The sequence below is a fragment of the Pseudomonas sp. Z003-0.4C(8344-21) genome (assembly GCF_900104975.1).
GTDB lineage: Bacteria > Pseudomonadota > Gammaproteobacteria > Pseudomonadales > Pseudomonadaceae > Aquipseudomonas > Aquipseudomonas granadensis.
This window is the reverse complement of sequence record NZ_LT629756.1, coordinates 5,895,906-6,011,248: the sequence shown is the minus strand read 5'-3', so window position 1 is coordinate 6,011,248 and position 115,343 is coordinate 5,895,906. Positions and strand designations below refer to the sequence as shown.

General features: G+C 60.5%; 99 protein-coding genes, 1 tRNA gene and 2 pseudogenes (2 of these 102 cut by a window edge). 54 read left to right on the top strand and 48 right to left on the bottom strand.

Annotation, left to right across the window (positions count from 1 at the left end; genetic code table 11):
• Positions 1-193 carry the 3' end of a GABA permease gene (gene gabP / locus BLU24_RS26990; RefSeq protein WP_093106033.1) on the top strand. Its footprint begins 1,199 nt before the window's first position, so 193 of the gene's 1,392 nt are visible here — the last part of the coding sequence; the start codon falls outside the window, past its left edge; the stop codon is at positions 191-193.
• A 71-nt stretch (positions 194-264) separates the two neighbouring features.
• On the opposite strand, the gene BLU24_RS26985 is transcribed toward gabP, so the two are convergent.
• From BLU24_RS26985 to BLU24_RS26940, 10 genes are all read right to left on the bottom strand, one after another.
• Positions 265-717 carry a hypothetical protein gene (locus BLU24_RS26985; protein ID WP_093106028.1) on the bottom strand — a complete coding sequence of 151 codons (453 nt, stop codon included), beginning with the start codon at positions 715-717 and terminating at the stop codon, positions 265-267.
• Between the two features lie 6 nt (positions 718-723).
• On the bottom strand, positions 724-1,137 hold the full coding sequence (locus BLU24_RS26980) for a hypothetical protein (RefSeq protein ID WP_090280172.1): 414 nt from the start codon (positions 1,135-1,137) through the stop codon (positions 724-726).
• A 29-nt stretch (positions 1,138-1,166) separates the two neighbouring features.
• Positions 1,167-2,141 (bottom strand): alpha/beta hydrolase family protein, encoded by a 975-nt coding sequence (locus BLU24_RS26975; RefSeq protein ID WP_093106023.1) that lies wholly within the window; start codon positions 2,139-2,141, stop codon positions 1,167-1,169.
• A gap of 67 nt (positions 2,142-2,208) precedes the next feature.
• Positions 2,209-3,258, bottom strand: a complete 1,050-nt coding sequence (locus BLU24_RS26970; protein ID WP_093106019.1) for a PDDEXK nuclease domain-containing protein — start codon at positions 3,256-3,258, stop codon at positions 2,209-2,211.
• Positions 3,259-3,437: 179 nt separating this feature from the next.
• On the bottom strand, positions 3,438-3,704 hold the full coding sequence (locus tag BLU24_RS26965; protein ID WP_093106015.1) for a hypothetical protein: 267 nt from the start codon (positions 3,702-3,704) through the stop codon (positions 3,438-3,440).
• 206 nt (positions 3,705-3,910) lie between these two features.
• Positions 3,911-3,986 (bottom strand) — tRNA-Phe (locus BLU24_RS26960).
• A gap of 91 nt (positions 3,987-4,077) precedes the next feature.
• Positions 4,078-4,350, bottom strand: a complete 273-nt coding sequence (locus BLU24_RS26955; RefSeq protein WP_093106010.1) for an oxidative damage protection protein — start codon at positions 4,348-4,350, stop codon at positions 4,078-4,080.
• Positions 4,347-5,414 carry an A/G-specific adenine glycosylase gene (mutY, locus tag BLU24_RS26950; RefSeq protein WP_093106005.1) on the bottom strand — a complete coding sequence of 356 codons (1,068 nt, stop codon included), beginning with the start codon at positions 5,412-5,414 and terminating at the stop codon, positions 4,347-4,349. Before mutY ends, BLU24_RS26955 begins: the two co-directional genes overlap by 4 nt.
• Positions 5,411-7,627 (bottom strand): AsmA family protein, encoded by a 2,217-nt coding sequence (locus tag BLU24_RS26945; RefSeq protein ID WP_093106001.1) that lies wholly within the window; start codon positions 7,625-7,627, stop codon positions 5,411-5,413. The genes mutY and BLU24_RS26945 overlap by 4 nt, the downstream gene beginning before the upstream one ends.
• A 34-nt stretch (positions 7,628-7,661) precedes the next feature.
• Positions 7,662-8,111 (bottom strand): acetyl-CoA sensor PanZ family protein, encoded by a 450-nt coding sequence (locus BLU24_RS26940; protein ID WP_093105997.1) that lies wholly within the window; start codon positions 8,109-8,111, stop codon positions 7,662-7,664.
• Between the two features lie 226 nt (positions 8,112-8,337).
• Between BLU24_RS26940 and BLU24_RS26935 the strand changes: the two genes are divergently transcribed.
• The 6 genes from BLU24_RS26935 to hisF all read left to right on the top strand — a co-directional run bounded on the left by BLU24_RS26935 (position 8,338) and on the right by hisF (position 13,478).
• Complete coding sequence (locus tag BLU24_RS26935; RefSeq protein ID WP_093105992.1) at positions 8,338-10,002, top strand: OFA family MFS transporter; 1,665 nt, start codon at positions 8,338-8,340, stop codon at positions 10,000-10,002.
• A gap of 262 nt (positions 10,003-10,264) precedes the next feature.
• Entirely contained in the window at positions 10,265-10,858 is a 594-nt protein-coding gene (gene hisB, locus BLU24_RS26930) for an imidazoleglycerol-phosphate dehydratase HisB (protein WP_007909204.1), read from the top strand.
• Positions 10,858-11,496, top strand: a complete 639-nt coding sequence (gene hisH / locus BLU24_RS26925; RefSeq protein WP_093105986.1) for an imidazole glycerol phosphate synthase subunit HisH — start codon at positions 10,858-10,860, stop codon at positions 11,494-11,496. The genes hisB and hisH overlap by 1 nt, the downstream gene beginning before the upstream one ends.
• Positions 11,497-11,757, top strand: a complete 261-nt coding sequence (locus BLU24_RS26920; protein WP_093105981.1) for a DUF2164 domain-containing protein — start codon at positions 11,497-11,499, stop codon at positions 11,755-11,757.
• Positions 11,758-11,859: 102 nt separating this feature from the next.
• Positions 11,860-12,600 (top strand): 1-(5-phosphoribosyl)-5-[(5-phosphoribosylamino)methylideneamino]imidazole-4-carboxamide isomerase, encoded by a 741-nt coding sequence (hisA, locus tag BLU24_RS26915; RefSeq protein ID WP_093105977.1) that lies wholly within the window; start codon positions 11,860-11,862, stop codon positions 12,598-12,600.
• Positions 12,601-12,707: 107 nt separating this feature from the next.
• On the top strand, positions 12,708-13,478 hold the full coding sequence (gene hisF / locus BLU24_RS26910; RefSeq protein WP_003220755.1) for an imidazole glycerol phosphate synthase subunit HisF: 771 nt from the start codon (positions 12,708-12,710) through the stop codon (positions 13,476-13,478).
• 71 nt (positions 13,479-13,549) lie between these two features.
• Here hisF and BLU24_RS26905 read toward each other — a convergent pair whose 3' ends face one another.
• On the bottom strand, positions 13,550-15,178 hold the full coding sequence (locus BLU24_RS26905) for a trypsin-like serine peptidase (protein WP_157720875.1): 1,629 nt from the start codon (positions 15,176-15,178) through the stop codon (positions 13,550-13,552).
• A 140-nt stretch (positions 15,179-15,318) separates the two neighbouring features.
• Between BLU24_RS26905 and BLU24_RS26900 the strand changes: the two genes are divergently transcribed.
• Positions 15,319-16,074, top strand: a complete 756-nt coding sequence (locus BLU24_RS26900) for a substrate-binding periplasmic protein (protein ID WP_090280216.1) — start codon at positions 15,319-15,321, stop codon at positions 16,072-16,074.
• Here the strand turns inward: BLU24_RS26900 and BLU24_RS26895 are convergent.
• The 5 genes from BLU24_RS26895 to gpmI all read right to left on the bottom strand — a co-directional run bounded on the left by BLU24_RS26895 (position 16,055) and on the right by gpmI (position 22,746).
• Positions 16,055-17,428, bottom strand: a complete 1,374-nt coding sequence (locus BLU24_RS26895) for a Vps62-related protein (RefSeq protein WP_093105968.1) — start codon at positions 17,426-17,428, stop codon at positions 16,055-16,057. The two genes, BLU24_RS26900 and BLU24_RS26895, sit on opposite strands and share 20 nt — an antisense overlap.
• A gap of 118 nt (positions 17,429-17,546) precedes the next feature.
• Positions 17,547-18,323: a divergent polysaccharide deacetylase family protein gene (locus BLU24_RS26890; protein ID WP_093105963.1), complete on the bottom strand. Its 777-nt coding sequence runs from the start codon at positions 18,321-18,323 to the stop codon at positions 17,547-17,549.
• A gap of 2 nt (positions 18,324-18,325) precedes the next feature.
• Complete coding sequence (locus BLU24_RS26885) at positions 18,326-19,645, bottom strand: S41 family peptidase (RefSeq protein WP_093105959.1); 1,320 nt, start codon at positions 19,643-19,645, stop codon at positions 18,326-18,328.
• A gap of 31 nt (positions 19,646-19,676) precedes the next feature.
• On the bottom strand, positions 19,677-20,963 hold the full coding sequence (locus BLU24_RS26880) for a murein hydrolase activator EnvC family protein (protein ID WP_093105956.1): 1,287 nt from the start codon (positions 20,961-20,963) through the stop codon (positions 19,677-19,679).
• Between the two features lie 253 nt (positions 20,964-21,216).
• On the bottom strand, positions 21,217-22,746 hold the full coding sequence (gpmI, locus tag BLU24_RS26875) for a 2,3-bisphosphoglycerate-independent phosphoglycerate mutase (protein ID WP_093105950.1): 1,530 nt from the start codon (positions 22,744-22,746) through the stop codon (positions 21,217-21,219).
• Positions 22,747-22,899: 153 nt separating this feature from the next.
• On the opposite strand from gpmI, the gene BLU24_RS26870 reads away from it, so the two are divergent.
• Genes BLU24_RS26870 through secB form a run of 3 tightly spaced genes read left to right on the top strand, consistent with a single transcriptional unit; the run spans position 22,900 to position 24,112 of the window.
• A complete protein-coding gene (locus BLU24_RS26870) occupies positions 22,900-23,313 on the top strand; it encodes a rhodanese-like domain-containing protein (protein ID WP_093105945.1) in 414 nt (137 codons plus the stop codon).
• Between the two features lies 1 nt (position 23,314).
• Positions 23,315-23,569: a glutaredoxin 3 gene (gene grxC, locus BLU24_RS26865; protein ID WP_090280239.1), complete on the top strand. Its 255-nt coding sequence runs from the start codon at positions 23,315-23,317 to the stop codon at positions 23,567-23,569.
• A gap of 57 nt (positions 23,570-23,626) precedes the next feature.
• Positions 23,627-24,112: a protein-export chaperone SecB gene (secB, locus tag BLU24_RS26860; protein ID WP_064117041.1), complete on the top strand. Its 486-nt coding sequence runs from the start codon at positions 23,627-23,629 to the stop codon at positions 24,110-24,112.
• Positions 24,113-24,232: 120 nt separating this feature from the next.
• On the opposite strand, the gene trmL is transcribed toward secB, so the two are convergent.
• Positions 24,233-24,688 (bottom strand): tRNA (uridine(34)/cytosine(34)/5-carboxymethylaminomethyluridine(34)-2'-O)-methyltransferase TrmL, encoded by a 456-nt coding sequence (gene trmL / locus BLU24_RS26855; protein WP_093105940.1) that lies wholly within the window; start codon positions 24,686-24,688, stop codon positions 24,233-24,235.
• Here trmL and BLU24_RS26850 point away from each other — a divergent pair.
• Entirely contained in the window at positions 24,687-25,127 is a 441-nt protein-coding gene (locus BLU24_RS26850; protein ID WP_093105935.1) for a hypothetical protein, read from the top strand. The genes trmL and BLU24_RS26850 overlap by 2 nt on opposite strands.
• A 181-nt stretch (positions 25,128-25,308) precedes the next feature.
• Entirely contained in the window at positions 25,309-27,294 is a 1,986-nt protein-coding gene (locus tag BLU24_RS26845; protein ID WP_231990177.1) for a leucine-rich repeat domain-containing protein, read from the top strand.
• A 625-nt stretch (positions 27,295-27,919) separates the two neighbouring features.
• Here BLU24_RS26845 and ntrC read toward each other — a convergent pair.
• The 5 genes from ntrC to glnA form a co-directional block, all read right to left on the bottom strand.
• Positions 27,920-29,356 (bottom strand): nitrogen regulation protein NR(I), encoded by a 1,437-nt coding sequence (ntrC, locus tag BLU24_RS26840; RefSeq protein ID WP_093105931.1) that lies wholly within the window; start codon positions 29,354-29,356, stop codon positions 27,920-27,922.
• Entirely contained in the window at positions 29,353-30,438 is a 1,086-nt protein-coding gene (glnL, locus tag BLU24_RS26835; RefSeq protein WP_090280248.1) for a nitrogen regulation protein NR(II), read from the bottom strand. The genes ntrC and glnL overlap by 4 nt, the downstream gene beginning before the upstream one ends.
• A 230-nt stretch (positions 30,439-30,668) precedes the next feature.
• Positions 30,669-31,286 (bottom strand): DUF4124 domain-containing protein, encoded by a 618-nt coding sequence (locus BLU24_RS26830; RefSeq protein ID WP_093105928.1) that lies wholly within the window; start codon positions 31,284-31,286, stop codon positions 30,669-30,671.
• A complete protein-coding gene (locus BLU24_RS26825) occupies positions 31,283-31,795 on the bottom strand; it encodes a DUF4124 domain-containing protein (RefSeq protein WP_093105924.1) in 513 nt (170 codons plus the stop codon). The genes BLU24_RS26830 and BLU24_RS26825 overlap by 4 nt, the downstream gene beginning before the upstream one ends.
• Positions 31,796-32,079: 284 nt before the next feature.
• Complete coding sequence (gene glnA, locus BLU24_RS26820; protein WP_090280253.1) at positions 32,080-33,486, bottom strand: type I glutamate--ammonia ligase; 1,407 nt, start codon at positions 33,484-33,486, stop codon at positions 32,080-32,082.
• 328 nt (positions 33,487-33,814) lie between these two features.
• Between glnA and thiI the strand changes: the two genes are divergently transcribed.
• Both thiI and typA read left to right on the top strand, forming a co-directional pair.
• Positions 33,815-35,269: a tRNA uracil 4-sulfurtransferase ThiI gene (thiI, locus tag BLU24_RS26810; protein WP_093105919.1), complete on the top strand. Its 1,455-nt coding sequence runs from the start codon at positions 33,815-33,817 to the stop codon at positions 35,267-35,269.
• Between the two features lie 139 nt (positions 35,270-35,408).
• The gene (typA, locus tag BLU24_RS26805; protein WP_090280259.1) at positions 35,409-37,229 is read left to right on the top strand and encodes a translational GTPase TypA; all 1,821 of its coding nucleotides are present in this window, start codon (positions 35,409-35,411) and stop codon (positions 37,227-37,229) included.
• A 277-nt stretch (positions 37,230-37,506) separates the two neighbouring features.
• Here typA and BLU24_RS26800 read toward each other — a convergent pair whose 3' ends face one another.
• A complete protein-coding gene (locus BLU24_RS26800; protein WP_065615414.1) occupies positions 37,507-37,944 on the bottom strand; it encodes a YkgJ family cysteine cluster protein in 438 nt (145 codons plus the stop codon).
• Between the two features lie 259 nt (positions 37,945-38,203).
• Between BLU24_RS26800 and BLU24_RS26795 the strand changes: the two genes are divergently transcribed.
• The 6 genes from BLU24_RS26795 (at position 38,204) to BLU24_RS26770 (ending at position 49,182) form a co-directional block, all read left to right on the top strand.
• Positions 38,204-40,654 (top strand): glycogen/starch/alpha-glucan phosphorylase, encoded by a 2,451-nt coding sequence (locus BLU24_RS26795; RefSeq protein ID WP_090280262.1) that lies wholly within the window; start codon positions 38,204-38,206, stop codon positions 40,652-40,654.
• Positions 40,655-40,909: 255 nt separating this feature from the next.
• On the top strand, positions 40,910-44,494 hold the full coding sequence (locus BLU24_RS26790) for a DUF2339 domain-containing protein (protein WP_093105915.1): 3,585 nt from the start codon (positions 40,910-40,912) through the stop codon (positions 44,492-44,494).
• A complete protein-coding gene (locus tag BLU24_RS26785; RefSeq protein ID WP_093105910.1) occupies positions 44,491-45,855 on the top strand; it encodes a DUF3999 domain-containing protein in 1,365 nt (454 codons plus the stop codon). Before BLU24_RS26790 ends, BLU24_RS26785 begins: the two co-directional genes overlap by 4 nt.
• A 330-nt stretch (positions 45,856-46,185) precedes the next feature.
• On the top strand, positions 46,186-47,196 hold the full coding sequence (locus tag BLU24_RS26780) for a class 1 fructose-bisphosphatase (protein WP_039756611.1): 1,011 nt from the start codon (positions 46,186-46,188) through the stop codon (positions 47,194-47,196).
• A 2-nt stretch (positions 47,197-47,198) separates the two neighbouring features.
• Positions 47,199-47,801, top strand: a complete 603-nt coding sequence (locus tag BLU24_RS26775) for a DUF924 family protein (RefSeq protein WP_093105905.1) — start codon at positions 47,199-47,201, stop codon at positions 47,799-47,801.
• 238 nt (positions 47,802-48,039) lie between these two features.
• Positions 48,040-49,182 carry an IS481 family transposase gene (locus BLU24_RS26770; RefSeq protein ID WP_093103282.1) on the top strand — a complete coding sequence of 381 codons (1,143 nt, stop codon included), beginning with the start codon at positions 48,040-48,042 and terminating at the stop codon, positions 49,180-49,182.
• 90 nt (positions 49,183-49,272) lie between these two features.
• On the opposite strand, the gene BLU24_RS28340 is transcribed toward BLU24_RS26770, so the two are convergent.
• Positions 49,273-50,037 (bottom strand): methyl-accepting chemotaxis protein, encoded by a 765-nt coding sequence (locus BLU24_RS28340; RefSeq protein ID WP_442965792.1) that lies wholly within the window; start codon positions 50,035-50,037, stop codon positions 49,273-49,275.
• A gap of 141 nt (positions 50,038-50,178) precedes the next feature.
• Positions 50,179-51,030: pseudogene (locus tag BLU24_RS28335) on the bottom strand (cache domain-containing protein); the annotation flags it as partial.
• A 418-nt stretch (positions 51,031-51,448) separates the two neighbouring features.
• Between BLU24_RS28335 and BLU24_RS26760 the strand changes: the two are divergent.
• Both BLU24_RS26760 and BLU24_RS26755 read left to right on the top strand, forming a co-directional pair.
• Positions 51,449-51,703, top strand: coding sequence for a hypothetical protein (locus BLU24_RS26760; protein WP_093105895.1), 255 nt, complete (start codon positions 51,449-51,451; stop codon positions 51,701-51,703).
• Positions 51,704-51,732: 29 nt separating this feature from the next.
• Entirely contained in the window at positions 51,733-52,302 is a 570-nt protein-coding gene (locus BLU24_RS26755; protein WP_093105890.1) for a lipocalin family protein, read from the top strand.
• Positions 52,303-52,419: 117 nt separating this feature from the next.
• Here the strand turns inward: BLU24_RS26755 and BLU24_RS26750 are convergent, their stop codons facing one another.
• Positions 52,420-53,784 (bottom strand): formimidoylglutamate deiminase, encoded by a 1,365-nt coding sequence (locus tag BLU24_RS26750; RefSeq protein WP_093105885.1) that lies wholly within the window; start codon positions 53,782-53,784, stop codon positions 52,420-52,422.
• A 146-nt stretch (positions 53,785-53,930) separates the two neighbouring features.
• Between BLU24_RS26750 and hutC the strand changes: the two genes are divergently transcribed.
• The 15 genes from hutC to mdoH all read left to right on the top strand — a co-directional run bounded on the left by hutC (position 53,931) and on the right by mdoH (position 73,735).
• Positions 53,931-54,641: a histidine utilization repressor gene (gene hutC, locus BLU24_RS26745; protein WP_162803449.1), complete on the top strand. Its 711-nt coding sequence runs from the start codon at positions 53,931-53,933 to the stop codon at positions 54,639-54,641.
• Complete coding sequence (locus BLU24_RS26740; RefSeq protein WP_093105880.1) at positions 54,638-55,210, top strand: HutD/Ves family protein; 573 nt, start codon at positions 54,638-54,640, stop codon at positions 55,208-55,210. The genes hutC and BLU24_RS26740 overlap by 4 nt, the downstream gene beginning before the upstream one ends.
• A 398-nt stretch (positions 55,211-55,608) precedes the next feature.
• Positions 55,609-57,294, top strand: a complete 1,686-nt coding sequence (gene hutU, locus BLU24_RS26735; protein WP_093105877.1) for a urocanate hydratase — start codon at positions 55,609-55,611, stop codon at positions 57,292-57,294.
• Positions 57,295-57,446: 152 nt separating this feature from the next.
• Positions 57,447-58,919 (top strand): purine-cytosine permease family protein, encoded by a 1,473-nt coding sequence (locus BLU24_RS26730; RefSeq protein ID WP_093105874.1) that lies wholly within the window; start codon positions 57,447-57,449, stop codon positions 58,917-58,919.
• Positions 58,920-58,990: 71 nt separating this feature from the next.
• Positions 58,991-59,959 carry an ABC transporter substrate-binding protein gene (locus BLU24_RS26725; RefSeq protein WP_090280305.1) on the top strand — a complete coding sequence of 323 codons (969 nt, stop codon included), beginning with the start codon at positions 58,991-58,993 and terminating at the stop codon, positions 59,957-59,959.
• Positions 59,960-60,042: 83 nt separating this feature from the next.
• Positions 60,043-60,894: an ABC transporter permease gene (locus tag BLU24_RS26720; RefSeq protein WP_007949591.1), complete on the top strand. Its 852-nt coding sequence runs from the start codon at positions 60,043-60,045 to the stop codon at positions 60,892-60,894.
• On the top strand, positions 60,891-61,721 hold the full coding sequence (locus BLU24_RS26715; protein ID WP_090280309.1) for a quaternary amine ABC transporter ATP-binding protein: 831 nt from the start codon (positions 60,891-60,893) through the stop codon (positions 61,719-61,721). Before BLU24_RS26720 ends, BLU24_RS26715 begins: the two co-directional genes overlap by 4 nt.
• Before the next feature lie 135 nt (positions 61,722-61,856).
• The gene (hutH, locus tag BLU24_RS26710; RefSeq protein ID WP_093105871.1) at positions 61,857-63,380 is read left to right on the top strand and encodes a histidine ammonia-lyase; all 1,524 of its coding nucleotides are present in this window, start codon (positions 61,857-61,859) and stop codon (positions 63,378-63,380) included.
• Between the two features lie 115 nt (positions 63,381-63,495).
• Positions 63,496-65,028 (top strand): histidine ammonia-lyase, encoded by a 1,533-nt coding sequence (hutH, locus tag BLU24_RS26705; protein WP_093105868.1) that lies wholly within the window; start codon positions 63,496-63,498, stop codon positions 65,026-65,028.
• A gap of 353 nt (positions 65,029-65,381) precedes the next feature.
• Positions 65,382-66,587: an imidazolonepropionase gene (gene hutI / locus BLU24_RS26700; RefSeq protein WP_093105865.1), complete on the top strand. Its 1,206-nt coding sequence runs from the start codon at positions 65,382-65,384 to the stop codon at positions 66,585-66,587.
• Positions 66,588-66,597: 10 nt separating this feature from the next.
• A complete protein-coding gene (gene hutG, locus BLU24_RS26695; protein WP_093105862.1) occupies positions 66,598-67,401 on the top strand; it encodes an N-formylglutamate deformylase in 804 nt (267 codons plus the stop codon).
• A 232-nt stretch (positions 67,402-67,633) separates the two neighbouring features.
• Positions 67,634-68,605: a prolyl aminopeptidase gene (pip, locus tag BLU24_RS26690; RefSeq protein WP_093105859.1), complete on the top strand. Its 972-nt coding sequence runs from the start codon at positions 67,634-67,636 to the stop codon at positions 68,603-68,605.
• Positions 68,602-69,039: a D-aminoacyl-tRNA deacylase gene (gene dtd / locus BLU24_RS26685; RefSeq protein WP_093105855.1), complete on the top strand. Its 438-nt coding sequence runs from the start codon at positions 68,602-68,604 to the stop codon at positions 69,037-69,039. Before pip ends, dtd begins: the two co-directional genes overlap by 4 nt.
• 351 nt (positions 69,040-69,390) lie before the next feature.
• Positions 69,391-71,172 (top strand): glucan biosynthesis protein G, encoded by a 1,782-nt coding sequence (locus tag BLU24_RS26680; RefSeq protein WP_167359878.1) that lies wholly within the window; start codon positions 69,391-69,393, stop codon positions 71,170-71,172.
• On the top strand, positions 71,165-73,735 hold the full coding sequence (gene mdoH, locus BLU24_RS26675) for a glucans biosynthesis glucosyltransferase MdoH (protein ID WP_093105852.1): 2,571 nt from the start codon (positions 71,165-71,167) through the stop codon (positions 73,733-73,735). The genes BLU24_RS26680 and mdoH overlap by 8 nt, the downstream gene beginning before the upstream one ends.
• Before the next feature lie 523 nt (positions 73,736-74,258).
• Here mdoH and BLU24_RS28330 read toward each other — a convergent pair.
• From BLU24_RS28330 to ubiE, 11 genes and pseudogenes are all read right to left on the bottom strand, one after another.
• Entirely contained in the window at positions 74,259-74,963 is a 705-nt protein-coding gene (locus BLU24_RS28330) for a methyl-accepting chemotaxis protein (RefSeq protein WP_434711377.1), read from the bottom strand.
• A 198-nt stretch (positions 74,964-75,161) separates the two neighbouring features.
• A pseudogene (locus tag BLU24_RS28325) lies at positions 75,162-76,058 on the bottom strand (methyl-accepting chemotaxis protein); the annotation flags it as partial.
• 211 nt (positions 76,059-76,269) lie between these two features.
• Positions 76,270-76,977 (bottom strand): 16S rRNA (uracil(1498)-N(3))-methyltransferase, encoded by a 708-nt coding sequence (locus tag BLU24_RS26660; RefSeq protein ID WP_093105843.1) that lies wholly within the window; start codon positions 76,975-76,977, stop codon positions 76,270-76,272.
• The gene (gene tatC / locus BLU24_RS26655) at positions 76,974-77,765 is read right to left on the bottom strand and encodes a twin-arginine translocase subunit TatC (protein WP_093105840.1); all 792 of its coding nucleotides are present in this window, start codon (positions 77,763-77,765) and stop codon (positions 76,974-76,976) included. The genes BLU24_RS26660 and tatC overlap by 4 nt, the downstream gene beginning before the upstream one ends.
• Entirely contained in the window at positions 77,762-78,223 is a 462-nt protein-coding gene (gene tatB / locus BLU24_RS26650; protein ID WP_093105836.1) for a Sec-independent protein translocase protein TatB, read from the bottom strand. Before tatB ends, tatC begins: the two co-directional genes overlap by 4 nt.
• A 10-nt stretch (positions 78,224-78,233) precedes the next feature.
• Positions 78,234-78,515 carry a twin-arginine translocase TatA/TatE family subunit gene (locus BLU24_RS26645; protein ID WP_090280346.1) on the bottom strand — a complete coding sequence of 94 codons (282 nt, stop codon included), beginning with the start codon at positions 78,513-78,515 and terminating at the stop codon, positions 78,234-78,236.
• 25 nt (positions 78,516-78,540) lie between these two features.
• On the bottom strand, positions 78,541-78,873 hold the full coding sequence (locus tag BLU24_RS26640; RefSeq protein ID WP_007909355.1) for a phosphoribosyl-ATP diphosphatase: 333 nt from the start codon (positions 78,871-78,873) through the stop codon (positions 78,541-78,543).
• Positions 78,866-79,267, bottom strand: coding sequence for a phosphoribosyl-AMP cyclohydrolase (gene hisI / locus BLU24_RS26635; RefSeq protein WP_007909357.1), 402 nt, complete (start codon positions 79,265-79,267; stop codon positions 78,866-78,868). Before hisI ends, BLU24_RS26640 begins: the two co-directional genes overlap by 8 nt.
• A gap of 120 nt (positions 79,268-79,387) precedes the next feature.
• A complete protein-coding gene (ubiB, locus tag BLU24_RS26630; RefSeq protein WP_093105832.1) occupies positions 79,388-80,992 on the bottom strand; it encodes a ubiquinone biosynthesis regulatory protein kinase UbiB in 1,605 nt (534 codons plus the stop codon).
• The gene (locus BLU24_RS26625; RefSeq protein ID WP_093105828.1) at positions 80,989-81,612 is read right to left on the bottom strand and encodes a ubiquinone biosynthesis accessory factor UbiJ; all 624 of its coding nucleotides are present in this window, start codon (positions 81,610-81,612) and stop codon (positions 80,989-80,991) included. Before BLU24_RS26625 ends, ubiB begins: the two co-directional genes overlap by 4 nt.
• Positions 81,612-82,382, bottom strand: a complete 771-nt coding sequence (gene ubiE, locus BLU24_RS26620; RefSeq protein WP_093105824.1) for a bifunctional demethylmenaquinone methyltransferase/2-methoxy-6-polyprenyl-1,4-benzoquinol methylase UbiE — start codon at positions 82,380-82,382, stop codon at positions 81,612-81,614. Before ubiE ends, BLU24_RS26625 begins: the two co-directional genes overlap by 1 nt.
• A gap of 154 nt (positions 82,383-82,536) precedes the next feature.
• Between ubiE and BLU24_RS26615 the strand changes: the two genes are divergently transcribed.
• The 3 genes from BLU24_RS26615 (at position 82,537) to BLU24_RS26605 (ending at position 84,370) form a co-directional block, all read left to right on the top strand.
• Positions 82,537-82,812: a polyhydroxyalkanoic acid system family protein gene (locus tag BLU24_RS26615; protein WP_093105819.1), complete on the top strand. Its 276-nt coding sequence runs from the start codon at positions 82,537-82,539 to the stop codon at positions 82,810-82,812.
• Positions 82,813-83,043: 231 nt separating this feature from the next.
• Positions 83,044-83,466 carry a phasin family protein gene (locus BLU24_RS26610; protein WP_093105816.1) on the top strand — a complete coding sequence of 141 codons (423 nt, stop codon included), beginning with the start codon at positions 83,044-83,046 and terminating at the stop codon, positions 83,464-83,466.
• Between the two features lie 10 nt (positions 83,467-83,476).
• A complete protein-coding gene (locus BLU24_RS26605; protein WP_093105813.1) occupies positions 83,477-84,370 on the top strand; it encodes a phasin family protein in 894 nt (297 codons plus the stop codon).
• Between the two features lie 399 nt (positions 84,371-84,769).
• On the opposite strand, the gene BLU24_RS26600 is transcribed toward BLU24_RS26605, so the two are convergent.
• From BLU24_RS26600 to argS, 9 genes are all read right to left on the bottom strand, one after another.
• The gene (locus tag BLU24_RS26600) at positions 84,770-85,390 is read right to left on the bottom strand and encodes a TetR/AcrR family transcriptional regulator (protein WP_093105809.1); all 621 of its coding nucleotides are present in this window, start codon (positions 85,388-85,390) and stop codon (positions 84,770-84,772) included.
• A gap of 30 nt (positions 85,391-85,420) precedes the next feature.
• Complete coding sequence (phaC, locus tag BLU24_RS26595) at positions 85,421-87,103, bottom strand: class II poly(R)-hydroxyalkanoic acid synthase (RefSeq protein ID WP_093105805.1); 1,683 nt, start codon at positions 87,101-87,103, stop codon at positions 85,421-85,423.
• Between the two features lie 139 nt (positions 87,104-87,242).
• The gene (gene phaZ / locus BLU24_RS26590; protein WP_090280374.1) at positions 87,243-88,097 is read right to left on the bottom strand and encodes a poly(3-hydroxyalkanoate) depolymerase; all 855 of its coding nucleotides are present in this window, start codon (positions 88,095-88,097) and stop codon (positions 87,243-87,245) included.
• Positions 88,098-88,191: 94 nt separating this feature from the next.
• Positions 88,192-89,871 carry a class II poly(R)-hydroxyalkanoic acid synthase gene (gene phaC / locus BLU24_RS26585; protein ID WP_093105801.1) on the bottom strand — a complete coding sequence of 560 codons (1,680 nt, stop codon included), beginning with the start codon at positions 89,869-89,871 and terminating at the stop codon, positions 88,192-88,194.
• Positions 89,872-90,129: 258 nt separating this feature from the next.
• Positions 90,130-90,501, bottom strand: coding sequence for a gamma-butyrobetaine hydroxylase-like domain-containing protein (locus BLU24_RS26580; RefSeq protein ID WP_093105797.1), 372 nt, complete (start codon positions 90,499-90,501; stop codon positions 90,130-90,132).
• Positions 90,502-90,577: 76 nt separating this feature from the next.
• Positions 90,578-91,915, bottom strand: a complete 1,338-nt coding sequence (hslU, locus tag BLU24_RS26575) for an ATP-dependent protease ATPase subunit HslU (protein WP_090280386.1) — start codon at positions 91,913-91,915, stop codon at positions 90,578-90,580.
• A 55-nt stretch (positions 91,916-91,970) separates the two neighbouring features.
• Positions 91,971-92,501, bottom strand: a complete 531-nt coding sequence (gene hslV, locus BLU24_RS26570) for an ATP-dependent protease subunit HslV (protein ID WP_090280391.1) — start codon at positions 92,499-92,501, stop codon at positions 91,971-91,973.
• Between the two features lie 245 nt (positions 92,502-92,746).
• Positions 92,747-93,463, bottom strand: coding sequence for an SPOR domain-containing protein (locus BLU24_RS26565; RefSeq protein WP_090280395.1), 717 nt, complete (start codon positions 93,461-93,463; stop codon positions 92,747-92,749).
• A gap of 1 nt (position 93,464) precedes the next feature.
• Positions 93,465-95,201, bottom strand: a complete 1,737-nt coding sequence (argS, locus tag BLU24_RS26560) for an arginine--tRNA ligase (protein WP_093105792.1) — start codon at positions 95,199-95,201, stop codon at positions 93,465-93,467.
• Between argS and BLU24_RS28120 the strand changes: the two genes are divergently transcribed.
• Complete coding sequence (locus BLU24_RS28120) at positions 95,200-95,322, top strand: hypothetical protein (RefSeq protein WP_269458769.1); 123 nt, start codon at positions 95,200-95,202, stop codon at positions 95,320-95,322. The two genes, argS and BLU24_RS28120, sit on opposite strands and share 2 nt — an antisense overlap.
• 12 nt (positions 95,323-95,334) lie before the next feature.
• On the opposite strand, the gene BLU24_RS26555 is transcribed toward BLU24_RS28120, so the two are convergent.
• Positions 95,335-97,554 carry a primosomal protein N' gene (locus BLU24_RS26555; protein WP_093105787.1) on the bottom strand — a complete coding sequence of 740 codons (2,220 nt, stop codon included), beginning with the start codon at positions 97,552-97,554 and terminating at the stop codon, positions 95,335-95,337.
• Between the two features lie 285 nt (positions 97,555-97,839).
• Between BLU24_RS26555 and rpmE the strand changes: the two genes are divergently transcribed.
• The 3 genes from rpmE (at position 97,840) to BLU24_RS26540 (ending at position 100,337) form a co-directional block, all read left to right on the top strand.
• Positions 97,840-98,061, top strand: coding sequence for a 50S ribosomal protein L31 (gene rpmE / locus BLU24_RS26550; protein ID WP_016772055.1), 222 nt, complete (start codon positions 97,840-97,842; stop codon positions 98,059-98,061).
• A 41-nt stretch (positions 98,062-98,102) separates the two neighbouring features.
• The gene (locus BLU24_RS26545) at positions 98,103-98,885 is read left to right on the top strand and encodes a thermonuclease family protein (RefSeq protein WP_172833353.1); all 783 of its coding nucleotides are present in this window, start codon (positions 98,103-98,105) and stop codon (positions 98,883-98,885) included.
• Positions 98,886-99,068: 183 nt separating this feature from the next.
• Entirely contained in the window at positions 99,069-100,337 is a 1,269-nt protein-coding gene (locus BLU24_RS26540; RefSeq protein WP_093105782.1) for a malic enzyme-like NAD(P)-binding protein, read from the top strand.
• Between the two features lie 359 nt (positions 100,338-100,696).
• Here BLU24_RS26540 and BLU24_RS26535 read toward each other — a convergent pair whose 3' ends face one another.
• A complete protein-coding gene (locus BLU24_RS26535) occupies positions 100,697-103,141 on the bottom strand; it encodes a penicillin-binding protein 1A (protein ID WP_418951636.1) in 2,445 nt (814 codons plus the stop codon).
• A gap of 219 nt (positions 103,142-103,360) precedes the next feature.
• On the opposite strand from BLU24_RS26535, the gene BLU24_RS26530 reads away from it, so the two are divergent.
• The 9 genes from BLU24_RS26530 to gltB form a co-directional block, all read left to right on the top strand.
• A complete protein-coding gene (locus BLU24_RS26530) occupies positions 103,361-104,425 on the top strand; it encodes a pilus assembly protein PilM (RefSeq protein ID WP_093105773.1) in 1,065 nt (354 codons plus the stop codon).
• Positions 104,425-104,991 carry a PilN domain-containing protein gene (locus BLU24_RS26525; protein ID WP_093105768.1) on the top strand — a complete coding sequence of 189 codons (567 nt, stop codon included), beginning with the start codon at positions 104,425-104,427 and terminating at the stop codon, positions 104,989-104,991. The genes BLU24_RS26530 and BLU24_RS26525 overlap by 1 nt, the downstream gene beginning before the upstream one ends.
• Positions 104,988-105,611, top strand: coding sequence for a type 4a pilus biogenesis protein PilO (pilO, locus tag BLU24_RS26520; RefSeq protein WP_090280425.1), 624 nt, complete (start codon positions 104,988-104,990; stop codon positions 105,609-105,611). Before BLU24_RS26525 ends, pilO begins: the two co-directional genes overlap by 4 nt.
• Entirely contained in the window at positions 105,608-106,135 is a 528-nt protein-coding gene (locus BLU24_RS26515) for a pilus assembly protein PilP (protein WP_093105763.1), read from the top strand. Before pilO ends, BLU24_RS26515 begins: the two co-directional genes overlap by 4 nt.
• Positions 106,136-106,148: 13 nt before the next feature.
• Positions 106,149-108,227 carry a type IV pilus secretin PilQ gene (gene pilQ, locus BLU24_RS26510; RefSeq protein ID WP_093105759.1) on the top strand — a complete coding sequence of 693 codons (2,079 nt, stop codon included), beginning with the start codon at positions 106,149-106,151 and terminating at the stop codon, positions 108,225-108,227.
• A gap of 4 nt (positions 108,228-108,231) precedes the next feature.
• Positions 108,232-108,750 carry a shikimate kinase AroK gene (aroK, locus tag BLU24_RS26505; RefSeq protein ID WP_090280433.1) on the top strand — a complete coding sequence of 173 codons (519 nt, stop codon included), beginning with the start codon at positions 108,232-108,234 and terminating at the stop codon, positions 108,748-108,750.
• Between the two features lie 151 nt (positions 108,751-108,901).
• The gene (aroB, locus tag BLU24_RS26500) at positions 108,902-110,002 is read left to right on the top strand and encodes a 3-dehydroquinate synthase (RefSeq protein ID WP_090280436.1); all 1,101 of its coding nucleotides are present in this window, start codon (positions 108,902-108,904) and stop codon (positions 110,000-110,002) included.
• 10 nt (positions 110,003-110,012) lie between these two features.
• Positions 110,013-111,638, top strand: coding sequence for an AAA family ATPase (locus BLU24_RS26495; RefSeq protein WP_093105754.1), 1,626 nt, complete (start codon positions 110,013-110,015; stop codon positions 111,636-111,638).
• 351 nt (positions 111,639-111,989) lie between these two features.
• Positions 111,990-115,343, top strand: the 5' portion of a protein-coding gene (gltB, locus tag BLU24_RS26485; RefSeq protein WP_093105749.1) for a glutamate synthase large subunit. Its footprint extends 1,092 nt past the window's final position; the window shows 3,354 of its 4,446 coding nt (coding positions 1-3,354); its start codon is at positions 111,990-111,992; its stop codon lies off the right edge, out of view.

Sequence of the window (115,343 nt, the reverse complement as noted above, 5' to 3'; positions counted from 1 at the left end):
GTGGCTCTTCCCGGGCCTGACTTACGCGGTGATCACCTTCATCATCGCGGCCCTGACCATCATGCTGTTCCAGGAAGCCCATCGCGTCGAAATCCTCGCCACAGGCCTGCTGAGCTTGCTGGTGGTGGCTGCCGGCCTGCTGGTATCGCGCCGTCGCAAGCTGGAAAAACGTGGTGCGGTGGTGTTGAACTGAGTCGCAACGCGTGATGTGAAAACGGCCGCTGTCAGGGATGACGAGCGGCCGTTTTTGTTTTTGCGCAGGATTTATTCGCTCTTTTCTTCCGGCGAGTCCACCGACTTGCCATAAGCATCCAGCGCCACCCCGAAATCGGTGATGAACTGCGGTTCGCTCAGCCAGGCCTGGGCCTCTTCGATCGTCATGCCGTCGGCCCACATGCGGTAGTCGATCAGCATGTCGGCGGCCAGGTGGGTGGCGGCCATGCCTTCGTTGTCGGCGTTTTCCATGTCCAGCAGTTCAGGATGGTCGACGATGATGAAGGCCAGCTCGCGCAGCAGTGTCAGCAGCATCTCGTTGCGGCTGACGGCTTCGGCGTCGCGCATTTTGCTGAACATCGCCAGGGTGTATTCCGGGATCGGCTCGGCGAGGTGGCCGAGGTCTTCGTCCTGATCCAGCGGTTTACGACCGACCATGCGGATTTGCCTGGCTTTGGCCTTGGCGCGTTTGGCGCGTTTCTGTTGCTTGTTCAGGGATGCCATGGGAACTCAGTTCTTCTGTTGGGTTTGCGCGGCGATCGCGTCGGACGCGGCCACATAGTCGGCCTGGAAGGCCGGGGACTCGATCCACGCCAGCGCGCCGGCCTCGTCGGTTTCCTGCGACCACTGGCGATACTCGATCAGCGCGGCGAGGATGAAATCCATCGCGCCTTCTTCGCCTTCCTGCTCATAGACCAGTTCCAGCAGCGGGTCTTCGAGGAACGCGCTGCACATCGCTTGCTGGCTGATCTTTTCGGCGTCGATCATCTTCTTGAACAGCTCGGTGAGGTCCACCGATTCGAAGTCGATGCGGTCGTCGTTCGGGTCCAGTTCGACCGGCGCCTCGGCGCGTTTGGTGCGGTTCTGCCTGGCCTTGGTCTTGGCCCGGGCGGCGCGTTTTTGCTGCTTGTTGGCGGAGGCCATGGTCTGTTCCGTCTTGCGTTGGGAAGGGCTCAGCTGCGCGGGACTTGCCGGCCGGATGTGTCGGGGGCCAGTGCGCCGGTCTGCAGCCAGGTCAGAGCGATGGGCCATAGTGTGGCTTGGTATGCGCTGCGAAAAAAGGCGAAATGTCCGACTTGTTGTTCGCCGATGTCCCGCGGCTCGATACGCAGGTGAATTTTTGTCGCGTTGCTGAAGTAGTCGAGCAGGCGTTCGATGGCCGGGATCGTGCCGTAAGGGTCGTCGCTGATACTGATGGCCAGGGTTTGTGCATGGACGTTGGCGAAGGGTAGGGAACCCGTCTTCTGCAACAGAGCGCGACCGCTCGGGCGCTGTTCGAAACGCGCGGCAGGCGTGCTCCAGTCGCGTACAACGCCTGTTGGCGTATCTTCCAGCCAGCCGAGGCGCTTGCCGGGGAAATAGCCACACAGCAGCGTCAGCAAGGGCATCGCCACATGCCATTTGCCGAACATGCGCCAGCGCTGTTCGGGAGCGTAGTCGCGCCAGTACGCGAACTGTGCGCCGACGGTGACCAGTCGTCGGATCACTCTCCCGGATTCAGCCAGTCCCGCCGCGCAACCGCCGAAACTGTGGCCAACCACATCGATCGGCTGCCCGGGAAACTCCCGCTGCGCACGTTTGAGCATCGCTTGGAAATCCAGCGCGCCCCAATCAGTCCACGAGGCGGGCAGCCCTTTGATCGATTCGCTGCGTGATTCGCCGATGCCGCGATAGTCGTAAGTCATCACGTCGAAACCATGGCTGAACAGATACGCCGCGAATCGCGAATAGTGACGGCAACGCACGGACGTGGCGGCGTTGATGATGACCACCGGGCGTTGGGGGTCGGACGAGGTGTGGCGCCAGGTGAAACCGCCGAGTGCATAGCCGTCGTTGGCGATTTCGTTGAAGGGAGTACCTTCGCTTGCAGTCAGAACCGGTTGGCTCAATTCGGCGTCTTCCAGTTCGGTTGTTTGCTGACTGCTCATGGCGCTCGACCTCGACGGAGATTCGCCAACGATAGTCTCAGTGCTGTCTGTGAACAATCCAGCCGGTTTATTCAGGGGATTGGGTGAGCAAGCGTTCTTCAATCAGCGCCTGTTCGCGGTTCAGCTCGGCCCGTAACTCTTCTTCGCTCGGCAGTATCGTCTTGTAACTGCTGGCGAACAGTTGCTCATTGCCTTTGAGCATCGAATAGCGCGCAACCGAGTCGTTGCTCTCGGCGCTCAGAATGATGCCGACAGTCGGCTTGTCGCCCTCGCTGCGCTTGAGCTCGTCGTACATGCGCACATACATGTCCATCTGCCCGACATCGCGGGCGCTGAGTTTGCCGCGTTTGAGGTCGATGATCACGAAGCACTTGAGCAGGTAGTTGTAGAACACCAGATCGATGTAGAGATCAACGCCGTCAGTGCTGATGCGTTGTTGCCGAGCGACAAAGGAGAAGCCTTTGCCCAGTTCAAGCAGAAAGCTTTGCAGGTGATCGATGAGAGCTTGTTCGAGGCCGCTTTCCCTGACTTTTCCCGCCGAGGGCAGGCCAAGGAACTCGAGCATGACCGGATCGCGAATGAATTCCCGTGGGTTGCATTTCATTGCGTTGATATTGGTGGTCGCTTCCTCGACCACCTCGGTTTTGTCCTGACTCATGAGCAGGCGCTCGTAATAGAGCGTCAGGATTTGCCGATCAAGGGCACGGCTTGACCAGTTGAGGTCGGCACATTCGTTCATGTACCACAGGCGCGCTTTCTCGTTTTCGACGCGTAGCAGGCGGCGGTAATGGGTCCAGCTCAATTCGTGACGCAGTGCGTCACGAATTGGAAACGCCTGATAAAAGAGGCGCATGTAGCGCAGGTTGGAGGCATCAAAGCCCTTCCCGAACTGCTCCGTCAGATCTTTCGCCAGTAGCGCCAGCAACTGCTGGCCATAACCCGCACGCTGAGCGCCTTTTTGCTCGAACTCGACAATATGCCGGCCGATTTGCCAACACGTCTGCACTTGAATCGTATCAACCGCGCGCAGCACTTTTTGCCGCGCCTGGCGAATCAACTCGCCCAGCAGTGAATCGATTTTCGGGTCTTGCGTGTCAGCAGGTTTTAGCTGGCTCATCGGGTCTTCCGCGTCAGGGTGAACAGACGCAAAAGCATGACGATTGTCGCCGTTTGAGTATGTCGGGGGAGACGGTGAAGTCCGCAGGAAGAAGAGATTGCCATTGCAGGACGTTGCCGAGGACCGAAGCTTTGCCGGGCTGACGTCTGTAGTCCATTTCGTACGCTTGAGGACAACCGTTAACGCGAACGCGATTTGCGTTGGGTTCTGGCCGCAGGTTTGTCGATGCGCGTCAGTCTTTGCCACGCCAGGCCTGCGGCCAGCAGCAAGACGCCGAACAGACCTTGAAGTACAACGTGAAACCAGTACATGCCCGGCTGCCCGGCGAGGGTGTAGACCTTGGCCGGCCCGCCGCGCGTGGCGGTGGTGATCGTCTCGTGGATAACGCCGTCGATGGCCGAGTAGCCCAGCAGCGCGCCGGTACCGATCAGAAACAGGCAAATCATGATTGCCAGTCCTCTGGACACCAGACCTTCCTGGTGCGGCGGCGGATGGGGCAGTGGGACTCGCGTTCGTTTTTGGTTCATCGCGGGGATAGCCCTCTTCCGTAAGGGGTGCTGATGGTAGCGCGGATCAAGAGGTGGGAAACCAGCCTCACTAAATCGCAGGCATAAAAAAACCCTGAATCTTGCGATTCAGGGTTTTCGGTATTTGGTGCCCAGAGACGGAATCGAACCGCCGACACGGGGATTTTCAATCCCCTGCTCTACCGACTGAGCTATCTGGGCAACGGGGCGCATTAAAAGGGTTTTTCGGATTTACGTCAACGACTTTTTGAAAATTTCTTAAATTAATTCCGTCGCTTACGAAAACCCCGGGTTATTCGGATGGCGGCACGTAGCCTTCGGCCTTGGCGTATTCCTCGCCGGAGAAGTACTTCTCCATTTCGCCCTGAAGGAATTTGCGGTCTTCGGCGTTCATCATGTTCAGGCGCTTTTCGTTGATCAACAGGGTCTGGTGTTTCTGCCAGTCGCCCCAGGCCTTGGCGGACACGTTTTCGTAGATGTCCTGGCCCTTGGCGCCGGGGAACGGTGCTTTCTCGAGGCCTTCGAGTTGTTCTTTGTACTTGCGGCACATTACGGTGCGGGTCATGGCGATACTCCTGCATTCAAGACGGCGGCCGCGCGTTCGAGCAAGGTCTTGACCGGGGCGGCGAGGCCCAGGCGCGGCGGGGTGGCGAGGTTATACCAGAGCCAGTCGGCCTCGGCCACGTGATGGGCGGCCTCCTGCACCTGAACCAGCCAGGGTTCGATGGACAACTGGAAATGGCTGAAGGTGTGGACAAGGCTTGGCAGCGCCTGCTGCTGGCCCATGGTCAGCGAGTGTTGGTCGGCCAGATGTTGCAGATCGTCCAGATCATCCAGCTCCGGCAGGCTCCACAAGCCGCCCCACAGACCCGTCGAAGGGCGGCGATAAAGCAGAATCGCGCCTTCACCGTTGGCGAGCATCGGCATCAGCGTGCGCTTCTGCGGGATGGCTTTGCGCGGCTTGGGGATCGGATAGCGAGTTTCCAGGCCCAGCATGTGGGCTTCGCAGCCACGCTCCAGCGGGCACAGCAGGCAGCTCGGTTTGCTGCGCGTGCAGAGCGTGGCGCCAAGATCCATCATCGCCTGGGTGTAGGCGTTGACCCGATCGTGCGGGGTAAAGCGCTCAGCGTTGGCCCACAGCTGTTTGGCAACCTTCGGCTCGCCGGGGTAACCCTCCTGCGCGGTAAAACGCGCCAGAACGCGTTTGACGTTGCCGTCGAGAATCGGCGCGCGCAGGCCCATGCTGATGCTGGCAATGGCGCCAGCTGTGGACAGGCCGATGCCCGGCAGTTCGGTGAGTTTTTCGACGTCGCGTGGAAACTCGCCGCCGTACTGGCTGACGACGATCTTCGCGGTCTTCTGCAAATTGCGCGCGCGGGTGTAGTAACCCAGCCCGGTCCACAGATGCAGAACCTCGTCTTCGGGTGCGGCGGCCAGCGCTTCGACGGTCGGCAGCGCGGTCATGAAGCGATCAAAATAATTGAGCACCGTGCTGACCTGGGTCTGCTGCAACATGATCTCCGACACCCACACCCGATACGGGTTGATGTTCTGTTGCCAAGGCAGATCGTGGCGGCCGTGGCGGTCGAACCAGTCGAGCACCGCGCTGGAAAACTGCTCCGCTGTCATCGCTTGAACAGCCCCTTCAATGCGTTCTTCAGTTCCGGGCTGACTTTGTCGCCCAGTTTTTCGTCGATCTTTTCGCTGAGCTTGTCGCCGGCCATTTTGCTCGCGACCTGGCCGAGACGATCATTGTCGATGCGGCAGGCCTTGGCGCCGAGTTCCAGCGGGCCGCGGCAGCGCAGCGGCCATTCGACGCCGACGAATTTTTCGCCGACCTGGCAGGCCGGGTCAGGCATGGCGCTGGTGTCGCCTTCGACGATGATGCCAACGCGATAATCCATCCCGAGGACGCGCAGGTCGATGTCGCCGTCACCGTTGACGGTCATGCCGGGGATGCGCACTTTCAGGTCCGGGTTGCTGGCGACGCCGTTGCGCACGGTCAGGTTGCCCTTGAGTTCTTCGAACGGCGTGTCCTTGCCCCGCGGCTCGCCGCTGAGAGTCTTGCGATTGAGCGTGGCGATGCCCTTGCACAACTGCTGCTCAAGGTTGGCATTGAGCAGTACGCCATTGTTGATGACGAAACTGGCATTGCCGTTCAGCGTATCGATCAGCGCCTGCTGGCTGTTACCGCTGCCGGTAAAGCTGCTGGTGAGTGTCACCAGACCTTTGACCGGCGGATTCTTGCCTTGGCTTTCAATGATTTTTTCTGCGGGGACGCGATTGAGTCGGGTCTGCAGATTCAGCACCGGTGCGCTCGGGCGCACATCGAGCGTGCCGTTGGCGACGAATCCACCGTTGTACAGATCGCCGCTGAGGTTGGTCAGGGTCAGCAGGCCGCCCTGACCGCTGGCCTTGAGCGCGGCGTTGTCGATCGGCAGCTTGTCGAGGGTCAGTTGGCCGAAGCTAAGGTCAGCGTCTACATCGAGCTTGGCCAAGCGTTCGATTGGCAGCAGGCGCTCGGTGCTCCAGGCGGTTTTGCTCGGTTTGTCCGGCAGCGGCGTGGTGCCTGCGACGGCACCGGCCTCGGTGCTGGCGACTTCGGCCTGACGCGTTTGCGTGGCGCTGTTGGCCTGTGCCGATTTCGGCGGCAGATAACGGTCGGCGTTGAAGGTGTCGGCTTTGAGGATCATCCGCAACGATTGCTTGGCGAAGTCTTCTACGGCAATGCGACCGCTGATGCTGCTGTCGTCGAGCTTCAGGTTGATGTTGTCGAAGGAGATGCTGCTGGGCGTGGCCGCGATGCGGCTGACCAGTTCGACCTTGCTCAGACTGCCTTCGGCCATGGCCGGCAGAGTCTGCCCGACGCTGTCGACGAATTTCGCCAGATCGAACTGGGCAATCGAAATGCCACCGCTGATCTGCGGCGTCTTGTCGAGGTCGTTGGCTTTCAGTTCGCCCAAGGCGCGCAGCTGGTTGGCGGAAATCTTGATGCCGGTCCATTCGGCGACATTCGCTGCTTTGTCCAGCAATAGCTGCCCCTGCGCCGAGAAAGTCATGGTCTTGCCCTGCAGCGGATCGCCGGCCAGTTCGCCGGACAGCTTCAAGTCTTCGAACTTGTAGCGCTGCACGGCCCGTTCGAAGCGCAGCTCGCCGCTGAGCTCGGTGCGCACGCGCAGCACCGGTTGATTGGTGCCGAGAAACGCGGTGGCTTTTACCGGAATATTGGTCGAGTCGTGGACCGGGCCGGTGCTCAACTGGATGCTTTCGGCGCTGAATTGCTTGCCGGTCAGCTCGTCGGTGTACTCAACGCGGGCGTTGTTGACGGTCAGGCTGTCGATGTCGAGGCGGATCGGCTGCGCCGGTTTTTCCACGGCTACGGTCGGTTCGCTGGCAGGCGCGTCGGTTTTGGCCGGCGGCGTTGTACCAGGCGCAACCGGCACCTTGCCGATGTCTTCCCAGTTGCCGTGACCGTTCTTGTCGCGGTTCAGACGCAGGTTCAGGCCTTCGACGCGGACATCGCTCATTTGCACTTCGCGGCGTAGCAGCGGCAGCACGCGTACCGACAGGCCGAGCATCTGCAGGTCGGCGAACGGTTCGGCAGGTTTTGCCAGGGTGGCGACGCTGGCCTCGTGCAATTCCAGGCCGAGCCACGGGAACAGGCTCCAGCCGATATCGCCATTGAGCGTCAGCTCGATGTGGGCCTTGTCGCGAGCTATCTGGCGGATCTCGTCTTTGTAGTCGTTGGGATCGAAGAGGTGGGTCAGGGCAAAGCCTGCCGCCACGATGATCAGCAACAACCCGAGAAGCACCAGACCCAGGATTTTGCCGAACGCTTTCATGGGCGAGTCCTTGTAGTGAGTCGAATTCGTAAATTTAGCCGGGGAGTATAGCGCTGCAATGGCCCGGTTCGCTGTGGCGTCCTGTTGCCAGTACGTCCAGCGTCATGTGCAATTTGGCCGCGAGGGCTTGCGCCTCGATCTGCCCGGCAGGCGCGAGCAGGCGCAGTTCGGCCCCCGCTTGCGACGCCATTTCCTGCGCTTGGTTCACTAGCCGCTCGGCGACTCCGCGACGGCGGGTAACTTTTCGTACGCATAAATGGGACAAGTACCAGACATCGTGGTGCCTTTGCAGACGCCCGGCACCGAGCAAGCGATCGTTGAAGCGCCCGGCAATCAAAGAGCCGTCGGCGAGGCTGCTTTCGATCAGTCCGCTGTCGCCGGAAAACGGCGCGAACAGCCATGGCGGCGCGTCGCGATAGATCTTCTGCAAGTCCTGCTGATCCTGATAACTGGCGTCTTGTAGCACCTGGACGGTGATCGGCATGGTCGTTTCCTGAGTGGTACGAGAACAGATGACTTGAAAAAAAGGTGATATCAGTTTGGTTTTTCTGTCACCTGAGAATGGTAACCTTCGCCAGTTCGTCCGCCCGTCTGCGACTTAACGTCGCGCCTTCAAGGAGCTTCACCTGAAAAAAACGGTCATGCCTGCGTGCATAAGGCCGAGGGTGAGCAGTGGCTGGCGAACCATACTAACAATTGGGGGATACACAATGAGCACGAGCATCACGGCGGACGGCCTGCGCGCCGACCAGCCTGCGTTCCTGTCCAAGGAACGCATCATCGCCAAGCCCGGTTTCAACCGCTGGCTGGTTCCACCGGCCGCTTTGGCCATTCACCTGTGCATCGGCATGGCCTACGGCTTTTCGGTGTTCTGGTTGCCGTTGTCCAAGGCGCTGGGCGTTACCGCTCCGGTGGCTTGCGCACCGGACATGAGCTTCATCGCACAGGTATTTTCTTCGAACTGCGACTGGCCGATCTCCATGCTCGGCTGGATCTACACGCTGTTCTTCATCTTCCTCGGCTGCTCGGCAGCGATCTGGGGTGGCTGGCTCGAACATGCCGGGCCACGCAAGGCAGGCGTGGTTTCGGCCCTGTGCTGGTGCGGCGGTCTGTTGATCTCGGCGTTGGGTATCTATACCCACCAGATCTGGCTGATGTGGATCGGCTCCGGGGTGATCGGCGGTATCGGTCTGGGCCTGGGCTATATCTCGCCGGTGTCGACCCTGATCAAGTGGTTCCCGGACAAGCGCGGCATGGCGACCGGCATGGCGATCATGGGCTTCGGTGGCGGCGCGATGGTCGGTGCACCGTTGGCCACTGCGCTGATGAGTCACTTTGCTTCGCCCGAAGGCGTGGGCGTTTGGCAGAGCTTCGTGGCCATGGCTGCAATCTACTTCGTGTTCATGATCGGTGGCGCACTGTCCTACCGCGTGCCGCCAACCGGCTGGAAGCCTGAAGGCTGGACCGCACCGGCGAAGAAAGCGTCGAACGCGATGATCACCAATCGTCACGTGCACGTGAACGTAGCGTGGAAAACCCCGCAATTCCGCTTGGTCTGGCTGGTGCTGTGCCTGAACGTATCTGCCGGTATCGGCATCCTCGGCATGGCTTCGCCGCTGCTGCAGGAAGTGTTCGGCGGCAAGTTGCTGGGCGTTGACGTGCCGTTCGGTCAGCTTGACGCCGGTCAACTGGCTTCGATCGCCGCGATTGCTGCAGGTTTTACCGGCCTGCTGAGCCTGTTCAACATCGGTGGCCGGTTTTTCTGGGCTTCGTTCTCGGACTACCTGGGTCGCAAAAACACCTACTTCGTGTTCTTCGCCCTGGGTTTTGCCCTATACGCGCTGATTCCGAACATGGGTCATCTGGGCAACGTTGCGCTGTTCGTGGCTGCGTTCTGCATCATCCTGTCGATGTACGGCGGTGGTTTCGCCACGGTACCGGCCTATCTGGCGGACCTGTTCGGTACGCAAATGGTCGGCGCGATCCACGGTCGTCTGCTGACTGCCTGGGCTGCTGCCGGTGTGCTGGGTCCGGTACTGGTGAACTACCTGCGTGAATATCAGTTGAGCATCGGCGTTGAACGCGCCGCCGCTTACGACATCACCTTGTACATCCTCGCCGGTCTACTGGTGCTGGGCTTCCTGTGCAACCTGATGGTGCGCCCGGTGGCCGACAAGTACTTCATGACCGACGCTGAACTGGCGGCCGAACAGGCGCTGGGCCACGACAAGGGTGCTGATGCCAGCACCGTCCTTGAGTGGAAAGCGGCACCGGGCAGCAAGCCGCTGGCCATCGCTGCGTGGCTGGTGGTCGGTATTCCGTTGGCGTGGGGTGTGTGGGTGACCCTGCAGAAGACGGCGGTACTGTTTCACTAAGTAAAAACGCTGTACCCCTGTAGGAGTGAGTCTGCTCGCGATAGAGGTCTGACAGTCACAAGAATGGTGACTGGAAGGCCCTCATCGCGAGCAGGCTCACTCCTACAGTTGTTTTGTGTGTCTGTAATGGCTTGTATGGACATGTCTACCCGCGACCGCCGGGCATTCTATCCGTCAGCCATCTCACCTCTCGTGTTTCTGTTTGCTTGCTGCGTGCCTATAATGGCTGCCTTTTTCGCCCAATGATTTTGCGGAGCTGGTGATGGCCGAACGTAAGGCGTCTGTCGAGCGCGACACTCTGGAAACCCAGATCAAAGCCTCGATCAACCTTGATGGCACCGGAAAGGCCCGATTCGATATCGGTGTCCCTTTTCTTGAGCACATGCTGGATCAGATCGCCCGTCACGGGTTGATCGACCTGGATATCGAATGCAAGGGCGATCTGCATATCGACGACCACCACACGGTGGAAGACGTCGGTATCACCCTCGGCCAGGCGTTTGCCAAAGCCATCGGCGACAAGAAAGGCATCCGTCGCTACGGCCACGCCTACGTGCCGCTCGATGAAGCGCTGTCACGCGTGGTGATCGATTTCTCCGGTCGCCCGGGTCTGCAGATGCACGTGCCGTACACACGCGCCACTGTTGGCGGCTTCGACGTTGACCTGTTCCAGGAATTTTTCCAGGGCTTCGTCAACCATGCACTGGTCAGCCTGCACATCGACAACCTGCGCGGCACCAACACTCACCACCAGATCGAAACCGTGTTCAAGGCTTTCGGCCGCGCGCTGCGCATGGCCGTCGAGCTGGACGAGCGCATGGCCGGGCAAATGCCTTCGACCAAAGGCGTGCTGTAATGCAGACGGTTGCAGTTATCGACTACGGCATGGGCAACCTGCACTCGGTGGCCAAGGCGCTGGAACACGTCGGCGCCGGCAAGGTGCTGATCACCAGCGATGCGGACGTGATCCGCGAAGCCGATCGTGTGGTGTTTCCCGGTGTGGGCGCGATTCGCGATTGCATGGCGGAGATCCGTCGCCTCGGTTTCGACTCGCTGGTGCGTGAAGTCAGCCAGGATCGCCCGTTCCTCGGCATCTGTGTCGGCATGCAGGCCTTGCTCGATACTAGCGAAGAGAACGATGGCGTCGACTGCATCGGCCTGTTTCCGGGTGCGGTGAAGTTCTTCGGCAAAGACCTGCATGAAGACGGCGAGCACCTGAAAGTCCCGCACATGGGCTGGAACGAGGTAAAGCAGATGGTCAGCCACCCGCTGTGGCATGACATTCCGGATATGGCGCGTTTCTATTTCGTGCACAGCTACTACATTGCCGCCGCCAACGCGCGGCAGGTGGTCGGTGGCGGTCACTACGGTGTCGATTTCGCAGCAGCGCTGGCCGATGGCTCGCGTTTCGCCGTGCAGTTCCACCCCGAAAAAAGCCATACCCATGGCCTGCAGTTGCTGCAGAACTTCGCCGCGTGGGACGGTCGCTGGTAAATGGCCGCCAAGAAGTCCAAACCGCCGATTCTGACCCTCACTCCCGAACAGGAGGGCGAGGCCAATCGCAAGATTCAGCGGTTCATGGAAGACCGTTTCGAACTGGACCTGGGTTCGTTCGAAGCGGCGGAAATTCTTGAGCTGTTTACCCGCGAAATTGCTCCGCACTATTACAACAGGGCGATTTTCGATGTGCAGACCCACCTCAAAGAGCGGTTTGAAAGCATCGAAAGCGACCTGTGGGCGCTCGAAAAAAATTAGGAGCAGCGGCAAGCGTCAAGCTACCAGCTGCAAGAAACAGCCATACATGCGTGCTTGCAGCTTATAGCTTGCAGCTTGCAGCTCTTTGACGAAGGAAAAAGCATGCTGATTATTCCCGCTATCGATCTCAAGGACGGTGCCTGCGTACGTCTGCGCCAGGGCCGCATGGAAGATTCCACGGTGTTCTCCGATGACCCGGTGAGCATGGCTGCCAAGTGGGTGGAGGGCGGTTGCCGCCGTCTGCATCTGGTCGATCTGAACGGCGCTTTCGAAGGCCAGCCGGTCAATGGCGAAGTGGTCACTGCGATCGCCAAGCGCTACCCGAACCTGCCGATCCAGATCGGCGGCGGCATCCGTTCGCTGGAAACCATCGAGCATTACGTCAAGGCCGGCGTCAGCTACGTGATCATCGGCACCAAAGCCGTGAAAGATCCAGCCTTCGTCGCCGAAGCCTGCCGCGCCTTTCCGGGCAAGATCATCGTCGGTCTGGATGCCAAAGACGGTTTTGTCGCCACTGACGGCTGGGCTGAAATCAGTACCGTGCAGGTCATCGACCTGGCCAAACAGTTTGAAGCCGACGGCGTCTCGTCGATCGTTTATACCGACATCGCCAAAGACGGCATGATGCAGGGCTGCAACGTACCGTTCACCGCTGCGCTGGCTGCGGCGACGAAGATCCCGGTCATTGCGTCCGGCGGCATCCACAATCTGGGTGACATCAAGTCGCTGCTCGACGCCAAGGCACCGGGCATTATCGGCGCCATCACGGGTCGCGCGATTTATGAGGGCACGCTGGATGTGGCAGAGGCTCAGGCTTTCTGCGACAGCTACGCGACCAGATAAAAGCAGCTTCAAGTTGCAAGCTGCGAGCTGCAAGTTAGAAGCGCGACCGCAATCCGCCCTTTCTTGCAGCTTGAAGCTTGAAGCTTCTTAATCGGAGATTAAGTCTTATGGCGTTAGCCAAGCGCATCATCCCTTGCCTGGACGTGGACAACGGCCGGGTCGTCAAAGGTGTGAAGTTCGAGAACATCCGCGACGCCGGTGACCCGGTGGAAATCGCCCGTCGCTACGACGAGCAGGGCGCCGACGAAATTACCTTTCTCGACATCACCGCCAGCGTCGATGGCCGTGATACCACGCTGCATACCGTCGAGCGAATGGCCAGCCAGGTGTTCATCCCGCTGACCGTCGGCGGTGGCGTGCGCACCGTGCAGGACATTCGCAACCTGCTCAATGCCGGTGCGGACAAGGTGTCGATCAATACCGCCGCCGTGTTCAACCCGGAATTCGTCGGTGAAGCAGCGCAGCATTTCGGCTCGCAGTGCATCGTCGTTGCCATCGACGCGAAAAAGGTTTCCGGCCCCGGCGAAACCCCGCGCTGGGAGATTTTCACCCATGGCGGGCGCAAGCCAACCGGCCTCGACGCCGTCGAGTGGGCGAAGAAAATGGAAGGCCTCGGTGCCGGTGAAATCCTCCTGACCAGCATGGATCAGGACGGCATGAAAAACGGCTTCGACCTCGGCGTGACCCGCGCAATCAGTGACGCGCTGGGTATCCCGGTGATCGCTTCCGGGGGTGTCGGCAACCTGCAGCATCTGGCCGACGGCATCCTCGAAGGTCACGCCAGCGCCGTGTTGGCGGCGAGTATTTTCCATTTCGGCGAATACACCGTGCAGGAAGCCAAGGCGTATATGGCCCAACGCGGCATCGTGATGCGCTGATCACGTTGAGGCTGCATTTTGCCGGGCGGAACCCATGCGGGTTACTCACCGCCCGGCTTGCAGCCGACGGGTCAAGGTTTTTGCAAGATCTCCGTGCGTACGGCAGAAGTATTGAAATCGCGATCCATGGTGTAGCTGCACAGCGTCAACGGCAGGGCTTGGTTGGGTACCAGAAAGCTGTCGCCTATCTTGGTGTAGCTTCTCGATTCGATGCCGGCGCAGTCTGTTGAACCGACTGCCCCAACATAGATCTGAGTCCAGATATTGCGCCCCGTGTTCTGACGATATTCCACCAAAAGCTCTTCAGTGCCGTGCTTGATCTCAGGTGCTGGTTCAGGCAATGAAATCCCGCCTGGCTTGACCAGGCGCGCTGGCAGGATCTGTGTGTTGCGTAATTTCCCCTCGCTGAGTTGATGATCAACTGAGTCGACACCCACCAGGCACAGATAGTACAAGCCTGCTTCACTGCCGATCGGTGTATCAACAAGACCAGTGCTGATATCTATCGGGTTGCTGTAGCGCTCTGGCAAGTAACAGGCGTGTGCGTCACGCACGGTTTTGAATCTGAAAAAGTTCGTGTTCATTGAAAACCTGACGTCCCAGTCTGGCCTCTTTTCATATTCGTTCTCAGGCGCTTTATAAAGCGTAACGTCTGAGTTGGTTCTGGCTCTGAAATTGAAGTCGGGTTTTAGCGAGCAGGCGGGAGCATCGATATTGAAGTGTCCGTCAGAAAAACAGGGCATCAGATAGTCGATCGGGAAACTCTGGCTGGCCTGATCAGGCAAAACGGATTGACGACCAGGGGTTGCACAGAGCCCATGCCAGAAGCACAGGTCACTCGCTGTGATTGCGTAGGTAGTTCCCGACATGACACCGATGACTTCCCCTGTAGCGATGTCCACGACCGGGGAGCCGGATGAGCCCGGTTCGATGCCTTTGCAATCCTGTTTCTGGTAACCGGTATGAACGGTCAGATACTTGATCAGCGTCGTGTCGGCTGGCTCCTGGGTGCAGGACGACAGCCTCAGACCTGGCGCGCTTGAGGGCGCGCCGATGACCCTGACCTGAATGAGTCTGTCAGGCGCTTTGGATGCTGCCTTGAGCGGGTTGATACCGTCGGCCATCACCGCTTGCAGCGAGCTGTTCAGTTCCATGACGGCGATATCAGTGCCAGCCAGGCTGGCCCAGTTGACCTTTTGAATGTTGTAACGCTTGGCGTCCAGCAGGGTGTCTTGAAAGTAATTGAACTGTATCTGGCCCTGATAGGCCGTGTCCGCAACTGTTCCAATCCAGATTGACGCGCAATGTCCACTGGTCAGGATATACGCGGGGCCATTTGCATCATTATCAGCGTCGCGGCTATCGATGAGAAAAGCCGTGCAGTAACGACGGTCCCCTTTGATGATCTGTCCGATGCCGTTCAAGTGATTATTCTGCTGATGAGAATTATGCAAAATAATGGGCTCTGCAGGTTCCGGGAAAGTATATGCACAAGACGCTAGAGCGAAGGTGGTGGTCAGAAAAGCGAGTGCCGCTGCCACTTTTGATTTGTAGTTCATGACCGGTCCTTGGTCGAAAGTTAAAAGAGAGAAGTTGGTTTCAGTAACTCTATTTGGATTTTCTGCAGTGATGTTTTTTGTGCTGTGGCGAGATGTAAAACGAATACTATTTGAAAAGTTTTTCAAATTTTTAATAAGCAAGAGTGATTAGGCTGCTCTGAACAAACACCTGCTGCTGGCGCTTCCGACAGTGCCGAAGTGCATTGATTTCGTGCCGGCCAGTGGACACCATGGCGCACCCAAGGCACTCTTGGGCACGCCATGGAACCCGGTAGCCCGACATGATCAAACGCCTGCTTCTCGTTCTCGCCAGCGCCTCGATGTTGCTCATCCACACCGCTCGCGCCGAAAACGCTCCCGACACCGATCTGGTGCTTCTCACCGAAAACTTCCCGCCGTACAACATGGCGAAAAACGGCAAGAATTTCGCCCAGGGCGAGAACATCAGCGGCATTGCTACCGATATCGTGCGCGAAATGTTCCAGCGTGCCGGCCTCACCTACAGCCTGACGCTGCGCTTCCCTTGGGAGCGGGTGTACAAACTTGCCCTGGAAAACCCCGGTTACGGCGCCTTCGTCATGGCGCGTCTGCGTGACCGGGAAAACCTGTTCAAATGGGTCGGTCCGATCGGGCCGGATGATTGGATTCTGTTGGCCAAGGCTGACAGCAAGATCACCCTCGATACGCTGGAAGACGCGCGCAAATACAAGATCGGTGCCTACAAGGGCGACGCCATCGCCGAGACCCTGGCCAAGCAAGGTCTGAAGCCGATCGTAGTGCTGCGCGATCAGGACAATGCAAAGAAACTGGTCAACGGGCAGATCGATCTGTGGGCCACCGGCGATCCCGCCGGGCGTTATCTGGCCCGGCAGGAGGGTGTCAGCGGCCTGAAAACCGTGCTGCGCTTCAACAGCGCAGAGCTTTATCTGGCGCTGAACAAGGATGTTCCCGATGAAGTCGTCGCCAGGTTGCAGGCCGCGCTGGATCAGTTGCGCAAGGAAGGCGTGGTTGACGAGATCATGGGGCGATATCTGTAGTGGCGGACTGATCTGGCGTTGATAGCGGAGCGCTGGGTTCGTCCTCTGCCAAGGGCGCTTGCACTGTCTGCTCTTCGGCCGCCTCGGATACCGGCACGACGATGATTTCGGGCTCGGGTGACGCGTACTGGCTGATGTGCAAGCTACTGCCATCGGTGTAGCTGAAACCCTCGGTCACTGATGTACCGTCTGCACGTACCAGTGTGTAGTCGCTTTGCACCAGATAGGCGGCAACCGACCTGTTTGGGTCCACGACCGCAACCACTTCGATGGGCGCCATATTGCCCCACTCGTTCGAATGTATTTCGCATTGGGTGAAATCGTGGCCCAACCGTGCGGAAAACGTCAGTGCGTCGTGCTGATGGGTTTGCCATTGGGCTCCGAATTCAATGGAAGTGGTGTGGGAAAACGTTCGTAAACTGGCGGTTCGCTGGGCGCGAGGCGCTGACCACCTGAATATCTGGCTGTCGTTGCCGGTGTTGCGCGCATGGCCGACCAGAATGTAGCGATCCTTGCGTTCCAGCTGATAGAACGGGGAACGACGCAATTGCTCAGTCGCTGGGTAACGCGGATCCTTGATCGTGAACCAGGGCAGGCTGGCGGTGTAACAAGGATCGTCTGTAGTGTCCGAAGACGTCGGTGTCTCTCCGCACAGGACAGGGGGTGATGGGCGTGTATTCAGTTGCAGCCCGATCTGCAGGCGCAGACAGTAAACCGGAAAACTGGCCGGTCGGGTGTAGTTACTCAAGCCGAAAAAACTGCCTGATGCCAAGTGAACCTCACCGGGTAAAGCGGCTGGAGGTACTGCGCTCCAGGTACTGACACGCTGACGGGCTCCGCTGCCCTTGTCATCCCAGATCATGTCGCTGGTATTCGATGGAATAACCAGGTCCGCGCGAACGCAGCGGACAGCGTTGAGTGACGGCTTTTCATGATCGCTCGAACACACCGTCCCCAGCGCCACGTAGCCTGCGGGAGGGCGTGGACGCCAGATCGACAGATCTCTTTTTGAGCCCGACCCGGAGTCTTTCCAGATCAGTTCATAATCATCGGGACGACGCAGTGCCCTGCCTTTGGTGGAGTCAGTGCTGGCAATGTCTGCTTCGCAAGCAACGGCTACCACCTTTTTACCATTGATGTTGCTCAGGCCTCTGGTGACGACATCGCCCAAAGGAAAATAACCGGGTAGCGCATCGGGGGCCGGGGTAGGTCGCCAGAAGGACGCAGATTTGGCTGACAAGCCGTCGGTATCCCAAATGCGCAGAAACTCTGTTGTGAAATTGATCAACAGGTTATCGATTCTGATGGGTTCGGTCCGTTCAATGGCCGGGGTAATCGGGGTGTTTGTTGTCATGGGAACTCCTGATAGCTGAAAAGCGACTCGTGGGAGTCGCGACCTGTGGCAGGTCGCACTATCGGAAACGGGGCGGGGCGTGCGGTGGTAACTATGTATTGCTTAGCGTGACCGGCTATTACCGATAAGTGCCGTCTTTGCCGTGAGCGGCCATGGCGCGGTTGCTGCGCACACTGATCATCTGCCGAATATCGATCCAGTCGATGCCCTGCGCCTTCAGTTTCGGCAATTCACGCTCGAGCACCGCGAGGGTTTGCGGATACGGATGACCGATCATCACTGCTGAGCCCTGCTTGTGCGCCAGGCTGATCGCCGTCTGCAACTGCGTAGCGATCGCCGCTTCGGTGCGTTCGTCGTCAAGGAACACGTCCCGCGAGACGCTCGCCAGATCGATCTTCTGCGCCTGCTGCGCGGCGACGGTCTGGGCGCTGGTGCGGCTGTCGACGAAAAACTTGTGCCGCCGCTGCAATTCAGCCATCAACCACGCCATCGCCGCGGGTTGTGCGGTCATGCGGCTGCCCATGTGGTTGTTGATGCCGGCGGTAAACGGGACTTTCTCGAAGGCGGCGTTGAGGCGTTTTTCGAGTTCTTCAATCGGCAGTTCCGGGTGCCAGGCATAAGGCCCGGTGGCCGGGTCCATTGGCATGTGCAGGATGACGATCTTGCCGGCGCGATGGGCCTCGCGGGCAAACTCGGTGGCGTGCGGGGTGTCCGGCATGATTGCCGTGGTCACCGGGCCGGGCAGGGCGAGCACGCGACGATCCCGGGGCAGGTTTTGCCCCAGGTCATCGATGATCAGCGTCAGGTAGGCTTTGTGCGGTTTCGGGCTGGCGGGCTCTGCGTGAACAGCACCCGCCAGGCAGCACAACAGAACGAACAGAAAACGCAGCGACATCCTCAACGGCCGGACGTGATGCTCAGCCCTTTGAGCAGGCTCAGGGCCTGGGCCAACTGGTAATCATCATCCTGTGGCATGGCTTTGGCCTTGCCGCCGGAGCCGGTCGGTTTGTCCGCGCCGCCGTTGCCGTTGCCCAGGTGGCCCTGCAGATCGGCCTCCTTGAAGTATTCGCTGTCGGCTTCGTTGGTGATCTTCGCGCGGCGCACTTCGATGTCCGGCACGATGCCCTGCGCCTGGATCGAACGGCCATTGGGCGTGAAATACAGCGCGGTGGTGATTTTCAATGCGCGGTCGTTGTTCAGCGGCAGCACGGTTTGCACCGAGCCTTTGCCGAAACTGGTGGTGCCCATGACCACAGCGCGTTTCTGATCCTGCAGGGCGCCGGCGACGATTTCCGACGCCGAGGCACTGCCGCCGTTGATCAGCACGACCATCGGCACTGCTTCGCTTTCGTCCTTGCCGGTCGCGGAGAAGCGCAGTTCGGAATTGGCGATGCGGCCCTTGGTGTAAACGATCAGGCCTTTGGTGATGAAGTGGTCGACCACTTCCACCGCCGATTGCAGCACGCCGCCCGGGTTGTTGCGAAGGTCAAGAATGATGCCGTTGAGCTTCTTGCCGTTGTCCTTGCGCAGCTTGGCCAGCGCCTTGGAGACTTCGTCACCGGTCTTGACCTGGAACTGGGTAATGCGGATGTAGCCGTAACCCGATTCGAGCAGCTGTGCCTTGACGCTCTTCACTTGAATCACAGCGCGCGCCAGGGTCACGTCGAACGGCGTACCGCCATCGCGCACCAGGGTCAGGGTGATTTTTTGACCGATCTTGCCGCGCATCTTGTCGACGGCTTCGGTCATGGTCTGGCCGCGTGTCGGCTGGCCGTTGATCTTGACGATGAAGTCGCCGGCCTGAATGCCGGCCTTCGACGCCGGAGTGTCATCGATCGGCGAGACGACCTTGATGAAGCCATCCTCGGCGCCGACTTCGATGCCCAGGCCGCCGAATTCACCGCTGGTGCTTTCCTGCAATTCGGTGAAATCTTCCGGGCCCAGGTAAGCCGAATGCGGATCGAGGTTGCTGAGCATGCCCTTGATCGCGTTTTCCAGCAGGGTCTTGTCGTCCACAGGTTCGACGTACGCGGCTTTGATCCGGTCCATGACCTCGGCGAAGGTGCGCAGCTCTTCCAGCGGCAGCGGGGCCTTGGCGGTCGCGGCAGTGCCTGCCGGAGCGACGGTCGGGGCCGGTTGCGCGGCGAACGCCAGAGGCGCGCCGATCACCAGGGCGATCGTCAGGGCCAGCGAGGTAAGGCGGGACAAATGCAGCATGTCGAACGAACTCCTGAATTAGGTGGTGCGCTTATCCTTGCGCACGACACCATTGCGCCGGATCACTCGGGTGACCCTGCTGACGAATTGCGAAATACAGCGCTGGCGTGTCCTGACCGCCACTGTTACCGACAGTGGAGATCGACTCACCCGCTTTGACCACATCACCCGCCGACTTGAGCAGCGTCTGGTTGTGGCCGTACAGACTCAAAAAACCGTTGCCGTGATCGAGGATCACCAGCAGCCCGGCACCGCGCAGCCAGTCGGCGAACACCACGCGACCGCCGTGGACGGCATGCACCTGACTGCCAGCGGAGGCGCTGATCATCACGCCGTCCCACTTGGTGCGGGCATCGTCGCCGCGGCTTTCACCGAAGCGTGCGAGTAATCGACCATCAACCGGCCACGGAAGTTTTCCCCGGGTTGCAGCAAAAGGCCCGCCAAATGTCTCGCCGCTGCTCGATACGAGGGCGCCGGGGCTTGATCTGGCGGGTTTTCGTGGGGCGTCGCTGTTGTCAGCCTGCGCCTCACGCAAGCGCTTTTTTTCCGCTTCCTGCTGGGCGATCAGCGCTTTCTGTCGCGCTTCCTCTGCCTCACGAGCCTGGCGGGCCAGGGTTTCTTCGATGGTTTTAAGGACTTTAGACAGGTCTGCCTGATCCTGCTCGCGAGCAGCGAGTTTCTGATCGCGTGCTTTTACGTCGTCATTAAGCTTGGCGAGAACCTGCTGGCGCTCCTTGCGCACTTTCTCGAGTGCTTCGCGCTGAGTATCGAGGTCGCTTTTCTGTACCAGCAACTGCGCCTGCTGCAGACCGATGTCCTTTTCGACATTGGCCAGTTGGCGCAGGGTTTCGTTGAAATTCTTCAGCTGTTCCAGGCGGGCCTGGCTCAGGTAGTCGTAATAGGTCAGGGTGCGGGCGAATTTCTCGGGGTTCTGCTGGTTGAGCAGCAGCTTGAGGTATTCCTGCCGGCCGTTCTGATAGGCCGCTCGGGCCTGAATGGCGATCAGTCGCTGCTGTTCAGTGCGCGCGCTCTGGAGTTTTTTTTTCTCTGCATCGAGCCGCTGCAGCTCGGATTCGCTTTTCTGCAGTTCTTTCTGCAGGGCGTCGACCTGCTTCTGCAGCTTGCCCATCTCGGTTTCGGTGCCTTTGAGCTCTTTCTGCACGCCGGATTTTTCTTCCTGCAGCTTGCCGAGGAGCTTTTTCAGCTCGGCGATATCCTGACGCGTAGCGTCCAACTGCTGTTGGGTTTGCGCGCGCTCATCGGCGAAGGCCGGCTGGAGCAGACAGGTCAGAGCAAGGGCGATCAGGACGCGAAGCATAGGGGCGGGCGGCACCAGGGTAAGGGACGGCCTAGTATGCCCGCCCGAGGCTGCAAAAAAAACGCCCAATTGGGGCTGTGTGATAACTGGCTGGAGATACAGCTGAAAATAATCTTCGAAACCAGCATAACCCACTGTGGGAGCTGGCTTGCCAGCGATGGCGGCTGCACATTCAACATAAATGTTGGCTGTCAGATTGCTATCGCTGGCAAGCCAGCTCCCACAGGGTTTTTGCGGTGTTTCCGGATTCGGATCAGACCAGAATCGAAGTCCCGGTCATCTCCGCCGGTTTTTCCAGGCCCAGCAGCATCAGCATGGTCGGCGCTACATCCGCCAGTACGCCGCCTTCACGCACCTTGAGGTCGCGCTTGCCGACATAAATGAACGGCACCGGCTCGGTGGTGTGCGCGGTGTGCGCCTGGCCGGTGGATTCGTCGGCCATCTGCTCGACGTTGCCGTGGTCGGCCGTGATCAGCGCTTCGCCGCCGACTTTTTCCAGTGCTTCAACGATGCGCCCGACGCAGGTGTCCAGGCATTCGACCGCTTTGACCGCTGCGTCGAACACGCCGCTGTGGCCGACCATGTCGCCGTTGGCGTAGTTGACCACGATCACGTCGTAACGCTGGTTCTCGATGGCGTCGACGATGCGGTCGGTCACCTCGGGTGCGCTCATTTCCGGCTGCAGGTCGTAGGTGGCGACTTTCGGCGACGGGATCAGGATGCGCTCTTCGCCGGGGAACGGTTCTTCACGCCCGCCGGAGAAGAAGAAGGTCACGTGCGCGTATTTTTCGGTTTCAGCGATGCGCAGCTGGGTCTTGCCGTTTTTCGCCAGATAGTCGCCCAGCACGTTTTCCAGGCTGCCAGCGGCGAAGGCCGATGGTGCCGGGATGCTTGCGGCGTATTGGGTGAGCATGACAAAACCGGCCAGTTTTGGCTGACGGGCGCGTTCGAAGTCCTTGAAATCGTCCTCGACGAACACTCGGGTCAGCTCGCGGGCGCGGTCGGCGCGGAAGTTCATGAACACTACGGCGTCGCCGTCTTCGACTTTGACCGGTTCGCCGACGGTTGTGGCTTTGACGAATTCATCGCTCTCGCCGCGTGCGTAGGCAGCTTCCAGACCTTCCTGAGCGGTGGCGGCGTGGAATTCGCTGTTGCCGTCGGCGATCAGGTTGTAGGCCTGAGCGACGCGATCCCAGCGGTTGTCACGGTCCATGGCGAAATAACGGCCGATGATGCTGGCGATGCGGCCCTTGCCGAGTGCCTGGAAAGTCGCGTCGAGCAGTTCGATCGACGAGGCAGCGCTTTTCGGCGGCGTGTCGCGGCCGTCAAGGAAGGCGTGCAGGTAGATTTTTTCAGCGCCGCGCTTGAACGCCAGTTCAGCCATGGCGATCAGGTGGTCCTGGTGGCTGTGCACACCGCCATCCGACAGCAGGCCCATGAAGTGCACGGCCTTGCCGGCGGTAACGGCTTTGTCCACCGCGGCGCAGATGGTCGGGTTGTCGAAGAACTCGCCGTCGCGGATCGCTTTGGTCACGCGAGTGAAATCCTGATACACCACGCGCCCGGCGCCGAGGTTCATGTGGCCGACTTCGGAGTTGCCCATCTGCCCGTCCGGCAGGCCGACGTCCATGCCGCTGCCCGAGATCAAGCCGTTCGGCACCGTGGCCCAGAGGCGATCGAGAACAGGTTTTTTCGCCGCGAACACGGCGTTCGATTCGGGGCTGTCGCTGTGACCGAAGCCGTCGAGAATCATCAGGACCAAAGGTTTAGGCGTAGTCGTCATGGAATCCACTCGTGGCTAATAAAGAAGAGGGCGATGCAAAACGGAGTTGGAGTTTAAAGCGAAGTTCCGACCGCGTCACCGCCGGACGGGGTTTGGCCGACCATAGTGGCTGTGTATACTGGCCGACATTTTAACGCCCTGGAACCTCCTTCGATGGTTGCTCACCTGATTGAATTTGCCACTAACCACTACATTCTTGTCGGTATCTTCGTCGTACTGCTGGCTCTGTTGCTGGCGCACACGATGCAGGGCGGCGGTAAAAGCCTGAGCACCGGCGAACTGACCGCACTGGTCAACAAGGACGCAGGCCTAGTGGTGGACATCCGTCCGGCCAAGGATTACGCCGCTGGCCACATCGTCGGTGCGGTGAACATTCCGCAGGACAAACTGGCTGCCCGTACCGGCGAGCTGGAAAAGCACAAGTCCAAGACCATCATTCTGGTCGACGCTCTCGGTCAGACTGCTGGCACTCACGCCCGCGAGCTGATGAAATCCGGCTTCACTGCGGCCAAGCTGTCCGGCGGGATTTCCAGCTGGAAAGGCGACAACCTGCCATTGGTGAAGTGATATGAGCCACGTCGTCGTCTACTCCAGCGATTACTGCCCTTACTGCTCGCGCGCCAAGCACCTGCTCGCCAGCAAAGGCGTGGCCTTCGAAGAGATCAAGGTCGATGGCAAGCCGCAGCTGCGTGCCGAAATGACCAAAAAGGCCGGACGCACGTCCGTGCCGCAGATCTGGATCGGCGAAAAGCACATCGGCGGTTGTGATGATTTATATGCTCTGGAGCGCGCCGGCAAACTCGACGCACTGCTCAAGGGCTGAACGGCTGCACCCACGTACAGCACTCCCTAAAAGACCCAAGATCGATAAGGATCTGAGATGACTGACCAACAGAACACTGCAGCCAGCGAAGAAGAAACCGCACCGCAATTCTCCTTGCAGCGCATCTACGTACGCGACCTGTCCTTCGAAGCCCCGAAAAGCCCGGCGATCTTCCGCCAGCAGTGGGACCCAGCGGTCGCGCTGGATCTGAACACCCGCCAAAAGGCGCTGGAAGGCGATTTCTTTGAAGTCGTGCTGACCCTGTCCGTGACCGTGAAAAATGGTGAGGAAGTCGCCTTCATCGCTGAAGTGCAGCAGGCCGGTATCTTCCTGATCAAAAACCTCGACGCCGCTTCGATGAGCCACACCCTGGGTGCGTTCTGCCCGAACATCCTGTTCCCGTACGCGCGCGAGACCCTGGACAGCCTGGTCACTCGGGGTTCGTTCCCGGCACTGATGCTGGCCCCGGTGAACTTCGACGCCCTGTACGCGCAAGAACTGCAGCGCATGCAGGAAAGCGGCGAGACGCCAACCGTTCAATAACGGTTCAGCCTCACCCATGTGGGAGCGAGCCTGCTCGCGATGGCGGTTTGTCAGACATATCGATGTCGCCTGACACTCCGTCATCGCGAGCAGGCTCGCTCCCACATTTGTTTTGCGGTGTTATCTAAAGTCGTTCTGGCGCCAGGCTTCGTACACGGCGACCGCGACGGTGTTGGACAGGTTCAGGCTGCGGCAGCCTTCGCGCATCGGCAGGCGCAGGCGCTGTTCGGCGGGCAGGGCATCAAGCACCTCGGCGGGCAAGCCGCGGCTTTCCGGGCCGAAGATAAACGCATCGCCCGGCACGAACGCCGCGTCGTGAAACGGTCGCGAGCCCTTGGTGGTAAAGGCGAACAAGCGCGGGTTGCCGAGACTTTCCAGACAACTGGCGAGGTCCGCATGGCGTTGCAGCGTGGCATATTCGTGGTAGTCGAGACCGGCGCGGCGCAGGCGCTTGTCGTCCATCTCGAAACCCAGCGGTTCGATCAAATGCAGGTGGCAGCCGCTGTTGGCGCACAGCCTGATAACGTTGCCGGTGTTCGGCGGAATTTCTGGTTGAAAAAGGATGACGTGAAACATGCACGGCTCCGAAGGTAAAGATGAGCGGCATTCTACGCCGCCTGTGGACAACCGTTCGAAACTATTCCCGCGGGTGATCGGTTCATTGGCGATTGTCGGCCTGATGGTCGGTCTGATGATCGGTCGCCTGACCACTCCGGACTCCAGCGTGCTGCAGCAGGTCGAGGTGATCGATGGCGGCCTGGTCGTGTGGTTCAACAACGAACCGAAACTGCACGGCGAGATCATCGACGGCAGCGTAGCGCTGCTGTTTCAGGCCGAAGGCCCCTCGCAAAAAGGCCAGCTCAAGCTCAACGGCCGGGACGTCAACTGGCGCACACGCAAGAGCGATGGTGGCTTGCTGCTGACGGTGCTGGCGGCACGGCCGCTGAAAGGCGAGTGGGTCGGCAGCGAGGTGGACGACCGCTGGCGCCTGGAGATCCGCTTGAGCGAGCCCTAGCGGATAATCTTTTCTCGCTGTTCGCTCCGACGCCTTATGGCGTCATTTCCCACTGCAAGCGTCTCTCTTTCCCGTCTCCAACGAACACCGGCTCGCGCTATCGTTCGCTCCCTCAAACGGCAGGATGCCGAAACCCTCACCTCTTGCATGAACGCAGAGCGACTTTTCAAGGAAGAAAAATATGCCAGTCAAACCACCTCGCGGTGGCGGTAGCCACGCAGATGTCCTCGGCAGTTCGCGCTCCACGGACGCGGATAACGCTCAGCCCGGCGTGTCTGGGCGCAGAAACGTCGACACAGGCATGGCTCACGATCCTTTGCAGCCGCAGCCCGGACCGTCCGGCGCCTCAACTCTGGATGACGTTCGCGCTGTCGCGGCTGTTGTAGTTCACGCGACCTCCGCTGAGGTTCATCGTCCCGCCCCCCTGCCGTCGCTGGACGATTACGCCACCAATGCCCGGGCGATCCTTCCACAAATCAATGAAGACGGTCTGCGGGTGATCAGCCGCCGCACGTATGCTGACCTTGCCAATGGCGATCTGGTTCTTGTCGCTGCGGACCCCGTGACCGGTTTATATCGCGCCCGGCGCCCAAGCGAGTTGCTGCCATCGGGCCCAGTCTTGCTACGCGACGTCGCCAGCGGTCATTGGTATCCGCGCCAGTTGGTTGAGCGAACCACGCGCGCGCAGGTCCAAAAGTACCTTTCGCAAGCAAGCGATCTCGATGCGGACGCTTTTATCGCCCGGTTCGATGACAAGGATGTGGCGGATGCCGAACTCCAGCGTATCCAGCGTGGTTCGTCTCAGCTGGACATCGAACACATCAGCATCCCGTACCACGAGCCTCGTATAGGCCATAGCGGGGAGATGCAGCAGGCGTTGGATATGTGGGGCAAGCTGCGGCAAGTGTACGAGTGGCACGGCCAGCCTGATCAGCGAGTCTATAGCGACGGGCGACTGTCAGGTTACAAGCTGGATATCAATCTCACGTTATGGCCGGTCGACAAGCTGCTTTCGTTGAGATTCAGCGCAGTCGTTTCTCTCACTTTGAAGGGGCATGCTCCGCTGGATGCAGCGGTTTTTTTCAGGCAGTTTCCCAACATTGAAAGTCTGACGGTATCAAGCCTGGCGATGACCAGCAGAAATGACGGGCGCGGGTTGTTCATGTTCCAGGCAGCTCAATCAAGATTCAGTATGGATTCAAGCTTTGCAGGGCAGTTGACAGGGCTTACCCGGTTACGGGAACTGAATCTGCAGAATTGCGACTTGCCGGCAGATTTTTCGTTGAGGGGCCTGAGCAGACTGCAGGTGTTGAGGTTGGTTGATACCCGGGTCAAAGTGTTGAACGCCCAGGCCGGTCCGTGGCGCCCAGGGGAGCCTGTGCAACACTGGGCTAATTATTCAACAGTGGAACCGGATTTGACCGGCATGACCGAGTTACGTGTGTTGGATCTGACGCGGACTGGAATACGCCGTCTTCCTTCCGGGCTTGACGCCGGCAATGGTCTGTCGAAGCTGGAAGTTTTAAAACTGGGTGACAATGCGCTATTTGCCGGACCCTCAGTCAAAGCTATGACAGCGCTGCAGGAACTGGATCTTTCCAACATGGGGCTAGACGGATTTCCCGAGGGCATTACCTCGACGATTCCAGAAAAAGTATTGAATCTGGCGAACAATCGAATCACAGCGATCCCGGCATCCGTTGAAATCAGAGCCGGTTTCAATCTCATCGGCAATCCAATAACTGATCCGGTCTCCCTCCGTCGGCTGCTATATGCACGTAACCAGACAGGTAACGACATTTGGCTGGGAACAGAAAGTTTTGATTTGTCGGCCAATCTTTGGCTGCAACATGTCCCGGCAGAGCAATTGGCTCGAAAGCTACAACTCTGGGGCAACATTAGCCATCTTGCCAGAGGTCTGAAGAAACTGAGCCGTACGCCGGAGTTTTACGTTGAGCGGCCGCTTTTGCAGCGGCGCGTCTGGTCGTTTCTCGAGATATACCACCACGCTGATGTAGACGAGCAGTTGCGACTGAATCGGATCTTGGCTGAAGAACCGAGCCCGGGAAGAATGCTGGACAGGCTGGAAGAAGAAATACGCACATACGACAGTACACGGCAGAATCAGCCCCTGCATCATCTGCCCAAGCGTCCGAAGCTCGATTGAGCCTCGAACCGGGGGGGGAGTAAAAGCGGGAATCCCTGACCTGCCTGTATCAGGGTTCCCAAAAGGGGCGGACTTCGCTGTGAGCGTCGGTCCGGTGTAAAGAGGGAACCCCCGGCCTGCCTGTACCAAGGATCCCAAAAGGGTGAGCTCGTCGCGTTGCGACATGGGCCCGATGTAAAGAGGGGAATCCCCGGCCTGCCTGTACCAAGGTCCCCGAAAAGGGTGGTGAAACGAATCACCTGCAAGGGTTATTGCAGGGGGCGTGCCAGGTTTTAATCTGCTGTAACAAAAAGGCTGTTCAGAAATACGAAAGCCCCGGCTTTCGGGGCTTTCGCTTGTACGGCTTGTGAGGGTTTCAGCTTTTTCGATGGCAAGCGTGGCGAGGTCGCTATGCGCGATCACGGGTCATTGTGCATTGATGCGGTGCACGGTGGCCCTCACCCTGACCCTCTCCCGGAGGGAGAGGGGACTGACCGAGTTGCCTGGTCAAGTTACGCCGACCTGAGATACCGAGCCGAACTCAAGCTTTGAAAACGCTCGGGATCTGCTCCCTCTCCCATTGGGAGAGGGCTGGGGTGAGGGGGCTGGATCTCGAATACACCGACAATCTCAAGCGAACGAAGCTTTATCCTTCTTCCCCCTCATCATCATCGCCACCATCAACCTTCATCCCCAATTCCTTGATCTTGCGAGTCAGGGTATTACGCCCCCAACCCAGCAATACCGCAGCATCACGGCGGCGGCCGGCCGTATGTTTCAAAGCCGTCTCGATCATGATCCGCTCAAACGCCGGCACGGCGCTGTCGAGCAGACTCGACTGACCACGCGCCAAGGCCTGATCGGCCCACTGACGCAGCGCCTGTTCCCAGTTGGTCACCGGCGCCGAATCCTGCGGCAGGTTCAGCAGTTCTGGCGGCAAGTCGCTGATGTGCACTTCGCGCCCGGAAGCCATCACCGTGATCCAGCGGCAGGTGTTCTCCAACTGACGAACGTTGCCCGGCCACGGCAGGTTTTTCAGGTATTCCTCGGTCTCGCTTTTCAGCAGCTTCGGCTCGACCGCGAGTTCCTGGGCGGCGCGGCTGAGGAAGTGTTTGGCCAGGGTCGGGATGTCTTCGCGACGATCCGACAGGCGCGGGATGTGAATGCGGATCACGTTGAGGCGGTGGAATAAGTCCTCACGGAATTTGCCGGCATGCACCAGGGTTTCCAGGTTCTGGTGCGTCGCGGCGATGATGCGCACGTCGACCTTGACTGGCACATGCCCGCCCACCCGATAGAACTCGCCGTCGGCCAGCACGCGCAACAGACGCGTCTGGGTGTCGGCCGGCATGTCGCCGATTTCATCAAGGAACAGGGTGCCGCCATCCGCCTGTTCAAAACGGCCGCGACGCAAATTCGCCGCTCCGGTGAACGCGCCTTTTTCATGGCCGAACAGCTCGGATTCCATCAGATCCTTGGGGATCGCTGCCATGTTCAGCGCAATGAATGGCGAAGCCGCGCGTGGGCTGTGACGATGCAGGGCGTGGGCGACCAGTTCTTTACCGGTACCCGACTCACCGTTGATCAGCACGGTGATGTTGGAATGGCTCAAGCGGCCGATGGCGCGAAACACTTCCTGCATCGCCGGCGCTTCGCCGATGATTTCCGGGGTGCGGGTCAGTGCCGGTACGACTTCCAGTCCTTGCTGTTCCTGAGCGTGCTGATTGGCACGCTTGACCAGCGAAACGGCCTCGTCGACATCGAACGGCTTGGGCAAGTATTCAAACGCGCCGCCCTGATACGAGGCGACCGCGCTGTCCAGATCGGAGTGAGCGGTCATGATGATGACCGGCAACCGCGGGTGCTGTTCACGAATCCGCGCCAACAGGTCCAGACCGCTGGCGCCGGGCATGCGGATGTCGGAGATGATCACGTCCGGCTGCTGCCGCGCCAGACGACTCATCACGCCGTCGGCGCTGTCGAAGCTCTGCGTGGTCATGCCTTCCTGTTGCAAGGCCTTTTCCAGAACCCAACGGATAGAACGGTCGTCATCGACGATCCACACGGTTTCACTACGGCTCATGTCGATGTGGCTCCTTGTTCCAGTGGCAGGAAGATCGAGAACGTGGTGTGGCCTGGATGGCTCTCACACTCGATCAGGCCCTGATGCTGACTGATGATGTTCTGGGTAATGGCCAGGCCCAGCCCGGTACCGTCCGGGCGACCGCTGACCATCGGAAAGAAAATGGTTTCCTGCAGTTCCGCAGGGATGCCCGGGCCGTTGTCGATGATTTCGATCTTGGTCACCAGGCGATGGCGGATATGGCCGATGGTGAACTGGCGCATGGCACGGGTGCGCAGGCTGATGCGGCCCAGACGCAGCTCATTCTGGCTGCTGATCGCCTGCATCGCGTTGCGCACGATGTTCAATACCGCCTGGATCATCTGCTCGCGGTCGATCAATACGTCAGGAATGCTCGGGTCATAGTCGCGCACCAGGGTGATGCAACCCTGGCTTTCGGCCTCGACCAGTTGGCAGACGCGTTCGAGCACTTCGTGAACGTTGCACATCGCCAGCGACGGCAGCTTGTTGGAACCGAGCATGCGGTCGACCAGATTGCGCAGGCGGTCGGCCTCTTCAATGATCACGTTGGTGTAGTCGCGCAGGCTGTCTTCCGGCAGTTCGCGGGCCAGCAATTGCGCGGCACCACGAATCCCGCCGAGCGGATTCTTGATTTCATGGGCGAGGCCGCGCACCAGCATCTTGCTGGTTTCCTGCTTGGACAACTGTGCCTCTTCCTTGGTGATCCGCAGCAAGCGGTCACGCGGGTGGACTTCCAGCAAAAGCAGGGTTTCGCCATTGCTGAGGATTGGCGTTACCGCGTAATCCACGGTCAGCGTCTGGCCGGTCAGCGCGGTGAGCATCGCTTCGCGCTTGGTAAACGGATGCGCTTGCTCGACTGCCTGGCGCAGGGAGTTGAGCGCCTCGGGGGATTCGGTGAACAGTTCGCTGATGAACTGGCCATGGCTGCGCTGACCGCTGACGGCCAGCAGCATTTCCGCCGCCGGGTTCATGTACTCGAGGCGCAATTGCGCGTCGAGCAGGATGGTCGCGGTGGTCAGGTTGTCGAGCAGCAAACGATGGATTGCGTCGCTTATGGTCATCTGGACCCCTTTTGGAGCAAGGCGTGCGCGAGAACTAAGCGCTGATACCGGGAAAATGCAAAAACCAAACCAAGGCTCCGAAAAGAAGCGTTTAACGCCTGAAACAGGCGTTTGACGCGCGTTTGTATGGCACGAAGCCAGCTCAATCGGGAAGATTCGAACCAAAATGGGTTGGAATTTGAGTAGGGTGCAGCTTAGCGCACCAATACAGTGCGCTTCGCTCGGTAGCGTCAGAAGAAGCGCAGGAAGGGGTTTTTCGGTTCTTCAGGTTTGTCTTTCAGCGGGCATTCCGGCCGCACGCCGTAATCGTCTTTGGTACAGGGTTTGACTTGGCGTTTCTGTGCCAGGGAGATGCGCAGCATGTGGAAGGGTTGGTTGGCGGTGCGTTCGACGGTGCGCCCGTCAGCGTCGAGAATTTCTGCCGACAGGTGGTGGCTGCCGCGATCGATATTGCTCAGCGGGAAGACCGGGCTCAGGCCGGGCTCGCCAGTGGGCTGGCCGTCCAGCAACAAGCGGTAGCGGTGACCTTCTTGAAGGGCCGGCTCGCTGGTGATGCTGACAATCAGTTCCCCGGCACTGCTGCGGATGGTCGCATCGGGCTCGGGCACCAGAACGCGCAGCATGTCGTAATGAAACGGTGGCTGCGGCGTGGCGTTCCTGGTTTGGCGGCTCGGTGCAGAGCCGGTCGGGGTGGCAGGCATACGATTGCTGGTGGCGATCGGCACACGCTTGGCGTTGCCGCGCGGTTGGTCGGTGTAGACGCGATTGCCGTGGGCATCGATATAGGTGAACACCTCCGCCGAAGCGGGCAGGGCGAGCAGGCAAAGGATCAGGACCACACCTTTCATGGGCGGTGCACCCGCTGCACGGTGAAGACCGCGGGTGGGCTTTGCTGAATGATGGTCTGGCCGTCGATCACCTGCACCGCGAGACGATGCTCGCCACGGTCGACATTGACCAGTTGCAGGCTCGGCACGTTGCTCGGTTGGCCGTAGGGTTCGTCGTCGAGTACCAGTCTTAATTGATGCGGCGACTGCAGGCGCGGCTTGATCAGCACATTGACGGTGAAGGTGCCGTTGTTGGCGCGCAAGGCTTCTTCCGTGGGCAGGCCGGCCAGTTCAAGGATTTCGTAGGCATTGCGCGGAGGCTGTGGCGTCTCGGCCTCTGGCAGGGGCGGCGTACCTGGCGCTTGCGGCTCGACACGGTTCAACGGCGGCAGCTCAACCGGCTGCGCCTTCACGCCGTCCGGCGAATGATCGCTGTAGACCGTGTTGCCGTTGGCGTCGGTGTATTTGTAGATCTGCGCAGCGGCGGGCAGGGCGATCAGCAGCAGAATGTAGAGAAAGATGCGACCCATGAACTCGACCGGGATTGAAAGCGATGGGTAGCAGCATAGGACAGGTGGGGCGGTTGGCCCAACTTGCGACACATCCAAAGATCATTCAAACACCACAAATCCCTGTAGGAGTGAGCCTGCTCGCGATCGCGGTGGATCATCAAGAAAATTGGCGACTGACACGCCGCCATCGCGAGCAGGCTCACTCCTACAGGGGACGTGGTTGGCCGCAAAATCGAGGCAATAAAAAAGGCCTCCCGAAGGAGGCCTCTTTTTGTCACGCCGCGTTACGCAGCGCTACCGGATCAGCAGCTGTAGTACAGCTCATATTCCAGTGGGTGTACGAAGGTGCGAACCTTGATTTCTTCTTCCGATTTCAGCGCGATGTAAGCGTCGATGAAGTCGTCGGAGAATACGCCGCCCTTGGTCAGGAACGCGCGGCCCTTGTCCAGCTCTTCCAGTGCTTCCTTCAGGCTGCCACAAACCTGTGGGATCTCTTTCGCCTCTTCAGGCGGCAGGTCGTACAGGTTCTTGTCGGCGGCATCGCCTGGGTGGATCTTGTTCTGGATACCGTCCAGACCGGCCATCAGCAGTGCTGCGAAAGCCAGGTACGGGTTGGCAGCCGGATCCGGGAAGCGTGCTTCGATACGGCGGGCTTTCGGGCTCGACACGTAAGGAATGCGGATCGAAGCGGAACGGTTGCGAGCCGAGTAGGCCAGCATGACCGGCGCTTCGAAGCCTGGTACCAGACGCTTGTACGAGTTGGTGGCCGGGTTGGTGAAGCCGTTCAGAGCCTTACCGTGCTTGATGATGCCGCCGATGAAGTACAGGGCGGTATCGGACAGGCCGGCATAGCCTTCACCGGCGAAGGTGTTCTTGCCGTCTTTCCAGATCGACATGTGTACGTGCATGCCCGAACCGTTGTCGCCGTACAGTGGCTTCGGCATGAAGGTCGCGGTGCGGCCGTAAGCGTCAGCAACGTTGTGGACAACGTACTTCAGGGTCTGGGTTTCGTCGGCTTTCTTCACCAGGGTGTTGAACTTGACGCCGATTTCGTTCTGGCCGGCAGTCGCCACTTCGTGGTGGTGAACTTCAACGGTCAGGCCCATTTCTTCCAGTGCGTTGCACATGGAGGTACGGATTTCGTGGTCGTGGTCGAATGGCGGAACCGGGAAATAGCCACCCTTGACGCCTGGACGGTGACCTTTGTTGCCACCTTCGACGTCCTGGTCGGACATCCACGAACCTTGCTCGGAGTAGATCTTGAACATCGAACCGGAGATGTCCGACTTGAATTTCACCGAGTCAAAAATGAAGAACTCAGGCTCTGGACCGGCGAATACGGTGTCACCGATACCGGTGGCTTTCAGGTGTTCTTCGGCGCGCTTGGCGATCGCACGTGGGTCGCGGTCGTAGCCTTGCATGCTCGAAGGTTCGATGATGTCGCACACCAGGATCAGGGTAGCGTCTTCGGTGAACGGGTCGAGAACGGCAGTTTCGTCAACCGGCATCAGGATCATGTCGGAGGCTTCGATGCCTTTCCAGCCAGCGATGGAGGAACCGTCGAACATCTTGCCGACTTCGAAGAAGTCGTCATCCAGCGCATCGCGAGCCGGCATGGTCACGTGGTGCTGAGTGCCTTTGGTGTCCGTGAAGCGCAGATCAATCCATTTGACGTCATGATCTTTGATGAGTTGAACCGTCTTCGACATACTGTCCTCCGGGTGGCTTAGGGCTAGTAGTGGATGCCCTTAAAGTTGGGTGATGCCGGCGCGAATACTCTGCCAAGGCAACCTGCCTCACAAGGGAGCAAATTGCATGCCAGTGCCCCAGCATGGGTTTTTTGCCCCAATTTCATGCTTATAAAGGCTTCAAGCGGCCTGATTGCGAAAATATCGCCCTTTAATGTGGCGGTGCAAATCGAAAACGACCCGTTTTGGTGCATGCAAAACGTTCTGCATATTAACTGGTTAAACCTTGAGCAATTTCCGCTATAATCCGCGCCCCCCTTTTTCGGCTGGCCGTGCGCGCGCTGTTTTCATGAAACTAATCGTAAAAGTCTTCCCCGAGATCACCATCAAAAGCCGACCTGTCCGGACGAAGTTCATCCGCCAGTTGGCCAAGAACATCCGCACCGTGCTCCGCGACCTGGACCCGGCAGTGGTGGTGAACGGCGTGTGGGACAATCTCGAGCTGGAAACCCGCGTTACCGACCCCAAAGCCTTGAAAGAGATGGGCGAGCGCCTGACTTGCATGCCGGGTATCGCGCATTTTCTGCAGATCGACGAGTACCCGCTGGGCGACTTCGACGACATCACCGAGAAGTGCAAACAGCATTACGGCGCGGCCCTGGCCGGGAAGATTTTTTCGGTGCGCTGCAAGCGCGCCGGCAAGCATACGTTCAGTTCGATGGACGTCGAAAAATACGTCGGCAGCAAGCTGCGTCGCGAGTGCGGTGCGGCCGGAATCGACCTGAAAGCGCCGGAAATCGAAGTCCGCATCGAAGTTCGCGACAAACGGTTGTTCGTCATCCACAGCCAGCACAACGGCATTGGCGGCTACCCGCTCGGTGCGCTGGAGCAGACGCTGGTGTTGATGTCCGGCGGCTTCGACTCGACCGTGGCGGCCTACCAGATCCTGCGTCGTGGCCTGATGACGCACTTCTGCTTCTTCAACCTGGGCGGTCGTGCCCACGAATTGGGCGTGATGGAAGTCGCGCATTTCATCTGGAAGAAGTACGGCAGCTCGCAACGCGTGCTATTTGTCAGTGTTCCGTTCGAGGAAGTCCTCGGCGAAATTCTCGGCAAAGTCGATAACAGTCATATGGGCGTGGTTTTGAAGCGTATGATGTTGCGCGCGGCGTCGAACATCGCCGAGCGCCTGCACATTGATGCGCTGGTCACCGGCGAAGCGATCTCCCAGGTATCGAGCCAGACGCTGCCGAACCTGTCGGTGATCGACTGCGTGACCGACAAGCTGGTCCTGCGCCCACTGATCGTGGCGCACAAACAAGACATCATCGACACCGCGAACGAGATCGGCACCGCCGATTTCGCCCGGCACATGCCGGAATACTGCGGGGTCATTTCGGTCAACCCGAAAACGGCCGCCAAACGCGGTCGGGTTGAGCACGAAGAGCAGCAATTCGACATGGCGGTGCTCGAGCGTGCGCTCGCCAATGCCAAACTGGTGCCAATCGATCGGGTAATCGACGAACTGGGCCAGGACGTACAGATTGAAGAAGTCAGCGAAGCACTGGCCGGCCAGATCGTGATCGACATCCGTCACCCGGATGCCGCCGAGGATGAGCCGCTGGAACTCGCTGGCGTAGAAGTACAGACGATGCCGTTCTATGCAGTGAACGCTCGTTTCAAGGAGCTGGATCCGACTCGCCAGTACCTGCTGTATTGCGACAAAGGCGTGATGAGTCGCCTGCATGCTCACCATTTGCTCAGTGAGGGGCATGCCAATGTGCGCGTTTATCGACCGAGCTAAGTGCCCGGGGCTGTTTGCCTGTGGCCTGCGTCACCGGCCCCCCGACACCGCCGTCAAGCTGTAACGGCCATGCCGGACACTACTGCTAATCGCTGCCAAGACTTGTCAGCAAACCGAATCCTCTGATCGAGATACACAAGTGATCGAAAATCTACGCAACATCGCCATCATTGCCCACGTTGACCACGGTAAGACCACCCTGGTAGACAAACTCCTGCGTCAATCCGGCACCCTGGAGCGCAACGAGCTCAACGACGAGCGCGTGATGGACTCCAACGACCAGGAAAAAGAGCGCGGTATTACCATTCTGGCGAAGAACACCGCCATCAACTGGAACGGCTACCACATCAACATCGTGGACACCCCGGGCCACGCCGACTTCGGCGGCGAAGTTGAACGCGTAATGTCGATGGTCGACTCCGTTCTGCTGCTGGTTGACGCTCAAGACGGCCCTATGCCGCAAACCCGTTTCGTGACCAAGAAGGCTTTCGAAGCCGGCCTGCGTCCAATCGTGGTGATCAACAAGGTTGACCGTCCAGGCGCGCGTCCGGACTGGGTTCTGGACCAGATCTTCGACCTGTTCGACAACCTCGGTGCGACCGAAGAACAACTGGACTTCCAGGTTGTTTACGCTTCGGCCCTGAACGGTATTGCCGGTCTGGACCACACCGCCATGGGCGAAGACATGACTGCGCTGTACCAGGCAGTCGTCGATCACGTTCCGCCTCCGGCCGTTGACCGTGACGGTCCGTTCCAGATGCAGATCTCCGCTCTGGACTACAACAGCTTCCTGGGTGTTATCGGTGTTGGCCGTATCGCTCGCGGTCGCGTCAAGCCGAACACTCCGGTTGTGGCGATCGGTGCCGACGGCAAGCGCCGTAACGGCCGTATCCTGAAACTGATGGGTCACCACGGTCTGCACCGCGTTGACGTTGAAGAAGCTGCGGCAGGCGACATCGTCTGCATCAGCGGTATGGACTCGCTGTTCATCTCCGACACCCTGTGCCACCCGGACACCGTCGAGGCGATGAAGCCGCTGACCGTCGACGAGCCAACCGTTTCGATGACCTTCCAGGTAAACGACTCGCCATTCTGCGGTAAAGAAGGCAAGTTCGTGACGTCCCGTAACATCAAGGACCGTCTGGACAAAGAGCTGCTGTACAACGTTGCACTGCGCGTTGAAGAAGGCGACTCGGCTGACAAGTTCAAGGTTTCCGGCCGTGGTGAGCTGCACCTCTCGGTACTGATCGAAACCATGCGTCGCGAAGGCTTCGAGCTGGCCCTGGGCCGTCCTGAAGTGATCATCCGTGAAGTTGACGGCGTGAAGCAGGAACCGTTCGAAAACGTGACCATCGACATCCCTGAAGAATCCCAGGGCAAGGTCATGGAAGAGATGGGCCTGCGTAAGGGCGACCTGAGCAACATGGTGCCGGATGGCAAGGGCCGTGTTCGCCTGGAATACAACATCCCTGCTCGCGGTCTGATCGGTTTCCGTAACCAGTTCCTGACCCTGACCAACGGTGCTGGCATCCTGACCTCGATCTTCGACCGCTACGACACCGTCAAGTCGGGCCATATGTCCGGCCGTCAGAACGGCGTTCTGGTTTCGGTTGAAACCGGCAAGGCACTGACCTACTCGCTGGAAACCCTGCAGGCTCGTGGCAAGCTGTTCGTAGAACACGGCCAGGAGATCTACAACGGTCAGATCGTTGGTCAGAACAGCCGCGACAACGACCTGGGTGTAAACCCAACCAAGGGCAAGAAGCTCGACAACATGCGTGCTTCGGGTAAAGACGAAACCATCGCTCTGGTTCCACCGGTGAAGTTCACCCTGGAACAGGCTCTGGAATACATCCAGGAAGACGAGCTGTGCGAAGTCACGCCTAAGTCGATCCGTCTTCGCAAGAAGATCCTCGACGAAAGCGAGCGTACCCGCGCTGCCAAGAAAGCCAAGGCGTAATTTAGCCCGCGCTTGAAAAAACGCCCCCGGTCGCGAGACCGGGGGCGTTTTTGTTTGTCTGGAGGAAATGCAGGTTGGGCCTTGAAGATCAAAAGCCCCTCACCCTAGCCCTCTCCCAGAGGGATAGGGGACTGATTGGGGATGCTCAAGGGATACGCCGGCCCGTCCGTGCTGCAGCGAATCCACAATCGACCGGGTATTTCAGGTAGATGGAGAACGCAAGGCACCTCGGTCGGCTCCCTCTCCCTCGGGAGAGGGCTGGGGTGAGGGTAAGCGTTTAAAACTTCTCGATCGCGCGGAAATTCTGTTCGCGCACCACTTCCTTCGGCTTATAAGCGCAATACCCCGGCCGCGGGCCGATTTTCGGGTGGTTGCGGCAGGTGTCCGGGCGCTTGTCATAAATGGTGCACAGGCGGCTCTTACGATCCAGGTAATAGCAATCGTTGTTGCTCATGCGCTGGAGGGTGAAGATTCCCGACTTCTGATTGAAACGCTCAACCAGGCCTTCCTTTTGCAAACGCTTGGCGATGTTCTTCGGCGGATCGCCCAGTTCGAACTCGTCGACCACACCGATGCGCACCAGATCCTTGATCTTCACCTCAACCGGCAGCGTGCAGCAGCTGGACATGCACGAGCCGCACATCGGCGCCGAATATTTGGCCCACGTATCGAGACGATCGATCTCGGCGGCGGCGATCAGGTTGGGTTTCATCATCGGGAGTTACCAGAGGTGTATGCATCAGGGCGCGCGATCATACCGGGACCGGTGGATTTTTGAACAACCTTTCGCCAGATTTTTCTTGATGCCGGCACTTTGCCGGGCAACTCGGCACGGCCCCTGCATTCATTGGTTCATCCGCCAAGGTTATGCCGGACTACCTCACAGTCTCCGGAAATACAGCCGAACCAGAGCCGTTACCGTCGGTCAGACCGTCTAGGCTCAGACAATTCCCCGCTCGCTCGAGGTCCTATTGATGACTCAAGAACCACTAGTTCGCGAAGCAGAGGTGGCCGCATTCCGCGACGCCGTCCTGACCAAACTCACCTATGCAGTGGGCAAGGATCCCGATCACGCCTTTGACCATGACTGGTTCGAAGCCATCGCCCTGGCGGCGCGTGATCACATGGTCGAACACTGGATGGACCACACCCGGCAGATCTACCGCAAAGGTCAGAAGCGGGTGTATTACCTCTCGCTGGAATTCCTCATCGGCCGCTTGCTCTACGACAGCCTGAGCAACCTTGGTCTGCTCGACGTCGCCCGTGAGGCCTTGACCGAACTGGGCGTCGATCTGGAGCGCATCCGTTTGCTGGAGCCCGACGCAGCGCTCGGCAACGGCGGCCTCGGACGTCTGGCGGCGTGCTTCATGGAAAGCATGTCGACCCTCGGCATTGCCGGGCACGGCTATGGCATTCGTTATGAGCACGGCTTGTTCCGTCAGGCGATTGTCGATGGCTGGCAACAAGAGCAGACCGAACACTGGCTGGATTTCGGCAACCCGTGGGAATTCGAGCGGCCGGAAGTGGTGTACCCGATCGGCTTTGGCGGCAGCGTCGAAACCGTCACCGACGCCAATGGCAAAACCCGCCAGGTCTGGTCGCCGGCGGAAACCGTGCGCGCAATTGCTTATGACACCCCGGTGGTCGGCTGGCGCGGCGCCAGCGTCAACACCTTGCGCTTGTGGCGTGCGCGGGCGATGGAAGAGTTGCATCTGGAGCGTTTCAACGCCGGTGACCACCTCGGTGCCGTGGCCGAAGTAGCTCGCGCCGAAAGTATTTCGCGCGTGCTCTACCCGGCGGACAGCACCGAAGCAGGCCAGGAACTTCGCCTGCGTCAGGAATACTTCTTCGTCGCCGCGTCGCTGCAGGATCTGCTGCGCCGTCACCGCAACATGCACACCTCGGTGCTGACGCTTGGTGATCATGCGGCGATCCAGCTCAATGACACCCACCCGTCGATTGCCGTCGCCGAACTGATGCGTCAATTGGTCGACGTCTACGACGTGGCGTGGGATGCGGCATGGCAGGTAACGGTCGACACGCTGTCGTACACCAACCACACCTTGCTGCCCGAGGCGCTGGAAACCTGGCCGGTCGGCCTGATGGAGCGCATGCTGCCGCGGCACATGCAGATCATTTATCTGATCAACGCCCAGCACATCGACTCGCTGCGGGCCAAGGGCATTCACGATTTCGACGTGCTGCGCGCGGTGTCGCTGATCGAAGAAGACAACGGCCGCCGCGTGCGCATGGGCAACCTCGCGTTCCTCGGCTCGCACAGCGTCAACGGCGTGTCCGGGCTGCACACGCAACTGATGCGCAAAACCGTATTCGCCGAATTGCACAAACTCTACCCGGAGCGGATCAACAACAAGACCAACGGCATTACCTTCCGCCGCTGGCTGTTCCAGGCCAACGCCGAGCTGACGTCGATGCTGGTCGATGCTGTGGGTCCGGAGATACTCGACCATCCCGAAGAACGTCTGCTCGAACTGGAGCCGTTCGCTGAGAAAACCGCGTTCCGCAAAGCTTTTGCCGAACAACGCCTGCACAGCAAAAAGGCCTTGGCCTACCTGATTCACGAGCGTCTGGGCATTGCCGTCAACCCGGCGGCGATGTTCGATGTGCAGGTCAAACGCATCCACGAATACAAGCGCCAGTTGCTCAACCTGTTGCACACCGTCGCGCTATATCAAGCGATTCGTGCCGAGCCGGAAGTCGACTGGGTGCCACGGGTGAAAATCTTCGCCGGCAAGGCCGCAGCGAGTTATCACCAGGCCAAACTGATCATCAAACTGACCAACGACATCGCCCGGGTGGTCAACAACGACCCGACGGTGCGCGGCTTGCTCAAGGTGGTGTTCCTGCCTAACTACAATGTCAGCCTGGCGGAGAGCATCATTCCGGCGGCGGACTTGTCCGAGCAGATCTCCACCGCCGGTTTCGAGGCGTCGGGCACCAGCAACATGAAGTTCGGTCTCAACGGCGCGTTGACCATCGGCACCCTCGACGGTGCCAACGTGGAGATGGCCGAGCGCATCGGTGCCGAGCACATGTTTATCTTCGGCCTCAGTGCGCAGCAGGTTGAAGCGCGCAAACAGAACCACGAGTTCAGCGCCTTGCCGGACATCGCCGCGTCGCATCGTCTGAACGATGTGCTGCAAGCGATCCGCAGCGGTGTGTTCTCGCCCGACGACACCTCGCGTTACACCGGGCTGATCGATTCGTTGATCGACTACGACCGTTTCCTGGTCTGCGCCGATTTCGATTCGTACTGGGAAGCGCAGAAGCGCGTGGAAGCGCACTGGCACGATTCCAATAACTGGTGGCGTTCGGCAGTGCTGAACACGGCGCGCATGGGCTGGTTCTCGTCTGACCGGACCATTCGCGAGTACGCCACCGATATCTGGAAAGCGCTGGAGTAACTTTCCGCAACAAATTTGCGCAAGGCCCAACGTTTGTTGGGCCGGATCGATATACTGAGCGCCGGTTACCGGATGCATCAGTCACCACCCATGCCCTGTGGGGGGCGAGCCTGCTCGCGATAGCGTTGTCACATTAAACAGAAATGTTGACTGACAAAGCGCTTTCGCGAGCGAGCTCGCTCCCACGGGGTTTGTGCCTAGACTGAAGCCATCGCCGGACTCGCCCCGCCCCGGGGCTGCTTAGGGATATCGACCATGCAATGGATGTTCATGTTGATCGGGCTGATGCTCGGTGGACTGCTCGACGAGTCGTTCAGCGCTGCGCTGTTGGGCGCGCTGCTCGGGCTGGCGATTGCGCAGACGATGCGCATCGCGCGGCTCGGTAAGTTGACGGCTGCGCAACAGCAGCAACTCGAGCAAGCGGAAGTCGCCTTGCAAGGCGTCGAGCAGCGGCTGTTTCTGCTCGAAGGCGCGCCGCTTCATGCTGCGCCACCGCCGTCTCCTGCGCCCGTCGCTGAGCCTGTCGCCGAGTCTGTCGAAGTCTTCGAGCAAGCCGCGGCGCCTGAACTTATCTGGGAGCTGCCGCCCGAACTCGAGCCGATCACCGCCGCCAACCGTGAAACCAGCCAGCCGCTGCCGGACGATGTCTGGCGCGCCGAACCGGCCCCTCGTGAACCGCACATTCCTGCCGAACCCCGTGGGCCGAACCTGATTGAGCGTGGCATCAGTGCGGCACGCAACTGGCTGTTCGGTGGCAACACAGTGCTGCGCGTGGGCGTGGTGCTGCTGTTTTTCGGTCTGGCGTTTTTGCTGCGTTACGCCACCGAAGGCATGGTGGTGCCGATCGAGTTGCGTTACGCCGGGGTTGCGGCTGCCGCGTTGGGCCTGCTTGCGCTGGGCTGGTGGCTGCGCCGGCGCAACACACACTATGCGTTGATGCTGCAGGGTACCGGGATCGCGGTGCTGTACCTGACGGTGTTCGCGGCGATGCGCTTGCATCCGCTGCTCGATCCTTCCGCCGCGCTGGGCCTGCTGGTGGCGGTGACGGTGTTCTCGGCCATTCTGGCAATCACCCAGGATGCGCTGGGGCTGGCCGCTGCGGCAGCCTTGGGCGGTTTTGCTGCGCCGATCCTGACCTCAACGGGGGAAGGCAATCACGTCGCGCTGTTCAGTTATTTCGCCCTGCTCAACGCCGGCATTCTGGCGATTGCCTGGTTCAAGGCCTGGCGCCTGCTCAATCTAATCGGCTTCGTGGGCACCTTCGGCATCGGTTTCGCCTGGGGGCTACGTTACTATGTTCCGGAGCTGTTGTGGAGCACCGAGCTGTTCCTGATTCTGTTTTTCCTGATGTACCTGGCCATCGGCTTGCTGTTTGCCCGACGCAAGCTGCTCGACCTGAGCGATACCCCGGCGGACGCCGATCGCGAGGCGTTGTTGCGCTGGTCGGCGCGCAAGGGCGATTACGTCGACGGCACGATGTTGTTCGGCCCGCCGATCATTGGTTTCGGTTTGCAGTTCGCCATCGCCCAGCACCTGGAATTTGCGGCGGCGTTCAGTGCCTTGGCGCTGGGCATGCTCTATATGGGACTGGCCAAAGTATTGATGGGTGGGCGCGCAGTGTTGCTGGGCGAAACCTGTCTGGCGCTCGGGGTGATTTTTGCCAGCCTGGCGATTCCGTTGGGGCTCGATGCGCGCTGGACGTCAGCGGCATGGGCGGTGGAAGGGGCGGGGATTTTCTGGCTTGGCCTGCGCCAGCATCGACCGTTCGCGCGGGCCTTTGCGCTGTTGCTGCAATTGGGTTCGGCGTTGGCCTTCCTGAACGAATTGCGTTTTGGCGAAAACAGTTTGCTCGACGGTTCTCCATTGGGCGCGTTGATGCTCGGCGGTGCGCTGCTGTTCAGCTTCTACCAATTGCGCAAAACAGTAGTGGAGCAGACCGCGCCGTGGGAGCGCCAGGCGTTGCCAGTGCTGGCGAGCCTGGGCCTGACATTCATGTACCTGCTGGCGCCGCTGTTCTTCTTCATACAGGGCACGGCGATCAGTTGGGCGCTGGCCGGACTGGCGACGTTGTGGGTCGGTCTGCGCATACAATCGCGCACGTTCCTGTTCAGCGCGTTCGCGGTGCAATTGCTCGGTGGCGCGTTGTTCCTGTTACGCCTGCAAGGCGCGGGCGAGGATTCGTCAGCAGTGTTCAGCGCGGGCTGGAGCGGATTGCTCAGCGCATCGCTGATCGGTCTGGCACTGATCGCCGGCATGTTGCTGGCGGCACGCGATGACATGGTACGCAGCGACGTGCGTCTGCTGCGCGGCCTGTCCGTGGTGCTGTTGGCCGGCCTGGTGTTGATCAATCTGGCCGTGCTGTTTGTCCTGCCGTGGCAAACCGCGAGCGCGGTGTGGGCGGCCAGTGGTCTGCTGATTATCTGGCTGAGCCTGTATCTGCAGCAGCGCGTCAGCTTCGTGTTCGGTCTGCTGTTGCAGGTGATCGGCGGCGCAGCATTTTTGTTCGCTGGCCCGGAGCTACTGGGTCCGTTGTCCAGCGAAGGCTTGAAACCGCTGGCCCATGGTGGCTTCTGGACGCCGCTGGTGCTGGGGTTGGCGGCGATGATCGGTGCGTGGCGCTTGCAATTGGGCAACCACGCTTCGGCGTTTGACGTGTTGAGTTTGCAGCGCCTTTCCGAAGTGTTGCTGGTATGGGGCGCCGCTTGGTGGGCGCTGGCGTGGATCAGTGAAGTGCTGCGCTTTGCACCGGCCAATCTGCAAGTCACTTTACTGCTGTTGGTGGCGGCGCTCAGCGTGGCGCTGTGGACGTTGGCGTCACTGCGGCTGAAATGGCCGGCGCTGGGCTTGCTTTGCACCTTGCTGATGCCGGCGGCAGCGCTGGTATTGCTCGGCGCATGGCAGTCGCGTTATCACCCGGCGGCCGACTTCGGCTGGCTGGCCTGGATGCTGGTATTCGCCGTGCATTTCTTCAGCCTGCGCCGCCTCGCGCCGATGCTTCCGGCACGCGCTTCAAGTACCGCGCATGTACTCGGTTGCTGGCTGCTGATCGGCGTGCTGGCGCTGGAGTTGCGTTACGGTCTGCTGCTGTTGTCCGAGCAGTACAACGCTTGGCGCTGGCTGGGCTGGGCGATTCTACCGAGTGTCTATCTGTTGCTGGCGGCGGCACCGCGCGCCTGGCCATGGCCGGTATCGGCATTTGCCCGCGAGTACCGCTTGTACGCCGCTGCGCCGCTGGCCGTGTTGATGCTGGCGTGGTTCTGGCTGGCCAACGGTGTCAGCGATGGCAACGCCGAACCGCTGCCTTATGTGCCGCTGCTCAACCCTCTGGAGCTGGGGCTGCTGTTTGCCTTGTTCGGCGTTTATGTGTGGTCGCGCAGTGCGGTGGCACAACTGTCGATACGCCGGGACTACGCCGACACCGCCACACAACTGATCGCCGGGGTTTCGCTGTTTGCCTTCTGCACGGCGCTGGTGACCCGCGCCGCGCATCATTGGGCCGGCATCCCCTTCGAACTGGACACGCTGCTCGCCTCGATGCTGGTGCAGGCCGGCTTGTCGATCGTCTGGACGCTGATGGCGCTGGGGCTGATGATCGGCGGTCATCTGCGCCATCGGCGCGAAGTGTGGCTGATCGGCGCGGCGCTGATTGCGCTGGTGGTGGCAAAACTGATTTTTGTCGAACTGAGCAACCGTGGCGGCCTCGCCCGGATCGTCTCGTTTATCGGCGTCGGCGTGTTGCTGCTGGTGGTGGGCTATTTTGCCCCGTTGCCGCCCAAGCGCGTTGAAGCCGAACCGGCGGCGGACAAGCCCGCCACGGAAACCGAAGGAGTTGTCTCTTGAGTCGCATGCTGAATCTGGGTTGGTTGGCGTTGGGCGTGGTGTTGGCTGCCGGCGCCCAGGAAAAACCTGCGGACTTCGCCACGCAGGTGCCGCTGTCGGTCAGCGGCAACGGCCCGTGGTATCGCCTCGAATTGCCGCTTAGCGTGCAACTGCAGGCACGCCAGACTGACCTCGGCGACTTGCGCGTGTTCAACGCTGCCGGTGAACCGCAGGCTTACGCGCTGGCCCGCGAATCCGCGCAGACCCGCGATGACGGTCAGTTGCACGACGTCAAATGGTTCCCGCTGTACAACGCCGCAGATGCCGGCGAGCGCGCACCAAACGTGCGCGTGCAATCGACCACCAGCGGCACGCTGGTCGAAGTGCAGCCGTCCAGTCAGCTGGAAGCCGGGGAAGAAGTGCTGCGTGGCTGGCTGCTCGATGCCAGCGCGATCAAGGCACCCTTGCAGCAACTGGTCCTCGACTGGACCAGCGAGCGCGACGGCTTCCAGCGTTTCAGCATCGAAGCCAGCGACGACCTGCAACATTGGCAGGCATGGGGCGAAGGCCAGGTTGCTCGGCTGACGTTCTCCGATGAGCGCATCGAACAGCACGAAGTGACCCTGCCGGGGCTGACCGCGCGGTATGTGCGCCTGCTCTGGGAGTCGCCGGGTTCAGCGCCAATCCTTACTTCGGCGCAACTGAAGAGCAGCGACCCGCGTCATTTACCGCTGCCGTTGGTCTGGTCGCAAACCGTGGCCGGCAGCAGCACCAAGGCCGGGGAATACACCTGGCAGTTGCCGATGGGGCTGAATGTCGAGCGCGTGCAGGTCGAACTGAAGCAGCCGAACAGTCTGGCGCCGGTCACGTTGGCTGGCCGCCGCGAGAGCAGTTTGCCGTGGCAGATGCTGAGCAGTGGCTTGTTGTATCGCCTGATCCAGAACAATCAGGACGTGGTGCAGAACGAAATCCCTCTCGCCGGGCAGACCGTGCAGCAATTGAAGCTGACCGTGGATGAGCGCGGCGGCGGGCTGGGTGAGCAGGCGCCGGATCTGAAATACGCAGTGCGCGCCACGCAGGTGATTTTCCTCGCCCGGGGCGATGGGCCGTACAGTCTCGCCTTGGGCAATGCCACGGTGAAAACGGCGAACCTGCCGTTGACCACGCTGATTCCGGATTTCAAACCGCAGATGCTGGCGACGCTGGGCAAGGCCTCTGTGCAGAGCGAAACCGTGGTGACGCAGACCTCGACGGCGACCACGGCGGCGGTGGCCGGGACCAACTGGAAGAAGATCGGACTGTGGGCGGTATTGCTGTTGAGCGTGGTGTTTCTGGGTGCGATGGCGTTCAGCCTGTTGCGCAAGCCGTCCGCCAACAACTGAGAAGGGCTGGCGCCGCGCACCATTCGTGAGCAGGCTCGCTCCCACAAGTGACCGCATTTCTTCATGTGGAATGCGGTTCTTGTAGGAGTGAGCCTGCTCGCGATAGCGGTCTTCCAGCCTACAAAAATCTTCAAACTGCCGCATCAGCCAGGCACCAATAGTCCCGAACCGGTCTACGCTGAAATCCACCACCTGAACTCTCCACCGACAATCACGTCTGATGCAGGCAAATACGCCCGACGCACGTTAGCGGGCGTCTTCGCTCGCTAGGTTTTCAGACTCCCTGTAAACTGCGCGGGTTTTTAGCCCCCCATTCCACCGGAGCCGTCCATGTCCCGCGTTACCTTGAGTCGCTATTTGATTGAGCAGACCCGCAGCAACAACACTCCTGCCGATCTGCGCTTTTTGATCGAAGTGGTGGCGCGTGCCTGCAAGGAAATCAGCCACGCCGTGTCCAAAGGCGCCCTCGGTGGTGTTCTGGGCAGCATGGGCACTGAAAACGTCCAGGGCGAAGTGCAGAAGAAGCTCGACGTGCTGTCGAACGAGATCCTGCTCGAAGCCAACGAATGGGGCGGTCACCTGGCAGGCATGGCATCCGAAGAAATGGACAATGCCTACCAGATTCCAGGTAAATACCCGAAAGGCGCCTACCTGCTGGTATTCGACCCACTGGACGGTTCGTCGAACATCGACATCAACGCTCCGGTCGGCACCATTTTTTCGGTACTGCGTTGCCCGAACGAATACCTCAGCCAGAACGAGCCGCTGAACGAAAAGGCCTTCCTGCAACCTGGCACTCAACAAGTGGCCGCCGGTTACGCGATCTACGGTCCGCAGACCATGCTGGTGCTGACCCTGGGCGACGGCGTCAAAGGTTTCACCCTCGACCGCGAAATGGGCAGCTTCGTACTGACCCACGAAGACATCACCATTCCTGAAACCACTCAGGAATTCGCCATCAACATGTCCAACCAGCGTCACTGGGAAGCCCCGGTACAGCGCTACGTCGGCGAGTTGCTGGCCGGTGAAGAAGGTCCGCTGAAAAAGAACTACAACATGCGTTGGGTCGCAGCGATGGTTGCTGACGTGCACCGCATCCTCACCCGTGGCGGTCTGTTCATGTACCCGCGCGACAGCCGTGAGCCGTCCAAGCCGGGTAAGCTGCGCCTGATGTACGAAGCCAACCCGATGTCGTTCCTCGTCGAACAAGCGGGCGGCGCGTCCACCGATGGTCACCAGCGCATCCTCGACATTCAGCCTGAAGGCCTGCACCAGCGTGTAGCGGTATTCCTCGGCTCGAAAGAAGAAGTCGCGCGCGCCACGGCTTACCACAAGGAATAACCGTGACTGCGCCCTGGCAGCCGTTGCTTGACTGGTGGTTCGGACACGCCGAATCACCCGACGCAGTAGCGGCTGACAAGGGCAAGTTGTGGTTCGGCAAGCGAGCCAGCCAGGACCTCGAAGCGCAGACGCGTTTCGGGGTCTTTGTCGATCAGGCCCTGGCCGGCGAATTGACCGAGTGGACGCAATGTCCCGAAGGTTGGCTGGCGGTAGTGCTTTTACTCGATCAACTGCCGCGCATGATCCATCGCAACACCCCCAAAGCCTACTCCGGTGATTTACGCGCGCAGAAACTCGTCGCCCAAGGCATTGCGGCGGATTTTGATCGGCAGCTGAAACCGATCCAGCGTGTGTTCATTTATCTGGTATTCGAACACTGCGAAAACCTCGCAGTGCAGAACGAAGCGGTGTCGCGATTCATCGAACTGGTGGCGGAACAGCCTGAGGATGAGCGGGCGGTGTTCGCCGATAATCTGGATTACGCCGAGCGGCATCGCAAGGTGATCGCCCGGTTTGGCCGGTTTCCGCATCGCAATGCGATGTTGGGGCGGGAATCTACGGCTGAGGAATTGGTGTTTCTTTCTGAGCCTGGGTCGCGGTTTTAAAGGCTTTCCCTCACCCTAACCCTCTCCCGGAGGGAGAGGGGACTGACCGAGTTGTCTGGACTTGATACATCGACCTGCAAACTTCGAGTCGAACTCAGGTTTGCACAGCATGAAGATCTGCTCCCTTTCCCCCTCGCCCCCTTGGGGGTGTATGTACCGGACACATGGTAGACACATGTTCGGAGACATGGTGGACACTTTTAAATAGACACATTGCTCATCGCGAAGGAGATGGCCTGTGTCTTGGGAAGAGGTGTCCACCGTGCAGCTTCGTACAGAATTTGTACTTTTGGCTCGGAAAGAAGGAGCCAATGTTCGGCAGCTTTGCCGCCGATTCAATATCAGCCCAAACACTGCCTACAAATGGCTCAAGAGGTTTGAAACCTCAGGTGCAGAGGGATTGATCAATCAGTCTCGACGACCCAAAACATCACCCAAACGCTGCGCTGATGAGGTTGAGCAGCAGATTCTGACCGCGAGTCAGGAGTACGCGGCTTGGGGCGCTCGCAAGCTCAAGCGCGTGCTGGAAAACAGCGGCGCAGTGATGCCTTCTGTCAGTACTGTGCATGCGGTTTTGCAGCGTCATTCGCGCATTGATCCAAAGGCCGCTGAGATCAAACCGTTTATCCGGTTCGAGCATGAAGCGCCCAATGATCTTTGGCAGATGGACTTCAAGGGGCATATCAGCCTGGCTCGGGGGCGTTGCCATCCGTTGACGATATTGGACGATCATTCACGGTTTTCGCTGTGCATCGCGGCATGCATCAATGAGCAGCGTGAAACCGTCCAGGAGCATCTAATCCGGGTCTTTCAGCGTCATGGCCTGCCTTTGCGCATGACGATGGACAACGGTTCGCCCTGGGGTGACCAGACGGGCGTTTATACCGCGCTGGAGGTCTGGCTGATGAGCCAAGGCATCAAGGTCGGCCACTCTCGTCCTTATCATCCGCAAACCCAAGGAAAGCTGGAACGCTTCCACCGCAGCCTGAAAAATGAAGTCCTGCGAGACCGGCACTTTATCGATCTCAACGACGCGCAACGGGCGTTTGATATCTGGCGTGATATATACAACCAGAAGCGCCCGCATCAAGCGCTGGACATGCAGGTTCCCGCTACTCGTTACAGCAGCAGCTCACGGGAATATCAGGAGCAACCTGCGGCCCCGGAGTACGACGAGGGTGATGTGGTCAGGAAGGTTCAGGCGAAGGGCGAGATTTACTGGGGGAATCGTGAATACGCGGTCGGAAAGGCGTTTCACGGGAGATCAGTTGCTATCCGGGAAACGATGGAAGACGGCATCCACGATGTCTACTGGAGTAGACATCGTATCGCCCGAATCGACTTGAACTTGCAGATCGTGACGGCAGGTAAGAAGATCTAAACCGTCCACCATGTCTCCGAACATGTGTCTACCATGTCTCCGGTACATACAGGGGGAGAGGGTTGGGGTGAGGGGGTATGCTCTTGATCTTCAGATCCTGAAACTACCCACCAAATGTTTGAGGCGCGCCGCCTGCTGCTCCAGGTCCGAACACGCGCGCAAGGTCGCCTGCAGGTTTTCCACCCCTTCCTGATTCAGCGTGTTGATCTCGCTGATATCCACATTGATCGACTCGACCACTGCCGTTTGCTCTTCAGTCGCGGTGGCGACCGACTGGTTCATGCCGTCGATCTCGCCGATACGCTGGGTCACACTGCCGAGGCGTTCGCCGGCCTGGTTGGCGATGCCGACGCTGCTTTCGCTCTCGCGCTGGCTCTCGGTCATGATGCTCACCGCCTGACGCGCGCCGACTTGCAGTTCTTCGATCATCTTCTGCACTTGCTGCGCCGAATCCTGAGTGCGGTGGGCGAGGTTGCGCACTTCGTCGGCGACCACGGCGAAACCCCGACCGGCCTCACCGGCGCGCGCCGCTTCGATCGCCGCGTTGAGGGCGAGCAGGTTGGTTTGCTGGGAAATGCTGGTGATCACTTCGAGAATCTGGCCGATGTTCACCGTGTTGTTGTTGAGGGTTTCGATGTTGCCGCAGGAATCGCTGATCTTCGCCGACAGCTGCTGCATGGCGTGGATGGTTTTATCCACCACTTGCTGGCCTTCGACGGCGAGGCCGCGCGCATCACTGGAGTGCTGCGAGGCGAGGGCGGCGTTCTGGGCGATTTCCTGGGCGGCGGCGCCGAGCTGGTTGATCGCGGCGGCGACGCTGTTGGTGCGGGTGGCTTGCTGGTCGGAGTTGTACATCGACGAATTCGACGCGGCGACCACGCGCAGGGCGACTTCGTTGACTTGGCCGGTGGCCGAGGACACTTCGCGGATCGAGGTGTGAATACGCTCGACGAAGCGGTTGAACGAGGTGCCCAGCGCGCCGAATTCATCGTTGCCGTGAATCACCAGACGCTTGGTCAGGTCGCCTTCACCTTCGGCAATATCGTGCATGGCGCGGCCCATGGTCAGCAGCGGTTGCATCAACACGCGAATCAGCATACCCAGCAACGCCAGAATGATGACCACGGCAATGGCCATGGCGATCAACGCCGACGTGCGGAATTCGCTGAGCATGGCGAACGCGGTGTCTTTGTCGAGCACTAGCGCCACGTACCAGTCAGCCGACGGCACGCCATTGACGCGGGTAAACGAGATCAACTGGGTCTTGCCGTCGAATTCGACTTCTTTCAGGCCCGGGCTGACCTTCGGCGCGCCATTTGGATAGGCCTCGGCGAGGGTCTTGAGCACCAGTTTGTTGTCCGGGTGGATGAGGATCTTGCCCTCGGCGCTGACGATGAACGCATGGCCGTGACCGCCGAAGTTCAGCGAGTTGATGATTGCGCTGACGCTGGTCAGATCGATATCTGCGCCGGCGACGCCGAGCATCTGGCCCTGGCGTTGCACCGGCGTGGCCACGGTAATCACCAGCTTGCCCGAGGAGGCGGCAATGTACGGTTCGGTGACGATGGTCTGTTGCGCGGAGTTGGCCGCTTTGTACCAGCCGCGGGCGCGCGGGTCGTAATCCGGCGCGCGATTGCCGGCCGGTATCGAGAACATCACGCCGTCCGCGCCGCCAAAGTAGCTGAGCTGAAAATTGCCGGTGTAGGCGGGCAGGTCGATGATGCGTTTGAGGCTGGCCGGCGCGTTGCCGTCAACCGCCACTTGCTGGGATAACGATTGCAGCAACTGGATGCGGCTTTCCAGCCAGGTCTGGATGTTGCTGGTGGTCAGGCTGCCCAGTTCCTGCATGGTCGCTTCGGTACTGCTGCTCAGGGCCTGACGTTGGCGATAGTCGTTGAACAGAATGAAACAGGCGAACGCAACGGCCACCACAAGGGCGGCAGCCAACAAGATTTTATGGCTGAATTTCAGGTTTCTGGTCATCGAATGAACTACCGAGCAAGGGCTGGTCAGGAAAGGGCGGCAATTTGCCATATTCCCTAGCGTTCCGCTGCTCTTATTTCGACCGGCGCGCGCTAAAGATTAGGCGTGCTGGCGGAAAATCGACGAAATGCTCTATAGCCCTACAAAGTGTCTGATTTAACCGATAAATGCCGGACGGGCGGATGAACAAATAGCCATCTCGTCAGGGAACCAGAGGAGGGTTTTCTCTTCTAAGCTTCTGGTTGGCACCATGCCAGCCCCCTTCCGCTCCAGGAGTTACACCATGTCGCTGCGATCTCTCGCCCTTCTGTGCTTTTGCGTGCTGCTGGCCGCATGCAGCAAGGTCAATCAGGAAAACTACTCGAAGCTCTCGGCCGGCATGGCCAAGGCCGAAGTCGAGACCCTGCTGGGCAAACCGACTGATTGCTCGGGCGCGCTCGGCATGTCAAGTTGCACCTGGGGCGACAAGAACAGCTTTATCAGCGTGCAGTACGCCGGTGACAAAGTGCTGATGTTTTCCGGCCAAGGCCTGAAGTAAACCGGGGCGTCGCGCCCACGGAGAAAAAAATGAAGCGGTTATTGTTAGTTCTTTTTGCCGGCCTGGTTTTGGCTGGCTGCGCCACTTCCGGCGTCGACTCGTTGGCACCGAAGACCGTCAACAGCGTCAATCTCAAGCGTTATCAAGGCACCTGGTACGAGTTGGCGCGTCTGCCGATGTACTTCCAGCGCAACTGCGCGCAATCCGAAGCGCATTACTCCCTCAAGCCTGACGGCAACGTCGCGGTGCTCAACCGCTGCCTGACCCCGGACTGGCAATGGGAAGAGGCCAAGGGCACGGCTTATCCGCAAGTGCCGGGCAAGACCGACAAGTTGTGGGTCGAGTTCGACAACTGGTTCTCGCGCCTGCTGCCGGGCGTGGCCAAAGGTGAATACTGGGTGTTGTACGTCAGCGACGACTACAAGACCGCCATCGTCGGCGACCCGAGTCGCAAGTACATGTGGCTGCTGTCGCGTACACCGACCGTCAACGGAGTGGTGCGCGAGGACTTGCTGAGCAAGGCGCGTCAGCAAGGGTATGACACCACGCGGCTGATCTGGCGGGCGACGGATCGGCAGATGGCCAAGACTTCGAACTGAAGAACACTGCAAAACCTTGTAGGAGTGAGCCTGCTCGCGATAGCGGTGTGTCAGAACATGAATATGTAACTGACACACCGCTATCGCGAGCAGGCTCACTCCTACATGGGTTTTGTGTCAGCCTAAAAGATCGCGCAGGACTTGAGTGAAGGCTCGGGCGCTGTCTTCTTCCCCGGCATGCCTGCCGCCTCGCACCACCCATTGGCCATTCACCATCACATCTCGCACCTGCCGATCGCCACCGGCGAACAACCAGCGATTCAAAATCCCGTCACCGCTCGCCGTCGCCAAGTAGGGATCGTTGCCATCGAGCACAATCCAGTCGGCCCGCTTGCCGATTTCCAGCACACCAATCGGCTGCCCCAACGCCTGCGCTCCGCCGTCCAGCGCAGCGTCATACAACGTGCGCCCGACCATCGGCTGATCCGCGCCATACAAGCGATTGCGGCGCTGGTCACGCAGACGCTGGCCGTATTCCAGCCAGCGCAATTCCTCCACCACGCTGAGCGACACATGGCTGTCCGAGCCGATGCCCATGCGCCCGCCCTGAGCGAGGAAATCCACTGCCGGGAAAATCCCGTCGCCCAGATTCGCTTCGGTGGTCAGGCACAATCCGGCGATGGCGCGACTCCTGGCCATCAGCGCGACTTCTTCCGGGTTGGCATGGGTGGCGTGGACCAGGCACCAGCGCTGGTCGACCTCGACATTTTCATACAGCCATTGCAGCGGCCGGCGACCGCTCCAGCTCAGGCAATCGTCGACTTCTTTTTGTTGCTCAGCGATGTGGATGTGCACCGGGCATTGTTTGTCGCTGGCGGCGAGTACTTCGCTGATCTGTTTCGGCGTCACCGCGCGCAGCGAGTGGAAGCACAGGCCCAGCGATTGCGCCTTTTGCTGCGCCAGCATTGGCTGCAGGCGCGATTGCAGATTCAGGTAGTTTTCGGTGCTGTTGATGAAGCGGCGCTGGCCGTCATTCGGCGTTTGGCCGCCAAAACCTGAATGGCTGTAGAGCACCGGCAGCAGGGTCAGACCAATGCCGCTGTCACTGGCAGCCTGGCTGATGCGCAAGGCCAGTTCGGCCGGGTCAGCATACGGCTGGCCGTTACTGTCGTGATGCACATAGTGGAATTCGGCGACCGAGGTGTAACCGGCCTTGAGCATTTCGATGTACAGCTGACGGGCGATGACGCCGAGCTGATCCGGGCTGATCTTTCCGACGAGCCGGTACATCAGATCGCGCCACGTCCAGAAACTGTCGTTGGGATTGCCGGCCACTTCGGCCAGCCCGGCCATCGCCCGTTGGAAGGCATGGGAATGCAGATTCGGCATGCCCGGCAGCAACGGGCCGCTTAACCGTTCGGCGCCGTCTGCGCTGGAATCGGCCTGGATTAGGGTCAACAAGCCATCGGCGCTGACCTCGAGACGTACATTGTTGGCCCATCCATTAGGCAGCAGTGCGCGTTCAGCAAAGAAAGCGGACATGGTTCGGCACCCCCATCGCGTGTTATTTGTATATACATATACAGACGTTTGCCTGCCCGGTAAACTCCGGCAAGCTAGCCACTTTCATCCAAGAACAGGGATCCACCGTGCCGACTCCGCCTCCAGTCTCCCCGTTGGCCGCGAACATGGGCGACAGTCCGGCGCCCTTGTACGCCCGCGTCAAACAGATGATCACCCAGCAGATCGACAGCGGTAACTGGCCGCCGCATTACCGCGTGCCGTCCGAGAGCGAACTGGTCAGCCAACTGGGTTTCAGCCGCATGACCATCAACCGCGCCTTGCGCGAGATGACCGCCGACGGCTTGCTGGTGCGTATGCAGGGTGTCGGCACTTTCGTTGCTGAACCCAAAAGCCAGTCGGCGCTGTTCGAAGTGCACAACATCGCCGACGAAATCGCCTCCCGCGGCCATCGCCACACCTGCCAGGTCATCACCCTTGAAGAAGAGGCAGCCGGTTCCGAGCGCGCGCTGGCGCTGGACATGCGCGAGGGGCAGAAGGTGTTTCACTCGTTGATCGTGCATTACGAAAACGACATTCCAGTGCAAATCGAAGACCGCTTCGTCAATGCGCTGGTCGCCCCGGAATACCTCAAGCAGGACTTCACCCTGCAAACCCCTTACGCCTATCTCAACCAGGTCGCGCCGCTGACCGAGGGCGAGCACGTGGTCGAGGCGATTCTCGCTGAGCCGTCCGAGTGCAAATTGCTGCAGATCGAAAAGGGCGAGCCGTGCCTGCTGATTCGGCGCCGCACGTGGTCGGGCCGTCAACCGGTGACCGCTGCGCGCTTGATCCATCCGGGTTCCCGTCATCGTCTGGAAGGACGCTTTCATAAATGAGTTACGAAATGAAGGTTCTGCGCGCTGCAGGCTATCCGCGCATGCCATGGAAAAACGGCGGCGGCAGCACTGAAGAAATCAGCCGTGACGCCGGCGCCGGTCTCGACGGTTTCGGCTGGCGCCTGTCGATTGCAGATATCGCCGAGTCCGGCGGTTTTTCGACGTTCGCTGGTTATCAGCGGGTCATCACCGTGTTGCAGGGTAACGGCATGACCCTGTGCGTCGATGGCGAAGACAGCCGGCCGCTGTTACCGCTCGACCCGTTCGCTTTTCGTGGCGAAAGTCATGTGTCATGCACGCTGCTGGGCGGCGCGATTCGCGATTTCAACCTGATCTATGCGCCGCAGCGTTACAGCGCGCGGTTGCAGTGGCTGAACGGTGAGCAGCGGTTTTTCAGCTCGGCATCGACGGTACTGGTATTCAGCGTTAGCGACGCGCTTCAAGTGCAGATCGGTGACGACGCTTCGCAGTTGGCGCGACATGATTGTCTGCAACTGGGCGGTAACGCTGGCCTGATCGAACTCTCGATAAATGCAGCGTGCTGTGTGATCGAACTGACTGCTCACTAATTCCTTGCGTGGTGATCGTTACCACGCAGAGCGTGGGAACGATCCCGAAACCTGTTTCCTGCACGCACCAACTTGTTACCGAACGCCCCAGCGTGGCGCAAAACCTCGCTCTCGTCATAATCCCCAGCTCCACCAATCCATACCCTCGAAATATTTCATCCACGCCTGAGCCCTTGATTCAGGCGCTCTCCAGGCCTCTGCGCATTTTTTCTCGAACGCCCCTCCAACAAGTTGGCCGCTTGATTGCATATGCTTGTATGTACAAGTAAAGACGTATGCGTATGAGTCGCTTGAGACTCTCCGCAGCGTCCACTGATTCGCTTGTCGCGCATCGAAGCGCACAGGCTGCTTGCCCACTGCCAGGGTTGGTTTGAATTGATCGCTGAGGAGTCTTTTTCGTGACTGACAATAAGCCTACTAAGGTTCGTAACGTCGAAATCCGTGCATCGCGCGGCAACAAGCTGACCGCCAAGAGCTGGCTGACCGAAGCGCCGCTGCGCATGCTGATGAACAACCTCGACCCGGAAGTCGCCGAGAACCCGAAAGAGCTGGTGGTCTACGGTGGCATCGGTCGCGCTGCGCGTAACTGGGAGTGCTACGACAAGATCGTCGAAAGCCTGACCAATCTGAATGACGATGAGACCCTGCTGGTGCAATCCGGCAAACCGGTCGGCGTGTTCAAGACCCACAGCAACGCCCCGCGCGTACTGATCGCCAACTCCAACCTGGTGCCGCACTGGGCGAGCTGGGAACACTTCAACGAACTCGACGCCAAAGGCCTGGCCATGTACGGCCAGATGACCGCCGGCAGCTGGATCTACATCGGCAGCCAGGGCATCGTGCAGGGCACCTACGAAACCTTCGTCGAAGCCGGTCGCCAGCACTACAACGCTGACCTCAAAGGTCGCTGGGTGCTGACCGCCGGCCTCGGTGGCATGGGCGGCGCGCAGCCTTTGGCCGCGACACTGGCCGGCGCCTGCTCGCTGAACATCGAATGCCAACAGGTGAGCATCGATTTTCGCCTGAAAAGCCGTTACGTCGACGAGCAGGCCAAAGACCTCGACGACGCGCTGGCGCGTATCGACAAATACACCAAAGAAGGCAAAGCGATCTCCATCGCTCTGTTGGGTAACGCCGCAGAAATCCTCCCCGAACTGGTCAAGCGCGGCGTGCGCCCGGACATGGTCACCGACCAGACCAGCGCCCACGATCCGCTCAACGGTTACCTGCCTGCCGGCTGGAGCTGGGACGAGTATCGCGCCCGCGCCAAGACCGAACCGGCCGCTGTGATCAAAGCCGCCAAGCAGTCGATGGCCGTGCACGTCAAAGCCATGCTGGAGTTCCAGAAGCAGGGCATTCCGACCTTCGACTACGGCAACAACATCCGTCAGATGGCTCAGGAAGAAGGCGTCGAAAACGCCTTTGATTTCCCGGGCTTCGTGCCGGCCTATATCCGTCCGCTGTTCTGCCGTGGTATCGGCCCGTTCCGTTGGGCGGCGTTGTCGGGTGATCCACAGGACATCTACAAAACCGACGCCAAGGTCAAAGAGCTGATCCCCGACGACGCGCACCTGCACAACTGGCTGGACATGGCCCGCGAGCGCATCAGCTTCCAGGGTCTGCCGGCACGTATCTGCTGGGTCGGCCTGGGTCTGCGCGCCAAGCTCGGTCTGGCGTTCAACGAAATGGTCCGCAGCGGCGAGCTGTCGGCACCGATCGTGATCGGTCGCGACCACCTCGACTCCGGCTCGGTCGCCAGCCCGAACCGCGAAACCGAATCGATGCAGGACGGTTCCGACGCCGTGTCCGACTGGCCACTGCTCAACGCCCTGCTCAATACCGCCAGCGGTGCGACCTGGGTTTCGCTGCACCACGGTGGCGGCGTCGGCATGGGTTTCTCGCAGCACTCGGGCATGGTGATTGTCTGCGACGGCACGGACGAAGCGGCCGAACGCATCGCCCGCGTTCTGCACAACGACCCGGCGACCGGGGTCATGCGTCACGCCGATGCCGGTTACCAGATCGCTATCGATTGCGCTAAGGAGCAGGGGCTGAACCTGCCGATGATCACCGGCGGCAAGTAACACAAATCCCTGTGGGAGCTGGCTTGCCAGCGATAGCGGTGGCACTGCTGGAAATGATGTTGACGGTACCGACGTCATCGCTGGCAAGCCAGCTCCCACAAGGTCCGAGTAGGCCCGAGAGAACTATTAAAACAATCCACAGAGGTTGAATCATGGCTGTCAACACCGATCGTGCAGGCAACAAACCGTTGATCGAGAGGCGTTCGATCGACTACATCCCGGAAGCGGAAAGACACGGTCGTCTGTTCAGCCAGTTCACCCTGTGGATGGGCGCCAATCTGCAGATCACTGCGATTGTCACCGGGGCCTTGGCCGTGGTGCTGGGCGGTGATGTGTTCTGGTCGTTGATCGGCTTGCTGATCGGCCAATTGCTCGGCGGTGGTGTGATGGCGCTGCATGCTGCGCAAGGGCCAAAACTCGGTCTGCCGCAAATGATCTCCAGCCGCGTGCAGTTCGGCGTTTATGGTGCGGCAATTCCGATCGTGCTGGTGTGCCTGATGTACCTGGGTTTCACCGCGACCGGCACCGTGCTGTCCGGGCAAGCGCTGGGGCAGCTGTTTGGTGTCAGTGACAGCGTCGGTATTCTGATTTTTGCCAGCGTCATCGTGCTGGTGACGGTGCTCGGCTATCGGGTGATCCACTTTATTGGCCGGGTCGCCAGCCTCATCGGCGTGATTGCTTTCGTCTTTCTGTTCTGGCGGTTGATGAGCCAGACCGATGTCGGCGCGCTCCTGCAAATCCGTCACTTCAGCTGGAGCAGCTTCCTGCTCGCAATGTCGCTGGCCGCGTCCTGGCAAATCGCGTTCGGCCCGTATGTCGCAGACTATTCGCGCTACTTGCCGAGCAACACCTCGGCGGTGAAAACCTTTTTCGCCGCCGGTGCCGGTTCGGTGATTGGTGCGCAGGTGGCGATGATTTTCGGCGTGTTCGCGGCGGCTTCGGCCAACGGCCAGTTCGCCGGGCATGAAGTGGCCTATATCGTCGGTCTGGGCGGCACCGGTGCCACTGCGGCGTTACTGTACTTCAGCATTGCCTTTGGCAAGGTGACCATCTCCACGCTCAACTCCTACGGCAGCTTCATGTGCATCGCGACGATCATCAGTGGTTTCAAAGGCCACCTGACCGTTACGCGCATGCAGCGCCTGGTGTTTGTGCTGGTCATCGTCGGCGCAGCCACGCTGATTGCGCTGCTCGGTCAGCACTCGTTCCTCGGTGCGTTCAAGTCGTTCATCCTGTTTCTGCTCGCATTCTTCACCCCGTGGAGCGCGATCAATCTGGTCGACTACTACTGCATCACCCGCGAGCGCTACGACGTGCCGGCGCTCGCCGATCCGAAGGGACGCTACGGTCGCTGGAACCTGTTGGGGATCAGCGTCTACGTGTTCGGTGTGCTGGTGCAACTGCCGTTCATTTCGACCAAGTTCTACACCGGTCCGCTGGTGGCCGCCCTCGGTGACGTGGATATCTCCTGGATCATCGGTCTGGTGCTGCCTGCCGCCGTCTACTACGTGTGCGCAAAAAAATGGCACAGCGCTGTGCCCGATCAGCTGATTCTGCCAGTCGTGCAGAGCAGCGAAGTACAACCCGAAACAAGCGGGGCCGGTCGCGCTGCGGCGCAGGCCTGATCTGGACGTGGACAGGGCTGGATGCCTCTTGAACTGCCGTAAGCCCATTCATGATTAGGAGCGTCATTACAATGAAATCGAACAAGACCCTGCTGACCACATTGCTGTCCATGGGCCTGTTGGCCAGTGCCGGTGCGACCCAAGCCGCCGGCTGGTGCGAATCGGGCAAACCGGTGAAATTCGCCGGGCTGAACTGGGAAAGCGGCATGCTCCTGACCGACGTGCTGCAAGTGGTGCTCGAGAAAGGCTACGACTGCAAGACCGACAGCCTGCCGGGCAATTCCATCACCATGGAAAACGCCTTGAGCAGCAATGACATTCAAGTGTTTGCCGAAGAATGGGTCGGCCGCAGCGAGGTCTGGAACAAGGCCGAGAAGGCCGGCAAGGTGGTCGGTGTCGGCGCGCCGATCGTCGGTGCAATCGAAGGCTGGTACGTGCCGCGCTACGTCATCGAGGGTGATGCCAAGCGCAAACTCGAACCAAAAGCCCCAGACCTGAAAAACATCGCTGACCTGGGCAAATACGCCGCAGTGTTCAAGGACGCCGAAGAGCCGTCCAAGGGCCGTTTCTACAACTGCCCGGCCGGCTGGACCTGCGAGCTGGATAACAGCGAAATGCTGAAAAGCTACGGCCTGGAAAACAGCTACACCAACTTCCGTCCGGGTACCGGCCCCGCGCTGGATGCGGCGGTGCTGTCGAGCTACAAGCGGGGCGAGCCGATCCTGTTCTACTACTGGTCGCCTACCCCGCTGATGGGCCAGATCGACGCGGTCAAACTCGAAGAGAAAGCCGGCGTCGACAAGAGCGTGAGCATCAAGGTCGGCCTGTCGAAAACCTTCCACGATGAAGCCCCGGAGCTGGTCGCCGTGCTGGAAAAGGTCAACCTGCCGATCGACCTGCTGAACCAGAATCTGGGACGCATGGCCAAGGAACGTATCGAGTCGCCGAAACTGGCGAAAATCTTCCTCAAGGAACATCCTGAAGTCTGGCATGCGTGGGTCAGTGCAGACGCAGCCAGGAAAATCGACGCGGCGCTGTAGGTCGATACCTCCCGGTCAACCGTGAGGCTGGCCGGGAGATATGCCGTAAACGCTTGATTGAGATTGCTGACTGAGAGCCGCTTATGTTTCCCGAGAGCTTTACCTTTTCCATCGCCGACTGGGTCAACGGTTGGGTCGATTCGCTGGTCACCAACTACGGCGATGTGTTCCGCCATATCTCCGATACGCTGCTGTGGGCCATCGTCAACCTCGAAGGCCTGCTGCGCGCAGCGCCATGGTGGCTGATGCTGGCAATCGTCGGCGTGGTCGCCTGGCACGCCACGCGCAAAGTCGTGACCACGGCGGTCATCGTCGGGCTGCTGTTTCTCGTGGGCGCCGTCGGCCTGTGGGACAAGCTCATGCAGACGCTGGCGCTGATGATGGTCGCGACGATCATTTCGGTGCTGATCGGCATCCCGCTGGGGATTCTCTCGGCGCGCAGCAATCGCCTGCGTTCGGTGCTGATGCCGCTGCTCGACATCATGCAGACCATGCCCAGTTTCGTGTACCTGATTCCGGTGCTGATGCTGTTCGGCCTGGGCAAGGTGCCGGCGATTTTCGCCACAGTGATCTACGCCGCGCCGCCGCTGATTCGCCTGACCGATCTGGGCATTCGCCAGGTTGATGGCGAAGTGATGGAAGCGATCAACGCGTTCGGCGCCAACCGCTGGCAGCAACTGTTCGGCGTGCAACTGCCGCTGGCCCTGCCGAGCATCATGGCCGGGATCAACCAGACCACCATGATGGCCCTGTCGATGGTGGTAATCGCCTCGATGATTGGCGCCCGTGGCCTGGGTGAAGATGTGCTGGTGGGGATTCAGACCCTCAACGTCGGACGTGGCCTTGAAGCCGGTCTGGCGATCGTGATTCTCGCAGTGGTCATCGACCGTATTACTCAGGCGTATGGTCGGCCACGGCATGAGGTGAGCAAATGAGCAACGCAACCGTGAGCAAGATCGAAGTCAAAAACGTCTTCAAGATTTTCGGCAACCGCGCCAAGGACGCCCTGGCGATGGTCGGCCAGGGCAAGACCAAGGATCAGGTGCTGAACGAAACCGGTTGCGTGGTCGGGGTCAACGACCTGTCGCTGAGCATCGGCACCGGCGAGATCTTCGTGATCATGGGTCTCTCCGGCTCGGGCAAATCCACCCTGGTGCGCCACTTCAATCGTCTGATCGATCCCACCAGCGGGGCAATCCTCGTCGACGGCGTGGACATCCTGCAATACGACATGGACGCGCTGCGCGAATTTCGCCGGCACAAGATCAGCATGGTGTTCCAGAGCTTCGGCCTGCTGCCGCACAAGAGCGTGCTCGACAACGTCGCCTACGGCTTGAAAGTGCGCGGCGAGAGCAAGCAGATGTGCACCGAGCGCGCGCTGCACTGGATCAACACCGTGGGCCTCAAAGGCTACGAAAACAAATACCCGCACCAGCTCTCCGGCGGCATGCGCCAGCGCGTCGGCCTGGCCCGCGCTTTGGCGGCGGACACCGACATCATTCTGATGGACGAAGCCTTCAGTGCGCTCGACCCGCTGATCCGTGCGGAGATGCAGGATCAGTTGCTGGAGCTGCAAAAGACCCTGCACAAGACCATCGTGTTCATCACCCACGACCTCGACGAGGCCGTGCGCATTGGTAACCGCATTGCGATTCTCAAGGATGGGAAGTTAATTCAGGTCGGTACGCCGAGAGAGATCCTGCATTCGCCGGCGGATGAGTATGTCGACCGGTTCGTGCAGCGGCGGGCGGCAGTAGTCTGAAAAAATGTGCGGTGACTGAACTGGCGCCATCGCGAGCAGGCTCACTCCTACAGTTGAAATGCGTACCGTTGTAGGAGTGAGCCTGCTCGCGAAGGGGCCGGTGAAGCTGCATCAATATCAAGGTTGAGGTTTTAGATGTCCCAGGCTGAAAAAATCATCATCACCGGCGACCACCTGCGTTGGCAGGACGTGGTCGCCGTGGCCCGTCACGGCGCGCAACTGGAGCTGTCGGAGGGCACCTGGGCGCGTATCGACAACGCGCAGGCCATCGTTCAGCGCATCGTCGAAAGCGGCGAGCGGGCCTATGGCGTTAACACCGGTCTGGGCGGACTATCCAACGTCTCGCTCAAGGACGAACAGCTCAGCCAGCTATCGCGCAACACCTTGCTCAGCCATGCCTGCGGCGTCGGCCCGGTGCTCAGCGACGAACAGACTCGCGCGATCATCTGCGCGGCCATCCACAACTACAGCCACGGCAAATCCGGCATTCATCGCCGTGTGGTCGAAGGCCTGCTGGCGCTGCTCAATCGCGGCATCACCCCGCAGGTGCCGTCGCAAGGTTCAGTGGGCTACCTGACGCACATGGCGCACGTCGGTATCACGTTGCTCGGCGTCGGCAACGTCAGCTATCGCGAGCAGATTGTGCCGGCGCAACAGGCGCTGGCAGCCGAAGGCCTGCAACCGGTGCAACTCGGCGCCAAGGACGGCCTGTGCCTGGTCAACGGCACGCCGTGCATGACCGGCCTCAGTTGCCTGGCGATCGCCGATGCGACGCGGCTGGTGCAGTGGGCCGACGTCATCGGCGCCATGAGTTTCGAAGCGCAGCGTGGCCAGATCGACGCCTTCGATGCGCAAATCATCGCACTGAAACCGCACCCGGGCATGCAGCAGGTCGGCAGCAATCTGCGCGCGCTGCTCGATGGCAGCGAAGTGATCGCGACGAGCAAAGGCATTCGCACCCAGGACGCCTTGAGCATTCGCTCGATCCCGCAGGTGCATGGCGCCTCGCGTGATCAACTGGAGCATGCGACCAGACAGGTCGAGATCGAACTCAACGCCTGCACCGACAACCCGTTGCTGCTGGGTACGCCGGAGAACTTCCGGGTGATGTCGCAGGCCAATCCGCACGGGCAATCGGTGGCGATGGCCGCCGACCTGCTGGCGATTGCCATGGCCGAGATCGGTTCGATCGCCGAGCGCCGTCTGGATCGCCTGATCAACCCGCACGTCAGCGGCCTGCCGGCGTTTCTGGTGGCCAATCCGGGGGTTAATTCCGGGATGATGATCGTGCAATACGTCGCCGCCTCGCTGTGCGCGGAAAATCGCCAATTGGCGCAACCGGCAGTGCTCGATAACTACATCACCTCAGGCCTGCAGGAAGACCATCTGAGCATGGGCACCCATGCAGCGCTGAAACTGCATCGCGCCGTGGAAAACTGCACGCAGATCCTCGCCATCGAATACTTGCTGGCGGCCCAGGCGTTTGAATTTCTCAAGGAGCAACGCTTCGGCGCCGGCACCGATGTCGCCTGGCGCCTGCTGCGCGAAAGTGTCCCGGCCTACGATCAGGACCGCTGGCTGGCGCCGGACATCGCCGCCGCGGCGAGCGTGCTGAAAGACCCGAATCTGCCACACAACGTTTTACCGAATCTGCACTGACACTACCCTGCCAGCGTGCCAAGGCGCGGCTCTCCAAAAGATGAGCGGCGACGGACAACGGACATTTCCGGAGCGACTGGTCAGTTAATAAGAAACTCTCAAAAGGAGCACAAACATGACTGCGCTGAACCTGATTCCCGGCCAACTGAGCCTGGCCCAACTGCGTGACGTCTACCAGCACCCGGTCAAGCTGAGCCTCGACGACAGCGCCGCCGCGCAGATCGAGGCCAGCGTGGCCTGCGTCGAGCAGATCCTCGCCGAGAACCGCACCGCGTACGGCATCAACACCGGTTTCGGTCTGCTGGCGTCGACACGCATCGCCAGCGAAGACCTGGAAAACCTGCAGCGCTCGCTGGTGCTGTCCCACGCCGCTGGTGTCGGTGAGCCGATCAGCGATGCGCTGGTGCGGCTGGTCATGGTGCTCAAGGTCAACAGCCTGAGCCGGGGTTTCTCCGGCATCCGCCGCGTGGTCATCGATGCGTTGATCGCGTTGATCAATGCCGAGGTCTATCCGCACATTCCGCTGAAGGGCTCGGTCGGTGCATCGGGCGATCTGGCACCGCTGGCGCACATGTCGTTGGTGCTGCTGGGCGAGGGCAAGGCGCGCTACAAGGGCGAGTGGATGCAAGCCACCGAGGCGCTGAAGGTTGCCGGCCTGACCCCGCTGACCCTGGCGGCAAAAGAAGGTCTGGCGCTGCTCAACGGCACTCAGGTGTCCACCGCGTTTGCCCTGCGTGGCCTGTTTGAAGGTGAAGATTTGTTCGCCGGTGCGCTGGCGCTCGGCAGTCTCAGCGTTGAAGCCGTGCTGGGCTCGCGCTCGCCGTTCGACGCACGCATTCATGCCGCGCGTGGCCAAAAAGGCCAGATCGACGCCGCGGCCGCGTACCGCGATCTGCTCGGTGAGCGCAGCGAAATCTCCGATTCGCACCAGAACTGCGAGAAGGTCCAGGACCCGTACTCGCTGCGCTGCCAGCCGCAAGTCATGGGCGCCTGCCTGACCCAGTTCCGTCAGGCTGCTGAAGTGCTCGCCGTCGAAGCCAACGCGGTGTCGGACAACCCGCTGGTGTTCGCCGCTGAAGGCGATGTGATTTCCGGCGGCAACTTCCACGCCGAACCGGTGGCCATGGCCGCTGACAACATGGCCCTGGCCATCGCTGAAATCGGCTCGCTGAGCGAACGCCGCATCTCGCTGATGATGGACAAGCACATGTCGCAACTGCCGCCGTTCCTCGTCGCCAATGGCGGCGTGAACTCCGGTTTCATGATCGCGCAGGTGACGGCGGCGGCACTGGCCAGCGAGAACAAGGCACTGTCTCACCCGCATTCGGTCGATAGCCTGCCGACCTCGGCCAACCAGGAAGACCACGTCTCGATGGCCCCGGCAGCGGGCAAGCGTCTGTGGGAAATGGCCGAGAACACTCGCGGCATTCTCGCGGTGGAATGGCTGGCGGCGGCGCAGGGGCTGGACCTGCGCAACGGTTTGAAGACCTCGCCGAAGCTGGAACAGGCACGGACGATTTTGCGCAAGGAAGTGCCGTTTTATGAGAAGGACCGGTTCTTTGCGCCGGACATTAATGCGGCGACTGAGCTGTTGGCTTCGCGGTGTCTGACCGAACTCATTCCGGCGAAGTTGCTGCCTAGTTTGTAAGTGGATTTTCAGGGGGAGCTTTGTTGTTGCTGAAATCGATCCCCCTCACCCCAGCCCTCTCCCCCAGGGGAGAGGGGGAAGGGAGCAGATCTCTGTGCTTTTCAGAATTTGAACTCAGCTTGATAGTCAGGTTGGCATATCTCGACAGAACTACCCGGTCAGTCCCCTCTCCCCCAGGGGAGAGGGGGAAGGAAGCAGATCTCTACGCTTTTCAGAATTTGAATTCAACTTGATAGTCAGGTTGGCATATCTCGACAGAACTACCCGGTCAGTTCCCTCTCCCTCCGGGAGAGGGCTAGGGTGAGGGGCTTTTCAAGGCCGCCCACCAAACCAACCCTAAACGGAGGCCAACAGTGAAAACCCTCTGGCAACACTGCCACGTCGCAACCATGGCCCAGGGCGTCTATTCGATCATCGAGGACGCCGCCATCGTCACTTCCGGTGCGCTCATTGAGTGGATCGGCCCGCGCCAGCAATTGCCGTCCGGCGAATACCCGGCGGTCAATGACCTGCAAGGCGCCTGGGTTACGCCCGGGCTGATCGACTGCCACACCCACACGGTGTTCGGCGGCAACCGCAGCGGTGAATTCGAAAAACGTCTGCAAGGTGTCAGCTATGCCGAGATCGCCGCGCAGGGCGGTGGTATCGCCAGCACCGTGCGTGCGACTCGCGACGCTACTGAAGACGAATTGTTTGCCAGCGCTGCCAAACGCCTGAAAAGCCTGATGCGCGACGGCGTGACCACGGTCGAAATGAAATCCGGTTACGGCCTCGATCTGGCCAACGAACGCAAGATCCTGCGAGTGATTCGTCGTTTGCAGCAAGAACTGCCGATCAGCGTTCGCAGCACCTGCCTGGCCGCCCACGCATTGCCGCCGGAATACAAGGATCGCGCCGACGACTACATTGATCTGGTCTGCAATGAGATGCTCCCGGCGCTGGTCGCCGAGGGCCTGGTCGATGCGGTCGATGCCTTCTGCGAATACCTGGCGTTCTCGCCGGAGCAGGTCGAGCGCGTGTTCGTCGCCGCGCAAAAACTCGGTTTGCCGGTCAAGCTTCACGCCGAGCAACTCTCATCGCTGCACGGCTCCAGCCTCGCTGCTCGCTATAAGGCGCTCTCCGCCGATCACCTGGAGTTCATGGACGAAGCCGACGCCATCGCCATGGCCGAAGCCAACACCGTGGCCGTGCTGCTGCCGGGCGCGTTCTATTTCCTGCGCGAAACCCAGCTGCCGCCGATGGACGCCCTGCGCAAGCACAACGTGAAAATCGCGATTGCCAGCGACCTCAACCCCGGCACCTCACCGGCATTGTCGTTGCGCCTGATGCTGAACATGGCCTGTACCTGTTTCCGCATGACCCCGGAAGAGGCCCTCGCCGGCGCGACGATCCACGCGGCGCAGGCGCTGGGCATGGCTGCGACCCACGGTTCGCTGGAGGTCGGCAAGGTCGCCGATTTTGTCGCGTGGCACATCGATCGTCCGGCGGATCTGGCTTATTGGCTTGGCGGCGATCTGGACAAGCGCGTCGTGCGTCACGGCGTTGAATCAAATCTGTAGGAGAGCGGTTGTGGATAAGGTTCTGCATTTCAAACAAGGTCGCGTGCCGTTGCTGATCAGCATGCCGCATGCCGGGGTACGCCTGACGCCTGCGGTCGAGGCCGGCTTGATACCGGCGGCGAAAAGTCTGCCGGATACCGATTGGCACATCCCCGAACTTTATGACTTCGCTGAAGCGCTGGGCGCCAGTACCCTGGCTGCGGAATATTCGCGCTTCGTCATCGACCTCAACCGGCCATCCGATGACAAGCCGATGTACACCGGCGCCACCACCGGCCTGTATCCGGCGACGCTGTTCGATGGCATTCCATTGTTCCGTGATGGGCTGGAGCCGTCGAAAGAGGAACGCGCGAGCTATCTGAAGCAGATCTGGACGCCGTATCACCGCAAGCTGCAAGAGGAGCTGGCACGGCTCAAGGCTGAATTCGGCTACGCGCTGCTGTTCGACGCGCACTCGATCCGTTCGGTCATCCCGCACCTGTTCGACGGCAAACTGCCGGACTTCAACCTCGGCACGTTCAATGGCGCCAGCTGCGATGCGCAACTGGCCGCGCAGCTGGAAGCGATCTGCGCACGGCATGGCAACTTCAGCCATGTGCTCAACGGTCGGTTCAAGGGCGGCCACATCACCCGCCACTACGGCAACCCGGCCGAACACATCCATGCGGTGCAGCTGGAACTGTGCCAGTCGACTTACATGGAAGAATTCGAACCCTTCCGCTACCGCGCTGATCTGGCGGAGCCGACGCGGGTGGTGCTCAAGGAGTTGCTTGAGGGCTATCTGGCCTGGGGCCAAAGCCATTATGCAAAATAAGGCCTGGCGCCTACCCCTGTAGGAGTGAGCCTGCTCGCGATAGCGTCGGTTCAGTCCCATTTCAGTGACTGGCACACCGTTATCGCGAGCAGGCTCACTCTACAGGGGACACGGCTGAAAAATTGCGAGTAACCTGGAGCATGCTCATTGACGTAAATCGGGTTTATGATGCCCAACGGCAGAATAATAGAAGTCCCCTCAGGGATGACCTCGACCCCTTACGGAGCGCGCAATGCAGACTTTGTTTCCGCAGATCAAACCCCACGCCCGGCACGATCTGGCTGTCGATGACACCCATACGCTGTACGTCGATGAAAGCGGCTCGCCAGAAGGTCTGCCGGTTGTGTTCATCCACGGTGGCCCCGGCGCCGGGTGCGACGCGCAGAGTCGCCGCTACTTCGATCCGAACCTGTATCGCATTGTCACCTTCGACCAGCGCGGCTGCGGACGCTCGACACCTCACGCCAGCCTGGAAAACAACACCACCTGGGATCTGGTCGAGGACCTCGAGCGCATCCGCAAACACCTGGGCATCGACAAATGGGTGCTGTTCGGCGGCTCATGGGGCTCGACCCTGGCGCTGGCGTACGCGCAAACCCACCCGGAGCGCGTCCACGGTCTGATCCTGCGCGGGATCTTTCTCTGCCGCCCACAGGAAATCGAGTGGTTCTATCAGGCCGGCGCCAGCCGTCTGTTCCCCGATTACTGGCAGGATTACATCGCACCGATCCCGCTGGACGAGCGCGACGACTTGCTCAGCGCTTTCCACAAACGCCTCACCGGCAACGACCAGATCGCGCAGATGCACGCGGCCAAGGCGTGGTCGACCTGGGAAGGGCGCACCGCGACTCTGCGGCCCAATCCGCTGGTGGTCGATCGTTTCTCCGAGCCACAGCGCGCGCTGTCGATTGCGCGGATCGAATGCCATTACTTCACCAACAATGCTTTCCTGGAGCCGAACCAGCTGATCCGCGACATGGCCAGGATTGCGCATCTGCCGGGCGTGATCATTCACGGTCGCTACGACGTGATCTGCCCGCTCGACAATGCCTGGGAGCTTCATCAGGCCTGGCCGAACAGCGAACTGCAGGTGATCCGTGATGCCGGCCACGCGGCGTCCGAACCGGGCATCACCGATGCGCTGGTGCGCGCGGCGAGCAAGATGGCTCAGCGCCTGCTCGATCTGCCGCCTGAAGAAGCATGAAGGGGCTGTTACAGCGCGTGCGTGGGGCGCGAGTGGAGGTCGGCGGTGAAGTCGTCGGTGCAGTCGATCAAGGCTTGCTGGTGCTGGTCGCGGTAGAACCCGACGACACGCGTGTCAGCGCCGACAAACTTCTGCATAAGCTGCTTAACTATCGGGTATTCAGCGATGCCGAGGGCAAGATGAACCTGTCCTTGGCAGATATCGACGGAGGGTTGCTGCTGGTCTCTCAGTTCACCCTCGCGGCTGACACCAAAAGCGGCTTGCGCCCGAGCTTTTCGAGCGCGGCGCCGCCGGCCCTTGGCGAGGAATTGTTCGATTATCTATTGAGCAACGCGAAACAGATGCATGGCACTGTGGCATCAGGTAGATTCGGCGCCGATATGCAGGTGCATCTGGTCAACGACGGCCCGGTTACCTTTTTGTTACAGACCTGAAAACGCTTGAAACACCTTCTTTAGGATATTTCGACTGTTTTTCGGGTGTTTTCGCGATAAATACTTTGTTACCCCTGATGCGTTGTCATGCGGGCTACTAGATAATCGCGCGCTACGGGGATCGGCGTTCGTTGGTCCGTTTTGACTTAGGTAGAGACTTGTCCGGATCCGATTGGGGAATCATTTTGCCCCAGCGGAGTCGGAACAATGCTCGCCAACTTGGCAAGGGTGCGCTGGAAGGTCGGTTTTTTATCGCCGAAATCCCCACAGGCACTTCATCTGGCCGTTGGTTTATTGATCTGTTTTCGGCGAGGGTTGCTCGTGATTGTTAGTCCCTGTAATGCAGCAAAAATGTCTGCCAAACGCATGCGAAGTGCCCTGGTAGCGGGTTCGGCGCTCCTGTGCCTGCTCAGCGCCGGTCAGCTTTGGGCGTTCAATCTTGACGATGTGTCGGCCAAGGCCAAAGAGCTGGCCGGGCAGAAGTTCGAAGCCCCGCGCAGCAACCTGCCGAACGAGTTCCGCGATATGAAGTTCGCGGACTATCAGAAAATCCGCTTCCTCACCGAAAAGGCTGAGTGGGCCGATCAGAAGACCCCGTTCAAGCTGTCCTTCTATCACCAGGGTATGCACTTCGATACACCGGTGAAAATCAACGAAATCACGGCTAACACCGTCGAAGAGATCAAATACGATCCGACGCGCTTCGATTTCGGCGACCTGAAATTCGATCCGAAGGCCACCGAGCAACTGGGTTATGCCGGTTTCCGTGTGCTGTACCCGATCAACAAGGCCGACAAGCAAGACGAAATCATGACCATGCTCGGCGCGAGTTACTTCCGCGTTGTCGGCAAGGGTCACACCTACGGCCTGTCGGCCCGTGGTCTGGCGATCGACACTGCGCTGCCGTCGGGTGAAGAATTCCCGCGTTTCCGCGAGTTCTGGATTCAACAGCCGAAGCCGGGCGACAAACACCTGGTGATCTTCGCGCTGCTGGATTCGCCGCGCGCCACCGGTGCCTACCGCCTGATCCTGCGTCCGGGCAGCGACACCATCGTCGACGTCAAGGCGCAGATGTTCCTGCGTGACAAGGTCGGCAAACTGGGCATCGCGCCGCTGACCAGCATGTTCCTGTTCGGCGCCAACCAGCCGTCGAAAGTGCTCAACTACCGTCGTGAACTGCACGATTCCAGCGGTCTGTCGATCCATGCCGGCAATGGCGAGTGGATCTGGCGTCCGCTGAACAACCCGAAACACCTGGCCGTGAGCAACTTCAGCGTCGAGAACCCGCGTGGTTTCGGTCTGCTGCAACGTGGCCGCGACTTCAGCCACTACGAAGATCTCGACGACCGCTACGACAAGCGTCCAAGCGCCTGGATCGAGCCGAAGGGCGAGTGGGGCAAGGGCACCGTCGATCTGGTGGAAATTCCGACTGCCGATGAAACCAACGACAACATCGTTGCGTTCTGGAGCCCGGAAAAAATGCCGGAGCCGGGTCAGCCACTGGACTTCGCCTACCGCCTGCACTGGACCATGGATGAAGCCGCGCTGCACGCACCTGACAGTGCCTGGGTTGCACAAACCCTGCGTTCGACCGGTGACGTCAAGCAATCGAACCTGATCCGTCAGCCGGATGGCAGCGTTGCTTATCTGGTCGACTTCGAAGGTCCATCGCTGGCCGCTCTGGCCCCGGACGCCGATGTGCGCAGCCAGGTCAGTGTCGGCGACAACGCCGAACTGGTCGAAAACAGCGTGCGCTACAACCCGGAAACCAAGGGCTGGCGCTTGACCCTGCGGATGAAGATCAAGGATCCGAGCAAATCCACCGAGATGCGTGCCGCACTGGTTCAGCCTGTCGTGACGGCTGATCTGGCGAAATCGGTGCCAGCGTCCAACTCGTCCGTTGCCAAAGCCGACAAGGTTGCCGCCAAGCAGCAAGAGAAAATCGACAAGGAAGCCAAGGCTGCCGAGGCCAAACAGGCTGAAGCCAAGCCGGTAGAAGAGGCCAGGGACAAGGCCAACAAAGACGCCAAGCAGCCAGCCGCTGCGGACGCGGCCCCAGCCACACCGGAATCGGCACCGACTGAAGAAGTCCTGACCGAGACCTGGAGCTATCAGTTGCCTGCCGATGAGTAACTCTCAAGTACGGCCAGAGACTCTGTCCGAGTATCTGGCGCATCTGCCGATGACCGACGAGCAGCGCGCGGAACTCGCGGGCTGCCAGTCGTTCAGCGAGCTGCATCAACGCCTGTCGTCCTCGACGTTCGACGCGCCTGCCGAAGCCGCCCAGGCTTCGGTGGGCAAGCGCCTGACCCTGAGCACCGCCGAAGAGCTGGAAGAAGCGGAAATGCTGGTGCTCGACGCCAGCGGCCGGATCAGCATGAAAGCCACGCCGCCGATCCGCCGTACCAAGGTCGTGCCGGAGCCATGGCGCACCAATATCCTGGTGCGTGGCTGGCGCCGTCTGACCGGCCGCACCAACCCGCCGCAGCCGCCCAAGGACGAAAACGTCCTGCCGGCCGCGCGCTGGCGCACCGTCGGATCGATCCGTCGCTACATTCTGCTGTTGCTGATGCTCGGCCAGACCATCGTCGCCGGCTGGTACATGAAAGGCATCATGCCGTACCAGGGCTGGTCGTTCGTCGATCTCGAAGAAGTCCTGCACCAACCGTTGCTGCAGACCGCCACTCAAGTGCTGCCGTATGCGCTGCAAACCAGCATCCTGATTCTGTTCGGGATTCTGTTCTGCTGGGTCTCGGCCGGTTTCTGGACCGCGCTGATGGGCTTCCTCGAGTTGCTCACCGGTCACGATAAATACCGTATCTCCGGCAAAAGCGCCGGCAACGAGCCGATTGCCAAAGATGCGCGTACCGCACTGGTCATGCCGATCTGCAACGAAGACGTACCGCGCGTATTCGCCGGTCTGCGGGCGACGTTCGAATCGGTCGCCGCTACCGGTGATCTGGATCGCTTCGACTTCTTCGTCCTCAGCGACAGTAACGACACCGACATCTGCGTCGCCGAGCAACAGGCCTGGCTGGACGTCTGCCGCGAAGCCAAAGGCTTCGGCAAGATCTTCTACCGTCGCCGTCGCCGTCGTGTGAAACGCAAGAGCGGTAACCTCGACGACTTCTGCCGTCGTTGGGGCGGTGACTACAAGTACATGGTCGTGCTCGACGCTGACTCGGTGATGAGCGGCGAATGCCTGACCAGTCTGGTACGCCTGATGGAAGCCACGCCGGACGCCGGGATCATCCAGACCGCGCCGCGTGCGTCGGGCATGGACACCCTGTATGCGCGCATGCAGCAATTCGCTACTCGCGTATACGGCCCGCTGTTTACGGCCGGTCTGCACTTCTGGCAGTTGGGCGAATCGCACTACTGGGGTCACAACGCGATCATTCGCATGAAGCCGTTCATCGACCACTGCGCCCTGGCGCCGTTGCCGGGCAAAGGTGCGTTCTCCGGTGCGATCCTCTCTCACGACTTCGTTGAAGCCGCACTGATGCGCCGTGCCGGTTGGGGCGTGTGGATTGCCTACGACCTGCCGGGCAGTTATGAAGAGCTGCCGCCGAACCTGCTCGACGAACTCAAGCGTGACCGTCGCTGGTGCCACGGCAACCTGATGAACTTCCGCCTGTTCTTGGTCAAGGGCATGCACCCGGTGCACCGTGCGGTGTTCCTCACCGGCGTGATGTCGTACCTGTCGGCGCCGTTGTGGTTCTTCTTCCTGGTGCTGTCGACCGCGCTGCTGGCGGTGAATACGCTGATGGAGCCGCAGTATTTCCTTGAACCGCGCCAGCTCTATCCGCTGTGGCCACAATGGCACCCGGACAAAGCCATCGCGCTGTTCTCGACCACGATCGTGCTGTTGTTCCTGCCGAAACTGCTGAGCATCATCCTGATCTGGGCCAAGGGCGCGAAAGAGTTCGGCGGCAAGTTCAAGGTGACCCTGTCGATGCTGCTGGAAATGCTGTTCTCCATGCTGCTGGCGCCGGTTCGGATGATCTTCCACACCCGTTTCGTCCTCGCCGCGTTCCTCGGCTGGGCCGCGACCTGGAACTCGCCACAGCGTGACGACGACTCGACGCCATGGAGCGAAGCGGTCAAGCGTCACGGCCCGCAGACCCTGCTGGGCTTCTGCTGGGCGCTGCTGGTGATCTGGCTGAACCCGAGCTTCCTCTGGTGGCTGGTGCCGATCGTTGGTTCGCTGATGCTGTCGATCCCGGTGTCGGTGATTTCCAGCCGCGTGGGCCTGGGCCTGAAGACCCGTGACGCGAGCCTGTTCCTCATTCCTGAGGAATACAATCCGCCACAGGCGCTGCTGGCGACCGACCAGTACACCCACGAGAACCGCTACCACGCCCTGAACGACGGCTTCGTCCGCGCAGTGGTCGATCCGCAGCAGAACGCCCTGGCGTGCTCGTTGGCGACCTCCCGCCACGGTCAGGCCGAGCCGATCGAATGGCTGCGTCAGGAGCGCGTGCGGCACGCGGTCAAGGTTGGCCCAGCGGAGCTGAGCAACCATGATCGCCTGCAACTGCTGAGCGATCCGGTGGCCTTGGCGCGTCTGCACGAACAGGTCTGGGCTGAAGGCCTGACCGAGTGGCTGGACGCCTGGCGGGCCTCGGTGAAAGCCGACCCGCATGCACCGCTGCTGCCGTTGCGACCGGCGACGATGCAGGCGCAACTGGCCTGATGAAAAAACCCCGCTGAGTCAGCGGGGTTTTTTTATGCGTGTGATTCAAAAGCCCCTCACCCTAACCCTCTCCCAGAGGGAGAGGGGGCTGAGTGCGGGATGCTTGAGCGATGCGACGGTATCTATTGACGTCGCCGAATCCAGATGCGACGCGGTATCTGAGCCTGATGCATCGCGTAAAGACAACTTGGTCGGCTCCCTCTCCCAGAGGGAGAGGGGACTGACTGCGGGATGCTTGAGAGACACGACTGGTCTTATTGACATCGCCGAATCCAGATGCTGCGCGGTATCTGAGCTTGATGCATCGCGTAAGGACAACTTGGTCGGCTCCCTCTCCCTCGGGAGAGGGCTGGGGTGAGGGGCGGGTTTTCAGTCATCACACCGCCAATCGCTAGCAGGGCTAGCTCCCACAGGGGTTTTGTAGGGTGGCCGAGTATCGAGGTGCACCACCGAACCATTGTGGGAGCTGGCCTGCCAGCGATAGCCTCACCTCGGTCCCAATCGAACCCAGGCGATCAATCCCTCAAACCTTGAACCGGCCCACCAGCGTCTGCAAATGCGTCCCCAACCGCGCCAGCTCAACGCTCGACGCTGCTGTCTCTTCACTCGCCGCCGAAGTCTGATCGGACACATCGCGTACATTCAGCACGCTGCGGTTGATCTCTTCGGCCACGGCGCTCTGCTGTTCTGCCGCTGCGGCGATCTGTTGGTTCATCGCCTGAATCGCCGAGACGGTGCGGGTGATGCTTTCCAGTGAGCCGCCGGCGCGGCGGGTCAGTTCGACGCTGCTGTCGGTCAGGGTGCGGCTGTTGTCCATGATCGTTGCCACTTGCTGGGTGCCGTTTTGCAGGCCGACGATCAGTTCTTCAATCTCTTCAGTGGACTTCTGCGTGCGCTGGGCGAGGCTGCGCACTTCGTCAGCCACCACGGCGAATCCACGACCGGCCTCACCGGCACGGGCCGCTTCGATAGCCGCGTTGAGCGCCAGCAGGTTGGTTTGCTGGGCCACGGATTTGATTACGTCGAGGACGCTGCCGATCTTGTCGCTTTCGCGCTTGAGTTCGCCCATGGCCTCGGTGGAGTGGCTGACTTCAGCGGCCAAACGCTCAATCTGTGCAATGGCTTCACCGACCACCTTGTCGCCTTCGCGGGCCTGCTGGTCGGCCGCGACAGCGGCTTCCGAGGCTTCTTCGGCGTTGCGTGCGACTTCCTGCACGGTGGCAGCCATTTCGTTCATGGCGGTGGCGACCTGGTCGGTCTCGATCTTTTGATTGTTGACCCCGGCGCTGGTCTGCTCGGTCACCGCCGACAGCTCTTCGGCGGCGCTGGCGATCTGCGTGACGCCGTCGCTGATGCCGCCGATCAACTCACGCAGGCCTTGGGTCATGCTTTGCATCGAGCGCTGCAACTGGCCGAGTTCGTCGCGGCGCAGCGAGACCAGATTGTGGGTGAGATCACCCGCAGCAACGCGTTCGGCGACCTTCAGGGTCTGGTTCAGCGGAATGATGATCTGCCGGGTGATCGCCAGAGCGGCAATCAAACCGAAGATCAACGCCAGCGCAGTGGCGACCAGCAGCATGTTCTTGGCGTGTGCGGCATCGGTATCACGCACCACGGTTTGCGATTCGGTGAGCTTCTTGCTCACGGCGATCAGAATGTCGCCCTGGGCTGACATGGCCGTCAGTGCGGCGGCGTTTTTCACCTGCGAATCGCGGAACTGACTGACGGCGGCGCGGTAGGCCTTGAGCGAATCAGTGGCTTGCTGCAGGTTGGCAATGTGCTGTTCCGGCACGCGGCTTGGCAGGCTTTCGAGATTTTTGAGGGCGTTTTCAATCGCGGTCAGTGCCGGTTGCTCGGCATCGGCCTTGCCGCTGTAGGTGTAGCCGCGCACCTGATAGCGCGCTTGCTGCAACAGTTTGCTCAGCTCGATAACCGCGTTGTATTGCGCCACGCTGTCACCTTGCAACAGCGCCTTTTCGACTTCGCCGACCCTGGCCACGGCGTTGTCGGCATTCGCGCCCAGCTTGCTGCGAGCGTCTTCACGCTGCACGGTGGCCTGGGTCATTTCGCCGAAGGCGCGCTTGTACTCGGCCACGGCGGCCAGCTGCTGGTCAACCATTGCCGCATCGGCGGGCTGTTCGATCATGCCGCGCGCTTCTCGAAGGCCGCTGTCCAGTTTGGCCAACAACTCATTGACCGCCCCCGGCCCTTGATCGCCGCGGCGCATGTCGTAGTCCATGCGCGCCAGGCGCAAGTCCTTGGTCAGCTCATTGAGGCTGGAGATGAAACCGAGTTTATCGCCGCGGCTGATGATGCCGCTCATACCGGTCCAGCCGGTGAACGTGATCAACAGCGTCAGTAACAGCACCAGGCCGAAGCCGATGCCCAGCTTGCGTTTGACGCTGACGTTCCCAAGACTTTCGGCTAACCAACGGTACATGCGACCACTCCCTTCGGACCACTAAATTGGACTTATGGGGACTGTATCGGCTGCATGATGGCAATCTGTAACACCATCTGTCTGGCACGTCGGCTCAGAACAGGCGGGCGAGCAACGCGGTGACGGCGGTTTCGACGCGCAGAATCCGTTCGCCGAGCTGCACCGGTTGCAGACCGGACTTGGCCAGCAGATCGATCTCGTAAGGGATCCAGCCGCCTTCCGGGCCGATCGCCAGGGTCACCGGTTCACTCAGCGCGCGAGGGCAGGGCGGGTAATTGCCCGGATGGCCGACCAGACCGAGGGTGCCGTCGCTGATCGCCGGCAGCCGATCTTCAACGAAAGGCTTGAAGCGCTTCTCGATGATGATCTCCGGCAGCACCGTATCGCGGGCCTGTTCGAGGCCGAGGATCAGTTGTTCACGAATCGCCTCGGGCTCCAGAAACGGCGTCTGCCAGAAACTTTTCTCGACGCGGTAGCTGTTGACCAGAATCACCTTCGAGACGCCCATGGTCGCGACAGTCTGAAACACCCGGCGGAGCATTTTCGGCCGTGGCAGTGCCAGCACCAGGGTCAGCGGCAGTTTCGTCGGCGGCGGTTGATCGAGGCTGACGCGCAGCTCGGCTTCACCTGCGTCGAGGCGCAGCAGCTCTGCCGAACCCATCAAGCCATTGATGCGCCCGACGCGCAGGCTGTCACCGACTTGCGAGCGATGGACTTCCTGCATATGGGTCAGGCGCCGATCACGCAGCACCACACGGTCGGCCGCGATGAAGTCGGCTTCTTCGAGCAGCAGCAGGTTCATGCCTGGGTCGCTGGCGGCTGGTCGTTGTGGTCGTCGGCCGGGCTGTCTTCGGGGCGTTCGCGCTTGCTGATCAGGCCGCCGAACAGAATGCCGATCTCGAACAGCATCCACATCGGCACGGCCAGCAGAGTCTGCGAGAAGATATCCGGCGGCGTCAGGATCATGCCGACCACGAAGCAGCCGATGATCACGTACGGGCGGATCTTTTTCAGGTAGGCAACATCGACCACGCCGATCCACACCAGCAGGACCACGGCCACCGGGATCTCGAAGGCAACGCCGAAGGCGAAGAACAGCGTCATGACGAAATCGAGGTAACTGGCGATGTCAGTCATCATTTCCACGCCGGCCGGGGTGGCAGCGGCGAAGAACTTGAAGATCAGCGGAAAGACGAAGTAATAGGCGAACGCCATGCCCGTGTAGAACAGCATAATGCTGGAGACCAGCAGCGGCACCGCGATGCGCTTCTCGTGCTTGTACAGGCCCGGCGCGATGAAGCCCCAGATCTGATGCAGGATCACCGGGATCGCCAGAAACAGCGAGACCATCATCGTCAGTTTCAGCGGCGTGAGGAACGGCGACGACACGTCGGTGGCGATCATCGTCGCGCCGACCGGCAAGTACTGGCGCAACGGCGTCGAGACGAAGGTGTAGATCTGCTGGGTGAAGGCGAACAGCCCGGCAAAAATAATGAAGATCGCCGCGACGCAACGCAGCAGGCGGGTGCGCAACTCGGTGAGGTGCGAAACCAGCGGCATGTGCTGGTCGTTTTCGGGGAGATCGCTCATGGGGCTCGCGGCGGCAGAGTAGGGTCGTGAGGCGCTGGTGCGATCGGCGCGGCGGTTGGAGCTACGTGTTCAACCGACGTTGGCGCGACAGCAGGTACGGGTTCGGTTATCGCTACGGCAGGTGCAGGTGCAGGTGCAGGCGTCGGTGCAGGTGCAGCAGGCGCATGAATCGTCTGCTCGCCCACGTGCTCAACCGGCGTCGGCTCTTGCTGAACCGGGCTGAAAATCTTCCGCGCCTCCTGCTCCAGCGAGAGGATGTGCTCGTTGTGCAGTTGCCGACGGATTTCGTCGGCACCGATTTCACGTTCAACTTCCTGTTTGATCGCATTGAAGCTGCGCTTCAGCCGACCGACCCACAGGCCGGCGGTGCGCGCAGCGCCCGGCAGACGCTCGGGGCCCAGCACCAGCAGGGCGACGAGGCCGACGAGCAGCAGTTCAGAGAAGCTGATACCAAACATTAGTCAGTGCTCACACGTCTTTGCGGATCGGCTCTTCGACTTTCTGCGCCTGCACGTCGATGGTGTGCGGCGGGTTGGCCTGCGCGGTGGTCTGCGGCTGCACCGGCGGCACTGGCTGCGCCGGCGGGGTCACGCTCGGTTCGGCCGGTTTTTCGTCGTCGTTCATGGCCTTGCGGAAGCCCTTGATCGACTCGCCAACGTCGGTGCCGAGGTTTTTCAGTTTCTTGGTGCCGAACACCAGCACCACGACAACCAGGATGACGATCCAGTGTTTCCAGTCAAAAATGCCCATGTTGCTGTTCCTCTCGAATAGTTGTTCAGGCGGACGGACGCGAGGCTTTCTCGACGTGTCCGGACAGGCCGAAGCGGCGATCCAGTTCATCCAGCACGGCCTGCGGATGCTGCCCCAGTTGGGCAAGCATGACCATGCTGTGGAACCACAGGTCGGCGGTCTCGTAGATGACATCGCTGCAGTCGCCGCTGATGGCGGCATCCTTGGCGGCGATAATGGTTTCGACCGACTCTTCGCCGACCTTCTCCAGAATCTTGTTCAGCCCCTTGTGGTACAGGCTGGCGACATACGAGCTGTCGGCGGCTGCGCCTTTGCGCTCTTCGAGCACTTCGGCCAGACGGGTGAGTGTGTCACTCATGCTTGTGTCCTGCGGAGTAAATGGCGTGCGGGTCTTTGAGTACCGGGTCGACCGTTTTCCAGTCGCCGTTTTCGAAGACGCGGTAAAAGCAGCTTTGACGGCCGGTATGGCAAGCGATGTCGCCGATCTGTTCAACCATCAGGATGATCACGTCGGCATCACAGTCCAGACGCATCTCATGCAGGGTCTGCACATGGCCGGACTCTTCGCCCTTGCGCCACAGCTTGCCACGGGAACGTGACCAGTAGATTGCACGATTCTCCGCGGCGGTCAGTTCGAGCGCTTCGCGGTTCATCCAGGCCATCATCAGTACGCGTCCGGTCTTGTGATCCTGAGCAATCGCCGGCACCAGGCCGTCAGCGTCCCACTTGATCTCGTCCAGCCAGTTTTTCATCTTCAAATCTCGAAAAGCAGCAGCAAGCCATGAGCTTCAAGCTGCAAGTAAAAGCAGGTTGCGGTGTACCTGTGTCGTCAAGCTTGAGGCTTGCAGCTTATAACTTGCAGCTCAATCGTGCTATCGGCGAACGACCAGATACAAGCCGACAGCCACCATGATTCCCGCTGGCCAGTGCGCCCAATCGGTTAGTGGGCCGCCAGCGGCGAGGATTGCTCCGCCGGCCAGATGCGCGCAACCGAGCAGGCGCAGGAACCAGTCATCCTTGCGTCGATGCCATGGCGGCGGCGGGTCGTTGGCGTGCGGCTGCGACATGCGTTCGAGCAGGTCGCGGGCCATGTTGGCCAGGTGCGGAATCTGCTCGAACTGGCTCTGCACGTTGCCCAGCAGGGCTTTGGGGCTGACACGCTCGCGCATCCAGCGTTCGAGGAACGGCTGCGCGGTGTTCCACAGATCCAGATCCGGATACAGCTGACGCCCGAGGCCTTCGATGTTGAGCAGGGTCTTTTGCAACAGTACCAGCTGCGGCTGCACTTCCATGTTGAAGCGTCGCGCCGTCTGGAACAGGCGCATCAGCACCTGACCGAATGAAATATCTTTTAACGGTTTTTCGAAGATCGGTTCGCACACTGTGCGGATCGCCGCTTCGAATTCGTTGAGCTTGGTTTCCGCCGGCACCCAGCCCGAATCGATGTGCAGTTGTGCCACGCGACGGTAATCACGCTTGAAGAAGGCAAACAGGTTGCGCGCCAGGTAATCCTGGTCTTCCGGGGTCAGGCTGCCGACGATACCGCAGTCGATCGCGATGTACTGCGGGCTCCACGGGTTGACGGTGCTGACGAAGATGTTGCCCGGGTGCATGTCGGCGTGGAAGAAGCTGTCGCGAAACACTTGCGTGAAGAAGATCTCCACGCCACGCTCGGCGAGCATTTTCATGTCGGTGCGCTGGTCGGCAAGGGTCGCCAGATCGGTGACCTGGATGCCGTAGATACGCTCCATTACCAGCACTTTCGGCCGGCACCAGTCCCAGTAGACTTGCGGCACATAGAGCAGTGACGAACCTTCAAAATTGCGCCGCAGCTGGCTGGCGTTGGCCGCCTCGCGCAGCAGGTCGAGTTCGTCGTAAATGGTTTTTTCGTAATCCAGCACCACGTCGACCGGGTGCAGCAGACGCGCGTCGGCCGAGAGTTTTTCGGCGGCGCGGGCGAGGATGAACAGCCACGCCAGATCCTGCGCGATGATCGGTTTCAGACCCGGACGGATTACCTTCACCACCACTTCTTCACCGGACTTCAACTGCGCGGCATGCACCTGCGCCACCGAAGCCGAGGCCAGCGGCTCGACGTCGAAACGGCTGAACACTTCGCTGATCTTCTTGCCCAGCTGTTCTTCGATGAGCTTGACCGACAACTGCGAATCGAACGGCGGGACCCGGTCCTGCAGCAGCATCAGCTCATCGGCGATGTCTTCGGGCAGCAGGTCGCGGCGGGTCGAAAGAATCTGCCCGAACTTGATGAAGATCGGCCCCAGATCCTGCAACGCCAGACGCAGGCACGCGCCGCGGCTCAGCTCCAGGCGTTTGCGCGGCAACCAGCGCCACGGCAGCACAAAGCGCAGCGCCAGGAGAAACCAGGGCAGCGGCAGGGCGAACAGCAGGTCATCGAGGCGGTAGCGGATCACGACGCGCTGGATGCGCAACAGACGGCGGACGGCAAGCAGCTTCATGCGTTATCGCTTGGGTCGAGGGATCGGGAAAGGCGCTCGAAACGCGCCTCGAGTCGTTCCAGATCAAGTTTGATCCGGTCCAGTTCGCTGAACCGCGCTTCGGCTTCGCGCTGCCCGACGAGGGTGCGTGATTCTTCGGCGAGGTATTCGGCGAGGTTCTGGTTGAGGCTGGCAAATCCTTGCTGATACCAGCGCGCGCGGCTGCGCAGGTGGCCGCCGAGCAGTTGCGTGGCAACCGGGCCGAGCCAGCGCGAGAGTTCGTACTCCCAGTCCAGCTCGAGATCCTGCAGCACACCAGCCAATTCCAGCAGCACGCCGCTGTCGCCGTCGAGCTCGACTTCCGGCGCGTGCAGCACAGCGGTCTTGTCTTTGCTCAAGGCCAGTTTGACCAGGCTTGAGGCCGGCGCACGCAGGGTGCAGTCGACGCCGGCTGCCCACTGCGAAGCAAGCATCAAGCCTTCGTCACTGGGCAGAATGAACAATTGCAATGCCGGGCTGCGGCAGTCGACGGCAATCACCTTGCCGGTCAAATGCGCCAGCCGCGGCAGCGCCGTGCTGTCGAGACGCAGCACCCGGTTGAGGCCGAGTTCAACGCTGGCGAGCAGCCCGGTGAGCAACATCAGGGCTTGATGCCGCGGTGCAGGGCAACGATGCCTGCGGTCATGTTGTGATAGGTCACGCGGTCGAAACCGGCATCGACCATCATCGACTTCAGGGTTTCCTGATTCGGGTGCATGCGGATCGATTCGGCCAGGTAGCGATAGCTTTCCGAGTCATTGGTGATCAGCTTGCCCATCAGCGGCATGAAGGCGAACGAATAGGCGTCGTAGGCTTTCGACATCAGCGAGTTGGTCGGCTTGGAGAACTCCAGCACCAGCAGACGGCCGCCGGGCTTGAGCACGCGCAGCATCGAGCGCAGGGCGTCCTCTTTGTGCGTCACGTTGCGCAGGCCGAAGGCGATGGTCACGCAGTCGAAATGGTTGTCCGGGAACGGCAGTTTTTCCGCGTCCGCCTGAACGAACTCGACGTTGCCGGCGACCCCCAGATCCAGCAGGCGGTCACGACCGACCTTGAGCATCGACTCGTTGATGTCGGCCAGCACCACCTGACCGGTCGGGCCGACCAGGTGCGAGAATTTGCGGGTCAGGTCACCGGTGCCGCCGGCGATGTCGAGCACGCGGTTACCGCTGCGCACGCCGGACAGTTCGATCGCGAAGCGCTTCCACAGACGGTGCATGCCGCCCGACAGAAGGTCGTTCATCAGGTCGTATTTGGCGGCTACCGAGTGGAAAACCTCAGCGACTTTTTCCGCTTTCTGGCTTTCCGGAACGTTTTTGAAGCCGAAGTGAGTGGTGGGTTCGGCATCGCTGCCTTTGCGCTGATCAGTCATATCGCTGTCACCAAAAGAGAATGCGCGACATTCTAATCCCCAAGCCATGCTTTGTCTTCGAATGGCTAAAGGTAAGATGGGCCACCTTCGGGACGATTTGCCGCAGTGGCGGTCAAGATCTACCGACACACCTTCATCTATCAGGAGTCATTCGATGGCCAAAATCAGTGTTGAGCGTGCCCACACCCTGGGCAAGGAAGCCGCCCGCGAGAAGGCCGACAAACTGGCCCAAAAGCTCAATGAACAATACGGTCTGGAGCCGCAGTGGTCCGGCGACACCCTGAAACTCAAGCGCTCGGGCGTGAAAGGCGCCGTTCACGTGGCGGACGATTCGATCAAGGTCGACGTCGAACTGGGCCTGATGATGTCGGCCATGAGCGGCATGATCAAAGCCGAGATCGAAAAGGCCCTCGACAAAGCGCTGGCCTGATTCTCATGTAAAACGCGATCCCCTGTAGGAGTGAGCCTGCTCGCGATAGCGGTGTAGCAGTCAAGAATGATGACGACTGACACACCGCTATCGCGAGCAGGCTCACTCCTACATTTGTTTTGTGATGCTCCCACTGGTTAGGGTGCCCTTTCTAATTTTTCTACCTACTTTGTGCCTGAGCCCGACACCCGTCCGGGCAGTTCCTCAAACCTTCTGCGCGTGAGGTGCACCATGGCCAAAGTTATTTTGAAGAAAAAAATCGACGCTCCGACTTCGACGCTGAACGACGTCAGGTCCTATGCCCGCAAGATCTGGCTGGCTGGCCTGGGTGCCTACGCCAAGGTCGGACAAGAGGGTAGCGAGTACTTTCAAGAGCTGATCGAAGCCGGTCAAATCGTTGAAAAGAAAGGCAAAAAGGCAGTCACCGAAAAACTGGTCGCGGCCAATGTCGAGATCGATGAGGCCGCCACTCAGGTCAGCTCTTTCAAAGGTCGTGTCGAAGTTCAACTGGACAAGGTCGAGAAGGCCTTCGACAGCCGCGTAGCAAGCGCCTTGAATCGCATCGGCATTCCGTCTAAACATGACGTTGAGACACTCTCTGCTAAGCTCGATGAGCTGACGGCATTGCTCGAACGCGTCGCGCGTAAATCTTAAGGAGAACGGGATGGCTGGTAAAAAGAACACCGATAAAGAAAGCAGCTCGTGGGTCGGGAAGGTCGAGTCGTACTCCCGCAAAATCTGGCTGGCGGGTTTAGGCGTGTACTCGAAGATCGACACTGACGGCAGCAAGCTCTTCGACACATTGGTCAAAGACGGCGAGAAAGCCGAGAAGCTCACCAAGTCTGCGGTTGGCAAAAAAGTCGAGGACTCGACCTCTTCGGCGAAGTCGCGCATCAGCGGCGTGAAAGACCGCGCCATGGGCAAGTGGGACGAGCTCGAAGGGGCTTTCGACAAGCGCCTGAACAGCGCGATTTCACGCCTCGGTGTGCCAAGCCGCAATGAGGTCAAGGCGCTCAACGCCAAGGTCGATACGCTGACCAGACAGATCGAAAAACTTACCGGTCTGAAAGCCCAGCCTGTAGCGGCGAAAACCGCTGCGGCGAAACCGGCAGCCAAGACTGCAGCGGCCAAGCCTGCGGCGAAAACCGCAGCCAAGCCACTGGCCAAAGCGGCGGCCAAACCCGCAGCGAAAGCCGCCACCAAACCGGCAGCGAAAACGGCCGCCGCCAAGCCAGCAGCTAAAGCTTCCGCCAAACCGACGGCCGCTAAAGCTGCGGCGAAACCGGCAGCCAAACCCGCGGCTAAAACAGCAGCGAAACCAGCCGCGAAAGCCGCTGCCGCCAAGCCTGCAGCCAAGCCAGCCACCAAACCGACTGCGGCGAAAAAGCCTGCGGTGAAAAAAGCGGCCGCACCGAAAGCCACTGCGCCGAAACCGGCCGCTGCGGCATCGACTGCTCCAACCGCTCCGGCCAACGCGGCAAACTCCGCTGCGGCACCCACGGCAGCAGCCACTCCGACTGCAGCATCGACCCCGTCGACGCCATCCAGTCAGTCCTGATTCATCAGGGCAAAACAAAACGCCCGGCCTGTGGAGGTCGGGCGTTTTTGTTTGTGCATTCCAAGTCTGCCCTCACCCCAGCCCTCTCCCGGAGGGAGAGGGGGCCGACCGCGGTGTCTTGCGTTATACATCGACCTGAAAAATCCACTCGATTATGGATTCAACGAAGCTCGCTCAGGTCGGCGTAGCTCTTGAAAATCCCCCGATCGATCCCCTCTCCCTCTGGGAGAGGGTTAGGGTGAGGGGATTTTGCAGGCAGACCGGATTTTGAGAGCAGCCTGATCATGGATTCAACGAAGGTCGTTCAGGTCGGCCTGGCTCTTGAGCATCCCCTGTCCGGTCCCCTCTCCCTCTGGGAGAGGGCTAGGCGGGCGGCGTTCCGATGAGGGGCTTTTGCAATCAATCGTGATCCTCAAGGTATTGCAGCGCCATCCGCTCCGTCGCCACTTTCACCGGCGGCAACAAATGCGGCGCCACCAGCATCATGATCTGGTACACCACCAGCCGCACCTCGCCCTCACGATCGAGAATTCGCTGGTAATCCAGGGAAAACAGCAGCGTCAGGGTGATCTGCTCCACCAGTTGTCCCAATGCCTGCGTATCGCTGACCAGTTGCCCCGCTGCCTTCAGCCGCGCCAGCAATGAAGCCAGCGTGCGTTTCAGCGCGTTGAGCAGATGACGTATGCCCTTGGCCAGTTTCGGCAGGCGCCCGGCGAGGTTCGACAGGTCCTGGAACAGGAACCGGTATTGCGCCAGGCGCTCGACGATCAGGTGCAGAAACAACCAATAATCCTCCGGCGCGAGTTCCACGTCCGACGGCGGATCGAGCAGTGGTGCCAGTTCCTGCTGGAAGTGTTCGAACAAGCCGAGGATCAGCGGTTCCTTGCCGTGGAAGTGGTAGTAGAGGTTGCCGGGGCTGATCCCCATTTCATTGGCGACCTCCATGGTCGAAACGTTCGGTTCGCCCTTTTCGTTGAACAGGTGCAGCGCACATTCGAGAATCCGGTCGCGGGTTTTCATCCAGTCTTCTTAGAAAATTGTCGTTGAACGTCAGCGCACTCGCACGTAAGTACCGGGTGCTGCCTCCATCGGCGGATAGTTGGGGTTGCCGAGGGCCATGCGGGTTTCGTGCTGCGCGCCCGAGCGCTGTTGAATCCACTCCAGCCACTGCGGCCACCAACTGCCGTCAACACGTTTGGCGTCGTAGTACCAGGCGCGCGGGTCGCTGCTCATCCTGGCGTTTTCGACGTAGTTGGCTTTTGGGTTGCTCGGCGGGTTGAGGATGCTTTGTACGTGGCCGCTGTTGGACAGCACGAAGCGCTTGTCGCCGCCCAGCAGCAGGGTCGAGCGATACACCGCGTCCCACGGCGTGATGTGGTCGTTCATGCCGGCCACGCTGAAACTGTCGACGGTGACTTTCTGCAGATCGATGGGCGTGCCGCAGACTTCCAGCCCGCCAGGATGGGTCAGCGGGTTGTGCTTGAAGAAATCCAGCAGATCGCCGTGCAATGCCGCCGGCAGGCGCGTGTTGTCGTTGTTCCAGTAGAGAATGTCGAAGGCGGGCGGCTCCTTGCCCAACAGGTAGTTGTTGACGAAGTAACTCCAGATCAAATCGTTGGGGCGCATCCAGGCGAAGACTTTGGCCATGTCGCGACCGTCGAGCACGCCCTGCTGATACGAACGCCGCTTGGCCGCTTCGAGAGTCTGTTCATCGACGAACAGCGTCGCCGGGGTTTCGATCTGGCTGTCGAGCAGGCTGACCAGATAGGTCGCACTGGCGACACGTCGCAGCTGCCGCTTGGCCTGCAGATGCCCTTGCAGCGCCGCGATGGTCAGGCCGCCGGCGCAGGCGCCCATCAGGTTGACCTCGCGGGCGCCGGTGATCGCCCGGCAAATGTTCATCGCTTCTTCCACAGCCTCGACGTAGCTCGACAGGCCCCATTCGCGATGGCGCACATCCGGGTTGCGCCAACTGATCATGAAGGTCTGCAAGCCGTTTTTCAGCGCGTACTGGACGAAGCTGTTGTGCGGGCTCAGGTCGAAAATGTAGTACTTGTTGATTTGCGGCGGCACCACCAGCAGCGGCTTGGCGTATTGCTTTTCGCTCATGGGCCGGTACTGGATCAGTTCGAGCATTTCGTTGCGAAACACCACCGAGCCGGTGGTGGTGGCGACGGTCTTGCCGACTTCGAATGCCTGTCGTGTCACCTGGCGTGGCAGGCCGTCGTTGTGCAGCAAATCGTCGAACAGATGGCTGAGGCCGCGCACCAGGCTGTGGCCGCCGGAATTGAACAGCTCTTTGACTGCCAGCGGATTGAGCAGCGTGTTGGACGGTGCCACGGCGTCGTTGAGCAGGGTGAAGACGAATTGCGCGCGGGCGCGGTCTTCGGGGCTCATGTCGCTGTCGTCGATCCAGCTCTTGACCTGCCTCTGCCAGGCGAGATATGCCTGCAGGCTGCGCCGGTAGAACGGGTTGAGGCTCCACGCCGGATCGGCAAAGCGGCTGTCGTTCGGATGGGTCGGATGCAGGGTTTCGCCGAGCAGCACGCGGCCCAGTTGGCCGCCCAGCTTCAAGGCATGCCTTGCCGTGTGGACCGGGTTGCGCAAGCCATGGGCGGCGACGCTGCGCAGGGTCGAGAGCAGGTCGCGACCGCGCAGGCCGGTGATCGCACTTTGTGCGTTGATAAACACGGCGGGGCTGGGCACCACGCCCGTCGCTGGTTTGTCGCGCATGACTCAACACTCCTTCGTCTTCAGGGCAAAAACAAACTCACCGAACCAGAACACCATAGACGCTGTTACGGGTTGCTGCCTGCGCGGCGTCCTGCCGCGCACTCTTGGGTAAAGCCCTGCATAAAGCCTGCCGCTGCGTTCAGCCGCCGAGCGGGGTCGGATGCGGATGCATCACCGCGCGCTGACGCTCCTCCTGGAGGAATTTCATGATGATCGGCGCCACCGCCTCGGCGCGGGTGATCAGGAACAGGTGGCCGTCATCGATGATGTGCAACTGCGCATTGGGAATGCGCCAGGCGAGCACGCGCATGTTGATCAACGGGATCAGCGGGTCGTCATCGCCGGCCAGCACCAGCGTCGGCTGATGGATCTTGTGCAGCCAGTGAATGCTGGTCCAGCCGAGGCCGGCGAACAGTTGCCAGTAGTAACCGAGCTTGCCCGCCGAACGCACTTTCGCCGCATGGCTGGCCGCCAGCGTCGGGTCGCGCCGGAACGAGCCGCCGTAGATCATCGGCGCGATGCGAATGACGTGGGACGGCTGAATGTAGCGCCGCGGACTGGCCATCATCCACAGCACTTTCGGTTTGCCCGGCACCATCACCGCACCGGCGGCGGTGGCCGCCAGTACCAGTTTCTTGCAGCGCTCGGGGTAGTCGTAGGCGAACTGCTGCGCCAGCGCGCCACCCCACGACACGCCGATGACGTTGACCTGACCGTAGTCGAGGTAGTCGAGCATCCGCGCCGTCAGCTTGGCCAGCCCGGGAAAGCGATACGGCCGGTTCGGCGTCGAGGAACCGCCGACTCCGGGAACGTCGAAGGCGATCACTTCCAGGTCCGGGTCCAGCGCCGCGACGAACGGAAATACCAGCTCCAGGTTGGCGCCGATGCCGTTGAAAATCAGCAAGGGCGTCAAGTGCGGCTTGCCGGGACGCACAGCCGTGCGGAGGGTCTGGCCATCCAGATCGACGGTGCGGAATATGAACGGTTGCGGCATGGGTCAAACCCTTCGGGTCAGTTGGGAGCAGCTGCAAGCCGCAAGCTTCAAGCAGAACCCGCTCAGCTTGTGGCTTGTCGCTTGTGGCTTGCCGCTATCTTTCATGAACATAAGTGCCCGGCGCAGCCTCGCCCGCCGGATACGCCTTGTTGCCCAGTTTCACCGGGGCCTTTTTCAGGTTGCCCGAGCGCTCGGCCAGCCACGCCTGCCAATGCAGCCACCAGGAATCGGTGTGCTTGGTCGAGTTCTCTTGCCATTCATCGGCATTGGCGGCCATTTCTTCACTGGTCATGTAGCGCGATTTCGGATTGCCCGGCGGATTGAGAATGCTCTGGATATGGCCGCTGCTCGACAGCACGAATTCAACTTTTCCACCGAATAGCTGCGCCGACTTGTAGCAGGACTTCCACGGGGTGATGTGGTCGTTGGTGCCGGCCAGCGAAAAGATGTCGGCGGTGACCTGCTTGAGATCGATCGGCGTGCCGCACACTTCCAGTGCGTTGGAGCGAATCAATGGATTGTTTTTGAACATCTCGATCAGGTCGCCGTGGAACGCCGCCGGCAAGCGCGTGGTGTCGTTGTTCCAGAACAGAATGTCAAATACCGGCGGCTCGTTGCCGAGCAGGTAGTTGTTGACCCAGTAGTTCCAGATCAGATCATTCGGGCGCATCCAGGCGAAGACCTTGGCCATGTCTTTTCCCTCCAGCACGCCAGCCTGGTAGGAGTGGCGCTTGGCGGTCTCCAGGGTCTGCTCATCGACGAACAGGGCGACGTCGCTGTCCAGGGTGGTGTCGAGCACGCTGACCAGCAGGGTGAGGGCGTTGACCTTGTTCTCGCCGAGTGCCGCGTAGTGGCCGAGCAGGGCGGTGCAGGTGATGCCGCCGGAGCAGGCGCCGAGCATGTTCACGTCTTTGCTGCCGGTGATCGCGGTGACCACGTCGACCGCTTCTTTCAGCGCCTCGATGTAGGTCGAGAGGCCCCACTCACGCTGAGCCTTGGTCGGGTTGCGCCAGCTGATGATGAACGTCGGGACGTTATTGCGCAGGCAGAAACGCGCCAGGCTCTTGTCCGGGCTCAAGTCGAAAACGTAGAACTTGTTGATCTGCGGCGGCACCACCAGCAAGGGGCGTTCGTGGACCTGCTCGGTGACCGGCCGGTACTGGATCAGCTCCAGCACATCGTTGCGAAACACCACCGCGCCTTCGGTCACGCCGAGGCTCTTGCCGACCTCGAACGCACCCATGTTGACCTGGCTCGGCATGCCGCCGTTGTGCACCAGATCCTTGGCCAGATGCGAGAGGCCATCGAGCAGGCTCTTGCCGCCGGTTTCGAAGAAACGCTTGACCGCTGCCGGGTTGGCCGCGGTGTTGGTTGGCGCCATGGCTTCGGTCATCAGGTTGATGACAAAGTGGCCGCGGGCGATATCTTTGGGAGTCAGGCTGCTGTCGTCGATCCAGGCATGGAGTTCCTTGCGCCAGGCCAGATAGGTTTGCAGATAACGTTTGTAGAGCGGGTTCTGGCTCCACGCGGGATCGGCAAAGCGACGGTCGTCACCGGCCGGTTGCAGTTCGGATTTGCCGAACAGCACGTTCTTCAGCTCGAGGCCGAAATGGGTCACGTGTTTAACACTATGGATCGGTTGTTTGATGGCCTGTTTCAGCACCATCCGAGCAGAGGCCAGCAGATCCTTTCCGCGTAGCCCAACGACGGGATTAAGCCCCAGGGTGTTTTCCGAGGCTTGATACTTCAGGTCATCGTTATTCTTGTTACTCATCTACGACGCTCCATTGTCCTGAGACGAGTACCCGGTTTGCGGCTGTGCAGTTCCACAGCCAATGCCAGGTACTACTGCTCGGGTGACCGTTGATTCTGCATAGCTGCTTTACAGTCGTAGAGCATTGCAGGGAACTTGCCAGCTCCATTGGTTACCCGAGTTTAATTTTTTTCGCAAGCAGGCCGATCCTCGGCCATACAGCGGAGCATTCAAACAGATGAAGTTAGAAAATGCCTTCTAATGAGCGCAAGGCTCGGGCTAGAGCATCAGCTTGACGAACGACTCGTTCGGATCGCGGGTTTTTCCGGCGGCACGCAACTCGGCGAGATAATCGTCCCAGAGTTCTTTCTGGCGTTTGCCGAGTTCGTAGAGGTAATCCCACGTGAACAAGCCGCTGTCATGACCGTCATCGAAGGTCAGTTTCAGTGCGTAGTTGCCGGCCGGCTCCAGCTTGCTCAAGCCAACGTTGAGCTTGCCGAATTGCAGGATCGGTTTGCCGTGGCCCTGGACCTCGGCGGAGGGCGAATGCACGCGCAGGAATTCGGCGGGCAGGGTGAATTCTTCGCCGGACGCGTAGGTCAGCGTCAGGGTTTTCGAGGCTTTGTGCAGTTTGATGTCGGTAGGAATCATAGGAGAAGCCTTCAGCTGCGAGCTACAAGCGGCAAGCTTAACTCAGCTTGCCGCGCGTAGCTTGTAGCTTGCCGCTTTACAGAATGTAGCGGGACAGGTCTTCATTCTGCGCCAATTCGCCCAGGTGGCTGTTGACGTATTCGGCGTCGATCAGAATCGGCTTGTCGTCGTGAGCGCTGGCCAGATCGCCGGCACTGAACGACACCTCTTCGAGCAGACGTTCAAGCAACGTGTGCAGGCGACGGGCACCGATGTTCTCGGTCTTTTCGTTGACCTGCCAGGCGATTTCCGCCAGACGCTTGATGCCTTCCGGCTGGAACTGGATATGCAGCCCCTCGGTTTTCAGCAACGCGCAGTATTGCTCGGTGAGCGAAGCGTGCGGTTCGCTGAGAATGCGCTCGAAGTCTTCCGGGCTCAGCGCCTTGAGTTCGACGCGGATCGGCAGACGGCCTTGCAGTTCCGGCACCAGATCGCTCGGCTTGCTCAGGTGGAACGCACCGGAGGCGATGAACAGGATGTGGTCAGTCTTGACCATGCCCAGCTTGGTGTTGACGGTGCAGCCTTCGATCAGCGGCAGCAGGTCGCGCTGCACGCCTTCACGGGAGACATCGGCGCCGCCAACGTTACCGCGCTTGGCGACTTTGTCGATCTCGTCGATGAACACGATGCCGTGCTGCTCGACCGCTTCCAGCGCCTTGGCTTTAAGTTCTTCTTCGTTGACCAGACGCCCGGCTTCTTCGTCGCGCACCAGTTTCAGCGCTTCCTTGACCTTGAGCTTGCGCGACTTCTTCTTGCCCTTGCCCATGTTGGCGAACAAGGACTGCAGCTGGTTGGTCATCTCTTCCATGCCCGGCGGCGTGGCGATTTCGATGCCGGACACTTCGGCGACTTCGATCTCGATTTCCTTGTCGTCCAGCTGACCTTCACGCAGACGCTTGCGGAACAGCTGGCGGGTATTGGAATCGCTGGCCGGCGCCTCTTCATTGCTGAAGCCCATGCGTGCCGGTGGCAGCAGTGCATCGAGGATACGATCCTCGGCAGCGTCCTCGGCACGGTGGCGCACGCGGGTCATTTCCTGCTCGCGGAGCATCTTGATCGCCGCGTCAGCCAGGTCACGGATGATCGACTCGACGTCACGGCCGACGTAGCCGACCTCGGTGAATTTGGTCGCTTCGACCTTGATGAACGGCGCGTTGGCCAGTTTTGCCAAGCGACGGGCGATCTCGGTTTTACCGACACCGGTCGGGCCGATCATCAGGATGTTCTTCGGCGTCACTTCAACGCGCAGCTCTTCAGGCAGCTGCATGCGGCGCCAGCGGTTGCGCAGGGCAATCGCGACGGCGCGCTTGGCATCGTCCTGGCCGATGATATGGCGGTTGAGTTCGTGGACGATTTCGCGGGGAGTCATGGACATAATGGTTAACGGTCCTCAAGCACAAACAAGCCGTGGCACACAGGCCGCGACAGGCTTATTCGGCGAGATCCTGCTCCTCAATGGTCTGGGTGTGGTTGGTGAATACACAGATGTCGCCGGCGATGCCGAGTGCAGTCTCGACGATCTCGCGGGCCGACAGGTCGGTCTTTTTCAGCAGGGCGCTGGCCGCGGCCTGGGCGAAGGCGCCGCCAGAACCCATGGCGATCAGGCCATCTTCGGGTTCGACCACGTCACCGTTGCCGGTGATGATCAGCGAGGCGTCCTTGTTGGCGACCGCGAGCATCGCTTCGAGGCGGCTCAGGGAACGGTCGGTGCGCCACTCTTTGGCGAGTTCGACGGCGGCGCGAATCAAGTGGCCCTGATGTTTTTCCAGCTGGCCTTCGAAACGTTCGAAGAGCGTAAAGGCGTCGGCGGTGGCACCGGCAAAACCGGCGATGACCTGGCCGTGGTACAGGCGACGGACTTTTTTCGCGTTGCCTTTCATCACGGTATTGCCGAGAGAAACCTGGCCGTCGCCGCCCATGACGACTTTGCCGTGACGGCGGACTGAAACGATGGTGGTCAAGGGAAGAGTCTCCACACAGCGGGGCGAAAGTGCCTTATGCCCATTCATATGGGGGTGCTGGAGAGGATTTCAACCTTGGTGCGGGAGAGGGGACGAGCGGCGTGTCGCACCTGATCGTTCCCACGCTCCGCGTGGGAATGCAGCCCGGGACGCTCCGCGTCCCTTCGCTGCCGGGGACGCAGAGCGTCCCTTGAGGCATTCCCACGCAGAGCGTGGGAACGATCAGCGGCGGAGTCAGCAGTGGATCAGCGGCTCTGGCGTTGTTGTAACAGCAGGTTGCTGAAGCCGGCGCCGGCCAGTTGTTTCTGCGCGGTGGTCAGTTGTTCACGATTGCTGAACGGGCCGACCAGAACGCGGTACCAGGTTTCGTCTTTTACCGTGCCGGATTCAACCGCCACCGCCTGGCCGAGCAGAATGATCTGCGCACGCACCTTGTCAGCGTCCGTCTCCTTGCGGAACGAGCCGGCCTGCAGGAAGAACCTGGTCACCGGCGCCGCTTTGCTCACCGGTGGCGCGGGTGGCGGAGTAATCCCGGCCAGTGCGGCCTGAGCGCGCGCGGTGTCGATCTTCGCCGCTTCCGCCGGGGTGACCGGCGTGGTCGGGATGGCCGGCACTTGTGGCGTCGGCAGGGTCTTCTCCGGAACGGCATCCGGCGGCACGATCACTTCCGATTCCGGCAGCAGCGTGTAGAAGTCGTACTTCGGCTTGACCGGTTGCGTCGGGCTCGGCGGGGTCTTGTTAGCTTCGGCGATCTTCGTCGCTTTCTGCTGTTGCGCCTGCTCGACCTTCTCACGCTTGACCGTGTCGCTGCCCTTGCCCGGCTCCAGCTTCATCAAAAACACGATGAACGCGCCGACCGTCAGGCCGATGGCCATCCACAGCCAGCCCGGAATCGGTTGCTTCGCCGGAGCCTGATAGCGGCTGGCGCCGCGCTTGGGTGCAGGTTTTTTCTTGGCAGCCAACTTACATACGCTCCAGAGTTTCCAGACCCAACAGCTCCAGGCCTTGCTTGAGGGTGCGACCGGTCAGCGCGGCCAGACGCAGACGGCTCTGCATCCGGGCCGGGGTCTCGGCGGCGAGGATCGGGCAGTTCTCGTAGAAGCTGGAGAACAGGCCAGCGACGTCGTACAGGTAAGTGCAGAGAATGTGCGGCGTGCCTTTGTCGGACACGTTGTTGAGCACTTCACCGAACTGCGCCAGTTTCGCCGCCAGCTCCAGTTCATGCGCCGCTTCGAGGACGATCTGGCCGTCGACTTCGCTGAAATCCTTGCCCAGTTTGCGGAACACACCGGCAACGCGGGTGTAGGCGTACAGCAGGTACGGCGCGGTGTTGCCTTCGAAGTTCAGCATCAGGTCGAAGTTAAAGCTGTAGTCGCTGGTGCGGTGCTTGGACAGGTCAGCGTATTTCACCGCGCCGATGCCGACGACCTTGGCGATGTTGCGCAATTCGTCTTCGGCAAGCTCCGGGTTTTTCTCTTTGACCAGGCTGTAGGCACGTTCCTGCGCTTCGGTCAGCAGGTCGATCAGCTTCACGGTGCCGCCATCACGGGTCTTGAACGGACGGCCATCGGCGCCGTTCATGGTGCCGAAACCCATGTGTTCCATTTCCATCGGATGGGTGACGAAACCGGCCTTGCGCGCCACGGCGAAAACTTGCTGAAAGTGCAGGGCCTGGCGCTGATCGACGAAGTACAGCGCACGATCGGCTTTCAGCTTGCCACTGCGGTAGCGCACGGCAGCGAGGTCGGTGGTGGCGTACAGATAACCGCCATCCGCCTTGACGATGATCACCGGCAGCGGATCGCCATCGGCATTCTTGAACTCGTCGAGGAACACGCACTGGGCGCCGTTGCTCTCGACCAGCATGCCCGCGGCTTTCAAGTCGTTGACCACATTGATCAGGTCATCGTTGTAGGCGCTTTCGCCCATCACGTCGGCCATGGTCAGTTTGACGTTGAGCAGTTCGTAGATCTTCTGGCAGTGCGACAGCGAGATGTCCTTGAACCGGGTCCACAGCGCCAGGCACTCGGCATCGCCGGCCTGCAGCTTGACAACCAGACCGCGGGCGCGGTCGGCAAATTCTGCGGACTCGTCGAAACGCTGTTTGGCGGCGCGGTAGAAGTTTTCCAGATCGGACAGCTCGTCGCTGGTGATCGGGTTTTCCTGCAGATAGGCCATGAGCATGCCGAACTGCGTGCCCCAGTCGCCAACGTGGTTCTGGCGGATCACTTCGTCGCCGAGGAATTCGAGGACGCGGGCCACGCCGTCGCCGATGATGGTCGAACGCAAGTGGCCGACGTGCATCTCTTTGGCCAGGTTCGGCGCCGATAGGTCGACCACCGTGCGCTGCGCCGGGCCAGCCTTGCGCACGCCGATATGGGCGTCGGCCAGCGCGGCATCGAGGCGGTTGGCCAGGGCCTGGGTGTTCTGAAAGAAGTTGATGAAGCCCGGGCCGGCGATTTCCGCCTTGGTGACGTTCTCGTCAGCCGGCAGCGCGGCGATGATTTTTTCCGCCAGATCGCGCGGTTTCATCCCGGCCGGCTTGGCCAGCATCATCGCGATGTTGCTGGCGAAGTCGCCGTGAGTCTTGTCGCGGGCGTTTTCCACTTGAATCGCCGGCGACAGGCCTTCAGGCAACACACCTTCGTTGACGAGTTGGGTGAGGGCTTGTTGGATCAGCTGGCGAATGGTGTCTTTCATGGTCTTCTCTTTCGACCGCAAGCGCGGCGGGCGCATCGGTGCGCGGGTGGAAAAACTGGGCATTATCCGTGGCGAAGCCGGGCTTGCCAACCTTAGCAGGCTGGTTGTGGATATGTGGTGACAAATAGATCAATCAGTACAAGTCGACGGGATCGACATCCAGCGACCAGCGCACCGCCCGCCCGCTCGGCATCTGCTCCAGCGCGAGCAACCAACTGGCCAGCAACCGATGCAGCGGTGCCCGTGCCGTTGCCTGCAACAACAATTGCGCGCGATAACGCCCGGCGCGACGTTCCATCGGCGCCGGCACCGGCCCGAGCAGTTCGATGCCGCTCAGATTCAGTTCGCCGAGCAAGCGCTCAGCCTCGCTGCAGGCTTCATCAAGAAACCCTTCAGCCTGTCCAGGTTTGTGCGCTTCGGCGCGCAACAGCGCCAGATGGGCGAACGGCGGCAGTCCGGCGGCGCGGCGCTCGCTCAACGCCTGTTCGGCAAAGGCGAAATAACCCTGCTCAGTCAGTTGCACCAATAAGGGATGATCGGCCAGGTGCGTCTGAATGATCACTTTGCCCGGCTCTTCCGCCCGTCCCGCCCGACCTGCGACCTGAACAATCAACTGCGCCATGCGCTCGCTGGCGCGGAAGTCGCCGGAGAACAGGCCGCCGTCGGCGTCGAGGATCGACACCAGCGTCACCCGTGGAAAATGGTGACCCTTGGCCAACATTTGCGTGCCGACGAGGATGCACGGCTGGCCCTTTTGAATCGTCGCGAACAGCTGATTCATCGCATCCTTGCGCGAGGTGCTGTCGCGATCGACGCGCAGCACCGGGTAATCCGGGAACAGAATCGCCAGGCGTTCCTCAGCACGCTCGGTACCGGCACCCACCGGGCGCAAGTCGACCTTGTTGCACTTCGGGCACTGGCGCGGCGTGCGTTCGACGTTGCCGCAATGGTGGCAGCGCAACTCACCGTAGCGCTGGTGCACGGTCATCCGCGCATCGCAGCGCGAACACTCGGACATCCAGCCGCAATCGTGGCAGAGCAAGGTCGGGGCAAAACCGCGGCGGTTGAGGAACACCAGCACCTGCTGGCCGTTGGCGAGGGTCTGGCCGATGGCTTGTTGCATCGGCCCGGAAATGCCGCTGTCCAGCGGCCGGCTTTTCACGTCCAGGCGCAGAAAGCGCGGCTGTTTGGCGCCGCCAGCGCGCTCGTTCAGGCGCAACAGGCCGTAACGCCCGGTGTAGGCGTTGTGCAGGCTTTCCAGCGACGGCGTGGCCGAGCCGAGCACGATCGGGATGTTCTCCTGACGTGCTCGCACCAGCGCCAGATCACGGGCGTGGTAACGCAAGCCTTCCTGCTGTTTATAAGAGCCGTCGTGCTCTTCATCGATGATGATCAGCCCCGGGTTTTTCATCGGCGTAAACAGCGCCGAGCGGGTGCCGATAATAATGTCGGCCTCGCCATCGCGGGCAGCGAGCCAGGCGTCGAGGCGTTCACGATCGTTGACCGCCGAGTGCACCAGGGCGATGCGTGCATTGAAACGCTGTTCGAAGCGCGCCAGAGTCTGTGGACCGAGGTTGATCTCCGGGATCAGCACCAGCGCCTGTTTGCCGGCCTCGAGGGTTTCACGGATCAGCTGCAAATAGACTTCGGTCTTGCCGCTGCCGGTAACCCCGGCCAGCAAAAACGCGTGATAACTGTCGAAACCGGCGCGGATGGCTTCATACGCCGCGCGTTGTTCGCTGTTGAGCGGCAGTTCCGGTTGCGCCAGCCAGTGTTCATGGCGCGCGCCGGGGAGGTGGCGGCGGATTTCCACTTGCACCAGACCCTTGGCCAGCAGCAGGTCGAGGCTGTCCTTGCTCAGCATCAGTTTGCTCAGCAACTGATGGGCGACACCGTGCGGATGCTGGGCCAGCGTTGCCAGGGCTTCTCGCTGGCGCGGGGCACGAGCGATGCGCGGATCATCGAGGCTGGCGCCGGGGGCCGCCGACCAGAAACGCTCCTGACGGGCCTCGGCCAGTTCGCCCTGACGCAGCAGCACCGGCAACGCCCAGCTCAAGGTGTCGCCGAGGCTGTGCTGGTAGTACTGCGACGTCCACAGACACAGCTTGAACAGCGCCGGCGGCAGTGGCGCGGTGGTATCGAGCAGGGCCAGCGCCGGTTTGAGTTTTTCCACCGGCACTTCGCTGGTATCCGCGACCTCGACCAGAATCCCGATCATCTCGCGCCGCCCGAACGGCACCCGCAGGCGCATGCCCGGCTGCAATTGCTCGCGCCGCACCCCGGCCGGCGCCCGGTAATCGAACAGGCGGCGCAGGGGCGAAGGCAAGGCAAGGCGCAGAATGGCGTCGGGCACGCGGGGGGATCTCTATCAGGGCGGTAGGACTCAGCGCATAACCCTGTAGGAGTGAGCCTGCTCGCGATAGTGGTTCGTCATTCAACATTTATGTCGACTGATGTACCGCTATCGCGAGCAGGCTCACTCCTACAGTGGATAGCGTGTTGGGCCGGGAGCCTAGCAGACGGTCGGTCTCGGTGACAGCTTGCGCGATTGAAAAGGTCTGGTAGAATCCGCGGCCTAATTACGTGCGGTATTCAACAATAGTGTTGGGTGGCGGCACGCTAGCCTGAGGAAGACACCATGAAAGCCGAAATCCATCCGAACTACCCGGAAATCGCTGTTACCTGCAGCTGCGGTAACAAGTTCGAAACTCGTTCGACCTACGGCAAAGCCCTGGCGATCGACGTTTGCAACGAATGCCACCCGTTCTACACCGGTAAGCAGAAGACTCTGGACACCGGCGGCCGCGTGCAGAAGTTCGCAGACCGTTTCGCTACTTTCGGCGTCGGCAAAAAAGCCTGAGGCTGATCATTTTGGAAAGTCGTATCGACTTCTCCAGACTGATGAAAAAGGCGTCCCTTGCGGGCGCCTTTTTTGTGTCTGCGATTTGGCTGTCCGCCGCACAGGCGTTCTGTCCAACCCCCACCGGGATGATCAGCGTCAGCGTGCAGCGGGTGGTCGATGGCGACACGCTGCGCCTGAGCGATGGTCGCAGCGTGCGGATGATCGGCCTCAATACGCCGGAGCTGGGCAAGCAGGGGCGCAGCGACGAACCGTTCGCCGTGGCCGCGCGCAAACGCCTCGAAGCGCTGGTGGCGGACAGCGGCGGGCGTGTCGGCTTGCGTCCCGGACGGCAGGGAAAGGACCACTACGGCCGCACGCTCGCGCATGTCTACAGCGACAGTGGCGCCAATCTCGAAGCGCAAATGCTTGCCGATGGCCTCGGTTTTCAGGTGGCCGTTGCGCCGAACGTCGATCTGGTTGCGTGTCAGCAGGCCGCCGAAACCTCGGCGCGGCAGGCTGGGCGCGGCGTCTGGCGGCAACCGCCGGTACTCAAAGCACAACAGATTCAGCGTTCCGGCTTCGCCGTGGTCAGCGGGCGGGTGAGCAAGGTGCAGCGCAATCGCGGTGGAATCTGGATCGAGTTGCAGGACGCGCTTGTACTGCGCGTTGCACCCAATCTGGTCGGACAATTCGACAATGCCCGCTTGCAGGCGCTGAAAGGCCAGCAGATCGAGGCGCGCGGCTGGATCGTTGATCGCTCGCGGCGCGGCGGTTTGCAGTCGGGGCAGGCGCGCTGGCTGTTGCCATTGACCGATCCTTCGATGCTGCAGGGTTCGCGCTGAAGAAAAATTGTAGACATTTTTCGCATCGATTGTGAACAGTCCAGCCCTTGTGCGCCGTGGCTCTTGGCCCAAAGTCGTAGGGCAGGGCGCTTGACAGTGGTGACTGCCCAGTCTTGTGGGGACTTTGCGAGGCGCGTATCCTCGCTGACCAGTCTGTCCAACAGTAAAAAGCGGAATGCCAAAATGTCTGATCTGAAAACTGCCGCTCTCGAATATCACGCCAATCCTCGTCCGGGGAAGCTGAGTGTCGAGCTCACCAAGGCCACTGCTACCGCTCGCGACCTGTCGCTGGCGTACAGCCCCGGCGTAGCTGAACCAGTGCGTGAGATCGCCCGCGATCCCGAACTGGCCTACAAGTACACCGGCAAGGGCAACCTGGTTGCAGTGATTTCCGATGGCACCGCGATTCTCGGCCTGGGCAACCTCGGCCCATTGGCTTCCAAGCCCGTGATGGAAGGCAAGGGCGTGCTCTTCAAGCGCTTCGCCGGTATCGACGTGTTCGACATCGAAGTCGACTCGGAAAGCCCGCAAGCCTTCATCGACACGGTCAAGCGCATCTCCATCACCTTCGGCGGCATCAACCTCGAAGACATCAAGGCACCAGAGTGCTTTGAGATCGAGCGCGCGCTGATCGAACAATGCGACATTCCGGTATTCCACGATGATCAGCACGGCACCGCGATCGTTACCGCGGCCGGCATGATCAACGCCTTGGAAATCGCTGGCAAAACCCTGCCAGAAGCGAAGATCGTCTGCCTGGGCGCCGGCGCTGCGGCCATCTCCTGCATGAAATTGCTGGTGAGCATGGGCGCGCGCATCGAAAACATCTTCATGGTTGACCGTACCGGCGTGATCCACTCCGGCCGTGACGACCTGAACCAGTACAAAGCCGTGTTCGCCCACGCCACTGAGAAGCGCAGCCTGGCTGACGCACTGGCAGGCGCTGACGTGTTCGTCGGTCTGTCCGGCCCGAACCTGCTGAGCGCTGAAGGCCTGCTGTCGATGGCACCGAACCCGATCGTGTTCGCCTGCTCCAACCCGGACCCGGAAATCTCCCCGGAGCTGGCTCACGCCACCCGTAGCGACGTGATCATGGCCACCGGCCGTTCGGACTACCCGAACCAGGTCAACAACGTGCTGGGCTTCCCGTTCATCTTCCGCGGTGCCCTGGACGTTCGCGCCAAGCGCATCAACGAAGAAATGAAAGTCGCGGCCGCCAACGCCCTGCGCGAACTGGCCAAGCTGCCGGTGCCACAGGACGTCTGCGATGCCTACGGTGGTGCTCCGCTGGAATTCGGCCGTGAGTACATCATTCCGAAGCCAATGGACAAGCGCCTGATCACCCTGATCTCCGACGCAGTGGCCAAAGCGGCGATCGAGACCGGTGTGGCAACTCTGCCGTATCCGAAGAACTACCCGCTGAAAAGCGTGGATGACGTGTTCAACGGCTAAGCCGTTGTAGCGCTTCAAACGAAAGCCCCGACTTGTGAGAGTCGGGGCTTTTTTTGTTTTCGGGAGTTCCAGGATCGCATTTCATATCGACAAGGACCCTCACCCTAGCCCTCTCCCAGAGGGAGAGGGGATTGACCGAGGTGTTCGGCGCCCTTCATCGACCTGAGAGAGTGGTGTCGATTATGGATTCGGCACAACACTTTCAGGTCGATGTAGCTCCCCAAGCATCCCCCGATCAGTCCCCTCTCCCTACGGGCGGTCCGACGTTTCGGGAGGGTTAGGGTGAGGGGCTCTTGATCTTCGGGCAATAAAAAGCCCCGCACTTCTCACGAAGGCGGGGCTTTTCAATGGCTGCCGGATCAGAACAAATCGATCGGCGCCTGTTCATCCGCCGGTAGCGGGCTGCCCGGTACGACGCCGTTGCCCAGCTCATTCATCGACGGTGGGGAGTCCTCAGCCTTGAACAGCTCGAAGTACGCGCCCGGTGTGCTCGGCGACGCTGCACGGCCACTGACCGGGTCCACGCGCAGGCTGAGGATGCCTTCCGGTTCTGGCTGGACATGCGGTGGCTTGTCCTTCAGTGCGGCCGACATGTAATTCATCCAGATCGGCAGCGCCACAGTGCCGCCGAACTCGCGGCGGCCGAGGCTTTCCGGCTGGTCGAAACCGGTCCACACCGTGGTCACGTAATCGGCGTTGTAACCCGAAAACCACGCATCTTTCGATTCGTTGGTGGTACCGGTCTTGCCAGCGATGTCGCTACGGCCCATGGCGAGGGCGCGGCGGCCGGTGCCGAGCTTGATCACGTCCTGCAGCATGCTGTTGAGGATGTAGGTAGTACGACCATCAACAATCCGCTCGGCCACGGCTGGCGCTTGAGGCACTGCCTGATTGCCTGGCGCTTCGCCGGGAGCCGGTGCGGCATTGACTGTGAACGACTCGGTGTCCGGCGCGGCGATACCGTCCGTCGCCGAGCCACCTTGCGGAACAGTCGGCGGGTTGGCCACGAACAGCGTGTCACCGTTGCGGCTTTCGATCTTGTCGATGATGTACGGGGTGATCTTGTAACCGCCGTTGGCGAAGGTACTCCAGCCGGTGGCAATCTCCATCGGCGTCAGGGTTGCGGTACCCAGTGCCAGCGACAGGTTCGGCGGCAGGTCCTGCTTGTTGAAGCCGAAGCGGGTGATGTAATCGATGGTTTTACCCACGCCCATCGCCTGCAGCAGGCGGATCGATACCAGGTTACGCGACTTGTACAGCGCCTCGCGCAGACGGATCGGACCGAGGAAGGTGTTGGTGTCGTTCTTCGGACGCCAGACCTTGTCCAGGTACTCGTCGACGAACACGATCGGCGCATCGTTGACCAGGGTTGCAGCGGTGTAGCCACTATCCAGTGCGGCGCTGTAGACGAACGGTTTGAAGCTCGAACCCGGCTGACGCTTGGCCTGCATGGCGCGGTTGTAGTTGCTCTGCTCGAACGCAAAACCACCGACCAGCGAACGGATCGCGCCGTTCTGCGGATCCAGCGACACCAGCGCACCTTGCGCCTGCGGGATCTGGCTGAACTTCAGCGAATTGTCTTTCTGGCGCTGCACACGAATCAGATCGCCGACCTGCGCGACGTCCGCCGGCTGACGCGGATTGGCGCCCATGCTGTTGGTGTTGAGGAATGGTCGCGCCCACTTCATGGTGTCCCAGGCGACATGTTCTTCGCCGGTACGGGTCAGCACTTGCAGACCGTTCTTGTCGACCTGGGTGACGATTGCCGGTTCCAGACTGCTGATGGTGCGTTGCTTGGTCAGTTCGCTGGCCCAGGCTTCGCGGGTCTTGCCCGGCAGGCGCGACTCAGGGCCGCGGTAGCCGTGGCGCTGGTCGTAGGTCATCAAGCCTTCGTGCAGCGCGGTGTTGGCCATTTCCTGCAGGTTGCTCGGCACCGTGGTAGTGACGCGGAAACCCTCGGTGTAGGCGTCGCTGCCGTAGCGGCCAACCATTTCGGCGCGGGCCATTTCAGCAATGTACGGCGCGTTCACTTCCGGGGTCGGTACGTGGTAGCTGGCATTCAGCGGCTCGTTGATCGCAGCGGTGTAATCGGCCTCGGTGATCTTGCCGAGCTTGTACATGCGCCCGAGGATCCAGTCACGGCGCTCTTTGCTGCGCGCCGGGTTGGCCAGCGGGTTGAAGCGCGACGGGGCTTTCGGCAGGCCGGCGATCATCGCCATCTGCGCCAGGCTGACGTCGCGAATCGATTTGCCGTAATACACCTGCGCCGCTGCCTCGATGCCATAGGCGCGGTTGCCCAGATAGATCTTGTTGACGTACAGCTCGAGGATCTCGTCCTTGGTCAGCTGCCGTTCGATCTGCAGGGCCAGAAGAATTTCCGTGGTTTTACGCGAGAAGCTGCGTTCGCTGGTGAGGAAGAAGTTCTTCGCCACCTGCATGGTGATGGTGCTGCCGCCAGACTGGATGTGCCCGCTTTTGACCAGTTGCGTTGCGGCGCGCATCAGACTGCTCGGATCGACGCCGTAATGGTTGGCGAAATTGTCGTCTTCAGCACTTAGTAACGCATTAATGAAATTGGGCGGAATGTCGGCGAAACGGATCGGTGTGCGGCGCATTTCGCCAAACTCTGCGATCAACTTGTCATCGCTGCTGTAGACGCGAAGCGGAATCTGCAACTGAATGCTTCGCAGAGCCTCCACAGACGGCAAACCCGGACTAAGGTAAAGAAACGCGCCGCTGAGACCTAATAGCAGTCCGCAGAAAACGGCGACGATGGACCAACCGAAAAATTTCAGCAGACGAATCAAGGCTTTTGGACATCCAGAGCAAAGAATGAATTTGGCGACGGGGTTCCGGTAACACACAGAACGGTCCGCGCGGGCAGTAAAAAGCGGAAAAAAACGCTGGGCATTATAAGCACTTTTCCGCAGGGGGCGTCATTTGCGCTTCTGTCAAGACGGGGTGAAGGAACGCAATGCGTATTACAGAGTCCGTAACTCACGGAAAGTCATAGGGAATTGGTAGTGCTGGGACTCTTCAATAAAAAAGCCAATACATTACTGGGGATCGACATCAGCTCCACGTCAGTGAAGCTGCTGGAATTGAGCCGTCAGGGCGAGCGCTACCGGGTCGAGGCCTACGCCGTCGAGCCCTTGCCGGCCAGCGCGGTGGTCGAAAAGAACATCGCCGAACTCGAAGGCGTCGGCCAGGCCCTCAGTCGCGTGCTGAGCAAGGCGCGCACCGGGCTCAAGGGCGTGGCGGTGGCGGTGGCCGGCTCGGCGGTGATCACCAAGGTCATCGAAATGGACGCCGGGCTTTCCGACGACGAGCTGGAAAATCAGCTGAAGATCGAGGCCGACCAATACATTCCCTATCCGCTGGACGAAGTCGCCATCGACTTCGAAGTCCAGGGCGTGTCGCCGCGCAATCCCGAACGAGTCAATGTCCTGCTGGCGGCCTGTCGCAAGGAAAACGTCGAAGTGCGCGAGGCGGCGTTGGCCCTGGCCGGGCTGACGGCGCGCGTGGTGGACGTCGAAGCTTACGCGCTGGAACGCTCATACGCTTTGCTGGCGACGCAACTGGCGGCATCCCAGGAGCGCCTGACCGTGGCCGTGGTCGACATCGGCGCGACGATGACCACCCTCAGCGTCCTGCACAACGGCAAAATCATCTACACCCGCGAGCAATTGTTCGGCGGTCGGCAATTGACCGAGGAAATTCAGCGGCGTTACGGCCTGACCGTCGAGCAGGCCGGGCTGGCGAAAAAACAGGGCGGTCTGCCCGATGATTACGTCAGTGAAGTCCTGCAGCCGTTTCGCGAGGCGCTGGTGCAGCAGGTGTCACGCTCGCTGCAGTTCTTCTTCGCCTCCGGGCAATACAACGCTGTCGATCACATCCTGCTGGCGGGCGGCACAGCCTCGGTGCCGGGTCTGGATCGCTTGATCGAGCAGCGCCTGAACACGCCAACGCAAGTGGCCAACCCGTTTGCCGATATGTCTTTAAGCAGCAAGGTCAATGCCGGTGCGCTGGCCAGCGATGCGCCGGCATTGATGATCGCCTGCGGGCTCGCGCTCAGGAGTTTCGACTGATGGCGCGGATCAACCTTTTACCCTGGCGCGAAGAGCGTCGCGAGGAACGGCGCAAACGCTTTCTGCTGGCATTGACCGGCGTGCTCGTCGGTTCGATCGGTGCGGTGCTGATTGCCGATCAGATCATCAGTGCCGCCATCGACCGGCAAGTGGCGCGCAATGACTACATCAGCAAGCAGATCGCCGTGGTCGACGAGCGGATCAAGCAGATCAGCGAACTCAAGGCACGCCGCCAGCAGTTGGTCGAGCGCATGCGCATCATCCAGGACTTGCAGGGCAACCGGCAGATCAGCGGGCGAATCTTCGACCAGTTGGCGCGCTCGCTGCCGGACGGTGTGTATTTCACCGAAGTGAAAATGGCTGGCAAAGCCCTGTCGATCAGCGGCGCTGCGCAATCCAATAATCGCGTCTCCGACCTGATGCGCAACCTGGAAGCATCGGACTGGTTCGATGCGCCGAGCCTCAACGAAGTCAAAGCCACTACTGCCGGACAAGTCGATCAGGCCAACACCTTTGAGCTGACCGTGCGCCAGACCCGGCCCAAGACTGCCGAGGACGACCAATGAAGCCGTCCGAATGGCTGGAAAGCCTGCGCAGCGTCGATTTCAACGACCTCGACACCAGCAACATCGGTTCCTGGCCGGCGGCGGTGAAGTTCATTGCCGGCGCGCTGTTGATGGTGCTGGTATTGGCGCTGGGCTATAACTTTTTTCTCAGCGACCTGGAGAATCAACACGACCTCAAGCGGGAGGAGGAGCTGACGCTCAAGGAACAGTTCGCCAGCAAGGCGCGCCTGTCGGCCAATCTCGAGCTGTACACCCAGCAGATGAAGGAGATGGAAAATACCTTCGGCGAGTTGTTGCGGCAGTTGCCCAGCGACACCGAAGTGCCGGGCCTGCTCGAAGACATCACCCGCACTGGCCTGGGCAGCGGCCTGGAATTCGAAGAGATCAAGTTGCTGCCGGAAGTCACCCAGCCGTTCTATATCGAGCTGCCGATCCAGATCACCGTTACCGGCGCTTACCACGACCTCGCCACGTTCGTCAGCGGTGTAGCCGGATTGCCGCGCATCGTTACCCTTCACGATTTCGATCTCGCACCCGCCAACAAGGAAGGCGGGCCGAAGCTGCGCATGAGCATCCTCGCCAAGACGTACCGCTATAACGACAAGGGGCTGCAGAAATGACCCCGATTCGTTACATGGCGTGGGCGATGACGCTGCTCGCTTTGGGCGGGTGTGGTGGCAGCGACGACTTCAGTGATCTCGACGCCTACATGAATGAAGTGCGCCTGCGGCCGGCCGGCAAGATTGAACCAACGCCGACATTCCGGTCTTACCCGACATTCACTTACAGCGCAGCCAACCTGCGCAGTCCGTTTTCACCTCAGGTGCGGGTTGATCTGGCCGGGCGCAAACACGGCTCGCGCAACATCAAGCCCGACCCCAACCGGGTCAAGCAATACCTGGAAGGTTTCAACATCGAGCAGTTCGAGATGGTCGGCACGATTGCCAATGCTTCGGGCTCGTTCGCGCTGCTGCGCGGGGCGGGCGGGGTGCATCGGTTGAAAGTGGGCGATTACCTGGGGCGCAACGACGGGCGCATCGTCGCCATCAGCGCGACACAGGTCGACGTCGTCGAAATCGTGCCCGACGGGCAGGGCGCCTGGCTCGAGCGGCCGCGCACCATTCCTTTGAAAGAGCACTCATAGTGGAAGTCGAACAATGAACAGGATTTTCTCCACCCTCGGTTTTTCGCTATGGATAGCGCTGATGTCGCCGATGGTAAACGCGGCCAACCTGAAAGCGCTGGATGTGGCGGCGCTGCCGGGTGACCGCGTCGAACTGAAGCTGTCGTTCGATGGCCCGCCACCGGCGCCCAAGGGCTATACCACGGAATCACCGGCGCGCATCGCGGTGGATCTGCCCGGTGTCGCCAGTCAATTGAGCAACAAGAATCTGGATCTGGGCAGCGGCAATGCGCGTACCGCCACGGTGGTCGAGGCCAAGGACCGCACGCGGCTGATCGTCAGCCTCACCCAGCTTGCGCCTTACACCACGCGCATCGAGGGCAATACTCTGTTCGTTGTGGTCGGCCAGGGTGCACCGGCGCCTGCCTCGCGTCCCGCCGCCGTTGCGCCCCGCACGAGCACGGCAGCTGCGCCAGCGGCCAAGGCATTCGTGCCGAAAAACCGCAGCATTCGTGGCGTCGACTTTCAGCGCGGCACCGAGGGTGAGGGTAACGTCGTCATTGATCTGTCCGACCCGACCATCGCCCCGGATATCCAGGAGCACGACGGCAAAATCATCCTCAGCTTCGCCCGCACACAGCTGCCGGAGAAGCTGCGGGTGCGCCTTGACGTCAAGGATTTCGCCACCCCGGTGCAATTCGTCAATGCCGCCGTCAGTGGTGATCGCACGGTGATCACCGTCGAGCCCAGCGGCACCTACGACTATTCGACCTTTCAGACCGACAACAAACTGACCGTCAGCGTCCGCCCGATGAGTGTCGATGACCTGCAAAAGCGCAACGCCGAACGTCAGGCCTACATTGGCGAAAAACTCTCGCTGAATTTCCAGGACATCGATGTGCGCTCGGTGCTACAACTGATCGCCGACTTCACCAACCTCAATCTGGTGGCCAGCGATACGGTGCAGGGCGGCATCACCTTGCGCCTGCAAAACGTACCGTGGGATCAGGCGCTGGATCTGGTGCTGAAAACCAAGGGGCTGGATAAACGCAAGATCGGCAATGTGCTGCTGGTCGCGCCGGCCGATGAGATCGCTGCCCGCGAACGCCAGGAACTCGAGTCGCAGAAGCAGATTGCCGAGCTGGCGCCGCTGCGTCGTGAACTGTTGCAGGTGAATTATGCGAAGGCGGCGGACATCGCCAAGCTGTTCCAGTCGGTGACCAGCGCCGAAGCGAAAATCGATGAGCGCGGTTCGATCACCGTGGATGAGCGGACCAACAATATCATTGCCTACCAGACCCAGGATCGCCTCGACGAACTGCGGCGGATCGTGGCGCAACTGGATATTCCGGTGCGTCAGGTGATGATCGAGGCGCGCATCGTCGAGGCCAACGTCGATTACGACAAGAGTCTGGGCGTGCGCTGGGGCGGTTCAGTGCAGAACAAGGGCAACTGGAACGCGTCCGGGGTCAACGGTTCATCTTCCACCATCGGCACGCCGGGGAGCACCAGCACCAACTCGCCGTTCGTCGACATGGGCACTGTCAACAATACTTCCGGGATCGGCATCGCCTTCATCACCGACAACGTGCTGCTTGACCTTGAGCTGACGGCGATGGAGAAGACCGGCAACGGCGAAATCGTCTCGCAACCGAAAGTGGTCACCTCTGACAAGGAAACCGCGAAGATCCTCAAAGGCACGGAAATTCCCTATCAGGAAGCCAGCTCCAGTGGCGCGACTTCGGTGTCGTTCAAGGAGGCCTCGCTGTCGCTGGAGGTCACGCCGCAGATCACCCCGGACAACCGCATCATCATGGAGGTCAAGGTCACCAAGGATGAGCCGGATTACCTGAACAAAGTGCAGGATGTGCCGCCGATCAAGAAAAACGAGGTCAACGCCAAGGTGCTGGTCAATGACGGCGAAACCATCGTGATTGGCGGTGTTTTTTCAAATACTCAGAGCAAGGTTGTAGATAAGGTGCCATTTCTTGGCGATGTGCCGTATCTTGGCCGCCTTTTCCGGCGTGATGTGGTTTCGGAGAAAAAATCCGAGCTGCTGGTATTTCTCACTCCGCGTATCATGAATAACCAGGCGATTGCTGTGAGTCGTTGATTCTGTGCGAAATTTGATACTTGTAGGACCGATGGGTGCTGGCAAAAGCACCATCGGCCGATTGCTGGCCAAAGAGCTGCGCCTGCCGTTCAAGGATTCCGACAAGGAAATTGAGCTGCGCACGGGTGCCAATATCCCATGGATCTTCGACAAGGAAGGCGAGCCCGGCTTTCGCGACCGTGAGCAGGCGATGATCGCCGAGCTGTGCGCGTTCGACGGCGTGGTGCTGGCGACCGGCGGTGGCGCAGTAATGCGTGATGCCAATCGCAAGGCCCTGTTCGAGGGCGGGCGAGTGGTGTACCTGCACGCGTCCGTCGAACAGCAGGTCGGCCGCACCTCGCGCGATCGCAACCGGCCGTTGCTGCGCACCGCCGATCCGGCGAAAACCCTGCGTGACCTGTTGGCGATCCGCGATCCGCTTTATCGGGAAATTGCCGATCTGGTGGTGGAAACCGACGAACGGCCGCCGCGCATGGTGGTGCTCGATATTCTCGACCGCCTGGCCCAGCTTCCGCCCCGTTAAAGCCGCGCGCGAAATGCGCTATCCTCGGCGTCCTGTCACAGCCTGCCGAGGTGTGGCGGATGACCGGCAAGCGGCGTCACACCCGCTACAGGCCACAGATAACCGATAATTCAGGGCAGGACGCCTGCTTCCATCTTCACTGTGGGGACACATGCAGACACTCAAGGTCGACCTGGGCGAGCGCAGCTACCCGATTCATATTGGCGAAGGTTTGCTGGATCAACCCGAACTGCTGGCGCCGCACATCCACGGGCGGCAAGTGGCAATCATCTCCAATGAGACTGTTGCGCCGCTCTATCTCGAACGTCTGACCCGCAGCCTGGCGCAGTACTCGGTGATTTCCGTGGTGCTGCCGGACGGCGAAGCGTTCAAGAACTGGGAAACCCTGCAGTTGATCTTCGACGGTCTGCTGACCGCTCGGCATGACCGCCGCACCACCGTCATCGCTCTGGGCGGCGGTGTGATCGGCGACATGGCCGGTTTCGCCGCAGCCTGCTATCAGCGCGGCGTCGACTTCATCCAGATTCCGACCACGCTGTTGTCCCAGGTCGATTCGTCGGTGGGCGGCAAGACCGGCATCAACCATCCGCTGGGCAAGAACATGGTCGGCGCGTTCTATCAGCCGAACGTGGTGCTGATCGATACCGCGTCGCTGAAAACCCTGCCGGCGCGCGAGCTTTCCGCAGGTCTGGCCGAAGTCATCAAATACGGTCTGATCTGCGATGAGCCGTTCCTGACCTGGCTCGAAGACAATGTCGACGCCCTGCGCGCGCTGGACCAGAAAGCCCTGACCTACGCTATCGAACGCTCCTGCGCGGCCAAGGCTGCGGTAGTCGGCGCCGATGAAAAGGAAACTGGCGTGCGCGCCACGCTCAACCTCGGCCATACCTTCGGGCACGCCATCGAGACTCATATGGGCTATGGTGTGTGGCTGCATGGTGAAGCGGTCGCGGCTGGCACCGTAATGGCGCTGGAGATGTCCGCGCGGCTTGGCTGGATCAGCGAGCAGGAGCGCGATCGCGGTATTCGTCTGTTCCAGCGCGCCGGTCTGCCGGTGATTCCGCCTGAAGAAATGCGCGAAGCGGATTTTCTGCAACACATGGCAATCGACAAAAAAGTGATCGACGGTCGTCTGCGCCTGGTGCTGCTGCGCCGGATGGGCGAAGCGGTCGTGACCGACGATTATCCGAAAGAGGTTCTACAGGCCACGCTGGGAGCGGACTACCGCGCCCTGGCTCAGCTTAAAGGTTAATAAGATTCCGATGACTAGTTTGCATGCCGACGAGGCGTTTCTCGGCCATTTCCAGTTAAGTCACGACCCGTTCGCGCCGCGGGTGCCAGGCTTCAAATTTTTCCCGGCCCAGCGCAAACCGGTGCTCGGTCAACTGCATCATCTGGCGCGCTACAGCCAGTTGCTGCTGGTGGTCACCGGCCCGCAGGGCAGCGGCAAGACCTTGCTGCGTCAGGCGCTGGTCGCCAGCACCAACAAACAGTCGGTGCAGAGCGTGGTGGTTTCCGCCCGTGGCGCCGGCGATGCTGTCGGTGTGCTGCGCCAGGTCGCGCAGGCGCTGGATGTCGCCCAGGCTGAGGTCGGTGCGATTCTCGAACAGGTCGTCCAGCTCGCCCTGACCGGTCAGGAAGTCTATCTGCTGGTGGACGACGCCGAGCAGCTTGACGAATCCGCTCTCGAAGCGCTGATGGCGCTGGGTGCCGGCACGCCAGAAGGGCGTCCGCATGTTTTCCTGTTCGGCGAGTCGTCGCTGATCGCTCAACTTGAGGCGTTGCAGCTTGAAGAAGAGCGTTTCCACGTCATCGAACTGCAGCCGTACACCGAAGAAGAAACCCGCGAATATCTCGACCAGCGGCTCGAAGGCGCGGGCCGGGGTGTCGAACTTTTCACCGCGGATCAGATCTCTGATATTCACGAAAGCTCCGAGGGTTGGCCGGGCAACATCAACCAGGTCGCTCGCGATGCTCTGATCGAAGTCATGATTGCCAGCCGCTCCGCGGTGAAGCGTCCAAGTATGGGGTTCAACATGCCGAAGAAACACGTATTGGCGATTTCCGCCGTCGTGGTGGTCGCGGTCGCTGCCGCCTGGCTGATGCCGGGTCGCAACAAGGCGCCGACCACCGGCGCGCCAGCCAATGAACAGGCGCAGTTGCCTCTGGGTCAGGCGCCCGCCAATGGCGCGGCACCCAACGTCGAATTCGCCGGCAACACCCAGCCGATGCCGCTGCCGTTGGTCGGCAACTCGCAACCGGTTATGCGCGGGCCGTTGGCCGAAGCGGCCGGTGGCATCACCGAAGGCGACGACGGCGTGCCGCTGGAAGGCTCCAGTGATACCCCGCCGACCGTGACCACCTCCGCGCCGCCAGCCGGTGTGCCGGCCGGTCCTGCGCCGACTCCGGTGCCGTTGCCAGCCGCCAAGCCGACGCCAGCCCCGACGCAAGTCGCCACGGCCAAGCCTGCTCCGGCCGCGCCAGTCGCCAAACCGGCGCCAGCACCGGCCGCGCCAGTCGCCAAACCGGCGCCAGCACCGGCCAAACCGGTCGCTGCGGCGAAACCGGCCGAGAAGCCTGTGACCGTCGCCAAGGCTGCCGGTGGCAGCTGGTACGCCGGTCAGCCGACCGGCAACTACGTGGTGCAGATCCTCGGCACCAGCTCGGAAACCGCCGCGCAGAACTTCGTCAAGGAGCAGGGCGGCGAGTACCGTTATTTCAAGAAGGTTCTCAACGGCAAGCCGCTGTATGTGATCACCTATGGCAATTTTGCCAATCGTGATGCGGCCGTTTCTGCCATCAAGGCCTTGCCAGCGAAGGTTCAGGCTGGTAAACCTTGGCCTCGCACTGTCGCCAGCGTCCAACAGGAACTGGCAACAACTCGCTGAAGATTCGGCGGCCTTACCCAGGCCGCCTCTCCCGGCACCTCAAAATCTCCATAAGTGCGCGCTTTCTGAAAAGGATGCGTGCCTTTTGGTGTCTGCGTCACAGTAGTCTTTGAGTCGTTGCAGTCATAATTTAAAAAAGTTTTGACTAGCACAGCAGATCGCTTTAAACCTTTCACAAATGCGACATGAATTTGCGACAGTTCGTCGTCAAATTTGTGAGCCTCTGTGTCGCTGTGTACAATGACCACCCTTTTGCCCCCGCGAAGCCGGCGTACGTTCGGCGCGGTACGCAAGTGGTTGAATTGAAAAGAAATTTGCCTCGAATAGAGGCAGCCTGGTGAGAAAGTGTCTATGAAAGCAGGTCTGTACCAACCAGATGAATTCAAGGATAACTGCGGTTTCGGCCTGATAGCCCATATGCAGGGCGAGCCCAGTCATACCCTTTTGCAAACGGCCATCGAGGCCCTGACCTGCATGACCCACCGCGGTGGGATTAATGCCGACGGCAAGACCGGTGACGGTTGCGGTCTGCTGATACAAAAGCCTGATGCGTTCCTGCGAGCCATTGCCCAGGAAACCTTCAGCGTCGAGTTGCCCAAGCAATATGCTGTGGGCATGGTGTTCTTCAACCAGGATCCGGCCAAGGCCGAAGCCGCTCGCGAGAACATGAACCGCGAGATCCTCGCTGAAGGCCTGCAACTGATCGGCTGGCGCAAAGTGCCGATCGACACCAGCGTCCTCGGTCGTCTGGCCCTTGAGCGCCTGCCGCAGATCGAGCAGGTCTACATCGGTGGCGAAGGCCTGAGCGATCAGGACATGGCCGTGAAGCTGTTCAGCGCCCGTCGCCGTTCGTCGGTGGCCAATGCCGCCGACACCGATCACTACATCTGCAGCTTTTCGCACAAGACCATCATCTATAAAGGCCTGATGATGCCGGCCGATCTGGCCGCGTTCTATCCAGACCTGAGTGACGAGCGTCTACAAACCGCGATCTGCGTGTTCCACCAGCGCTTCTCCACAAACACCCTGCCGAAATGGCCGCTGGCGCAGCCGTTCCGCTTCCTCGCGCACAACGGCGAGATCAACACCATCACCGGTAACCGCAACTGGGCGCAGGCCCGTCGGACCAAGTTCAGCAACGATCTGATGGATCTGGAAGAGCTCGGCCCGCTGGTCAACCGTGTCGGTTCCGACTCCTCGAGCATGGACAACATGCTCGAACTGATGGTCACCGGTGGCATCGACCTGTTCCGTGGCGTGCGGATGATCATTCCGCCTGCGTGGCAGAACGTCGAAACCATGGACCCGGATCTGCGTGCGTTCTACGAGTACAACTCGATGCACATGGAGCCGTGGGACGGCCCGGCCGGCGTGGTCATGACCGACGGTCGCTACGCGGTGTGCCTGCTCGACCGTAACGGTCTGCGTCCGGCACGCTGGGTTACCACCAAAAATGGTTTCATCACCCTCGCGTCGGAAATCGGTGTGTGGAACTACCAGCCTGAAGACGTGCTCGCCAAGGGCCGCGTTGGCCCGGGTCAGATCTTTGCCGTGGACACCGAAACCGGGCAGATCCTCGACACCGATGCGATCGACAACCGTCTGAAATCCCGTCATCCGTACAAGCAATGGCTGCGCAAGAATGCCCTGCGCATTCAGGCGACCATGGAAGACAACGACCACGGTTCGGCGTTCTACGACGTCGATCAGCTCAAGCAGTACATGAAGATGTATCAGGTCACGTTCGAAGAGCGCGATCAGGTATTGCGCCCGCTCGGCGAACAAGGCTACGAAGCCGTGGGCTCGATGGGCGACGACACGCCAATGGCCGTGCTGTCGCAGCGTGTGCGCACGCCGTACGACTATTTCCGCCAGCAGTTCGCCCAAGTGACCAACCCGCCGATCGACCCGCTGCGTGAAGCGATCGTGATGTCGCTGGAAATCTGCCTCGGAGCCGAGCGCAACATTTTCCAGGAGTCGCCGGAACACGCCTCGCGGGTGATCCTCAGCTCGCCGGTCATTTCCCCGGCCAAGTGGCGCTCGTTGATGAACCTCGACCGTCCGGGTTTCGAACGGGCGATCATCGACCTCAACTACGACGAAAGCCTCGGCCTCGAAGCGGCGATCCGTAACGTTGCCGATCAGGCTGAAGAAGCCGTGCGCGCCGGGCGTACCCAGATCGTCCTGAGCGACCGCCATATCGCCCCGGGCAAACTGCCGATCCACGCATCCCTGGCGACCGGCGCGGTACACCACCGCCTGACTGAAAAAGGCCTGCGTTGCGATTCCAACATCCTTGTTGAAACTGCCACCGCGCGCGATCCGCACCACTTTGCGGTGCTGATCGGTTTCGGCGCCTCGGCGGTGTACCCGTTCCTGGCCTACGAAGTGCTGGGCGACCTGATCCGTACCGGTGAAGTGCTGGGCGACCTCTACGAGGTGTTCAAGAACTACCGCAAAGGCATCACCAAAGGCCTGCTGAAGATCCTGTCGAAGATGGGCATTTCGACCATCGCTTCGTACCGTGGTGCGCAGCTGTTCGAGGCCATCGGCCTGTCCGAAGAAGTCTGCGACCTGAGCTTCCGTGGCGTGCCGAGCCGGATCAAGGGTGCGCGTTTCGTCGACATCGAAGCCGAGCAGAAAGCGCTGGCCGTCGAAGCCTGGAGTCCGCGCAAGCCGATCCAGCAGGGCGGTCTGCTGAAGTTCGTCCACGGTGGCGAATATCACGCCTACAACCCGGACGTGGTCAACACGTTGCAAGCCGCCGTGCAGCAGGGCGACTACGCCAAGTTCAAGCAATACACCTCGCTGGTCGACAACCGCCCGGTGTCGATGATCCGCGACCTGTTCAAGGTCAAGACCCTCGATACGCCGCTGGACATCAGCGAAATCGAGCCGCTGGAATCGGTGCTCAAGCGCTTCGACTCCGCCGGTATCTCGCTGGGCGCGCTGTCGCCGGAAGCTCACGAAGCCTTGGCCGAAGCCATGAACCGCCTGGGTGCGCGTTCCAACTCCGGCGAAGGCGGTGAAGACCCGGCGCGTTACGGCACCATCAAGAGCTCGAAAATCAAGCAGGTTGCCACTGGCCGTTTCGGCGTGACCCCGGAATACCTGGTCAACGCCGAAGTGCTGCAGATCAAGGTTGCCCAGGGGGCCAAGCCGGGCGAGGGCGGGCAACTGCCGGGCGGCAAGGTCAACGGGCTGATCGCCAAGCTGCGTTATGCAGTGCCGGGCGTGACCCTGATTTCGCCGCCGCCGCACCACGACATCTATTCGATCGAAGACTTGTCGCAGCTGATTTTCGACCTCAAGCAGGTCAACCCGCAGGCGCTGGTTTCGGTGAAACTCGTAGCAGAAGCGGGCGTCGGCACTATCGCTGCCGGTGTGGCCAAGGCCTATGCGGACTTGATTACCATCTCCGGCTACGACGGTGGCACTGGTGCCTCGCCGCTGACCTCGATCAAATACGCTGGCGCACCGTGGGAGCTTGGTCTCGCTGAAACCCACCAGACCCTGCGTGGCAACGACTTGCGCGGCAAGGTCCGGGTGCAGACCGACGGCGGCCTGAAAACCGGCCTCGACGTGATCAAGGCTGCGATCCTCGGCGCCGAAAGCTTCGGCTTCGGCACCGCGCCAATGATTGCGCTGGGCTGCAAATACCTGCGTATCTGCCACCTGAACAACTGCGCCACCGGCGTCGCCACT

Coding starts and splice junctions, on each gene's coding strand:
- BLU24_RS26985 (WP_093106028.1), bottom strand. CDS start 717: ATGGCATCCCTGAACAAGCAACAGAAACGCGCCAAACGCGCCAAGGCC.
- BLU24_RS26980 (WP_090280172.1), bottom strand. CDS start 1,137: ATGGCCTCCGCCAACAAGCAGCAAAAACGCGCCGCCCGGGCCAAGACC.
- BLU24_RS26975 (WP_093106023.1), bottom strand. CDS start 2,141: ATGAGCAGTCAGCAAACAACCGAACTGGAAGACGCCGAATTGAGCCAA.
- BLU24_RS26970 (WP_093106019.1), bottom strand. CDS start 3,258: ATGAGCCAGCTAAAACCTGCTGACACGCAAGACCCGAAAATCGATTCA.
- BLU24_RS26965 (WP_093106015.1), bottom strand. CDS start 3,704: ATGATTTGCCTGTTTCTGATCGGTACCGGCGCGCTGCTGGGCTACTCG.
- BLU24_RS26955 (WP_093106010.1), bottom strand. CDS start 4,350: ATGACCCGCACCGTAATGTGCCGCAAGTACAAAGAACAACTCGAAGGC.
- mutY (WP_093106005.1), bottom strand. CDS start 5,414: ATGACAGCGGAGCAGTTTTCCAGCGCGGTGCTCGACTGGTTCGACCGC.
- BLU24_RS26945 (WP_093106001.1), bottom strand. CDS start 7,627: ATGAAAGCGTTCGGCAAAATCCTGGGTCTGGTGCTTCTCGGGTTGTTG.
- BLU24_RS26940 (WP_093105997.1), bottom strand. CDS start 8,111: ATGCCGATCACCGTCCAGGTGCTACAAGACGCCAGTTATCAGGATCAG.
- BLU24_RS26935 (WP_093105992.1), top strand. CDS start 8,338: ATGAGCACGAGCATCACGGCGGACGGCCTGCGCGCCGACCAGCCTGCG.
- hisB (WP_007909204.1), top strand. CDS start 10,265: ATGGCCGAACGTAAGGCGTCTGTCGAGCGCGACACTCTGGAAACCCAG.
- hisH (WP_093105986.1), top strand. CDS start 10,858: ATGCAGACGGTTGCAGTTATCGACTACGGCATGGGCAACCTGCACTCG.
- BLU24_RS26920 (WP_093105981.1), top strand. CDS start 11,497: ATGGCCGCCAAGAAGTCCAAACCGCCGATTCTGACCCTCACTCCCGAA.
- hisA (WP_093105977.1), top strand. CDS start 11,860: ATGCTGATTATTCCCGCTATCGATCTCAAGGACGGTGCCTGCGTACGT.
- hisF (WP_003220755.1), top strand. CDS start 12,708: ATGGCGTTAGCCAAGCGCATCATCCCTTGCCTGGACGTGGACAACGGC.
- BLU24_RS26900 (WP_090280216.1), top strand. CDS start 15,319: ATGATCAAACGCCTGCTTCTCGTTCTCGCCAGCGCCTCGATGTTGCTC.
- BLU24_RS26895 (WP_093105968.1), bottom strand. CDS start 17,428: ATGACAACAAACACCCCGATTACCCCGGCCATTGAACGGACCGAACCC.
- BLU24_RS26890 (WP_093105963.1), bottom strand. CDS start 18,323: ATGTCGCTGCGTTTTCTGTTCGTTCTGTTGTGCTGCCTGGCGGGTGCT.
- BLU24_RS26885 (WP_093105959.1), bottom strand. CDS start 19,645: ATGCTGCATTTGTCCCGCCTTACCTCGCTGGCCCTGACGATCGCCCTG.
- BLU24_RS26880 (WP_093105956.1), bottom strand. CDS start 20,963: ATGCTTCGCGTCCTGATCGCCCTTGCTCTGACCTGTCTGCTCCAGCCG.
- gpmI (WP_093105950.1), bottom strand. CDS start 22,746: ATGACGACTACGCCTAAACCTTTGGTCCTGATGATTCTCGACGGCTTC.
- BLU24_RS26870 (WP_093105945.1), top strand. CDS start 22,900: ATGGTTGCTCACCTGATTGAATTTGCCACTAACCACTACATTCTTGTC.
- grxC (WP_090280239.1), top strand. CDS start 23,315: ATGAGCCACGTCGTCGTCTACTCCAGCGATTACTGCCCTTACTGCTCG.
- secB (WP_064117041.1), top strand. CDS start 23,627: ATGACTGACCAACAGAACACTGCAGCCAGCGAAGAAGAAACCGCACCG.
- BLU24_RS26850 (WP_093105935.1), top strand. CDS start 24,687: ATGCACGGCTCCGAAGGTAAAGATGAGCGGCATTCTACGCCGCCTGTG.
- trmL (WP_093105940.1), bottom strand. CDS start 24,688: ATGTTTCACGTCATCCTTTTTCAACCAGAAATTCCGCCGAACACCGGC.
- BLU24_RS26845 (WP_231990177.1), top strand. CDS start 25,309: ATGCCAGTCAAACCACCTCGCGGTGGCGGTAGCCACGCAGATGTCCTC.
- ntrC (WP_093105931.1), bottom strand. CDS start 29,356: ATGAGCCGTAGTGAAACCGTGTGGATCGTCGATGACGACCGTTCTATC.
- glnL (WP_090280248.1), bottom strand. CDS start 30,438: ATGACCATAAGCGACGCAATCCATCGTTTGCTGCTCGACAACCTGACC.
- BLU24_RS26830 (WP_093105928.1), bottom strand. CDS start 31,286: ATGAAAGGTGTGGTCCTGATCCTTTGCCTGCTCGCCCTGCCCGCTTCG.
- BLU24_RS26825 (WP_093105924.1), bottom strand. CDS start 31,795: ATGGGTCGCATCTTTCTCTACATTCTGCTGCTGATCGCCCTGCCCGCC.
- glnA (WP_090280253.1), bottom strand. CDS start 33,486: ATGTCGAAGACGGTTCAACTCATCAAAGATCATGACGTCAAATGGATT.
- thiI (WP_093105919.1), top strand. CDS start 33,815: ATGAAACTAATCGTAAAAGTCTTCCCCGAGATCACCATCAAAAGCCGA.
- BLU24_RS26800 (WP_065615414.1), bottom strand. CDS start 37,944: ATGATGAAACCCAACCTGATCGCCGCCGCCGAGATCGATCGTCTCGAT.
- BLU24_RS26795 (WP_090280262.1), top strand. CDS start 38,204: ATGACTCAAGAACCACTAGTTCGCGAAGCAGAGGTGGCCGCATTCCGC.
- BLU24_RS26790 (WP_093105915.1), top strand. CDS start 40,910: ATGCAATGGATGTTCATGTTGATCGGGCTGATGCTCGGTGGACTGCTC.
- BLU24_RS26780 (WP_039756611.1), top strand. CDS start 46,186: ATGTCCCGCGTTACCTTGAGTCGCTATTTGATTGAGCAGACCCGCAGC.
- BLU24_RS28340 (WP_442965792.1), bottom strand. CDS start 50,037: ATGTACAACTCCGACCAGCAAGCCACCCGCACCAACAGCGTCGCCGCC.
- BLU24_RS26760 (WP_093105895.1), top strand. CDS start 51,449: ATGTCGCTGCGATCTCTCGCCCTTCTGTGCTTTTGCGTGCTGCTGGCC.
- BLU24_RS26755 (WP_093105890.1), top strand. CDS start 51,733: ATGAAGCGGTTATTGTTAGTTCTTTTTGCCGGCCTGGTTTTGGCTGGC.
- BLU24_RS26750 (WP_093105885.1), bottom strand. CDS start 53,784: ATGTCCGCTTTCTTTGCTGAACGCGCACTGCTGCCTAATGGATGGGCC.
- hutC (WP_162803449.1), top strand. CDS start 53,931: ATGGGCGACAGTCCGGCGCCCTTGTACGCCCGCGTCAAACAGATGATC.
- BLU24_RS26740 (WP_093105880.1), top strand. CDS start 54,638: ATGAGTTACGAAATGAAGGTTCTGCGCGCTGCAGGCTATCCGCGCATG.
- BLU24_RS26730 (WP_093105874.1), top strand. CDS start 57,447: ATGGCTGTCAACACCGATCGTGCAGGCAACAAACCGTTGATCGAGAGG.
- BLU24_RS26725 (WP_090280305.1), top strand. CDS start 58,991: ATGAAATCGAACAAGACCCTGCTGACCACATTGCTGTCCATGGGCCTG.
- BLU24_RS26720 (WP_007949591.1), top strand. CDS start 60,043: ATGTTTCCCGAGAGCTTTACCTTTTCCATCGCCGACTGGGTCAACGGT.
- BLU24_RS26715 (WP_090280309.1), top strand. CDS start 60,891: ATGAGCAACGCAACCGTGAGCAAGATCGAAGTCAAAAACGTCTTCAAG.
- hutH (WP_093105871.1), top strand. CDS start 61,857: ATGTCCCAGGCTGAAAAAATCATCATCACCGGCGACCACCTGCGTTGG.
- hutH (WP_093105868.1), top strand. CDS start 63,496: ATGACTGCGCTGAACCTGATTCCCGGCCAACTGAGCCTGGCCCAACTG.
- pip (WP_093105859.1), top strand. CDS start 67,634: ATGCAGACTTTGTTTCCGCAGATCAAACCCCACGCCCGGCACGATCTG.
- dtd (WP_093105855.1), top strand. CDS start 68,602: ATGAAGGGGCTGTTACAGCGCGTGCGTGGGGCGCGAGTGGAGGTCGGC.
- BLU24_RS26680 (WP_167359878.1), top strand. CDS start 69,391: ATGTCTGCCAAACGCATGCGAAGTGCCCTGGTAGCGGGTTCGGCGCTC.
- mdoH (WP_093105852.1), top strand. CDS start 71,165: ATGAGTAACTCTCAAGTACGGCCAGAGACTCTGTCCGAGTATCTGGCG.
- BLU24_RS28330 (WP_434711377.1), bottom strand. CDS start 74,963: ATGGCTGCCACCGTGCAGGAAGTCGCACGCAACGCCGAAGAAGCCTCG.
- BLU24_RS26660 (WP_093105843.1), bottom strand. CDS start 76,977: ATGAACCTGCTGCTGCTCGAAGAAGCCGACTTCATCGCGGCCGACCGT.
- tatC (WP_093105840.1), bottom strand. CDS start 77,765: ATGAGCGATCTCCCCGAAAACGACCAGCACATGCCGCTGGTTTCGCAC.
- tatB (WP_093105836.1), bottom strand. CDS start 78,223: ATGTTTGGTATCAGCTTCTCTGAACTGCTGCTCGTCGGCCTCGTCGCC.
- BLU24_RS26645 (WP_090280346.1), bottom strand. CDS start 78,515: ATGGGCATTTTTGACTGGAAACACTGGATCGTCATCCTGGTTGTCGTG.
- BLU24_RS26640 (WP_007909355.1), bottom strand. CDS start 78,873: ATGAGTGACACACTCACCCGTCTGGCCGAAGTGCTCGAAGAGCGCAAA.
- hisI (WP_007909357.1), bottom strand. CDS start 79,267: ATGAAAAACTGGCTGGACGAGATCAAGTGGGACGCTGACGGCCTGGTG.
- ubiB (WP_093105832.1), bottom strand. CDS start 80,992: ATGAAGCTGCTTGCCGTCCGCCGTCTGTTGCGCATCCAGCGCGTCGTG.
- BLU24_RS26625 (WP_093105828.1), bottom strand. CDS start 81,612: ATGTTGCTCACCGGGCTGCTCGCCAGCGTTGAACTCGGCCTCAACCGG.
- ubiE (WP_093105824.1), bottom strand. CDS start 82,382: ATGACTGATCAGCGCAAAGGCAGCGATGCCGAACCCACCACTCACTTC.
- BLU24_RS26615 (WP_093105819.1), top strand. CDS start 82,537: ATGGCCAAAATCAGTGTTGAGCGTGCCCACACCCTGGGCAAGGAAGCC.
- BLU24_RS26610 (WP_093105816.1), top strand. CDS start 83,044: ATGGCCAAAGTTATTTTGAAGAAAAAAATCGACGCTCCGACTTCGACG.
- BLU24_RS26605 (WP_093105813.1), top strand. CDS start 83,477: ATGGCTGGTAAAAAGAACACCGATAAAGAAAGCAGCTCGTGGGTCGGG.
- BLU24_RS26600 (WP_093105809.1), bottom strand. CDS start 85,390: ATGAAAACCCGCGACCGGATTCTCGAATGTGCGCTGCACCTGTTCAAC.
- phaC (WP_093105805.1), bottom strand. CDS start 87,103: ATGCGCGACAAACCAGCGACGGGCGTGGTGCCCAGCCCCGCCGTGTTT.
- phaZ (WP_090280374.1), bottom strand. CDS start 88,097: ATGCCGCAACCGTTCATATTCCGCACCGTCGATCTGGATGGCCAGACC.
- phaC (WP_093105801.1), bottom strand. CDS start 89,871: ATGAGTAACAAGAATAACGATGACCTGAAGTATCAAGCCTCGGAAAAC.
- BLU24_RS26580 (WP_093105797.1), bottom strand. CDS start 90,501: ATGATTCCTACCGACATCAAACTGCACAAAGCCTCGAAAACCCTGACG.
- hslU (WP_090280386.1), bottom strand. CDS start 91,915: ATGTCCATGACTCCCCGCGAAATCGTCCACGAACTCAACCGCCATATC.
- BLU24_RS28120 (WP_269458769.1), top strand. CDS start 95,200: ATGGTCTTCTCTTTCGACCGCAAGCGCGGCGGGCGCATCGGTGCGCGG.
- argS (WP_093105792.1), bottom strand. CDS start 95,201: ATGAAAGACACCATTCGCCAGCTGATCCAACAAGCCCTCACCCAACTC.
- rpmE (WP_016772055.1), top strand. CDS start 97,840: ATGAAAGCCGAAATCCATCCGAACTACCCGGAAATCGCTGTTACCTGC.
- BLU24_RS26545 (WP_172833353.1), top strand. CDS start 98,103: ATGAAAAAGGCGTCCCTTGCGGGCGCCTTTTTTGTGTCTGCGATTTGG.
- BLU24_RS26540 (WP_093105782.1), top strand. CDS start 99,069: ATGTCTGATCTGAAAACTGCCGCTCTCGAATATCACGCCAATCCTCGT.
- BLU24_RS26525 (WP_093105768.1), top strand. CDS start 104,425: ATGGCGCGGATCAACCTTTTACCCTGGCGCGAAGAGCGTCGCGAGGAA.
- pilO (WP_090280425.1), top strand. CDS start 104,988: ATGAAGCCGTCCGAATGGCTGGAAAGCCTGCGCAGCGTCGATTTCAAC.
- BLU24_RS26515 (WP_093105763.1), top strand. CDS start 105,608: ATGACCCCGATTCGTTACATGGCGTGGGCGATGACGCTGCTCGCTTTG.
- pilQ (WP_093105759.1), top strand. CDS start 106,149: ATGAACAGGATTTTCTCCACCCTCGGTTTTTCGCTATGGATAGCGCTG.
- aroB (WP_090280436.1), top strand. CDS start 108,902: ATGCAGACACTCAAGGTCGACCTGGGCGAGCGCAGCTACCCGATTCAT.
- BLU24_RS26495 (WP_093105754.1), top strand. CDS start 110,013: ATGACTAGTTTGCATGCCGACGAGGCGTTTCTCGGCCATTTCCAGTTA.